Origin of the sequence: Winogradskyella sp. HaHa_3_26 (assembly GCF_019278425.1) — a bacterium.
GTDB lineage: Bacteria > Bacteroidota > Bacteroidia > Flavobacteriales > Flavobacteriaceae > Winogradskyella > Winogradskyella undariae.
The window spans coordinates 1,102,843-1,218,185 of the sequence record NZ_CP058981.1 but is presented as its reverse complement, the minus strand read 5'-3'; the positions used below and the strand labels follow the sequence as shown (position 1 = coordinate 1,218,185).

The 115,343-nt window shown below is 32.0% G+C and carries 100 protein-coding genes (2 of these 100 only partly in view); 67 read left to right on the top strand and 33 right to left on the bottom strand.

Translation table 11 applies throughout. The annotated features are described in order from the left end of the window. A protein-coding gene (locus H0I32_RS05340; protein ID WP_173587180.1) for an FMN-binding glutamate synthase family protein crosses the window boundary here: on the bottom strand, positions 1 to 1,200 show its 5' portion. Its footprint begins 390 nt before the window's first position; only the first 1,200 of its 1,590 coding nucleotides appear in the window; the start codon lies at positions 1,198 to 1,200; its stop codon lies off the left edge, out of view. Between the two features lie 248 nt (positions 1,201 to 1,448). Between H0I32_RS05340 and H0I32_RS05335 the strand changes: the two genes are divergently transcribed. The 10 genes from H0I32_RS05335 to H0I32_RS05290 all read left to right on the top strand — a co-directional run bounded on the left by H0I32_RS05335 (position 1,449) and on the right by H0I32_RS05290 (position 14,400). Then, positions 1,449 to 1,853 (top strand): DoxX family protein, encoded by a 405-nt coding sequence (locus tag H0I32_RS05335; RefSeq protein WP_173587181.1) that lies wholly within the window; start codon positions 1,449 to 1,451, stop codon positions 1,851 to 1,853. Positions 1,854 to 2,063: 210 nt separating this feature from the next. Next, positions 2,064 to 3,377 (top strand): Na+/H+ antiporter NhaA, encoded by a 1,314-nt coding sequence (gene nhaA / locus H0I32_RS05330; protein ID WP_173587182.1) that lies wholly within the window; start codon positions 2,064 to 2,066, stop codon positions 3,375 to 3,377. Positions 3,378 to 3,560: 183 nt separating this feature from the next. Continuing rightward, on the top strand, positions 3,561 to 4,064 hold the full coding sequence (locus tag H0I32_RS05325) for a GbsR/MarR family transcriptional regulator (protein WP_173587183.1): 504 nt from the start codon (positions 3,561 to 3,563) through the stop codon (positions 4,062 to 4,064). A gap of 12 nt (positions 4,065 to 4,076) precedes the next feature. After that, entirely contained in the window at positions 4,077 to 5,210 is a 1,134-nt protein-coding gene (locus tag H0I32_RS05320) for an efflux RND transporter periplasmic adaptor subunit (protein WP_179312774.1), read from the top strand. Between the two features lie 22 nt (positions 5,211 to 5,232). Next, positions 5,233 to 8,370 (top strand): efflux RND transporter permease subunit, encoded by a 3,138-nt coding sequence (locus H0I32_RS05315; protein WP_179312775.1) that lies wholly within the window; start codon positions 5,233 to 5,235, stop codon positions 8,368 to 8,370. A 4-nt stretch (positions 8,371 to 8,374) separates the two neighbouring features. Next, the gene (locus H0I32_RS05310; RefSeq protein WP_179312928.1) at positions 8,375 to 9,793 is read left to right on the top strand and encodes an efflux transporter outer membrane subunit; all 1,419 of its coding nucleotides are present in this window, start codon (positions 8,375 to 8,377) and stop codon (positions 9,791 to 9,793) included. Positions 9,794 to 9,839: 46 nt separating this feature from the next. Continuing rightward, on the top strand, positions 9,840 to 10,406 hold the full coding sequence (locus H0I32_RS05305) for a TetR/AcrR family transcriptional regulator (RefSeq protein WP_173587187.1): 567 nt from the start codon (positions 9,840 to 9,842) through the stop codon (positions 10,404 to 10,406). Positions 10,407 to 10,801: 395 nt separating this feature from the next. Continuing rightward, a complete protein-coding gene (locus tag H0I32_RS05300; protein ID WP_317166980.1) occupies positions 10,802 to 11,731 on the top strand; it encodes a mechanosensitive ion channel family protein in 930 nt (309 codons plus the stop codon). A gap of 364 nt (positions 11,732 to 12,095) precedes the next feature. Continuing rightward, positions 12,096 to 13,400 carry a Glu/Leu/Phe/Val family dehydrogenase gene (locus H0I32_RS05295; RefSeq protein WP_179312777.1) on the top strand — a complete coding sequence of 435 codons (1,305 nt, stop codon included), beginning with the start codon at positions 12,096 to 12,098 and terminating at the stop codon, positions 13,398 to 13,400. Between the two features lie 142 nt (positions 13,401 to 13,542). Further along, a complete protein-coding gene (locus H0I32_RS05290) occupies positions 13,543 to 14,400 on the top strand; it encodes a zinc-dependent peptidase (protein ID WP_179312778.1) in 858 nt (285 codons plus the stop codon). Positions 14,401 to 14,592: 192 nt separating this feature from the next. On the opposite strand, the gene H0I32_RS05285 is transcribed toward H0I32_RS05290, so the two are convergent. The 5 genes from H0I32_RS05285 to H0I32_RS05265 all read right to left on the bottom strand — a co-directional run bounded on the left by H0I32_RS05285 (position 14,593) and on the right by H0I32_RS05265 (position 21,376). Then, positions 14,593 to 15,186 (bottom strand): hypothetical protein, encoded by a 594-nt coding sequence (locus H0I32_RS05285; RefSeq protein ID WP_179312779.1) that lies wholly within the window; start codon positions 15,184 to 15,186, stop codon positions 14,593 to 14,595. 255 nt (positions 15,187 to 15,441) lie between these two features. Beyond that, positions 15,442 to 16,473 (bottom strand): nucleotidyltransferase family protein, encoded by a 1,032-nt coding sequence (locus H0I32_RS05280; protein ID WP_179312780.1) that lies wholly within the window; start codon positions 16,471 to 16,473, stop codon positions 15,442 to 15,444. Positions 16,474 to 16,515: 42 nt separating this feature from the next. Then, on the bottom strand, positions 16,516 to 17,643 hold the full coding sequence (locus tag H0I32_RS05275; RefSeq protein WP_179312781.1) for a hypothetical protein: 1,128 nt from the start codon (positions 17,641 to 17,643) through the stop codon (positions 16,516 to 16,518). Between the two features lie 18 nt (positions 17,644 to 17,661). Beyond that, positions 17,662 to 17,823, bottom strand: a complete 162-nt coding sequence (locus tag H0I32_RS05270) for a hypothetical protein (RefSeq protein ID WP_179312782.1) — start codon at positions 17,821 to 17,823, stop codon at positions 17,662 to 17,664. A gap of 133 nt (positions 17,824 to 17,956) precedes the next feature. Continuing rightward, positions 17,957 to 21,376, bottom strand: a complete 3,420-nt coding sequence (locus H0I32_RS05265) for a lamin tail domain-containing protein (protein WP_179312783.1) — start codon at positions 21,374 to 21,376, stop codon at positions 17,957 to 17,959. A gap of 923 nt (positions 21,377 to 22,299) precedes the next feature. Between H0I32_RS05265 and gmd the strand changes: the two genes are divergently transcribed. The 38 genes from gmd to H0I32_RS05075 all read left to right on the top strand — a co-directional run bounded on the left by gmd (position 22,300) and on the right by H0I32_RS05075 (position 61,484). Then, a complete protein-coding gene (gene gmd / locus H0I32_RS05260; RefSeq protein WP_179312784.1) occupies positions 22,300 to 23,415 on the top strand; it encodes a GDP-mannose 4,6-dehydratase in 1,116 nt (371 codons plus the stop codon). Positions 23,416 to 23,419: 4 nt separating this feature from the next. Then, on the top strand, positions 23,420 to 24,367 hold the full coding sequence (locus tag H0I32_RS05255) for a GDP-L-fucose synthase family protein (protein ID WP_179312929.1): 948 nt from the start codon (positions 23,420 to 23,422) through the stop codon (positions 24,365 to 24,367). Positions 24,368 to 24,371: 4 nt separating this feature from the next. Then, entirely contained in the window at positions 24,372 to 24,812 is a 441-nt protein-coding gene (locus H0I32_RS05250) for a DUF2061 domain-containing protein (RefSeq protein ID WP_179312785.1), read from the top strand. Continuing rightward, positions 24,809 to 25,408 (top strand): adenylyl-sulfate kinase, encoded by a 600-nt coding sequence (gene cysC, locus H0I32_RS05245; protein WP_179312786.1) that lies wholly within the window; start codon positions 24,809 to 24,811, stop codon positions 25,406 to 25,408. Before H0I32_RS05250 ends, cysC begins: the two co-directional genes overlap by 4 nt. Beyond that, positions 25,405 to 26,310, top strand: coding sequence for a sulfate adenylyltransferase subunit CysD (gene cysD / locus H0I32_RS05240; RefSeq protein ID WP_173587199.1), 906 nt, complete (start codon positions 25,405 to 25,407; stop codon positions 26,308 to 26,310). The genes cysC and cysD overlap by 4 nt, the downstream gene beginning before the upstream one ends. A 325-nt stretch (positions 26,311 to 26,635) precedes the next feature. After that, positions 26,636 to 27,892, top strand: a complete 1,257-nt coding sequence (locus H0I32_RS05235) for a sulfate adenylyltransferase subunit 1 (protein WP_173587200.1) — start codon at positions 26,636 to 26,638, stop codon at positions 27,890 to 27,892. Between the two features lie 151 nt (positions 27,893 to 28,043). Continuing rightward, positions 28,044 to 28,400, top strand: coding sequence for a four helix bundle protein (locus tag H0I32_RS05230; RefSeq protein WP_179312787.1), 357 nt, complete (start codon positions 28,044 to 28,046; stop codon positions 28,398 to 28,400). Position 28,401: 1 nt separating this feature from the next. Continuing rightward, the gene (cysQ, locus tag H0I32_RS05225; protein WP_179312788.1) at positions 28,402 to 29,211 is read left to right on the top strand and encodes a 3'(2'),5'-bisphosphate nucleotidase CysQ; all 810 of its coding nucleotides are present in this window, start codon (positions 28,402 to 28,404) and stop codon (positions 29,209 to 29,211) included. A gap of 73 nt (positions 29,212 to 29,284) precedes the next feature. Then, positions 29,285 to 30,145 carry an ABC transporter permease gene (locus H0I32_RS05220; protein WP_179312789.1) on the top strand — a complete coding sequence of 287 codons (861 nt, stop codon included), beginning with the start codon at positions 29,285 to 29,287 and terminating at the stop codon, positions 30,143 to 30,145. Between the two features lie 22 nt (positions 30,146 to 30,167). Further along, a complete protein-coding gene (locus H0I32_RS05215) occupies positions 30,168 to 31,433 on the top strand; it encodes an ABC transporter ATP-binding protein (RefSeq protein ID WP_179312790.1) in 1,266 nt (421 codons plus the stop codon). Between the two features lie 24 nt (positions 31,434 to 31,457). Further along, positions 31,458 to 32,837, top strand: a complete 1,380-nt coding sequence (locus H0I32_RS05210; protein WP_179312791.1) for a DapH/DapD/GlmU-related protein — start codon at positions 31,458 to 31,460, stop codon at positions 32,835 to 32,837. Beyond that, a complete protein-coding gene (locus tag H0I32_RS05205; protein ID WP_179312792.1) occupies positions 32,827 to 33,732 on the top strand; it encodes a glycosyltransferase in 906 nt (301 codons plus the stop codon). The genes H0I32_RS05210 and H0I32_RS05205 overlap by 11 nt, the downstream gene beginning before the upstream one ends. 9 nt (positions 33,733 to 33,741) lie before the next feature. Beyond that, a complete protein-coding gene (locus H0I32_RS05200) occupies positions 33,742 to 34,413 on the top strand; it encodes a DUF1919 domain-containing protein (RefSeq protein WP_179312793.1) in 672 nt (223 codons plus the stop codon). A 1-nt stretch (position 34,414) separates the two neighbouring features. Next, entirely contained in the window at positions 34,415 to 35,554 is a 1,140-nt protein-coding gene (locus tag H0I32_RS05195; RefSeq protein ID WP_179312794.1) for a glycosyltransferase, read from the top strand. 253 nt (positions 35,555 to 35,807) lie between these two features. Continuing rightward, complete coding sequence (locus H0I32_RS05190) at positions 35,808 to 36,410, top strand: hypothetical protein (protein WP_179312795.1); 603 nt, start codon at positions 35,808 to 35,810, stop codon at positions 36,408 to 36,410. A gap of 2 nt (positions 36,411 to 36,412) precedes the next feature. Then, positions 36,413 to 37,393, top strand: a complete 981-nt coding sequence (locus H0I32_RS05185; protein ID WP_179312796.1) for a glycosyltransferase — start codon at positions 36,413 to 36,415, stop codon at positions 37,391 to 37,393. Continuing rightward, complete coding sequence (locus H0I32_RS05180) at positions 37,374 to 38,327, top strand: glycosyl transferase (RefSeq protein WP_173587212.1); 954 nt, start codon at positions 37,374 to 37,376, stop codon at positions 38,325 to 38,327. The genes H0I32_RS05185 and H0I32_RS05180 overlap by 20 nt, the downstream gene beginning before the upstream one ends. 253 nt (positions 38,328 to 38,580) lie before the next feature. Beyond that, positions 38,581 to 40,029 (top strand): MBOAT family O-acyltransferase, encoded by a 1,449-nt coding sequence (locus H0I32_RS05175; RefSeq protein ID WP_179312797.1) that lies wholly within the window; start codon positions 38,581 to 38,583, stop codon positions 40,027 to 40,029. Positions 40,030 to 40,038: 9 nt separating this feature from the next. Further along, entirely contained in the window at positions 40,039 to 40,971 is a 933-nt protein-coding gene (locus tag H0I32_RS05170; protein ID WP_173587213.1) for a hypothetical protein, read from the top strand. A gap of 96 nt (positions 40,972 to 41,067) precedes the next feature. Next, positions 41,068 to 41,958, top strand: coding sequence for a glycosyltransferase family 2 protein (locus H0I32_RS05165; RefSeq protein WP_218747116.1), 891 nt, complete (start codon positions 41,068 to 41,070; stop codon positions 41,956 to 41,958). Continuing rightward, positions 41,955 to 43,106 carry a glycosyltransferase gene (locus H0I32_RS05160; protein ID WP_179312798.1) on the top strand — a complete coding sequence of 384 codons (1,152 nt, stop codon included), beginning with the start codon at positions 41,955 to 41,957 and terminating at the stop codon, positions 43,104 to 43,106. Before H0I32_RS05165 ends, H0I32_RS05160 begins: the two co-directional genes overlap by 4 nt. Before the next feature lie 8 nt (positions 43,107 to 43,114). Next, positions 43,115 to 44,062, top strand: a complete 948-nt coding sequence (locus H0I32_RS05155) for a glycosyltransferase family 2 protein (protein ID WP_179312799.1) — start codon at positions 43,115 to 43,117, stop codon at positions 44,060 to 44,062. A 2-nt stretch (positions 44,063 to 44,064) separates the two neighbouring features. Next, positions 44,065 to 45,363 carry a glycosyltransferase family 4 protein gene (locus H0I32_RS05150; protein ID WP_179312800.1) on the top strand — a complete coding sequence of 433 codons (1,299 nt, stop codon included), beginning with the start codon at positions 44,065 to 44,067 and terminating at the stop codon, positions 45,361 to 45,363. A gap of 5 nt (positions 45,364 to 45,368) precedes the next feature. Continuing rightward, positions 45,369 to 46,340, top strand: a complete 972-nt coding sequence (locus H0I32_RS05145; protein WP_173587218.1) for a sulfotransferase domain-containing protein — start codon at positions 45,369 to 45,371, stop codon at positions 46,338 to 46,340. A 13-nt stretch (positions 46,341 to 46,353) separates the two neighbouring features. Next, complete coding sequence (locus tag H0I32_RS05140) at positions 46,354 to 47,625, top strand: hypothetical protein (protein WP_179312801.1); 1,272 nt, start codon at positions 46,354 to 46,356, stop codon at positions 47,623 to 47,625. Positions 47,626 to 47,639: 14 nt separating this feature from the next. Beyond that, a complete protein-coding gene (locus tag H0I32_RS05135) occupies positions 47,640 to 48,887 on the top strand; it encodes a hypothetical protein (protein WP_179312802.1) in 1,248 nt (415 codons plus the stop codon). Positions 48,888 to 48,897: 10 nt separating this feature from the next. Next, positions 48,898 to 49,752 (top strand): alpha-1,2-fucosyltransferase, encoded by an 855-nt coding sequence (locus H0I32_RS05130; RefSeq protein WP_179312803.1) that lies wholly within the window; start codon positions 48,898 to 48,900, stop codon positions 49,750 to 49,752. 1 nt (position 49,753) lies between these two features. Further along, a complete protein-coding gene (locus H0I32_RS05125; protein ID WP_179312804.1) occupies positions 49,754 to 50,923 on the top strand; it encodes a glycosyltransferase family 4 protein in 1,170 nt (389 codons plus the stop codon). A gap of 5 nt (positions 50,924 to 50,928) precedes the next feature. Next, the gene (locus tag H0I32_RS05120; protein WP_179312805.1) at positions 50,929 to 52,212 is read left to right on the top strand and encodes a hypothetical protein; all 1,284 of its coding nucleotides are present in this window, start codon (positions 50,929 to 50,931) and stop codon (positions 52,210 to 52,212) included. Further along, on the top strand, positions 52,196 to 53,191 hold the full coding sequence (locus H0I32_RS05115) for a glycosyltransferase family 4 protein (protein ID WP_179312806.1): 996 nt from the start codon (positions 52,196 to 52,198) through the stop codon (positions 53,189 to 53,191). The genes H0I32_RS05120 and H0I32_RS05115 overlap by 17 nt, the downstream gene beginning before the upstream one ends. After that, complete coding sequence (locus H0I32_RS05110; RefSeq protein WP_179312807.1) at positions 53,184 to 54,323, top strand: glycosyltransferase; 1,140 nt, start codon at positions 53,184 to 53,186, stop codon at positions 54,321 to 54,323. Before H0I32_RS05115 ends, H0I32_RS05110 begins: the two co-directional genes overlap by 8 nt. 9 nt (positions 54,324 to 54,332) lie before the next feature. Further along, entirely contained in the window at positions 54,333 to 55,280 is a 948-nt protein-coding gene (locus tag H0I32_RS05105; protein ID WP_179312808.1) for a UDP-glucuronic acid decarboxylase family protein, read from the top strand. Position 55,281: 1 nt separating this feature from the next. Further along, the gene (locus H0I32_RS05100) at positions 55,282 to 55,827 is read left to right on the top strand and encodes a WcaF family extracellular polysaccharide biosynthesis acetyltransferase (RefSeq protein ID WP_173587407.1); all 546 of its coding nucleotides are present in this window, start codon (positions 55,282 to 55,284) and stop codon (positions 55,825 to 55,827) included. Positions 55,828 to 55,833: 6 nt separating this feature from the next. Continuing rightward, positions 55,834 to 56,583: a glycosyltransferase family 2 protein gene (locus H0I32_RS05095; RefSeq protein ID WP_179312809.1), complete on the top strand. Its 750-nt coding sequence runs from the start codon at positions 55,834 to 55,836 to the stop codon at positions 56,581 to 56,583. 229 nt (positions 56,584 to 56,812) lie between these two features. Continuing rightward, the gene (locus H0I32_RS05090; protein ID WP_218747115.1) at positions 56,813 to 57,781 is read left to right on the top strand and encodes an MraY family glycosyltransferase; all 969 of its coding nucleotides are present in this window, start codon (positions 56,813 to 56,815) and stop codon (positions 57,779 to 57,781) included. Between the two features lie 161 nt (positions 57,782 to 57,942). Further along, entirely contained in the window at positions 57,943 to 58,629 is a 687-nt protein-coding gene (locus H0I32_RS05085; RefSeq protein WP_246293563.1) for a polysaccharide biosynthesis/export family protein, read from the top strand. 1 nt (position 58,630) lies between these two features. Then, complete coding sequence (locus tag H0I32_RS05080; RefSeq protein WP_179312812.1) at positions 58,631 to 60,964, top strand: GumC family protein; 2,334 nt, start codon at positions 58,631 to 58,633, stop codon at positions 60,962 to 60,964. Between the two features lie 100 nt (positions 60,965 to 61,064). Continuing rightward, positions 61,065 to 61,484 (top strand): CBS domain-containing protein, encoded by a 420-nt coding sequence (locus tag H0I32_RS05075; protein ID WP_179312813.1) that lies wholly within the window; start codon positions 61,065 to 61,067, stop codon positions 61,482 to 61,484. A 51-nt stretch (positions 61,485 to 61,535) separates the two neighbouring features. Here the strand turns inward: H0I32_RS05075 and rpe are convergent, their stop codons facing one another. The 12 genes from rpe to H0I32_RS05015 form a co-directional block, all read right to left on the bottom strand. Further along, positions 61,536 to 62,198 carry a ribulose-phosphate 3-epimerase gene (gene rpe / locus H0I32_RS05070; protein WP_173587232.1) on the bottom strand — a complete coding sequence of 221 codons (663 nt, stop codon included), beginning with the start codon at positions 62,196 to 62,198 and terminating at the stop codon, positions 61,536 to 61,538. Between the two features lie 342 nt (positions 62,199 to 62,540). After that, complete coding sequence (locus H0I32_RS05065; RefSeq protein WP_173587233.1) at positions 62,541 to 63,404, bottom strand: RNA polymerase sigma factor RpoD/SigA; 864 nt, start codon at positions 63,402 to 63,404, stop codon at positions 62,541 to 62,543. 96 nt (positions 63,405 to 63,500) lie between these two features. Next, positions 63,501 to 63,860 carry a hypothetical protein gene (locus tag H0I32_RS05060; protein WP_179312814.1) on the bottom strand — a complete coding sequence of 120 codons (360 nt, stop codon included), beginning with the start codon at positions 63,858 to 63,860 and terminating at the stop codon, positions 63,501 to 63,503. Between the two features lie 221 nt (positions 63,861 to 64,081). Further along, entirely contained in the window at positions 64,082 to 65,281 is a 1,200-nt protein-coding gene (locus tag H0I32_RS05055) for a glutamate-5-semialdehyde dehydrogenase (RefSeq protein ID WP_173587235.1), read from the bottom strand. A 27-nt stretch (positions 65,282 to 65,308) separates the two neighbouring features. Next, positions 65,309 to 66,088, bottom strand: coding sequence for a glutamate 5-kinase (gene proB / locus H0I32_RS05050; RefSeq protein WP_179312815.1), 780 nt, complete (start codon positions 66,086 to 66,088; stop codon positions 65,309 to 65,311). A gap of 97 nt (positions 66,089 to 66,185) precedes the next feature. Next, positions 66,186 to 66,989: a pyrroline-5-carboxylate reductase gene (gene proC / locus H0I32_RS05045; protein WP_179312816.1), complete on the bottom strand. Its 804-nt coding sequence runs from the start codon at positions 66,987 to 66,989 to the stop codon at positions 66,186 to 66,188. Between the two features lie 296 nt (positions 66,990 to 67,285). Next, the gene (locus tag H0I32_RS05040) at positions 67,286 to 68,698 is read right to left on the bottom strand and encodes a glycosyltransferase (protein WP_179312817.1); all 1,413 of its coding nucleotides are present in this window, start codon (positions 68,696 to 68,698) and stop codon (positions 67,286 to 67,288) included. A 232-nt stretch (positions 68,699 to 68,930) separates the two neighbouring features. After that, the gene (locus tag H0I32_RS05035) at positions 68,931 to 71,180 is read right to left on the bottom strand and encodes a polyribonucleotide nucleotidyltransferase (protein ID WP_173587239.1); all 2,250 of its coding nucleotides are present in this window, start codon (positions 71,178 to 71,180) and stop codon (positions 68,931 to 68,933) included. A gap of 193 nt (positions 71,181 to 71,373) precedes the next feature. Then, positions 71,374 to 71,643 carry a 30S ribosomal protein S15 gene (gene rpsO, locus H0I32_RS05030; RefSeq protein WP_173587240.1) on the bottom strand — a complete coding sequence of 90 codons (270 nt, stop codon included), beginning with the start codon at positions 71,641 to 71,643 and terminating at the stop codon, positions 71,374 to 71,376. Between the two features lie 443 nt (positions 71,644 to 72,086). Further along, the gene (gene accD / locus H0I32_RS05025; RefSeq protein WP_173587241.1) at positions 72,087 to 72,944 is read right to left on the bottom strand and encodes an acetyl-CoA carboxylase, carboxyltransferase subunit beta; all 858 of its coding nucleotides are present in this window, start codon (positions 72,942 to 72,944) and stop codon (positions 72,087 to 72,089) included. A gap of 254 nt (positions 72,945 to 73,198) precedes the next feature. After that, on the bottom strand, positions 73,199 to 74,266 hold the full coding sequence (gene fbaA, locus H0I32_RS05020; RefSeq protein ID WP_173587242.1) for a class II fructose-bisphosphate aldolase: 1,068 nt from the start codon (positions 74,264 to 74,266) through the stop codon (positions 73,199 to 73,201). A gap of 206 nt (positions 74,267 to 74,472) precedes the next feature. Beyond that, positions 74,473 to 76,842: a BamA/TamA family outer membrane protein gene (locus tag H0I32_RS05015; protein WP_246293564.1), complete on the bottom strand. Its 2,370-nt coding sequence runs from the start codon at positions 76,840 to 76,842 to the stop codon at positions 74,473 to 74,475. Positions 76,843 to 77,222: 380 nt separating this feature from the next. On the opposite strand from H0I32_RS05015, the gene H0I32_RS05010 reads away from it, so the two are divergent. Then, entirely contained in the window at positions 77,223 to 77,957 is a 735-nt protein-coding gene (locus tag H0I32_RS05010) for a TrmH family RNA methyltransferase (RefSeq protein ID WP_179312818.1), read from the top strand. Here the strand turns inward: H0I32_RS05010 and H0I32_RS05005 are convergent. Then, on the bottom strand, positions 77,944 to 78,660 hold the full coding sequence (locus tag H0I32_RS05005; protein ID WP_173587244.1) for a porin family protein: 717 nt from the start codon (positions 78,658 to 78,660) through the stop codon (positions 77,944 to 77,946). The two genes, H0I32_RS05010 and H0I32_RS05005, sit on opposite strands and share 14 nt — an antisense overlap. Before the next feature lies 1 nt (position 78,661). Beyond that, a complete protein-coding gene (ubiE, locus tag H0I32_RS05000) occupies positions 78,662 to 79,393 on the bottom strand; it encodes a bifunctional demethylmenaquinone methyltransferase/2-methoxy-6-polyprenyl-1,4-benzoquinol methylase UbiE (protein ID WP_173587409.1) in 732 nt (243 codons plus the stop codon). Between the two features lie 337 nt (positions 79,394 to 79,730). On the opposite strand from ubiE, the gene trkA reads away from it, so the two are divergent. Beyond that, positions 79,731 to 81,080: a Trk system potassium transporter TrkA gene (gene trkA, locus H0I32_RS04995; protein WP_173587245.1), complete on the top strand. Its 1,350-nt coding sequence runs from the start codon at positions 79,731 to 79,733 to the stop codon at positions 81,078 to 81,080. An 8-nt stretch (positions 81,081 to 81,088) separates the two neighbouring features. Further along, positions 81,089 to 82,591 (top strand): TrkH family potassium uptake protein, encoded by a 1,503-nt coding sequence (locus tag H0I32_RS04990; RefSeq protein WP_179312819.1) that lies wholly within the window; start codon positions 81,089 to 81,091, stop codon positions 82,589 to 82,591. Here H0I32_RS04990 and H0I32_RS04985 read toward each other — a convergent pair. Continuing rightward, on the bottom strand, positions 82,562 to 82,717 hold the full coding sequence (locus tag H0I32_RS04985; RefSeq protein ID WP_179312820.1) for a hypothetical protein: 156 nt from the start codon (positions 82,715 to 82,717) through the stop codon (positions 82,562 to 82,564). The two genes, H0I32_RS04990 and H0I32_RS04985, sit on opposite strands and share 30 nt — an antisense overlap. A gap of 432 nt (positions 82,718 to 83,149) precedes the next feature. Between H0I32_RS04985 and H0I32_RS04980 the strand changes: the two genes are divergently transcribed. Beyond that, positions 83,150 to 83,434 carry a hypothetical protein gene (locus H0I32_RS04980; protein WP_179312821.1) on the top strand — a complete coding sequence of 95 codons (285 nt, stop codon included), beginning with the start codon at positions 83,150 to 83,152 and terminating at the stop codon, positions 83,432 to 83,434. 137 nt (positions 83,435 to 83,571) lie between these two features. Then, positions 83,572 to 83,826 (top strand): hypothetical protein, encoded by a 255-nt coding sequence (locus tag H0I32_RS04975; protein WP_179312822.1) that lies wholly within the window; start codon positions 83,572 to 83,574, stop codon positions 83,824 to 83,826. 95 nt (positions 83,827 to 83,921) lie between these two features. Here the strand turns inward: H0I32_RS04975 and H0I32_RS04970 are convergent, their stop codons facing one another. Both H0I32_RS04970 and H0I32_RS04965 read right to left on the bottom strand, forming a co-directional pair. Then, a complete protein-coding gene (locus H0I32_RS04970; RefSeq protein ID WP_179312823.1) occupies positions 83,922 to 85,109 on the bottom strand; it encodes a pyridoxal phosphate-dependent aminotransferase in 1,188 nt (395 codons plus the stop codon). An 18-nt stretch (positions 85,110 to 85,127) separates the two neighbouring features. Beyond that, positions 85,128 to 86,228 carry a fatty acid desaturase family protein gene (locus H0I32_RS04965; RefSeq protein WP_179312824.1) on the bottom strand — a complete coding sequence of 367 codons (1,101 nt, stop codon included), beginning with the start codon at positions 86,226 to 86,228 and terminating at the stop codon, positions 85,128 to 85,130. A gap of 314 nt (positions 86,229 to 86,542) precedes the next feature. Between H0I32_RS04965 and rsmG the strand changes: the two genes are divergently transcribed. Together rsmG and H0I32_RS04955 are read left to right on the top strand one after the other, a co-directional pair. Further along, positions 86,543 to 87,172 carry a 16S rRNA (guanine(527)-N(7))-methyltransferase RsmG gene (gene rsmG / locus H0I32_RS04960; RefSeq protein WP_179312825.1) on the top strand — a complete coding sequence of 210 codons (630 nt, stop codon included), beginning with the start codon at positions 86,543 to 86,545 and terminating at the stop codon, positions 87,170 to 87,172. A gap of 186 nt (positions 87,173 to 87,358) precedes the next feature. Next, the gene (locus H0I32_RS04955; protein ID WP_179312826.1) at positions 87,359 to 89,926 is read left to right on the top strand and encodes a toxin-antitoxin system YwqK family antitoxin; all 2,568 of its coding nucleotides are present in this window, start codon (positions 87,359 to 87,361) and stop codon (positions 89,924 to 89,926) included. 76 nt (positions 89,927 to 90,002) lie between these two features. Here H0I32_RS04955 and H0I32_RS04950 read toward each other — a convergent pair whose 3' ends face one another. From H0I32_RS04950 to H0I32_RS04935, 4 genes are all read right to left on the bottom strand, one after another. Beyond that, on the bottom strand, positions 90,003 to 90,734 hold the full coding sequence (locus H0I32_RS04950) for a T9SS type A sorting domain-containing protein (RefSeq protein WP_179312827.1): 732 nt from the start codon (positions 90,732 to 90,734) through the stop codon (positions 90,003 to 90,005). A 108-nt stretch (positions 90,735 to 90,842) separates the two neighbouring features. Then, positions 90,843 to 92,741, bottom strand: a complete 1,899-nt coding sequence (locus H0I32_RS04945) for an Omp28-related outer membrane protein (protein WP_179312828.1) — start codon at positions 92,739 to 92,741, stop codon at positions 90,843 to 90,845. 98 nt (positions 92,742 to 92,839) lie between these two features. Continuing rightward, the gene (locus H0I32_RS04940) at positions 92,840 to 94,492 is read right to left on the bottom strand and encodes a DUF6029 family protein (protein ID WP_179312829.1); all 1,653 of its coding nucleotides are present in this window, start codon (positions 94,490 to 94,492) and stop codon (positions 92,840 to 92,842) included. A gap of 34 nt (positions 94,493 to 94,526) precedes the next feature. Further along, complete coding sequence (locus H0I32_RS04935) at positions 94,527 to 95,012, bottom strand: TlpA family protein disulfide reductase (RefSeq protein ID WP_179312830.1); 486 nt, start codon at positions 95,010 to 95,012, stop codon at positions 94,527 to 94,529. Between the two features lie 104 nt (positions 95,013 to 95,116). On the opposite strand from H0I32_RS04935, the gene H0I32_RS04930 reads away from it, so the two are divergent. Continuing rightward, positions 95,117 to 96,172, top strand: coding sequence for an Omp28-related outer membrane protein (locus H0I32_RS04930; protein ID WP_179312831.1), 1,056 nt, complete (start codon positions 95,117 to 95,119; stop codon positions 96,170 to 96,172). An 85-nt stretch (positions 96,173 to 96,257) separates the two neighbouring features. Here H0I32_RS04930 and H0I32_RS04925 read toward each other — a convergent pair whose 3' ends face one another. From H0I32_RS04925 to H0I32_RS04910, 4 genes are all read right to left on the bottom strand, one after another. Then, complete coding sequence (locus tag H0I32_RS04925) at positions 96,258 to 97,964, bottom strand: T9SS type A sorting domain-containing protein (protein WP_179312832.1); 1,707 nt, start codon at positions 97,962 to 97,964, stop codon at positions 96,258 to 96,260. Positions 97,965 to 98,108: 144 nt separating this feature from the next. Then, the gene (pruA, locus tag H0I32_RS04920; protein ID WP_179312833.1) at positions 98,109 to 99,737 is read right to left on the bottom strand and encodes an L-glutamate gamma-semialdehyde dehydrogenase; all 1,629 of its coding nucleotides are present in this window, start codon (positions 99,735 to 99,737) and stop codon (positions 98,109 to 98,111) included. A gap of 245 nt (positions 99,738 to 99,982) precedes the next feature. After that, a complete protein-coding gene (gene apaG, locus H0I32_RS04915) occupies positions 99,983 to 100,369 on the bottom strand; it encodes a Co2+/Mg2+ efflux protein ApaG (protein WP_173587260.1) in 387 nt (128 codons plus the stop codon). Between the two features lie 156 nt (positions 100,370 to 100,525). Beyond that, entirely contained in the window at positions 100,526 to 101,782 is a 1,257-nt protein-coding gene (locus H0I32_RS04910) for a DUF5103 domain-containing protein (RefSeq protein WP_173587261.1), read from the bottom strand. 157 nt (positions 101,783 to 101,939) lie between these two features. Here H0I32_RS04910 and H0I32_RS04905 point away from each other — a divergent pair, with 157 nt between their 5' ends. From H0I32_RS04905 to H0I32_RS04870, 8 genes are all read left to right on the top strand, one after another. After that, the gene (locus H0I32_RS04905) at positions 101,940 to 103,292 is read left to right on the top strand and encodes a Na(+)-translocating NADH-quinone reductase subunit A (RefSeq protein ID WP_173587262.1); all 1,353 of its coding nucleotides are present in this window, start codon (positions 101,940 to 101,942) and stop codon (positions 103,290 to 103,292) included. Continuing rightward, entirely contained in the window at positions 103,292 to 104,515 is a 1,224-nt protein-coding gene (locus tag H0I32_RS04900) for an NADH:ubiquinone reductase (Na(+)-transporting) subunit B (RefSeq protein ID WP_173587263.1), read from the top strand. The genes H0I32_RS04905 and H0I32_RS04900 overlap by 1 nt, the downstream gene beginning before the upstream one ends. Positions 104,516 to 104,517: 2 nt before the next feature. Then, positions 104,518 to 105,267, top strand: coding sequence for a Na(+)-translocating NADH-quinone reductase subunit C (locus H0I32_RS04895; RefSeq protein WP_173587264.1), 750 nt, complete (start codon positions 104,518 to 104,520; stop codon positions 105,265 to 105,267). A gap of 3 nt (positions 105,268 to 105,270) precedes the next feature. Further along, positions 105,271 to 105,915: an NADH:ubiquinone reductase (Na(+)-transporting) subunit D gene (locus tag H0I32_RS04890; RefSeq protein WP_173587265.1), complete on the top strand. Its 645-nt coding sequence runs from the start codon at positions 105,271 to 105,273 to the stop codon at positions 105,913 to 105,915. A 71-nt stretch (positions 105,916 to 105,986) separates the two neighbouring features. Then, on the top strand, positions 105,987 to 106,709 hold the full coding sequence (gene nqrE, locus H0I32_RS04885; protein WP_173587266.1) for an NADH:ubiquinone reductase (Na(+)-transporting) subunit E: 723 nt from the start codon (positions 105,987 to 105,989) through the stop codon (positions 106,707 to 106,709). Positions 106,710 to 106,713: 4 nt separating this feature from the next. Continuing rightward, entirely contained in the window at positions 106,714 to 108,021 is a 1,308-nt protein-coding gene (nqrF, locus tag H0I32_RS04880; protein ID WP_179312932.1) for an NADH:ubiquinone reductase (Na(+)-transporting) subunit F, read from the top strand. Positions 108,022 to 108,269: 248 nt separating this feature from the next. Beyond that, positions 108,270 to 110,099 carry an OmpA family protein gene (locus H0I32_RS04875; RefSeq protein ID WP_179312834.1) on the top strand — a complete coding sequence of 610 codons (1,830 nt, stop codon included), beginning with the start codon at positions 108,270 to 108,272 and terminating at the stop codon, positions 110,097 to 110,099. Positions 110,100 to 110,181: 82 nt separating this feature from the next. Next, on the top strand, positions 110,182 to 111,462 hold the full coding sequence (locus H0I32_RS04870; protein WP_218747114.1) for a hypothetical protein: 1,281 nt from the start codon (positions 110,182 to 110,184) through the stop codon (positions 111,460 to 111,462). A 183-nt stretch (positions 111,463 to 111,645) separates the two neighbouring features. Here H0I32_RS04870 and H0I32_RS04865 read toward each other — a convergent pair whose 3' ends face one another. Together H0I32_RS04865 and H0I32_RS04860 are read right to left on the bottom strand one after the other, a co-directional pair. Further along, the gene (locus H0I32_RS04865) at positions 111,646 to 112,038 is read right to left on the bottom strand and encodes a response regulator (RefSeq protein WP_179312836.1); all 393 of its coding nucleotides are present in this window, start codon (positions 112,036 to 112,038) and stop codon (positions 111,646 to 111,648) included. Then, positions 112,031 to 113,518 carry a PAS domain-containing sensor histidine kinase gene (locus H0I32_RS04860; RefSeq protein ID WP_173587270.1) on the bottom strand — a complete coding sequence of 496 codons (1,488 nt, stop codon included), beginning with the start codon at positions 113,516 to 113,518 and terminating at the stop codon, positions 112,031 to 112,033. The genes H0I32_RS04865 and H0I32_RS04860 overlap by 8 nt, the downstream gene beginning before the upstream one ends. A 283-nt stretch (positions 113,519 to 113,801) precedes the next feature. Here H0I32_RS04860 and H0I32_RS04855 point away from each other — a divergent pair, with 283 nt between their 5' ends. From H0I32_RS04855 to H0I32_RS04845, 3 genes are all read left to right on the top strand, one after another. Continuing rightward, the gene (locus H0I32_RS04855; protein ID WP_173587271.1) at positions 113,802 to 114,179 is read left to right on the top strand and encodes a Na(+)-translocating NADH-quinone reductase subunit F; all 378 of its coding nucleotides are present in this window, start codon (positions 113,802 to 113,804) and stop codon (positions 114,177 to 114,179) included. 50 nt (positions 114,180 to 114,229) lie between these two features. Beyond that, complete coding sequence (locus tag H0I32_RS04850) at positions 114,230 to 115,210, top strand: FAD:protein FMN transferase (RefSeq protein ID WP_179312837.1); 981 nt, start codon at positions 114,230 to 114,232, stop codon at positions 115,208 to 115,210. A 91-nt stretch (positions 115,211 to 115,301) separates the two neighbouring features. After that, positions 115,302 to 115,343, top strand: the 5' portion of a protein-coding gene (locus H0I32_RS04845; protein WP_179312838.1) for a histidine kinase. It continues 2,886 nt past the right edge of the window; 42 of the gene's 2,928 nt are visible here — the first part of the coding sequence; it begins with the start codon at positions 115,302 to 115,304; its stop codon lies beyond the right edge, outside the window.

The window sequence follows — 115,343 nt, the reverse complement described above, 5'->3', positions numbered from 1 at the left end:
TGCAAGTGCTCTGGCCATATGGAAACCTGTAATTATTTTTCCTGCAACAATAACTTTAATATCTTTTCTTAGTCCAAAACCAACAAGTGTATCATGTACAAAGATCAATCCTTCTCTTAAAGGCATTCCCATAGAATTAGAAAACTCAACTGGTGCAGCTCCTGTTCCTCCTTCACCACCATCTACGGTGATAAAATCAGGACGAATTCCTGTGAAAATCATCGCTTCACAAAAGTCCATAAACTCTTGTTTTCTTCCTAAACATAATTTAAAACCAACCGGTTTTCCGTCAGAAAGCTCTCTAAGTTTTTTAATAAAATGCATAAACTGAATTGGATCAGAAAATGCAGAATGCGACGGAGGTGAGTGTACTGCAATACCGGGTTGTACGTGTCTTATTTTTGCGATTTCTTCAGTATTCTTAGATGCAGGTAAAATTCCACCATGGCCAGGTTTTGCACCTTGAGATAATTTAATCTCTATCATTTTAACCTGCGGTCTTAGTGCATTCTTTTTAAAGGTCACTTCATTAAAAGTTCCATCATCTTTTCGGCAACCAAAATAACCAGTACCAATCTGCCAGATTAAATCTCCACCGTGTTCCAAATGGTAATCACTTATGGCACCTTCACCAGTATTATGTGCAAAATTCCCCATTTTGGCACCTTTGTTTAATGCTAATACAGCATTTTTACTTAAAGATCCAAAACTCATAGCTGAGATATTTAATAAACTAGAAGAGTAAGGTTGTTTACAATCTTTTCCTCCAATTATTAAACGTGGAAATTCGCCAATATCTTTAGGGTTTGTTTTTGCGTACATGGAGTGTTCTAGCCATTCGTAACCAGAATGGTAGAGGTCCATTTGTGTTCCAAAAGGTTCTGTGTCATTTTCGCCTTTTGCTCTTCTATATATTAAAGATCTTAGAATACGGTTTAGAGGTCTTCCTTCTGTATCTGTTTCAACAAAATACTGCATGATCTCAGGACGTATAGATTCTAATATGTATCTAAACCTTCCTAATAAAGGGAAATTTCGTCTTATGGTATGTGAAGTTTGAAAAATATCAAAAACACCTAAAATAATTAAAGGACCTATGATTATGAAAAACCATAATGCAGGTGGCCAAATTTGAGCAATAGCTATCAGAGACAGTGTAAGCACTATCGAAATTAGTATAAAATACTCACGTACTTTCATAGTTTTAATTTTAAGAAAGGGCGAAGATAGGATTACACTTTCGAATAATAAATTAAAATTATAAAGTTTGTGGTTTCTTGCTTATTGTTTTTTAAGAATTATTAAATAATATGAGTTCTATTTTGAATTTATTTAGGGATAAAACTGAATTTTTATGATATTTCTTGAAAAGTATTTTTAACAATAGTTTAATCTTTTAGTGTTTCTACTGATTTTAACTAGCTGTATATTTGTAAATCAATTTAGAGATGAAAACATTAAATAGTAATTTAACAGATGCCGGACTTTTAATACTTAGAGTTTTTCTAGGTTTAGCGATGTGCTTTGGTCACGGTATAGGTAAATGGAGTTCACTTTTTAGTGGTGAAGAAATTAAATTTGCAGATCCTTTTGGCGTTGGTATGTTGCCTTCACTAGTTTTAGCTGTTTTTGCAGAAGTGATCTGTAGTCTTCTTTTAGCATTAGGATTATTGACACGTTGGGCTTTAATACCACTTATTGTTACTATGTTTGTTGCTATTTTTTTAGTTCACCTTTCAGATGGATTTGGAGTAATGGAAAAAGCACTTCTTTACGGCATAGGTTATTTAACCTTATTTCTAGCAGGACCAGGTAAGTATTCTGTCGATAGGTTTTTGAAACGAAAAAAATAAATTTAGAATCTTTTTATTTAGAACTTTCGAAATGATCGTGTTGTGACTTAATTAGTTGTCATGTTTCCTAATAATGAAAGTCTTTTTTCTTTCAAAAGTTTATTGTATTTTAAGGTGTTTGTTTTTAAAAATGAATAATTAATATTCATTTTTGATCTTACGATATCTTATCTTTAAAATTAACCATTTTATACATCAAATCAATTATATATGATTAAAAGAATATTTCTCACCCCATTTCAAAAATTCGTAAAACTAGAGAGTTTTAGTGGTATTTTATTACTGTTAGCTACTATTATTGCACTAGTTTGGGCTAACTCCCCTTTTGGAGATGTTTATAGAGATTTATGGCAATATGATGTCGGTATTGTTACTCAAAGTTTTGAGTTTAAAAAACCATTGATTTTATGGATTAATGATGGTTTAATGGCTATTTTCTTTTTCCTTATTGGGTTAGAAATAAAAAGAGAGTTGGTTATTGGAGAATTAAATTCACCTAAAAAAATCGCATTTCCTTTAGTTGGTGCTATAGGTGGAATGTTAGTTCCTGTTCTTTTCTTTTTAATGATTAATCAAAATCCAGAAACAGCAAAAGGTTGGGGTATCCCAATGGCTACTGATATTGCATTTTCGTTAGCAATTTTAAATGTATTAGGAAATCGTGTGCCTTTAAGCCTTAAAGTCTTTTTAACGGCATTTGCAATTGTAGATGATATTGGAGCCGTTTTAGTTATCGCATTATTTTATAGTGGTAGTATTAAAATTACCTTATTGTTAATTGCAGTAGCATTATTGGCCGTTTTATACTTTCTTTCTTATAAAGGTATTTATTCTCGTTTTCTATTGTTCTTTTTCGGGATAGCTGTTTGGTTCTTGTTTTTAAAAGCAGGTCTTCATCCAACTATTGCGGGTATTCTACTAGCGTTTTCTGTACCTATTAGACAAAAGATTAAAACAGCTACTTTTTTAGAGCAATTAGAAAGTGTTTTTAATAGATTAAAAAAGGCTAGTGTACTTAAAACTCCTATTCTTTCATCAGAACAGCTTCATATTATTGACGATTTAGGTGATTGGTCGTCTAAATTTCAGTCTCCTTTACAGCATTTAGAACACAGACTGCATGGTTGGGTTGCTTATTTTATAATCCCAACTTTTGCACTTGCAAACGCAGGTGTATTACTCAGTGGTTCAGAAGCATTAGATACTATGCTAGTTATTAATATTATTGTTAGTTTAATTTTAGGTAAGAGTATTGGGATTACACTAATTGTATTTATTGCTAAAAAGATTAAAATCATTGAAGTACCAAGTGATATTAAGTTTGTGCAAATTATTGGTGTTTCATTTTTGGCTGGTATTGGCTTTACGATGGCTATTTTTATTGCCAGTTTAGCCTTTGAATCTTCACCAGAGTATATAGATTCTGCTAAAATCGGTATTCTTATCGGTTCCTTTATTTCTGCAATTATAGGGTATGTTATACTGCATCTATCCTCTAAGAAAAAAGTAATTGAAGCCGTTTAATTAAAATTTAAAATCATAATATTTTAAGCCTATGTAATTTACATAGGCTTTTTTTGTTTAAATTTTTAACAAATCCTTAACTTCGTCTGGTTCGGTTACTTCCGAACTAAGTGGTATTTTTGCGACCGGTTTACTGTGGAGAGATATTAAATTTGTATTTCACAGTAGTAAATTTTAAAAACAATGAAACAAAATATCTGCAAAGAAAAAATGGCTTTAGTTGAAAAACTAGGGGTTCATTTAGAAACGAGAGAACAACTAGCTCCTGTTGCGGCACGCATTTTATCTTTTATAATATTAACAGGTAAAAAAGGAGTGACTTTTGAAGATATGGTTAAAATTTTGTGTGCAAGTAAGAGTACTATTTCTACACATTTAAACCATCTTCAAGATTTAAATAAGATTGTTTATTTCACTAAAACAGGTGATCGTAAAAAATACTTTATTATAAATAAAGACTCTATCCTTCAGCATATAGATAATATGGTTGATGAATGGAATGATATTAAAGGATTGCACTTAGAAATTAGAAGTTATAAAGAAACCATTAATGAAAAAGCAAAAGCTGATAATGAAGAAAAGTTTGACTTAAATTTTCATAACGATTACATCGAATTTTTAGATGGGGCAACGACATCAATTAAAGAATTAAAAAATAAAATAATAACGAACCATTTTACCCTTTAAATATATAAAAAAATGAAAAAAAATAATTTATACTCAATATTAGCACTAGGTGTATTTTTCCTTGTTTTAAGCTGTGGCGACAAAGAAGGACAAGGTGCTGCGGCAGTACAAGCACCACCACCATCTATTCCTGTTTCGCAATTAGAAACTAAAACAGTTACAGGTTATCAAGAATACCCAACTACTATTGAAGGTATCGTAAACAGTGATGTTAGAGCAAAAACTTCAGGGTATGTTAAGAGTGTATTAGTAGATGAAGGTGAAAAAGTACGTAAAGGACAAGTGTTATTTAGATTAGAAACACAGTCTTTAAGTCAAGATGCTGGTGCAGCAAAAGCCCGTATTAATGTAGCGCAAGTTGAGGTCGATAAATTAATTCCGCTTGTAGAAAAAAACATTATTAGTGCCGTACAATTAGAAACAGCAAAAGCTAACTTAGCACAAGCAAAAGCGAATTACAGCGGTGTTTCTGCAAATATTGGTTATGCAACGATTAAAAGTCCTGTTAACGGCTATGTTGGTCAAATTAATTTTAGAGAAGGTGCTTTAATTAGCCCAAGTGATCCAACACCATTAACAACGGTTAGCGATATTAGTAAGGTGTATGCTTTTTTTAGTTTAAATGAAACACAATATTTAGATTTTTTACAAAATGCAGAAGGCAAAAACGTAAAAGAAAAGATTGCAAATTTTGCACCTGTAAATTTAATATTGGCTAATGGCAGTACTTATGAAGAGAAAGGTAAGATCGAAACAAGTTCTGGTCAAATAAATCAAAGTACAGGTACGGTAAGTTTTAGAGCTGTTTTTGATAACCCTAATCAATTAGTTACGAATGGTAATAGTGGTAAAATTCAAATACCATTGGTTTACGAAAATGCTATAGTGGTGCCACAAGATGCTACTTATGAGCAACAAGGTAATGTAATGGTGTTTAAACTAGGAGAAGAGAATAAAGTAACAACTTCGATAGTAGAAGTAAAAGCAACTGTAGATAACTTGTACGTTATAGAATCTGGTGTAACTGCTAAAGACAAAATAATAGTTTCTGGTGTAGGTAAGCTAAGAGCCGGAATGGTTATTAGTCCTCAAGATAAGCCTTTTGATGAAGCTATTAAGCCTATTGCAACTTTATTTAGAAATTAATTAATCACCAAACATTTTTATTATGTTAAAAACATTTATTGAAAGGCCAGTACTTTCAACAGTAATCTCTATCATTATAGTGTTACTTGGTGCTATTAGTATCGGTACGTTACCAATAGAGGAATATCCAGATATTGCGCCCCCTACAATTAAAGTAACAGCAAGTTACACGGGTGCAAATGCCGAAACTGTTTTAGAGAGTGTTATCATTCCTATAGAAGAACAAATTAATGGGGTAGAAGGAATGACTTATATTACTTCTACAGCATCAAATACGGGGACCGCAGAAATTACCGTTTATTTTGATCAAGAAATGGATGCTGATATTGCTGCCGTAAACGTACAAAACCGTGTAGCAAGAGCTACGCCATTATTACCACAAGAGGTAACGCAAACCGGTGTTACGACGCAAAAAGTAGAAACTAGTGCTTTAATGTTTGTTTCCATGTATTCTGAAAGTGAGGATTATGATGCTACGTTTATTCAGAATTACTTAAAGATTAATGTTATTCCTGCTATGCAACGTATTAGTGGTGTAGGTGATGTTAGTGTATTCTCACAACAAGATTATGCCATGCGCATTTGGTTAAAGCCAGAAAAATTAGCCGCTTACAACTTAATTCCTTCAGATATTACGGCTGCTTTAGCAGAACAAAATTTAGAAGCAGCAGCAGGTTCATTAGGTCAGAATAATGGAGAATCGTTTTCATATACTTTAACCTATAGTGGGCGTTTTAAGGAAGAAGCGCAATACAGTGATATTGTAATTAAAGCCTTAGGAAACGGTGAGTTTTTAAGACTAAAAGATGTTGCAACTATAGAGCTAGATGCACAATCTTATGCTGCAAATGCGATGAGTTTAGGCCACCCAGCAGTATTTATGGGGATTTTTCAAACTAAAGGTTCTAATGCACAAGAGATTATTGAAAACATAAAAACAACCTTATCTGCTGTAGAAAAAGATTTACCAGAGGGATTAGGTGTTTTTGTGCCATACGATACAAGTTTATTCTTAAATGCATCGATAGAAAAAGTAATTCATACCTTATTAGAAGCCTTTGTATTAGTGTTCTTAGTGGTATTTATCTTTTTACAAGATTTCCGTTCTACATTAATTCCGGCAATTGCTGTACCCGTTTCTATTATCGGTACGTTCTTTTTCTTGAATGTTTTTGGATACTCTATCAACTTATTAACGTTATTCGCATTAGTACTCGCCATTGGTATTGTGGTCGATGATGCCATAGTTGTTGTAGAGGCGGTTCATGCTAAATTAGATGAAGGCGAAAAGAATCCTAAAAAAGCAACTTTAACCGCAATGAATGAAATTTCTGGAGCCATTATCTCAATTACTTTAGTCATGGCAGCGGTATTTATTCCGGTAACTTTTGTAACAGGTCCAACAGGTGTATTTTACGAGCAGTTTGGTGTGACTTTAATTATTGCTATTTTAATATCTGCAGTAAACGCCTTAACATTAAGTCCGGCGTTGTGTGCATTGTTATTAAAACCTCATAAAGACGATGAAGAGATTAAAGGGAAAAGTCCTTTAAAACGTTTTTACGCTTTATTTAATCGCGGTTTTAATGCTACTGTTGAGAGATATGGTAGGTCTTTACACGTTTTATACAAGAGAAAATTTATTTCAGCAATACTATTAATTATTGCTGTCGTAGGTATTTATTGGGCTGCAAATACAACGCCTACAGGATTTGTACCTAATGAAGATAGAGGTATCATTTTTGCGAATATAGAATTGCCAGCAGGTGCTTCTTTAGATAGAACAGATGCTGTAGCAAGAAAATTATATTCTAAAATTGAAGGTATGGAAGGTATTGTTGGTGTAAACTTCATTAAAGGACGAAGTTTAATTAATGGTACTGGGTCTAACTACGGCATGGGTATTATTAAATTAGAAGATTGGGGTGAGCGTGAAGATGCTTCTCTTTCTTCAACAGCAATTACTGGGAAATTGTTTGGTTTAGCAGCAAGTGTTCCTGAAGCTAATATTATTTTCTTTTCGCCACCAAGTATACGTGGGTTTGGTAATTCGGCTGGTTTTGAGGTGAATTTATTAGATAAATTTGGGGGTGAATTTTCAGATTTAGATAAAGCGAATAAAGATTTCTCTATGGCTTTAATGAGTCACCCAGAAATTAAGTACGCACAGTCTTCTTTCAAAACAAGCTATCCGCAATACGAAATGGAAGTTAATGTGCCTTTAGCTAAAGAAAAAGGAGTTTCAGTAACAAGTATCTTTTCAACTTTACAAGGTTATATCGGTGGAATTTATGCATCAGATTTTTCTAAATTCGGAAAACAGTTTAGAGTCTATATTCAAGCTTTACCAGAAGACAGAGCAGATGAAAGTGCATTAAATAGTATGTATGTAAGAACAGATACTGGAGAAATGACACCAATTACGCAGTTTGTAAATTTAAAAAGAGTTTACGGGCCGCAATCTGTAACACGTTTTAACTTATTAAATTCTACAAGTATTACAGGTGCAACCAATGATGGGTTTAGTACCGGTGATGCCATTAGAGTTATTGAAGAAGAAGTTGCTAAATTACCAAGTAATTATACGGTTGCTTATTCAGGTTTAACACGTGAAGAGGTAAGTGCAGGTAACCAAACTACATTTATATTTATCTTAAGTATAGTATTTGTATACTTTTTATTAAGTGCGCAATATGAAAGTTATTTATTACCATTTGCGGTTGTGTTATCATTACCGTTTGGGGTATTTGGGGCTTATATTAGTACAAAATTCTTAGGGTTAGAAAACAATATTTATTTCCAAATTGCCTTAATAATGCTGATTGGTTTACTGGCCAAGAATGCAATTCTGATTGTAGAGTTTGCACTACAAAGACGTAAAGCAGGTGAGAGTATTGTAGATGCAGCTATCATAGGCGCTAAATCTCGTTTACGTCCAATCTTAATGACCTCATTTGCCTTTATCTTAGGATTAATGCCGTTAGTTTTAGCACAAGGTGTAGGATCGGAAGGAAACAAATCTATAGGAACTGGTGCTGTTGGTGGATTATTGATAGGTACTATTATCGGAGTTTTTGTAATTCCAATCTTATTTATATTATTTCAGTGGTTACAAGAAAAAATTTCTAGTAAGCCAGCAATACAAACTATTGAAGAATAAAATGATGAAATCAATTATAAAACATAGAAATTTTAATAGAGGAGCTATAATGCTCGTTGTTGGACTAACTTTTCAAAGTTGCTTTGTCGCAAAAGATTATGCTAGGCCAGAATTGGATATCGAAACGGAAGCACTTTATAGAACAGAGAATCTTCCGACGGATAGTATTTCTATCGCAGATGTCTCTTGGAAAGACTTATTTACAGATCAATATCTTCAACAATACATAGAAGAAGGTCTGCAAAATAACATGGACATTCGTATCGCTATTCAGCAAATGATAGCTGCAGAAGCTTATGCAAAACAAGGTAAGGCAGGTTATATGCCTACTTTAAGTGTAGGTCCTAATTATACACGTCAAGAATATTCTGAAAATAGCCAATTTGGCTCCATATTTAGTGGTGGTTTAGATACTTACGATGTTACTGCAAACTTATCTTGGGAAGCTGATATTTGGGGTAAAATAAGAAGTAATAAAAGAGCTTCTCAAGCTGATTATTTACAAAATGTAGCAAGTCATCAAGCGGTAAAAACGCAATTGATTTCTAGTATAGCCAATACCTATTATAATTTATTGGCTTTAGATGCACAATTAGAAGTTACAAAACAGACCATTGCAACTAGAGAGAGTGGTGTAGAAACTATTAAAGCTTTAAAGGATGCTGGTCAGGTGACTCAGGTGGCCGTAGATCAGAATGTCGCACAATATAATAGTGCTAAAGCTTTAGAGGTAGATATTGAGACTGCCATTTATAAAACAGAAAACACATTAAGTATTCTGTTAGGTAGAGCGCCTCAAGAATTTGAAAGAAGTAGCTTAGAAACTCAGAAAATAGATCAAGATATTAAGTTAGGTGTTCCGGCAACATTATTAAGAAATAGACCCGATGTAATGGCTGCGGAATATGCTTTGATTAAAAACTTTGAGTTAACCAATGTTGCTAATAGTAGTTTTTATCCTTCATTAACTTTAACAGCTTCAGGTGGTTTACAGAGTTTAGAATTAGATAATTTATTTAATGTAAATTCTTTATTTGCAACTGTAGTTGGAGGGTTAACACAGCCTTTATTAAATCAAAGGAAGTTAAAAACTCAAAAAGAAGTCGCACTAGCCAACCAAGAACGTTCATTATTGAATTTTAAGAAGACTTTATTGGTCGCTGGTAGTGAAGTTTCTAATGCCTTATTTTCATATGAATCTGAAACGAAAAAATTTGAGTTTAGAAAGAATGAAGTTGAAGCCTTAAGAACTGCGGAAACAAATTCTGAAGAACTACTTAAAAATGGTTATGCAAATTATTTAGATCTATTAACAGCAAGACAGAGTGCTTTAAGTGCAGAACTTAATATTATAGATAGCCAATTACAACAATTGGTTTCTATTGTAGATTTGTATGAAGCACTTGGAGGTGGTTGGAAGTAATACATTAAAATATAATTATTTTTAAGGCATATTATTAAATCATGTTATGGAAGATATATTAAGAAATATAGTTCCTATTTTTAAAAGTTATGGTGTAAAAAGTATCACCATGGATGATGTTAGTCGTCATCTGGGTATTTCTAAAAAGACATTGTATGTACATTGTAAAAGCAAAGATGATTTAGTAGAAAAAAGTATCGATTCAATTTTTAAGATTCATCATGCTGTTTTTGATAAAATCTTGAAACGTGATATATCTCCATTAAAGAAAATTATTTTATTGTATCGTTATGGAATTCGGCAATTATCGTCGAATTCCACAACGTTTTACTTAGAGTTAAAAAAGTACTACCCTAAAGCTTTTAAAAAATATCAAGTAGAGCGCGATTATATTACTTACACGATTGTACTAGATTTACTAAAAGAAGCTCAAAAAACAGGTGTTATTATCCCTGAAGTTGATCTTAAATTATTCTGTTTATTAAATATCTATAAAATTGATGTTTTATTATTAAATCAAGAGTTATCTCATGAATTTACAGTAACTCAAATTGTAGATCATCTTGTGGTTTATAATCTGAGAGGGATTTTAAAAGATACAAGCTTTATTTAAAAATAAAGCGGTTCAAAAATGCTGTTATTTATGATAACAGCATTTTTTGTTAAAGAAATATTTAGTCATAAGATTTCTGTTATTCTCAAAACTTTAATTATATTCTTTAATCATTAGGAGTCCTTTTTAATATGTTTTATTTAAGGGTTTTTCTTGATTGAATTATTCAAAATAATTTATAGATTTAGGGAAATATAATTGATTCATTTTTTAATAAAAGATACAATATGGTAGAATTTATAGCAAATTATAAATCACTTTTAATATATGTGACTCTTGTAATTTTGTCAGTATTTATACTTCGGTTTTTAACAAAGTTTTTTATCAAGTGGTTAATAAAAAAAGAAACAAATCGCTTATCTGATGCTCCTGTAAGATCCATGAAAATGGTAAAGATGACGCTTAACCTTCTGTGGTTAGTTTTAGGAGTAATTGCATTAAGTGCTGTTTTTGTAGATAGAGATAAGGATAAACTATTGGTTGGGTATTTTAAGACAGCCAGTTATATTGGTATTGTTACTGTAGTTACAATCATCACGGCTACACTCTGTAATCTATGGTTTAAACATAGAATTGATCAGAAAATTACAGATGATTTTGATCCCACAACCTATAAGTTTTTAAGATATGTAAGTGTTTTTGTTATTTGCTTTATTGGCTTATTGTTTGGGCTCATGGCATTTCCTTCTTTAAAAAGTGTGGCTCAAACAGCTTTAGGTGGGGCAGGTGTATTGGCTTTGATTGCTGGTGTTGCTTCTCAAGAGGCTTTGTCTAATTTGGTTGGTGGTCTTTTTATTGTGTTATTTAAGCCCTTTAAAATTGGTGATGTTATTAAAATAACAGACACTATGGTTGGTACTGTAACAGATATCACCCTGCGGCATACTGTGATTAGAAATTTTGAAAACAAGATGATTGTTATTCCTAATGCTGTTATTAATAAAGAAAAATTGATTAATTACGATTTAGGTGAACTTAAATGTTGCGAGCATGTAGAATTAGGTATTACTTATGATAGTAATATTGAATTGGCTAAGAAAATTCTTCAAGAAGAATGTGAAAATCATCCTTTGATTTACGATAATAGAACTGAATTAGAAAAAAAGGATGGCTTACCTATTGTAAAAACAGCCTTAACAAAATTCAATGATTCCTCAATAACGATTAGAGCATGGGCATGGTCTTCGAGTTTTGGTCATTCTTTTACTTTAAAATGTGATGTTTATGAAAGTGCTAAAAAACGTTTTGATGAAGAGGGTGTAGGATTGGCTTTTCCCACCCGAACTATCTATATGGCAAATGCTAATAATTCAGAAAACAAATAAGAAGTTTATAGTCTTCTGCAAGAGTGTTTTTATTTCATCAAAAAGGTTGAAATATGCCCGTTGGTTAATTCGTTTATATAACTTCTTTTATGCCGTATAATGCTGATATGAAATCTGAATGCTTTAAAGTTTAAAAGATTTAGATGACTCTACTGTAATTATACGAAATAAATTCATTTGTGTTTAAGATACAAAGAGCCTTATATAATGTGATAAAGTAGGTAAATAACACTTTGAATTTAATTTCAAAATAAAAAGTAAGTTAAAACTTCATTACTTATTTTATAAAAAAATGCTTTACAATTAATAAATTGTTATTTTTGCGCCGAAATTATATGTAATTCTAAAAAAATGATACGCATAAATGGGAAATTCAAAAAAAGTATTAGAGATTAAAAAGAAGAAGGTGCCTTTAAAAGGAATGATGGATAATGTTATGGAGCAATTTAATCATGCTGCAGATCATATCGATTTACACCCCAATATTAGAAAAATATTAAGTATCACTAACAATGAAATTTTAGTCAATTTCCCTGTAAAAATGGACAATGGAGACGTTGAGGTTTTTACGGGTTACCGTGTTCAACATAATGGTGCTTTAGGACCTTATAAAGGCGGATTGCGTTATCATGCCACAGTAGATTTAGATGCTGCAAGAGCATTAGCGATGTGGATGACCTGGAAGACCTCTTTGGCAGGATTGCCTTACGGTGGTGCTAAAGGAGGAATTAAAATTGATCCTTCATTGTATTCGCAATCAGAATTAGAACGCATTACAAGACGGTTCACTTATGCTTTAGCAGATAATATAGGTCCCGAGCACGATATACCTGCGCCAGATGTTAATACTAATAGCCAAACTATGGCATGGATTGCAGACACCTACATGAGTACAAGGCCACCTGCACAGCGTAGTGCCAACCAACATGTTGTTACCGGTAAACCCGATGGTAGTGGAGGATTAGAAGGACGAGATAGAGCTACTGGATTTGGTGTGTATTTAACCATTAAATTTTGGGCAGATAAAAATAACATGGACTTAAATGGTAAAAGATTTATCGTTCAAGGTTTTGGTAATGTTGGCTATTGGGCTTCTGTTTTCTTAGAACAAGATGGAGCAAAATTAGTAGGCGTTCAAGATGCGTCTGGAAGTATTCATAATCAAGATGGAATAGATGTAGAACATCTTTTTAATTATACCCAAGAGAAAGGGGGAGCAGTTGCTAATTTCCCTAATTCTGAATTAATTGAGAAAGATGCTTTTTTCGCTATTGATTGTGATATCTGTGTTCCTGCTGCATTAGGAAATCAAATTACAAAAGATAATGCTTTAAAAATAAAAGCCAAATTAATTGCTGAAGGTGCTAATGGACCTACCAATGTTGAAGGTGAAAAAATATTGTTAGAAAGAGGAATTACTATTATTCCAGATATTTTATGTAATTCAGGTGGTGTTATTGGTAGTTATTACGAATGGTTACAAAACAGAAGTGGTGAGATTTGGCATCTTGATGAGGTGATGGAGAAACTGCGTAAAAAATTAAAAGGGTCGTTTGATCGCGTTTATAATTATTCTGAAAATGAAGATGTTGATTTAAGAACAGCAGCTTTTTGTATTGCAATTCAACGTATTGAAAAAGCCTACGTACAACGTGGAATTTTTCCTTAAAAATTAATAACGACAACTTATACCGTTGTTCGTGTTTTTATTTAACTTATTTTATACCGTTCAGCATTTTTGTTGAACGGTATTTTTTTTGAAAACGAATTAATTATCATAGATTTACTATACTGACAAATAAAGCCTTTAGATGGAATTTAAAACTGAACAAGAGATTTTTGAATCGGAAATGATTTCTAATTATTTAGTTCCTATAGGGGTTTTTATAATTGCGCTTTTTATTTTATATCGATTGCTATTGATCTTTCAATTTTATTATGTGTCAATTTATAAGAAACCTGTTTTCTCACATGTGTATTTAAGGCCACAGAAATTAAGTCCTTTACAAGATGCTATATTAAGAAAAGAAAGTACTTTTTTCAATAGGTTAGATGCTAAAGAGCAATTGTATTTTAAGCATCGAGTTGCAAGTTTTATAAAGGATAAAGAATTTATTGGGAATGAAAAATTGGTCGTTACAGAGCAAATGAAAGTTAGCATTGCTGCCACGGCTATTATGCTAACCTTTGGGTTTAAAAACTACCTTTTAGAGCTTATAGAGACTGTTATTATTTATCCAAAAACGTATTATTCAGAAATTAATGGCACTTTTCATAAAGGTGAAATTAATCCACAACATAAAGTTATTGTGTTTTCATGGGAAGATTTTAAACACGGTTATAAAATAGGTGATGATAATCTTAATCTTGGTATCCATGAATTTGGCCATGCAGTACATTTAAATGCTTCAAAAAATAATGATGTTAGTAGTTTGATTTTTAATAGCGGTTTTAAAAATTTAACAGACTATTTACAGAACAATGAAAATGTAAGGCAACGGTTAATAGCTTCTAAGTATTTTAGAACTTATGCTTATACAAACCAGTATGAGTTTTTTGCGGTATTGTTGGAGAATTTTATTGAAACACCTTTAGAATTTAAAACACAATTTCCAAATCTCTATAAATATATTAAGCAGATGCTCAATTTTAAGTTTGCAGGATATTAATGTAGTATTTTATTCTTGTAAGGGATTTAGATTGTGCTTAATCTATACGTTTTAATAGCAATCTATTTAACTGTTTTTTTAGATGTTTAGACTACGCTTAATATTGTGATCTGGTTACTCTAATAGGATAAATAACGAACAAAAAAAGACCCACAAATGTGAGTCTTTTTTTTGTTATTGTATTATAGAAATTTACAATCTAATTACAGCTTGTAAATGATATTGGTAATGGTTGTTATCGTAACTAAGATGTGTGTTATTAAGTCCAAATTTAGCAATTGTTTGTACTCTTACTCCAAACATTTGTGCTCTGTCTAGCCAAAATAAAAGGCCAGCACCAAGGTTTGCAGACATGTTGGTTTTTTCCACATGGAAATAACCTAAGCCAACATTTGCATATGCATTAAACCAACTCATATTTCTACCACGGCCAAAAAGAAGTTCTTTAAAATAATATTTAGCATGAGCGTCTAGAGATAAGTAATTGTAATCTTTTATAGGAGCTATATATTCATTATCTCCAGTAAAACCATTTACAGTAATAGCTCCTTCAATTGCAAAATTATCAGTCCAATCAGCATTATCAACAAAACGATATTCTACTGCTGCAGAAATAGGATTTCTAAAGCCCCAATCTCCTGGTTTATAAAAAGGAGAGCGGGATGCTAAATCATTCATAGCATTAACTCCAACGCTTAATAACCATTCATCATAATTGCCTCTCCTTTGTGCAAAAGACGATAAACAAAAAGCAAGGAATAATACTCCCAAAATTATTTTTTTCATACTAAAAAAATTTTATCCAAAGGTAAACTTTAAGGATTATAAAACAAATATAGCTGTAAACTTATTGTAATAATAGTCAAAAACCAATTAAAACAGGTTAAATTGAGATTTATTTTAATATAACTGTTTCTTTTTGTGTTATTTATGCTGTATATCTATTAGGTTTGCTAATTTCATAAATATTAGCTTCTTATTTTTGTTTTATTAATTGAAATATATAGATAAACTGAGTCTGTTTTTTGTTAATCCAATAGCTTAATTCTTATTTCGGATTTTTTTTAGAATATGTTTTGTGTAACTGTAATTTGTCAAAATTAAATATAGGCGTTCTGATATAAAAAAGGTACTATATTTAAAGAGGTAACTTATTGTGTTTATAAGCTTAAAAGATTCTTTAGTTTTAAAAGAAAACTTTCTAAATCGCATATAATTATTCGAAGGAATTCTAGCAAATTCTTCAAAATAATACTTTGCCAATTCTAAATACGATTGACCATATTTCAATTTTAATAAAGTTTTAATGTTGTCTTGGTCTTGGTGTGTTTCTATGACAATTAAGTCATAAATTGATTTTAAACTAGCTGTATTGTAATAGTAACCATGGTCATTTAACTGCCAACTGAGTAAAAGGTGCGTGCTTAAATCTTTCTTATCTGGAATCGCTATTTTATTAACCATTCTTTTATTATTAAGAATAGAAGGCATGTCCATTAAGATCCAATGCTTTTTGTTTAATAGCTCTGTATGTAATTCTATAGCGGCAAGTTCATTATCGGAAATTAATCGATCAAGGTGTCTAAAGTCTTTTTTGTCATAAGCAAACCCCGACGTTCTGTTGTATCCTGAGTTTTTTAGAAGGTTAAAAGCATCAAGCACTCTAGATTTTTCTATTAAAATATCAATATCCCCAACCATGCGTTCTCCATTATCTTCGTAGCAATCTGAGGCTAATAGCGCTGTGCCTTTTAAAAACACATGGTCTATATTATGAGTGTTTAAAACTTGAGTTATGGTATGAACTTGGTTTAATATTCTTGTATTTCTAGCTCTATTAATGTTGGTGATTTCTTCTAAGTAATCCACTAAATCTGTAGGTGAGGTGTGGAGCAGTTTTTTAGCTTTTAGCCGACAATAAATAGCAGGTAAAACTAGGTGTTTGCTGCCTTCAATTACGATGTTATCCCAATTAAAAGTTGGGGAGCTGATTGTTTTTTCTAATGCTTTTGTTGAAGAGTTAAAACTTAGAATATCTGTAATATAGTGAATTGTTATCGCTGAATTAGTCATAGATTAATATCTCGATACTAAGGTAAACTATTAAAAATTATTTTAGAGTTCTTTAAATAAATTTGAGACTTCTTTGGTTACACAAGTTGTATCACTATACGTTAATTGATATAGTTTCATGTTCTTTAGCCAACTTAGAAATTGTTCTGCATGTTTTGGGTTTGGTGATAACCATGAATCTTCAATAATTGTTTCTAAGATGGTTTTTATAGAAACCGGTTCTAGTAATGTTTTAGATTCTGGTTTATAATTCACTAAAATAATGGCACGGCAAGGGTAATGATTTTGTTTCGGTTTAATTGTTGGTAGATATTTTAGATTACCTTTTGTTTTGTTGAAATTTACAATTGGTAACTTATCAAAATTATTAACTAAAGGTTCTAATAGCTTAAAAGCACCCTGTTTAATGGATATTGCAGATGGATTATAATATATGTGTTGGTCTTTAGAAAGTAAAGGAGAAACATCATCTGCTAAAAGTTTTAAACCCGCATTAGCTAATAAAGCACATAAAGTACTTTTTCCTTTGCCAGATTTTCCAACAAATAGTATTGAATTCTTTTCGTCAGTAATTGTAGATCCATGTAACGAACCTATCCAATCGTCTTCGGTTTTATTATGAAGTTCACAAAGTAATTGCATGATAAATTTACCTTGGATATAATGATAGTCCTTTTTAGGAACATAAGAAATTAATTCCTCATTTTTAAAAAGGTGTAGATGATTCTCTTTTAAGTAAACATCAAAAAATACATCAACTTTAGATTTTGAGATATTACAGTAATGTGCAATTGAAGGGTGGATGGTTTTTAAAACCAATTCTGAGCAGTAGTTCACTTGAACGATTTTGTGTTCAAAATTGTATTGTTTTGAAATGTAACGTTGTCTTTTGTCTAAGTCTGTTGAGGTTGACGTTGTAGGTTTGCTGTATGGACTATTACAGTTTTGCAGATAGCTAAATAAGTTTTCTACAATTTTATTTTGAAGTTCTTTATCCTCTTCAAAATAAAGGGAATTTAAGAATTGAGTTTTAGATTCAGAAACTAAATATTCATCTAAGAGCAGTTTAAATTCAGTATTGACAATGCTGTAAGTATTCGATTTGGCATACCACAATACCCAAAAATCACCTATAAGTAGTTGTTCTACCGGTGCTAATGCTGTATTCAAAATAGAAAGTATAACTTATTAAGAAAAAGGATCTCCTCCAGGATTTGGTGCAGAAGATGTTTGTGCTTTCAGTGGGTTTAAAATCACAAAGGTTCCTACGGCTGTTAATGCTGCATATTTCCCCATTTTTGAAATGGCTTCCTTACGTGTGATTTTATCTGTATTGTTTTCTTTTTTCATGGTTCTAGACCTAGATTTTCGGTTCAAAAATAGCAAAATAATTTAATTATTTGACTAAATTATTAAAAGGTTTAAATAAAGAACTCATTTTAGTCAATGTTTAAGGTCCTAAAATGAGTTCAATAATGTTTTGTTAATTGATAATTATTTTTTGTGTTTTCTTTTGATATGTATTTTGTAACTGTATAATGTAAATCCCTTGACTTAAGGAATTAACATTAATAGCCTGAGATCCTTGTGCTATTTCTAATGTAGAGGTTAAAACTAATCTCCCTTGAACATCGTAAAGTGAAACATTAGTTTGCTCTGATAATTGCCCTGCTATAACAATAGTCTCATCCGCTTTATTAGTGTAGATACTCAATTCATTTAAAGAGTTGTCTATAGTAGATAATACACTCTCTGTAAAACGCAGGTAAAACCTTCCTGTACCTAATAAATTAGAGCTAGGTGTTATTATATAATCGCTAGTGTTTAATAGAGTAGAAACGTTAGCTACGTTATCTTCTAAGTACACATTAACAGTAGTTGGTAGCGTAGACTCTGCAATGCTAAATACTAATTGTTCTCCTTGGTTTGTATTCACGCCAAGAGGAATTGTAACATTGGTTAAATCTGTTGAGTTTAAGGATTGAAGTGCCATAGGTATACCTGTGTTATCTTGAGCCAAATGCGAATATAATGCAAAACTAGAACCTACATTTCCTAAAACTTTACCATCGTAGCCAGGATCTAAGCCTTGAGTAGAATTTGCGTTAAAATAAAACTCAGTTCTGTAAGAGTTGTTGCTGGTGCTAGCATTAAGCTTTAAAAAGGTTAATGGATTTGCATTACGACCTAGTATGAAGTCATCCGAGTTTCCCGTAGTTCTCATACTTGGCGTAAATGTAATATCATGACTAGCAACATAATTAAGATCTGCAGCAATTAGAAAACCTTGCCCAGGAGTCATTAATTGACCTGCTGAATTCGCTAAGGTGATAATATTGTACCCATCAGCTGCATCTCCATCATAACCATAGACTCCTGAAGCATCTTCTAAAAGATCTATGTTTTTTATTCCTCCACTAATTTCATAGTTTAAAAAGTTATCTATGTTCATATATGAAGGATATGGGTTTCCTATTAAATTCCAGTCAGGGTGAACTGCGCCAGTGTATTCAATATTCATTGTAACATCGGTATTTAAAACACTACCTGTAAAGGTTAATGTTGTACCACTATCTGTAGCAGCCCTGAAGCCTTTTCCACTTTCTATGGTTAAAGAAGTGTCTGAGTTGTAGTTGACATAATCATCAGCTACTTTATCAAAAGGAGCAAATGCATAAGTTGTTGGTGCTGTTGCGCCATTGTCGAATAAATCATCAGCATTGGTACCTGAGCTTAAAAAATCTGACCAAGTTTGACCAAATAGCGGTGTTGATATTAGGTCGTTTCCTAAATCATTAGAGTTTACGAAACGTTTATATGCTATATTGCTTAACAGGGCGCCATCAAGGTCTAATAGTACTCCATCTAATATTAAACTCGAATAAGAGTTTGAGGTCGATTCTAAGATCAATTTATTCAATTTTAGTGTAGCATTTTCGTCTATAGTTAAACTGGCACCTTCTTCAATATAGAGTTCATCTAGAAGATAGGCGCTAATTAAAGTGAAACTTGTGTTTTCATTACTTTTAATGAGCCCAGTTCTTGTTGATGTTAAAGCAGATGGTGTTGTATTCCATGCGTCATTTACAAATACTAAATAGGATACAATCTGGTCAGTACCATTACTACCCGGAGATCCGAAATCTACATCAATACCTTCAGACACTGTCGCAAAAGTCCAAAGTGAGCCCTCATTATTATCTTCTATATCGCTACCTGTATATATCATTGCAGTCCCACCTGTGGTAGGGTCTGGCCAAGTTGCATCACTACCATAATCTACGCGATCAATTCCTGTTCTATTAGCATTGAGTAAAATGATTTCATCAGCAAAATTTGCAATTGAAATATTACTATATTGGTAGTTTACGGTTACATTGCTGTTTTCAGTTGTAGTTGCATTTCGTCCAAATACAGCAAAGCCGTGGGCTGGTACAATGATATCCGTGTTTATAATGTGGTTATCTGTATGGGTATCTAATATTACCCATCCATTCATGTTTATAGGAGTATCAGTAGTGTTATAAACCTCAAAGTATTCACCATCATTATCATCAGCATTGTTAGGGTTTATCATTATTTCGGTAATCATAATGCTGTTAGACAAAGCTGCTGAATCTGGTGTCGCATTAGTACTAACACCAGCACTCCAAGTTGAACCTTTACGCGTAAAGACTTCAAAATGATAAACAGTGCCATTGGTTAACCCTGTTACAGTTGTTGAAGTTTCAGTACCCTTGTAAACAACATATTCTCCTAAGCCTATTGGTGATAAAGGTACTAAGTTCGTTCCACTACCAAAAGTAGCATTTGCGGTGTAGGTCGATCCATCTCCTGTAGGTGTTTCTGTAACTTCAGTGGTTGCTTTTGCAACTATAAGTATTTCATCAAAACAAGCATGATTCGTCCAATTTAAATCAATTGTGGTATCACCACCTATGGCATTTAGAGCTGAAACATTTGTAGGTGTTGTACAGTTTGTTGTAAAACTACCCGTTAATTCACGAAGGTTATAACAAGTGCCTGTAATGTTATACTCGTAAATAGCTACATGGTAAGTTGTAGCTTCACTTAATCCCGTTATGTTTACCGATGAAGCAGAAGCACCGCTATATACGACATAATTTTCTGTTCCTATTTGATCTCCTGAAGAGAAAATGGTATTGCCTGTATAGCTTGTTCCTGATGTAGGATCTGTGTCAACCGCAGCCCCTTCTTTTACCACCACTAAAACATTATCTCCATCTCCTATAGTCCAATTTAAAGTGGCTGTTGTTGTTCCAATAGGTGTGGTAGTGTTATAGTCTGATGCTTGGAGTAACGGATAGCAAGGAAGTTGAAATGTTTGTCCTGTGTTTATAGTACCTGCCGTAGCAGTTACATCAGCTTGCCATGAGAAATGTGAATATTGAAGTCCTGTATCTATTAATTGTAGCGATGTTCCAGCCGGTGTTTCATTCGTATTTGTTTCTTGTACCCCTATGTCAATGGAAGTTAATCCGATAGCAGCTCCATCTGTGGCTGTAATGATACCTTCATAAGAAAGGAATTGTACGACTGTAGTTCCATTGTAAACGAGAGCTAATCCGTCTGAGGCACCGTTTTGAATATCTGATTCAGCTTCCCATCCTATTGTAAAACCAGAAACACTACTTGTTACTGTGGATAGTTCGCTGTAGTTTATTGTGCTGTAGGATTCTCCATTACTTCCATTGTATAACACAACAGTCCAATTATCTAAAGGGTAGGTTGTGATATCAGCAATAACAATTTCTACACCTTCTGCTATGTCAGATCCAGAGTTATCGTAATGTATTTCATTTATCCATGCATCTGCAGTGGTTTGAGCAAAGCTAGTGTAACTCAAGCATAATGCAATTAATAAGGGGTAAAGGTTTTTCATAGTAGGTATTTATTTGGGGTGAAAATTATAAAAGGCAAGAAAGCATTGTGAATTTTTCTGGGGAAAAAAGAACACTGCTGTATTAAAGGGTGTTTAATTAATTTGTTTTTATATGACTAATGTCATGTTTTATAAAATACATTCATTATTAATGTACAAATATATATATAAAATAAGTTAATGTTATTTTTTTTAAGTGTTTTATTATCAATTAGTTGTGTTTGTATTAATTATCTTACATAAATATTTGGGTGAGGGGGTGAGGGGGTGAGGGGGTGAGGGGGTGAGGGGGTGAGGGGGTGAGGGGGTGAGGGGGTGAGGTGGTGAGAGGGTGAGAGGGTGAGAGGGTGAATTGGTGAGATGATTCCTGCTTTTACAGGAATGACAAAGTGGGTGGTTCTTTGTTGTATTAGAGACGATTTTATGCGTTTATGTGTTTGATGTATTACTACGGACTGGGTACGGAGTATGTACGGAGTATCTATGGAGTATCTATGGAGTGTCTTTAGGGGTGAATTGGTGAATTGGTGAGGGGGTGAGGGGGTGAGATGGTGAGGGGGTGAGGTGGTGAGGTGGTGAGATGATGATGGGGTTGATTTGGTCTAAAATAAATGTGGTCGTTTATTGGAGGGATTATTTTGTTTTAGTGGATTCCTGCTTTTGCAGGAATTACATTTTTTTTTATTTAAGAGATTCTTCGTTACCTCAGAATGACAAATTTGAAGGGTTTTGTGTTTTCTTGTTAAAAGAAAAAAAGGTGTTTTTTTATTTTACTGTATTGATAGAGCAGTAGCCTTGTGTTTTCTTAGGAATAGCTAAATATTGGATTTTATATTCTTTAAATTCACTAGTATAGTTATTCAATTATTTTAAATTTGTTTTTTTATTTTAATTAATAGGCCTTAGTGGTTTAATTTGATTTTATGAGTAAAGTAGCATTTATAACAGGAGTTACAGGCCAGGATGGAGCCTATTTAAGTGAGTTTTTATTAAAAAAAGGATATGAGGTCCATGGACTTAAGCGTCGTTCTTCATTATTTAATACTGATAGAATTGATCATTTGTATCAAGATCCGCATGTTGATCATAAAAATTTCTTTTTACACTATGGTGATATGACGGATAGTACGAATCTTATTCGTTTGATCAAAGAAATTCAGCCTGATGAGATTTATAATTTAGCCGCCATGAGTCATGTTGCAGTGTCTTTTGAAGTTCCTGAATACACCGGTAATGCTGATGGTTTAGGAACGCTTCGTATTTTAGATGCTGTGCGTTTATTAGGCTTAGAAAAGAAAACAAGAATTTATCAGGCATCTACTTCTGAGTTGTATGGTAAAGTACAAGAAGTGCCACAATCAGAAACCACTCCTTTTTACCCACGTTCACCGTATGCCGTCGCAAAAATGTATGCGTATTGGATTACCGTGAATTACCGTGAGGCTTATGGTATGTATGCTTGTAATGGTATTTTATTTAATCATGAATCACCAATTAGAGGCGAGACTTTTGTAACCCGAAAAATTACAAGAGCAGTATCTCGAATTGCCTTAGGCTTACAAGATAAATTTTACTTAGGTAATTTAGATGCGCAACGTGATTGGGGTCATGCCAAAGATTATGTTCGTATGATGTGGATGATTCTTCAGGCTGAAGAAGCAGAAGACTGGGTGATTGCCACTGGTAAAACGACAAGAATACGTGATTTTGTGCATATGAGTTTTGCAGAGATCGGTGTGGAGTTAGAATTTAAAGGTGAAGGCGAAAATGAAAAAGCTTATGTTACTAAATGTAACAATCCAGACTATCAATTAGAGATTGGGAAAGAAGTTTTAGCTGTAGATCCTCGTTATTTTAGACCTACAGAGGTTGAATTGTTAATCGGTGATGCTACCAAAGCGAAAGAAAAATTAGGTTGGGAATGTCAGTATGATTTAAATGACCTTATTAAAGATATGATGCAGAGTGATATAAAATTAATGAAGCAGCAACAATATCTTGATCAAGGCGGTTATAAAACCATGAATTATTTTGAGTAATCCTATGACTAAGACTTCAAAAATATACATTGCAGGTCATCGTGGTATGGTGGGTTCTGCCATATGGAGAGCGTTAACAGCTAAGGGATATAACAACCTTATCGGTAGAACTAGTGCAGAACTCGATTTAAGAAATCAGCAGGCCGTAACAGATTTTATAGCAGAAGAAAAACCAAACGTTATCATTGATGCTGCAGCAAAAGTAGGAGGTATTTTAGCTAATAATAGTTATCCATATCCATTTTTAATGGAGAATTTGCAGATCCAAAATAACCTTATTGATGCAGCACATAAGTTAGATATCGAGAAATTTATCTTTTTAGGTAGTTCTTGTATCTATCCAAAGTTTGCGCCTCAACCACTAAAGGAAGACTATTTACTTACCGATAGTTTAGAACCCACAAATGAGTGGTATGCTATCGCAAAAATCGCCGGTGTAAAAGCTTGTGAAGCTATAAGAAAACAATTTGGGAAAGACTTTGTAAGTCTAATGCCAACAAATTTATATGGTCCTCATGATAATTTTGATTTAGAAAGTTCTCATGTTATGCCGGCTATGATTCGTAAGTTTCATGAGGCAAAAGCTGAAAATGATTCCGTAGGACTTTGGGGTAGTGGTACACCCATGCGCGAGTTTTTACATGTTGATGATTTAGCACAAGCGGTTTTATTTGCTGTAGAACATGTATTACCTGAGCATTTATACAATGTAGGTACCGGTTCTGACGTTACTATAAAAACTTTAGCTGAAACCATTCAAAGTATTGTTGGGCATACCGGTGAAATTGTTTGGGACAGTACAAAGCCCGATGGAACACCACGAAAACTCATGGACAGTTCTAAGTTAAGAGCTTTAGGTTGGGCACCTCAATATTCTTTGCAAGCAGGAATTGAAAATGCCTATGAATGGTTTAATTTACATCAGGAAGATTATAAAAAAGTAAAACTGTAATTGTTTGAAATTAAGCAAAAGGCATATCGCAAAAACCATTACATGGCGTATTCTAGGAACTCTAGATACGCTTTTGCTGTCTTGGTTTATTTCTGATGATATTACCATTGGTTTAAAAATTGGAGGTTTAGAATTGATTACAAAAATGTTATTGTACTACGGTCATGAGCGTCTGTGGTTTAAGTCTAAAATTAAATCTTCAAACCAAAGACATATCCTCAAAACATTTTCTTGGCGTGGTGTAGGAACCATTGATACGATGTTGTTGGGCTGGTTAATTTCAGGCAACCCCTTAACCGGTTTAAAAATAGGAGGAGCTGAAGTCATCACTAAAATGCTGTTGTATTTTGGACATGAAAAAATTTGGTACCGTATTAATTTTGGATTAGATCAGCGTGTCAGAAAAAAAAGATTACAAGAATTGAGAGAACGTAGAAAATTATGAGCGACAACACCGTTATACATCATTATAAAGTTACAAAAGCAGACCGTGAGCACCTTCATAAGCACAAATCTTATCTGTTATGGTTTACAGGATTGTCAGGTTCAGGGAAATCCACTATAGCCAATTTAGTTGAGGTTGAATTGAACAAGTTAGGCGTTAGTACTTACGTATTAGATGGCGATAATATTAGAAATGGTATTAATAAAGATCTCAGTTTTGCGCCAGAAGATCGTACTGAAAACATTAGAAGAATAGCAGAAGTTGGTAACTTAATGGTAAACGCTGGTGTCGTTACTTTAGCTGCTTTTGTTTCTCCCTATATTAAGGATAGAGCAAACATTAAGACCATTGTTGGTGCTGAGAATTTTATAGAAATTTACGTGAACACCTCATTAGAAGAATGTGAGCGTAGAGATGTAAAAGGACTTTATAAAAAGGCACGCGCCGGCGAGATACAAAACATGACTGGGATTTCAGCACCTTACGAAGCCCCAATTCATCCCGATATTGAAATTATTACAGATCATCAACCCATTGAGGCCTCCGTAAAGAGTATATTAGACGTTATTATTGAAAAATTAAAAATTGAAGCATGAGCAATTATATTATAAATCACTTAAGAGAATTAGAATCTGAAGCTATCTTTGTTATTAGAGAGATCGCTGCTCAGTTTGAAAATCCTGTATTATTATTTTCAGGAGGTAAAGATTCTATCTTATTAACCCATTTAGCGAAGAAAGCCTTTTTTCCGGCAAAGATTCCTTTCCCTTTAATTCATATTGATACGGGGCATAATTTCCCTGAAACGATTGCTTTTAGAGATGCATTGGTTGAAAAATTAGGGGTCACTCTTATTGTTGGTTCTGTACAAGAAGCTATTGATAAAGGCCGTGCCAAAGAAGAAACAGGAGCCGATGCTTCTCGTAACTCCCTTCAAATTGTTTCGCTTTTAGATACGCTTGAAGCTCATAAGGTCGATGCGGCTATGGGAGGTGCAAGACGTGATGAAGAAAAAGCACGTGCTAAAGAACGTTTCTTTTCTCATAGAGATGAGTTTGGACAATGGGATCCAAAAAACCAACGCCCAGAACTTTGGAATTTATTCAATGGTCGTAAAAATTATGGCGAACACTTTAGAGTGTTTCCAATTTCTAACTGGACAGAAATGGACGTCTGGGAATATATTAAATTAGAAAATATTGATTTACCATCCTTATACTTTTCTCATCAACGTGATTGTGTTGTTAGAGATGGTGTGATTTTGGCTAATTCTGAATTTATAAAATTAAAAGAAGGTGAAGAAGTGGTTAATATGACCATTCGTTACCGTACTTGTGGCGATATGCCAATTACTGGTGCTGTAGCATCTACGGCCGATGATTTAGATAAAATTATCGAAGAAATAGCCACAACACGTACCACAGAACGTGGTGGTCGTGCCGATGATAAACGTGCCGAAACTGCTATGGAAGATCGTAAAAAACAGGGGTATTTTTAGAGGTTAGAGTCTAGAGTCTAGAGTCTAGAGAATAGAGAAAAGATAAAAGATAAAAGATAAAGGATAAAAGAGAATAGATAAAAGGGCATAGAACGACGAAAATAGACCATAGATAAGAGACAATAGAGAAAAGAATCTTGATAAAAAAAGAAGGTTGAGGACTGCTAATTACCGCTCAGTCAACTCGTCATTATTTTCACAAGGTTAATTGTTTTGTCTCTGTTTAACTTCGTGTTTGCTCTGTGTCAGTATATTAAATAAAGAGAATAGATTAGAGGGCTTAAAGTCAACAATAATAGACCTAACGCCCATAAAGACATAAAAAATGGATTATCAAGATATAGAATTATTACGTTTTACAACAGCAGGAAGTGTAGATGATGGAAAGAGTACCTTAATTGGGCGCTTACTTTACGATAGTAAATCAATTTTTCAAGATCAATTAGATGCTGTTGAGGCCTCTAGTAAAAGTAAAGGTTTTGATTATGTGGATTTATCCTTATTAACTGATGGTTTAAAGTCCGAACGTGAGCAAGGAATTACCATTGATGTGGCATACCGTTATTTTGCGACACCAAAGCGTAAATTTATCATTGCAGATACTCCAGGTCATATTCAGTATACGCGTAATATGGTCACTGGCGCATCAACGGCTAACTTAGCTATTATCTTAGTTGACGCCCGTAAGGGGATGTTAGAGCAAACGCATCGTCATGCTTTTATCGCTTCCTTATTACGTATACCGCATGCTATTGTTTGTGTAAATAAAATGGATTTAGTCGATTATAGCGAAGAGGTTTACACTAAGATTGTGGCAGACTTTAAGGCTTTTTCTTCAAAATTAGATATAAAAGATATTCAGTTTATTCCTATTTCAGCTTTAAATGGAGATAACGTCGTTAACCGATCTGAACATATGGATTGGTACGATGGTAGTACTCTAATGTACCATTTAGAAACCGTACATATTTCTAGTGACCATAACCTTGTTGATTGTCGTTTTCCTATTCAATCTGTAATTCGTCCTCATACCATAGAACACCAAGATTATCGCGGTTTTGCAGGTCGTATTGATGGTGGGGTTTTTAAACCTGGTGATAAAGTAAAATCATTGCCTTCAGGGTTTGTAACGACTATTAAAACCATTGAGCTTAATGGTGAGCAGATTGCCGAAGCTTTTGCGCCCATGTCTGTAACCATGACTCTAGAGGATGAGATTGATAACAGTCGTGGCGATATGATTGTACGCGAAAATAATGTTCCTGAAGTTAGCCAAGATATTGAAGTTTTAGTGTCATGGATGAGTAGTACTCCTATTCATGCTCGTACTAAAGTGGTGATTAAGCATACCACAAACGAAACTGTTGGTATGGTTAAGGAATTAAAATATAAAATAGATATTAATACGTTACATCGTATTGAAGGTATTGATAAAGTGGAAATGAATGATATTGCACGCTTATCTATAAGAACCGCGAAGCCTTTGTTTTTTGATGCTTATAAAAAGAACCGTCAAACTGGAAGTATTATTATCATTGATGAGCAGACTAATGAGACTATTGGTGCTGGGATGATTGTTTGATGGTGAGGTGGTGAAGGGGTGAATTGGTGATTTGATGGTGAATTGGTGAATTTGATGGTGATATGGTGATATGGTGATATGGTGAGGTTGTGATATGGTGAAGGGGGTGAAGTGGTGAATCTTTAGAATAGGAATTTTAAAATATTAGCATATGACTCATAAAGATTTAGAGGTTTATAAACTAAGTTTAGATTTAGTAGAAGAAATCTATAGCTTAACGAAAGACTTTCCTTCTTCTGAGAATTATGGGTTAACTTCGCAGCTTAGAAGAGCGGCGGTTTCATTACCTTCAAATATTGCAGAGGGTTCAAGTCGAGGGTCAACAAAAGATTTTATTCGGTTTTTGAATATTGCATCAGGATCTTTATCTGAGGTTGAGACTCAATTGATTATTGCTGAGCGTATTGGCTATGTTACATTTCCTGATACACTAAAAAATAATATTAATAGCATTCAAAAAATGTTATACCGTTTAAAGCAGGCTTTAACTAAAAAAATAAATGACTAAAATGAATCAAGGACATACTGTATTACCAAAGCTTTTACATATAGCCATAGAAGCTGCCTTAGAAGCAGGGAAGTCTATTCTAGAGATATACAATACCGATGATTTTGGTGTGGAATTTAAAGGGGATGATTCACCTTTAACCAAAGCGGATATCGCTTCACATCATGTTATTGTCCGTTATTTAGACCAAACGAATATCCCAGTGTTATCTGAAGAAGGTAAAGCAATACCTTATTCCGAACGTAAAGATTGGCATCAGTTATGGATTGTAGATCCTATTGATGGGACTAAAGAATTTATAAAGCGTAATGGTGAATTTACCGTTAATATTGCTTTAATTGAAAATCAAAAAACAAGTTTAGGAGTTGTTTTTGTACCGGTATCGGGAGAACTTTATTTTTCGAGTACCGATTTAGGTGCTTTTAAAACCACTATAGATTTAGGTGATTATAACATCGATCGCTTTATAGATCAAAGTCAAAAATTACCTATAGCACGCGAGGATAAAACTTTTACCGTCGTGGCAAGTCGTTCGCATATGTCTGCAGAAACAGAAGACTACGTTAATGAGCTGCGCGAAACGCATGGTGCTGTGAACTTAATATCAAAAGGCAGTTCCTTAAAGTTGTGTATGGTGGCCGAAGGCAGCGCCGACTGCTACCCTAGATTTGCACCGACGATGGAATGGGATACCGCAGCCGGACAAGCCATTTGCGAACATGCCGGTTTTGAAGTGATGGATTGGGAAACCAAACAACCGATGCTCTATAATAGAGAAGCCTTATTGAACCATTGGTTTTTGGTGAAGTAAAAGGCTATGTTTGCAGCTGTTAACTTAATGTGAGCTATTATTTTTAAAATAAATACAAATTGCAATTATAAAAATGAGTACAATACCAGAAGATTACGACTTAATTATAGAACCTAAAACAAAGTTGTTAGATCTCAATTTAAAAGAGGTTTGGCGGTATCGTGATTTGTTAACCTTATTTGTTCGTCGCGATTTTGTAGCGGTATATAAGCAAACTGTATTGGGGCCATTGTGGTTTATACTTCAGCCTATTATAACGTCTATAATGCAACTTCTTATTTTTAATAATGTAGCTAAAATTCCCGTTGATGGTATGCCACCAATGTTGTTCTATCTTTCAGGGAATTTAATGTGGCAATATTTTTCAGGGAGTTTAACTTTAACATCTAATACGTTTAGAAGTAATGCAGGTATTTTTGGTAAAGTCTATTTTCCAAGGTTAATTACTCCATTGTCTTTAATTATATCACAGTTATTGAAATTTGGAGTTCAGTTTTGTTTATTTCTAGTGATTTGGTTCTATTACTATTTTAACGGAAGTATTGATTTTGTTTTACAACCCAATTTACACATTCTAACAGTACCTCTTTTAATCATTATTATGGCAGGTTTGGCTTTAGGTGCTGGTATGATTATTTCTTCTTTAACAACAAAATATCGTGATTTTACATTTTTATTGACTTTTGCAGTTCAATTAATGATGTATGGTACTGTTGTTATTTATCCGCTATCATTTGTTGATTCGCAATATCAGAAGTTTATTTTAGCAAACCCAATGACACCAATTATAGAAGCGTTTAGATATGCTTTTACAGGTATGGGGACATTTAGTTGGGGGTACTTAGGTTACAGTACATTGATAATGTTATTTTTAATGACTGTTGGTATCATTGTATTTAACCGTGTGGAAAAAAGCTTCATGGATACTGTTTAATAATTTGAGATAAATATTTAAGATGAAACCAGCTATAAAAATAGAAAACTTAAGTAAACAGTATCGTTTAGGTACTGTAGGGACAGGCTCCTTTGCTCACGATTTAAATCGTTGGTGGTATACCGTTAGAGGTAAGGAAGATCCTTACTTAGAAATTGGAGAAACTAATGATAGAGCTAATAAAGGAGAGTCTGATTATGTGTGGGCTTTAAAAGATATCAATTTTGAAGTAAAACCAGGAGAAGTTCTTGGTATTATAGGAAAGAATGGCGCAGGGAAATCAACATTATTAAAATTATTAAGTCGTGTAACCAGACCAACAACAGGAAGTATTAAAGCTCGCGGACGTATAGCATCTTTATTAGAGGTGGGTACAGGATTTCATCCCGAATTAACAGGACGTGAGAATGTGTTTCTTAATGGTGCTATCATGGGAATGAATAAACAAGAAATTCGTTCTAAGTTTGATGAAATTGTTGAGTTTGCAGGCTGTGAACGTTATATAGATACGCCTGTTAAGCGTTATTCTTCAGGTATGTATGTGCGGTTAGCGTTTGCTGTAGCTGCTCATTTAGAGCCTGAAATACTTATAGTAGATGAGGTTTTAGCCGTAGGTGATGCCGAATTTCAAAAGAAAGCTATTGGTAAAATGAAAGATGTATCAGAAGGAGGGAAACGTACTGTTATTTTTGTTAGTCATAACATGGCAAGTATTCAAAAATTATGTACAAGACTTGTTGTAATGGAAAAAGGAACTATTTCCTATGTTGGAGATGTAGATAAGGGTATTGAGAGGTATATTTCGGCAGGAACAAGTAATGTGAATATTGACTTAAAAAATCGTAAAGATGGTGTTTTTAAAGGAAGGGCTAAATTTACAAATCTAAAAATCACCAATCAGAATGATTTAGAAATAGATATAGTTCCAGTAGGTAGTTATGTCAAATTTAAACTGGAAATACAGAGTTTTGAACCTCTTAATAAAGTAGGATTAAGATTGTTGTTTTTAAATAGTAGTGGCCAGATTCTGTTTCTTTGTAATAATTTGTTTTCGGATTCTGCTTTTTCTATAAGTCAGAATCAAGTGTATACCTGTCACATACCTAAATTTCCACTACCTGAAGGACAATATTATATTCAACTTTCTATTTTTTCGGAAAATGGAATGGAATACGATTTAGAATTTGCCAAAGAGATTATAGTAGATTATGGTAAATTTTTTAAAAGTGAAAAAACTCCAATGCTAAAAGAAGGTGTTTTTGTAGAACATTTCTTTAGTAAAATATAATAATAGAATAAATTTATTATATAAATGAAAAAAATAATTAATACAATTGTAGGTAAGTTAATATCTAAATATAGAAATGATATAGTTTATTATAGTGAGAAAGTTGAAAAGGAAAATGAAAAAAATCGAATTGAATTTATTATAAGAAATATTCCTTTGGTGGGTGATAGATTAAAAGTTGATAACGGTCTAATTATTACTCATCCAAACAATGTGGTAATAGGCTCAAATGTCAAGCTAGGAAATAATGCTTATTTCGATACTATTGGTGGACTGATAATAGGAGACAATGTATCAATTGGTGCCAATGTAACGGTTTCAACATCGATGCCAAATTTTAACGGAGCATTACCTCATGACAAAAAATTTATTACTAATTCTGTAATTATTCAAAAAAACGTAATTATTGGTATGAATGTAAATATTGCCCCAGGAATAACAATTGGAGAAGGTGCTATTATAAGTTCAGGAATTAGTGTTATTAAAGATGTTCCTAGTTTAGCTATTGTAGAAAGTCAATCATATCATAACTTAAAATTAAGAGATAGTTTTCAATATAATTTATTAAAAGAGAAACAAATATATGCAGATTCGGATGGGAAATTATTTGAATTAAATAATTTAAGTAAATTAAGTGGTAGTGATTTAGGAGGGAAATTGTTTTTTATTGTTAGTACTGGTAGGTCTGGGACAACTTCTCTAGCAAGTATTTTAAGCCAAAATCCTAATATAAATTGCCGTCATGAAATATCTAATCAATTGATTAAAATTTCTACTGAATATGCTCATAATAGAATAAGCAGGAAAAGGGTACTTGAAACAATTAGAGGTATCTATGATAATAGGGTTTTTGATGCCTACGAATTATTGGGAGAGTCTAATCAAAAGTTGTCGAATTTAATTCCTTTAATTCATGAAGCTCTACCTCAAGCAAAATTTATATGGCTTATAAGGGATGGAAAAAAAGTAGTAGATTCCACATATGCTAGAGGTTGGTATAAAAATGAAATTGAAGATCAGGATATGTATCGTGATTTAGAATTGTTAGATTGGGATAATTATAGATTATTAGGTTATAAAACAAATGATTTTGAACTTGAGGAATGGTCTAAAATGAGTGATTTTGAAAAAAATTGTTGGTATTGGGTTAAATGGAATTCTATTATAGAAAGAGATTTTCAAAATTTACCTAAAAACCAGAAATTGTTTATTAAACTTGAAGAAATTAATGAAGGAATTAATAAAATGTCAAATTTTCTTGAAATTGATGATTTTGTTTTTAAAATAACTAAAAATAACAAGGCTAAACATACATTAAAGGGTAGTGAAAATTGGTCAGACGTTGAAATTGAACAATTTGAAACAATTTGTGGGGAGTTTTATCGCAGGTACTATGACAATTAAATTTTCTATACTAATAGCAAATTATAACAATGGGGATTACCTAAAAGATGCTGTCCAAAGTGTTAAGGAACAAACACATGATAATTGGGAGATTATTATTGTAGACGATTGTTCTACTGATGGTGGATTTGACTCTTTCAGTGCTGAGAATACAGATAAAAGGATAACATGCTATACCAATACTAAAAATATGGGTTGCGGTTTTACTAAAGCGCGATGTGTTGAATTAGCGACAGGTAGTGTCTGTGGATTTTTAGATGGTGATGATAAGCTTATAAAAACGGCACTTGAAGATCTGTTGTTATTACACCGTAAGAACCCTAATGCTAGTTTAATTTACTCTCAGAGTTACCTTTGTAATGAAGATTTAGAGATTGTTAAAATTAATGATCTGATTGGAGCTATACCTCAAGGTGCGTCGTATTTAGACTCGTTATTTGGTTCACCATTAGTAAATCACTTTGCTACTTTTAAACGTGAAGCATATTTAAAGACCAAGGGAATCCGAAAAAATTTAAAACGTGCAGTAGACCAAGATTTGTATTTCAAATTGGAAGAGCAAGGTGATCTTATATTTTTAGAGAAACCGTTGTATTTATACCGGTATTTAAGAACAGATGGTAAAGACGGAATTTCTACAGGACCTAATAAGCGGTTAGCTAAAGAAGATTATTTTATTGTTTATTATGAAGCTTTACAACGTAGATTAAAGCAAGGTATTAAAATACCTAAGAAAACTACTGATGGTTATAGGCGGTTAGTTATAGATTTTTATGTCTTTAAAATAAAAAACAGTAAAAACTTCTTTGATAAATTAAAAGCTTTATTGGACTCGTTAAAGTACGGAGGTACTAAAGATCGTTTAAATTATAGGATTGGTTTATTACTAAAATAAAAATATAATATGAGGCTTTTAAAATCTATTAGATTCAGATATCATCATTATAAAAAACAACAAGAAGCTAAAAAAATCGCGAAATTAAAAGAGGAACATAAAAATTATATAGATGATTTTAAGGTAGATAACTTTACTATAATTTCTGCTAACTGTTGGGGAGGATCTGTTTATGAAGATTTAAATATACCTTATCAATCGCCTACCATAGGGCTTTTTTTTTATGCAGAAGATTATATAGAATTTTTGAATAAACTAAAATATTATATGGAATGCCCTTTATCATTTAAGAATACATCTAAATACAAGGAAGCCAATCTTTTTAGAACTGAAAAATATGCTTATCCCATAGGCATATTAGATAATAAAATTGAAATTCATTTTTTACATTACAAAACAGAAGATGAGGCACGCTCTAAATGGGAAAGAAGAGCTAAACGAATTCATTGGGATAATATTTTCATAGCCTGTACAGATCGAGATCGAATGACTTTAGAATTAATGGAAGAATTCGATAACTTACCATACGATAAAAAAGTATTATTTACAGCTAAGAAACTAAAACATATATCTTCAGCAGTACAAATTACAGCTTATAGAAAGGAAGAAGTTGTTGGAGATATATATAACGAGAGATATCATGTTAGTAAAGATTTTAATATTCAAAATTGGTTAGAGTAATATGAAAATTGGAATTATTTCAATAATGGAAGGCTATCCTTGGGGAGGAAGTGAGGAATTGTGGTATAATATGGCTCTTCAAGCAGTAGAATCTAATCATGAAGTATTAGTCTCTTATAAATTGTGGGATGAATTACCTGAAAATTTAAAAATACTACAAGAAAAATATGGTGTAGAAATCTTAACTCGTAATAACAGAACGATATACCCAAGTGTTTGGCAACGTGGTTTAGGGAAATTGATGAATAAAGCTTCAGAAAATAAAAGGATTAATAATTTTGAAGATATAATTGATCGTAATCCAGACATTCTCTTCATTAATGAAGGCGCTTTTACCAGTATTTTACATTTTCCTGACTTATATAATTTATTACTGCAAAACTCAATTCCATATATAATTTTATCTCATCAGAATAGGGAATATGGAGCAATTCCAGAGGATAAGTTTTTGCTAGCTAACAAAATTTATCAAAATGCAAAAAAAGTCTTATTTGTTAGTGAACGTAATAGAGAGATGGCAGATATTCTTTTAGCTAAAAGTTTAAAAAATAGCAAAGTAGTTTTAAACCCTGTTAATTTAACTAAAGTTGAAAAATTACCATTTCCCGTAACTACAATAATGAAATTAGCAACTGTAGGCAGGTTACAATGTGCACAAAAAGGACATGACATTTTATTAAGAGCCTTATCTAAATTAAAAAGTAAATTTAATTTTCAGTTAACATTTTATGGTACTGGTGAAGATGAATTCTATCTAAAACAGTTAACTAAATATCTTGATTTAGAAGCACAAGTTATCTTTGCAGGATATGAAAAGGATGTAAGAAGTATTTGGAAAGATAATCAGTTATTAGTTTTATCATCACATTATGAAGGAATGCCGTTAGTAGTTGTTGAGGCTATGTTGTGTGGTAGAGCTTGTGTGGTTACTGATGTCGCAGGTCATTCTGAATGGATCAACGATAAGGTTAATGGTTTTATCTCTAAAACCCCAAATGTAAATGAGCTAAAGGTCACTTTAGAAACCGCTTTTAATAATTTTAAAAGTTGGGAAACTATGGGTAAGGTTGCTTTTGAGGTGGCCACAAATAAATATTCGAATCATCCAGGGCAGGAATTATTGAAAACTATTTTAGATTAAATCATGGTTTGGCTTTGTTTTAAATAAATTTATACAATGATAAAGAAACTAAAATATAAAATAATACAATCTTTTTATCGAAATTGTAAATCTAAACCAAAAGGGGTGGCAATGTTTCATTTTGGGAGATGTGGTAGTACTGTTGTTAGTGAACTTTTAAATCAGAATAAAAACATAAAATGGGATAATGAGTTATTTCAGATTATTAAGTTAGGTAAGAAAAAAACCTTTTGATGTAAAGTATGAAAGTGATATGTTCCAAATTTTGATTAATCGATATTCTAGAACTAAAGAGGTGTTTTATGGTTTTGAAACTAAAGCTATTAACGAAGCTCATTTGGGGAAAGATTTTTTAAATATGGACTTTGAATTATATTTAGATAAATTGGTGAAATTGGGATTTAAAAAGTTTGTGATTCTAAAAAGAAGAAACTATTTTAAACAAGTGTTTTCTATTGCAAGAGGAATTGAAAACAAACAATTTCATTTTAAAAATGAAGACAAATTAAAAATAAATAAAATTAATTTTAACCCAGAAAAAGTTACGTATGGTGACTTCAAAGGTGATTTATTAGAGGTTTTTAAACGTTTTGAAAATCAATACCAACACATTGAAAATTTAATAAAGTCTAAAGGATTAGATTACTTAGAATTATTTTATGAAGATCATATTGAAAAAGATCCAACTGTTTCATATGGTTTAATTTGTGAATATCTTGGAGTACAATTATTTGATGAAGTAAGTATTCAACAAAAAAAAATTGCGCATAAAAATATCTTCGATGAAATCAAGGATCCAGAGCTAGTAAAGAATTATTTACTGGATACGGAATATAGTTGGATGTTAAATAGTTAATTATGAATTTATCAATAATCACATGTACATATAATCCCAATAGAGCGGTTTTTGATCGGCTGATTAGCTCTGTTTCAAAATTAAAAAAACCTAATAACATCAGTGTTGAATGGATCGTAGTTGATAATAATTCAAAAAATAAAATTGAAGCTAATTTTGATTTTTCAAATGTTAAGATTCCTTTCTCACACGTCATTGAAAGAAAACCTGGGCTTACAGCTGCCAGGATTTCCGGAATTAATTCGGCAAAAGGAGATTGGTTAGTTTTTTTTGATGATGATAATGAACCAAATAATAATTATTTAATTGAATCGGTTGAATTAATATTGAATTACCCAAAAGTTAAGTGTTGGGGTGCGGGTAATATTAATGTTTGTTTCGAAGATAAAAATGTTAATAGTTGGGTAATTAAACAAAAAAAGATTTTTCAAGAACGTCATGTAATTGGAGAAATCATTCAGAATTCAGAAGTGTGGAATGAGAATTATCCGCAAGGAACTGGACAATTAATAGAAAAGAAAATAATCTTAGATTATTTAGATAAGGTTGATTCAGGTTTGTACTCATTAAGTGATAGAAAAGGTAAAAGTTTAAGTAGTGGGGGTGATGTTCAAATTGCTTTAAATGTTATTAAAAAGGGTTATAAAGTTGGAGTTAGTGAAAAGTTAATATTAAATCATAATATAGAGTCTAACAAGTCTACATTTGAATACATAAATAGATTGATTTATGGAATGGCTTCTGGAGCAATTGTTTCCCATCAGCAAGTTTTTCCTAAAAAACAAAGTCCTAGGAATATATCAAACTTAGATGTTTTTTATGTTTTTTTAAATTATTTAAGACAGTATAAATTTAAATCCTTAAATAAAGATAATCAATTAATATTAGCCCAAAGATTTGGTGATTTAAATGCTCAAAATTTGGCGTCTCATAAAAAAACTAACCCTAAATTATTAGAGATTTTTGAAAAAAGATATATTTAATACTCCTATCTTAATTATTTGCTTTAATAGGCCACAATATATTAGTAAACAAGTCGAAGCGATTAAATTAGCTCTTCCTAGCACGATATATATATATAGTGATGGACCAAGGCAAAATAATTTAGATGATATTAGGAAAACTAAAAAGGTTATAACACTTTATAATGAATTGATAGACTGGGAATGTGATGTTAAATTTTTTTCTAATGAAAAAAATTTAGGATGTTCTAGAGGCCCCATATCAGCAATGTCTTGGTTTTTTAATCATGTTGAAATGGGAATTATTCTAGAAGACGATATTATTCCAAGTATCGACTTTTTTAAATTCAGTCAAGAAATGTTAGAAAATTATAGAGATGATAGAAGAGTAATTTCTATTAGTGGATGTAATTTAGGATTTGAGGGAGTTCCTAATAGTTATTTTTACTCAAATATTATGAACATGTGGGGATGGGCCACTTGGAGAGACCGGTTTGAAGAAGTTGATTTTGATATGACCTCTTGGGAAGGGAAAAGAAATAAATTATATTTTTTATATGATAAATTAAAAAATGGAACTTTTGATTTGGATATTAATTGGTGGATATATTGGAAAACAATATTTGACAAAACTGTTAGTTTTTCTAAAGATCGGGTTACTTGGTGGGATTATCAATTTATTTATCATCAATTAAATAATAATCAATACAGTATTTTTCCAAATAGAAATTTAATAAAGAATATTGGATTTGATTCTGATGCGACGCATACAGGACAAATAAACAATCCAGTAAGATTTCTTAAATCAAAACAATTAGATTTTCCAATTCAAGTCAATAATGAATTGAAAAATAATAAAGAATTTTATGAGTTTTTTTTAAAACCTTTATGGGCATTTTATAATCGACCTAATTGGAAATTTTATTTTGGTAAATTATTTAAAAAAAACAAATAGAATCTATAATTATAAATTAAATTATTTATTGTAATTAGAAAATTTAGTTCCTTGATTATCGCTATTACTATAAATTATTAAAATAACACTTAACTTAAGTTGAAAATATTATATAAAAGAATTTGAAAACATACCCCAATATAATATATTGGGAAATTATTCAATGAGTTTAAATTAAAACTCATTGATATTAGAAAATATAAACGAAAAGGGGTGATATTATAAAATCACCATTACAGAATAAACATAACAAATGCTTTTTAATTCCATAGACTTTACTATTTTTCTACCAATTGTTTTTATTATTTATTGGTTAATTCCTGAAAAAAATCTAAAAACACAAAATTTATTGATTGTTATCTCTAGTTTTGTTTTTTACGGTTGGTGGGATTGGAGATTTTTATTCTTGATTGTATTTAGTATTTTGGTAGATTACAGTATAGGTAGACGACTTCAAAAAGAAGAAAAGACATCAAAACGTAAACTATTACTGTGGACCAGTATAGCAGTGAATATAGGCTTTTTAGGTTTTTTTAAATATTATAATTTTTTTGTAGAGAATTTTGTACATGCCTTTAGCTTTTTTGGGCACCCCATACAGTCTAATACATTAAATATTATATTACCAGTAGGGATTAGTTTTTATACTTTTCAAACTTTAAGTTATACCATTGATGTTTATAAAAAGAAGTTAAACCCCACTAAAGACTTTATTGCTTTTTCTGCCTTTGTAAGTTTCTTTCCACAATTGGTTGCTGGTCCAATAGAACGTGCTACTAGTTTATTGCCTCAATTCAAAAAAAAGCGATCATTTGATAGTATAAAAGCAATTGATGGTTTACGTCAAATTCTTTGGGGATTATTTAAAAAGGTCGTAATTGCTGATAATTGTGCAGAATATGCCAATTTAATTTTTAATAATTCAGATAACTATACTGGTAGTACATTAGTTTTAGGAGCTATATTTTTTGCGTTTCAAATTTACGGTGATTTTTCTGGATATTCGGATATTGCAATAGGAACATCTCGTCTTTTCGGGTTTAATCTCAAGCAAAACTTTGCATTCCCTTATTTTTCTAGAGATATAGCTGAATTTTGGAGAAGGTGGCATATTTCACTAACCACTTGGTTCAGAGATTATGTTTATATTCCTTTAGGCGGTAGTCGTGGAGGAATTTTGATGAAAGTAAGAAATACATTTATTATTTTCATTGTTAGTGGTTTTTGGCACGGAGCAAATTGGACATTTATTATTTGGGGGTTATTAAATGCCATTTATTTTCTACCTCTCTTACTTACTAATAACAATAGGAATAATTTGGCTGTTGTTGCTAAAGATAAATATTTACCCACTCCAAAAGAGTTTTTTTTAATTCTTATAACATTTTCAATGACCGTGCTTTCTTGGGTCTTTTTTAGAGCAGAAAATGTAGAACATGCTTTGCAATATATATTAGATATATTTAAAGACCCACAATCATTCTATACAATGGCTATTTACTACAATTATCGCACTATAATTTTATTAATTTTGTTTTTTATCATTTTAGAATGGTTTGGTAGAGAGAACCAATATGCGATTGAAAAAATTGGATTGAAATGGAAATGGTACTTTAGATGGTTTTTTTACTCTTTTATTGTTTTCTTAATAGGTATGTTTATGCAAACAGCCGAAACACCATTTATATACTTTCAATTTTAATGTAAAACTATGACTGTTTTTATCAAAAAATTCTTTAGCTTCTTATTGTTTTCTGCTGTTACTTACATAATTATTCTTTTTATTTGGGGTACTTTTATGCCGAGTTACTTGACGCCAAACTTAAATTATGTTAAAGGTTCTTATGGTCATACTTATACTAGATTACAAGATGTTAAGGACTATGAAAATATTGATATACTTTTCCTAGGTTCATCTCACACGTATCGTGGTTTTGATAATAGAATTTTTAATGCCTCAGGATTAAAGACATTTAATTTGGGGTCAAGTGCACAAACGCCTTTACAAACTATAACTTTGTTGAAAAGACATTTGACTAGATTAAGTCCAAAACTGGTGATTTATGACGTCTATCCTAACACCTTTATGGGAGATGGTGTGGAGTCATCTTTAGATATTATAAGCAATGAAAAAAATGACTTAAATAGTGTAAAAATGGCACTTTCTGTTAATCATCTTAAAGTGTATAACACATTGATTTATGCATTTTTACGTGATATATTTGATTGGCGTAAAAATTTTAAAGAATCCCTAGTTAAAGGAGACGATAATTACGTTAAAGGTGGTTTTGTAGAGAAAGAATTAGCATACTATAAAACCAAAACGTTATTGAGAAAGGAAATTAAATTTGATTCGACACAACTGGATGCGTTTAATGAGTGTCTCAGATTATTAGAAAAAAATAAAATTTCGGTTATTTTAGTTTATGTTCCTATAGCACCATCAAATTACAGTAGATATACTAATATTCGTGAATTTGATTCCGTGATGAGTGCTCATATGAAATATTTTAATTTTAATGAGAAACTTATATTAAATGATTCATTACATTTTTATGATCCCGATCACTTAAATCAAAATGGTGTGAAATTATTTAATAATAAATTAATTGAAATTCTAAATGAGGAAAAATTTAATAGATAAGTTTAAACTTGTCTTAATCCTAATTTATAGATAATTTTACCATAAAGTGACAAGCTATTATCTAATAATTAATTATTTATCTAAATTGAACATTTATTGAAGGATTTTAAAAAAATATCCATAGTTACCCCTACCTATAATCAAGGGCAATACATAGAAGAGACCATTAAGTCTGTATTAGACCAGAATTACCCTAACCTAGAATTCATTATCATGGATGGAGGGAGTACGGATAATACAGTTGAGGTTATTAAGAAATATGAAGAACACCTTACCTATTGGGTCAGCGAACCAGATAAAGGACAGGCCAATGCCATTAATAAAGGTTTAAAACGTTGTACTGGCGAAATTTTTAATTGGTTAAATTCTGATGATTATTTAGCTCCTAATGCGTTACTAAATATAGCCAAAGCATTTTCTGAACCAAACACCTCTGCTGTGGCAGGCAGAACCACCTATTTTGAAGATGGTGTTTATCAAGAACCCGAACAGTTATCTAATTTATCTCCAAGGGGATTAATGTTTTGGGAAGAAGGTACCGTTTTTGTTCAGCCAGGTCTATGGTTGTTAAGAGAAAATATTGAGGCTGTTGGTGGTCTTGATGAGTCACTACATTACTCATTTGATACAGATATGATTATACGATATTTGTCAGTGTATCCAAATGTTCGCTATATTAAAAATGATTTAGTTTTTTTTAGATTACATGATGAATCTAAAACAGTATCTCAGCCAGAGGGCTTTTTTGAAAATAAAATAAAGTATATCAATCGCATATTGCTAGACTCAAAGTTTCAACATATACACAGAATTTGTGATGAATGGTTAATTAAAGACAAATGGTCTAACCTATTAAAAGCACAAATAGTTTCAAATGATTCAAAGAGTAAAAGAGTAAAAGTAATTATTTCAAGCTTAATAACAGAACCAAAATATAAATGGAATAGAAAATCATTTGGTGCTCTTAAAAGAATTATTCTGTCATGAAATTACTTTTTATTTCTCATGATTCCGAATTAACAGGTGCTTCTAAATCCATGTTAGGCTTAATTATAGGTTTATTAAAAGAAGGGATTGAAGTTTTAGTAATACTTCCCGAATTAGGCCAACTTTCCAAACAATTAGAATCCTCTCATATTAATTTTTTAGTTTCAGGACATAGAGTAAATACCAGTTCTCTAGAATCGTCGTCATGGCTTAAATTAAAACAGCTTAGATTATTGAAATTTAAGATCCAACGCTTTGTGAAAAATATATTTTTAGCCTATAAATTTTCTAAGAAGCTCAAAAAAGAGTTCTACCCAGATTATATAATAACAAATACATCCACTACTAACTTTGGTGCTCTATTATCACTATTTTTAAAAACAAAACATATTTGGTATTTAAGAGAATTTGGGAGTTTGGACCATGGGTTTAAACAAGATTTTAATTCAATTTTTAAAATTTTATTACAAAAATCTAAATATGTTGTATGTATTTCTAAGGATTTAGAGCGGCATTATAAAAAACATTATAATATTAAAAACACCTATATAAATTATAATGGAATTTATAATAAAAACACATTGCTAAATCTTCACAAATCCTTAATTAAACCTACAAATTGTATTAACTTTATTTTTGTTGGTCAACTCACAAAAAGGAAAGGTATTTGGAAAGTTATCAACGCTTTTTTAAAGATGAATGAAACTGATACTGTGAAACTATTAATAGTTGGTAATGGTAATGAATTTGAAAGTATTGAGTTGTATATTAAAGAACAAAGATTAGAGGATAAAATTGAGTTATTAGGATATCAAGCTTATCCAGAGAAATATTATAAGCAAGCCCATTGCTTTATTATGGCTTCTGATAGAGAGGCTTTTGGTAGAACAACTGTAGAGGCTGTAGCCTATAATTGTTTTGTTATCGCAAATAATCAAGGGGCTACTAAAGAAATTTTGGAAGATAAAAAAGAGGCTCTTTATTTTGATGGCACGGTAGCGGATTTAACCTTACAAATGAATCATTTTCTATCCTTAAGAAAGGAACAAGTACAGTCTGTTAAGGATAGTGCTTTTCGTAAAGTTTTAAATGAATTTTCTCAAGAAGTAAACGTATTAAAGTTTAAATCAATTCTACGCTCACATTAATTAATATTATGAATCCTAAAGTAACGATAGCGACCATTACCTATAATTCATCTAAGTATGTCCGAAAATCAATAGAAAGCGTGTTGGCACAGAGTTTTACTGATTTCGAATATTTAATTTCTGACGATTGCTCAACGGATAACACATGGGATATTGTTAAGGAATATAAAGATCCTAGAATTCGAGCTTGGCGTAATGAAACCAATTTAAGAGAATATCCTAACCGGAATAAAACGCTTTTTGAAGCTAAAGGAGAGTATATAATTTGGATTGACGGCGATGATATTTTTTACCCTCACGGATTAGAGTTTATGGTAAAAATGCTAGAGGCTTTTCCAAATTCGGCAATGGCATGTGCTAGGCCTTATTGGAAAAATATAGTTTATCCTTATGAGTTACAACCAGAGCAATCCATTAGATTTGATTATTTAGGTAGTCCAGTTACTATTAATGGTTTTCCTGACACTTTGTTTAGAACAGATATACTGAAGAAAGAAGGTGGTTTACCAAATGATTATATTTCAGGTGATACATATGTGAAAAGAAAACTAGCTATGAAATATCCATTATTATTGATTTCTAATGGAGTTTCTTGGTGGAGAATGCCAGAGAACCAAGCATCTTCAAAATTAAGAGGAACTTTAATAGGATTGCTTGAAGAACTTAGGATTAGTAAGGTGTTTCTTGAAGATATTAATTGCCCACTATCATTAGAAGAAAAGGAAATAGCCACGAATAATATGTATGGTGGTTACTTTAGGTATATTATTAGAAATTATCTATTTAAAGGAAGGTTAGAAGTGTTTTTTTCATCTTGGTTAAAATTTAAAATTTCTTTTTTAACAAAAGTTAAATATGCTTTTACACCTATTAGTTTGCCATATACGGGAGGGGCAACAGCGGATAACCCACTATTATTACCTTTTTCTGACAACCCATACAGTGCTAAAGAATAATTATGAAAATCCTTTTTACATTAGAGTCATTTTTTCCAACACATCGTGCTGGGACAGAAGTGTATGTTTTAAATTTATGCAACTATTTTAAAGCTAAAGGCCATGATGTAAGTGTTTTAATAACCTCTTCAGAGGGGCTTAAGGATTATTCTTATGAAGGGATTCCTATACATGTATTTCAGATTCCTAAAGATGCTATTGCTGAAGAATTAAATGGGGTAATTCCTCCTCGAGGCCTAGGGGCTTTTAAAATTAAATTATTAGAATTAAAACCCGATCTTATACATTTTCATTCTTTTGGTCGTGCTATAAATAGTTATCATTTAAAAGAAGCTAAAACACTAGGAATTAGAACGGTATTTACGCCACATTTAGGAAGTTTATTTTGTGTTAATAATGACATGCGATTATATGGTAGAGAGAATTGTAACGGAGAAGTTATTGAATCTAGATGTTTAAGCTGTAACTTAACCCAAAAAGGCTATTCCGTTGGTTTGTCTAAGGTTTTGGGACACGTTATTAAAGAAGCCACTCATTTTAATCCCATAAAAAATAAATTACCAGCAGCTTTTAGCCAAGCTAAGCATCGTTTTTCAGAATTAAAACGAACGGATACATATGCAGATGTAATTTTTTCTATAGCTCCATGGATACAAAAAGCGTTCGAAGCTAATGGAATTGCAAAAGCAAAATTAATACCCCAAGGTATTAGTCCTGTGTTTTTTAAGGCATTTCATAAAACTCAATTTGATCCTAAGCTTATAAAATTTGTGTTTATAGGTCGTACACATTCATCAAAAGGGCTTCATATTTTAAGAGACGCTTGGAACGCGCTTTCAAACCCTAATGCAGAATTACATATTATTACAAATCCTTCTGGCGGTGAACAAACTTATTATGAAGAACATAAACAATGGGCTAAGTCTAAAACTAATATTATTTGGAATGAAGCCTTAAAACAAGAAGAAGTAGCCTCATATTTGAATGGAATGGATGTATTAATTTTACCTTCAATTTCAAATGAAGTCGCTCCATTAGTCATTTTAGAAGCTGCCACAAGAAAAATACCTGTAATTGCTTCTGATTACGTGGCCATGAAAGATCTTATTCAACATGATATGGATGGCTTATTATTTAAAAATGAAGATGATGAAGATCTAAAAAATCAAATTTATCAAATTATTGAATCTCCTAACCTTATCGGTAAATATTCTAAGGCGATTAAAAAAACACATTCTATGAATCAAGTCGCAGAAATTATAGAAGTAAAGTTTAAAGAACTGTTTAATTATACAAAATAATACGAATGAGTAAAACTAAAAAATTATTAAAAATTGTAAATTATCTTGGGTTTTACATTTATAAATATCCATTTCTTATTAAGAGAAAATTCTCTAAGGCTTCTCAAAATATTATTATTTTTGCTTCACCCCGAGGCGGGTCTACCTTTTTGATGGAGTTCATTGCTCGAAATCAAGATTCCACGATAATTTATGAACCGTTATACCCCAATTTTTTTAAAGAATTGAAAGTATTAAAATTTGAATGGAATAATTATATAGAAGAAAAGACAAAGGATAACAAAGCGTTTTTATTCTTTGAGAATTTGTTTAATCAAAGAATCATTAGCTTTAAACCATATTCTGTAAATAATTATTGGCAATCTCTGCGCTCAAAAATAAATGTTTTTAAAATTATTAGAGGCAATTTAATGTTGCCCTATTTAGTAAATAACTTTGAATTAAAGCCTATTTTCTTTGTAAGAAGCCCTTATGCCACTGTTGCTAGTCAACTTAATCATCCTGGTTGGGCTTGGGTGCTAAAGGATTGTAAATACCATTTGCCTAGGGATAAAAGTACTAAGGCATATGTTTTAAAGTTTGGGGAAGCATTGAAAAAAGTAAATGCTCCGCATACAAGACTAGCTTTTGAATGGGCTCTTAATCATCAGTTGTGTCTTAATCATAAAAATAATAATGTTAAATGGCTAACGGTGTCTTATGAAAATTTAATTATAAATACAAACTTTGAAATAAATAGATTAAGTGATTGGTTAGATATTACGTTTAAAAATAAAAATATAAAGCAAGCAAGTCGGACAACTATTGGTGATTCCAAAAAAACTATATTATCTGGGAATCAATTAAATAATTGGAGAAAGCATTTGAATTCAAAGGAAATTGATGAAATAAGAGAAATATTGAATTTATGTGACATATATGCCTTTGATGATGAAAATGAAACTAACATAGATTTATTATATAAGAATGGCGTATAAACGTATATTGTTTTTGACAACTAGTAACTTAGCCACCAATCCGCGTCTTGTAAAAGAGGTGCAGTTGGCTTTACAATTCCAATATGGTGTTACCATAATGATGTTTAAACTTCATAATTGGAGTGACGCTAAAAGTATTCAGTTAAAAGATCAATTATTAAAAATTAATAATAACGACAAAAGTTATTTAAACATCGTAGAGATTGAAGCTATTCCTTCAAATAAGCTAAAATGGATTTTTTTAGGCGTTACAGAAAAATTGGCTAAAAAAGCCTCCGGTTTTCTTCCAAAATATTTAAAATTAAACGCTTTAGCAAATAATAGACGGTCGCTTCAGCTCTACCATCTCTCTCAAAAAATAAAAGATCAACCCGATCTTATTTGTGCTCATAATATGGGAGCTTTATATCCAGCGCATCAATTAAGTGAATTGTGGAATGTGCCTTTTGTTTTTGATGTAGAAGATTATCACCCTGGCGAAATCGTTTCTAAATCTGGTGAAACGGCTAAGAACCGAACCGAGTTTTTAATGCAATCCCTTTTGCCTAAAGCTAAGAGTCTTACTTTTGCTAGTCCACTTATTGCTAAATACACATTAGATTTAATAGGCGGTCATGCCAGTAATGCCGTAGTCTTAAATGGTTTTAATGATAAAGAGTTCTGTTTATCACCTTCTTCAGAGGACAACTTGGTAAAAAAAGATGTTCCATTCAAATTGGTTTGGTTTAGTCAAAAGATTAGTTTTGGACGCGGATTAGAAGAATTATTTAATGCTTTAGATATCATATCCGAATCACATCCTAATATAAAAATTAGTTTAACACTTATAGGAGAATTGGATTCTAATTTTGATACCATAGAAATATCAAAAATTCGTAAAAAATTAGAAAACACTAATTTAAGCTTAATTATTAAGGATCCTTTGGGGCAAAAAGAATTGCATGCAACATTAAGTCAATTTGATATTGGATTGGCGTTAGAATTTAATTCTAGAGATTTAAACCGGCAAATCTGTTTAACCAATAAAATTATCACTTATGCTCAAGTCGGATTGTATATTCTTGCAACAAATACAAAAGCTCAAGAGCAATTTATTACAGATTATCCTGAATTTGGTGTTTTAAGTGGGCAATCTGAAGTTGAAATTTCAGAAACATTACTTCAGCTTTATAAAGAAAAAGATGATATTAGCGCAAATAAAGCCCTAAGATTTCAAAAAGGTAAGCATTTGAGTTGGGATTCAGAACAAATAAAAATTCAAGAACTTTGGAGTCAAATTCTATAAAAAAAAATAATGTTGTGAAAACAGTACTCATTATATATCCACATTGGGTTCCTGCTAATTTAGCTGGTGTTCAGCGACCACGATTAATTGGTAATTACTTAAAGGAATTTGGATGGAAACCATTACTGCTAACAGTTGATTCTAAATATTATGAGGAAACTCCAGATCCTCATATTGCTAAAACAGCTTCAGAAGATATAGAGGTCATTTACACCAAAGCCTACAAAGTTTCAAAACCGCGAATCATAGGAGATATTGGATTAAGAGCATTTCCTTTTCTAAAAGCAAAAGCCTTGCAGATATGTAAAGAGCGCAAAATAGATTGTATTTGGATTCCTATTCCATCGTTTTACACCGCTATTTTGGGGCGTATGATACATGATAAAACGGGAATTCCTTATGGGATTGATTATATCGATCCTTGGGTGCGTGATATTACCAATCAGAATGATAACCGCGCAAAATTAAGTCAGACTGTTGCCCGAACATTAGAACCTTACGCTGTAAAAAAAGCAGCTTTTATTACAGGCGTTTCAACACCTTATTATTGGCCAGTCATTGAGCGTAACTTTAAGACACCACCTGTACACGCCGGCATGCCTTATGGTTTTGATCCTAACGATCATAAATTAAAACTGGATGGATTAAAAATGCCATGGGATGGTATTGAGCATTGTAAACCTTGGATTTATGCAGGTGCTTTTCTTCCTAATTCACATTTGTTTATGGATTGTTTTTTTAAGGCGATTAAAACATTAAAAGATCAAGGGAATTGGGATGCCGACATTAAGTTGTTTTTTATAGGAACAGGACCTTATCCTGCTAAACGTATTACAGCCTATGCTGCAGATTATGGTTTAGAAGGTATTGTAATAGAACAAAGAGAGCGTCAACCCTTTTTACATATTTTAAACTATTTATCGCATGCCGATCGTGTGCTGTTATTTGGAAGTACAGAACGCCATTATACGGCTTCAAAAACCTTTCAGTGTTTATTAAGTGAACGTCCTTTATTTACGGTTTTACATGCCGAAAGTTCTGCTGTAAACGTTATTCAAGATGTTAAAGCCGATGCGTATTTGGTGCCTTATAATGAAGGTAATACCAAATCTAAAATTGTAGCTAAAATGGTAACCGTTTTAAATCCGTTTCAAAATGTTGCATCATGGGCGCCAGAATTACAGTCTTTAGATCAATATTCTTCAAAGCAATCTGCAAAAGTATTGGCAGAAGCTATGGACGAGGTTATAAATAAAAAATAAAGTAAAGATAATGAGTAATAAGGCGGAATTATATTTAAAGTTTCCAAGATATGGACTTTGTAATAAAATTATAACTTGGGCTAAAGCTTTTGTTTGGTGTAAAGAAAATGATGCAGATTTATTTGTTAAAAGTTGGGTACACGTTCCAATAGGAAGTGTCTTAAGAAGAGAAAAGGCTAAACGATGGTATAGAAATTTTTTTATCACTCCAAGTATGCCGTTCTTAAAAAAAATAAAATTTTTTAAAGCACCAATAATACATTCTATAGACGATGATAAAATTAAAGGGAATCAGTATTATAAATTTGAATCCACACCTTTAATTACAGATATCCCTTTACTTGCAAATTATAGAAATGAAATTATTACATCTTTTTTTGAGATGATTGAGGAAAAACATTTAAAAACTCTAGAACAAATAAAAAGCCCAATAATAGGAGTTCATATTAGAAGAGGTGATTTTATCACAAATGGTTCTGTTTTAGATTTAACTTATTACATCGATGTAATAAATGATTTACGAAAAATAAATGGTAATAATTTAGAAGTTGTGATATTTTCTGATGGTCATGAAAATGAGTTATTGAGTATTTTAGAATTACCAAACGTTTCATTGTTTAAAACCGTTAATGATTTAATAGATTTAATTGTATTATCAAGAAGTGAAATTTTAGTTACTACTAAAGGAAGTAGTTATAGCTATTGGGCTGGTTTTATTTCTGATGCTGCCGTTATACATCATCCGGAAACTTGGGTGAAGGAATGTAGACCTGAAAAAATTAATACTTTGAAATATGAAGGTGTATATCCTGAAGCCAATTGTTGGCCGGATTTACTTATTAAAAACATAAAGGTTATATCTTAGTTTGAAAAAAATAGCAATAGTTACTACGCATCCGATACAATATTATGCGCCTTGGTTTAAATTACTCGCTCAGAGACAAAATGTAGACGTAAAAGTCTTTTACACTTGGTCTCAAGCCGCAGGAGAAGTTAAAGATAAAACGTTTGGTAAAACTATTAAATGGGATATTCCTTTATTGGAAGGGTATGCTTATGAGTTTATAGAAAATATATCTAAAGATCCAGGAACGCATCATAAAAATGGGATAGATTGTCCGGAATTAAATACTAAAATTAATGACTGGCAACCCGATGCTGTTTTAATATTTGGTTGGTATTTAAAGAGCCACTTCAAAGCGATGCAGTTTTTTAAGGGTAAAATCCCTGTTTGGTTTCGAGGCGATTCTACTTTGCTCGATGATACCCCAGGACTTAAACAACTATTACGAAAATATTACTTAACCTATATCTATCGGTTTATAGATAAAGCCTTTTATGTGGGTTCTCAAAACAAAGCTTATTTTAAATCTGTAGGCTTAAAAGAACATCAATTGATATTGGCGCCACATGCGATCGATAATGAGCGCTTTAATGATTCTGAATCTAAACACTATGAAGACCAAGCCTTAGTATGGCGAAAAGCCTTAGGTTATCAACCTGATGATTTAGTGATTTTATTTGCCGGTAAATTTGAATCTAAAAAGCAACCTGATTTTTTATTGAAAGCCGTTCAAAAAGCCAATAAAACTTTAAGGCACCCTTTAAAGTTGTTACTGGTTGGTCATGGCCCTTTAGAAGCGAATTTAAAATCACTATCTAAAAATGATTCTCATATAAAAATGATACCTTTCCAAAATCAGAGTAAAATGCCTATTTTGTACCGTTTAGGAAATGTATTTTGTTTGCCTTCAAAAGGTCCTGGGGAAACTTGGGGCTTAGCGATCAATGAAGCTATGGCCTCTTCTCGACCAGTTATATCTAGCACTAAAGTAGGTTGTGCTTCAGATGTTGTAAAGGAAGGTTCTAATGGTTATGTTTTTGATTCTAATGATGAGGCCACGTTATTAGAGGTGTTTCGTACGATCTCAATAGCCGATTTAAAGCTTATGGGACACCAGGCCAAAAAAGATATTACGCAATGGAATTTTAAAGCTATTGTTGAAGCTTTAGAACATAATTTAAAAGAAGGTTGAATTAAATGGGAGGATGGACTCTTATAGGCTGTATTGCTGTTGTTTATTTGGGAATTCTATTCGTTAAGCGCTTAGGACAAAGTGTGCCTATCTTAGAGTTAATGACTTTAATTGCAGGGTTGCAATGGATTATTGGGCCTTTTATTGAGTATTCTAGTCCTTCTGGTCACTATAAGTACTATATGTATGTAGATCAGGAAACCTATATGGGTTTTGTTGTCCCTGCTTATTTGTTATTTATGATTGTTATTCTTAAAGGGGTAAAGAAAAGTGCGAATTTTAAAGTCCCAATATCTCATTTAGAACATTATTCTCAATATGGTTTAATGATTTTTGGTATTGGTGTCGTTTTCGATTTAGTAGGTGGTTTTTTACCAGGTGCTTTAGGGTTCTTTGCGTTTATACTCTCTAATTTTAAATTTGCGGGAGCCATTATCTTATTTTTTTCTAAGGATGCTTTATTAAAAAAAGTCTTTTATGGTGCTATAGTTTATCTTTTTGCTATAGCATTGGCTAAGGGGATGTTCCATGATCTCATATTATGGTCTGTTTTTTTCTATATGTTTTGGGCTATTAAAAATAAGCCTTCATTAGCTTTTATATTCATTACATTTCTAATAGCTGCACTATCATTAACAACATTGCAAACTATAAAAAGAGCTTACAGAAGTCAAATTTGGCAAGGTTATTCTGGTAATAAAGTTGAATTGTTTGTGACTTTAATGGCTGAGTCACTTGTGTCTGGAGATGTAACAGAAGAAGCCGAACAAGGTGAAACTGGGACTAATGTTAGGCTCAACCAAGGGTGGATTATTAGTGCTGTGATTTATAACATTCCAAAATACCAACCCTATTTAAATGGAGAAACAGTGAGTACTGCTCTTTTTTCCTCTGTTTTACCCCGATTTTTAAACCCAAACAAAGCTGTGGCTGGAGGACGAGAAAATTTTAGAAAGTTCACAGGATTAAGTTTATCCGATGGTACCTCCATGGGGATTAGTATTATAGGGGAAGCTTATGGTAATTTTGGCAAAACTGGAGGCATCGTATTTATGGGGCTGTGGGGATTTTTATTGACTAGAATATGGTCTAAGTTGTTTAAGATTGTTTTAAATAATATTGTTTTTATCAGTTTTTTACCCATTGCTTTTTTACAAGTTATTAAAGCCGAAACAGAACTTGTTGTGGTTTTAAACCACTTAATAAAATCGTTAATCGTGATCCTCTTTTTCTTTTGGTATGCTAAAAATTATTTGAATTGGAATTTTTCTCATGAGACTAAACGTTAATTATATTTTCAGGAAACGCTTACCTCAATATAACAGTATTGAAGAGTTGTTTGGTGTGCTACAAGAACGACTTAAAGACGAGGTCTCTGTATATAGTGAAGTGCTTCCGTTTTCTGGTGGGAGTCCTCTAGTTGTTCTTAAAAATATATTTAGTTTTAAAAACAGGTCCGCTACTCAAGTTAATCATATTACAGGAGATGTCAATTACATGGCTATAGTTACTGGTAAGACCTCTGTATTAACCGTACATGATGTTCGTTCTGTTTTAAAAGGCTCTGTTCTTAAACGTTTTTACCTAAAACTCGTTTGGTTTACTTTACCTGCTCTATTTGTAAAACGTATTACTGTAATTTCAGAATTTACAAGGTTAGAATTATCTCAGGTTATTCCGTTTGCGGCACATAAAATTAGGGTTGTTTATAACCCTGTAAACTCGCAATTGGTTTATTTTCCAAAAGAAAAAAACACCAGTTGTCCTCATATTTTATTGATAGGAACGAAGGTTAATAAAAATTTAGAGCGTATTTTTGAGGCTTTAAACGGTATTCCTTGTCAATTAACGATCATAGGTCAATTAACCGCAGATCAATTGGGGCTTTTAAAACGTTATCAGTTAAATTATAAATGCATGTTTCAAATTCCTTATTCAGCTATTATTGAAGCATACAAATCCTGTGATTTGGTTTTGTTTGCGTCAACCTATGAGGGTTTTGGGATGCCCATAATAGAAGCGCAGGCCATTGGTCGGCCTGTTATCACCTCTCGTATTGGTGCGATGAAAGAAATTGCAGGCGATAGTGCTTATCTTGTAGACCCTTATAATGTTAAGGAAATCCATACTGCTGTGAAAACGATTGTTTTAGATGAGGCCTTACAAGATGAATTGATACAAAAAGGGCAACTCAATATTAAACGATTTCATATTAATAAAATAGCCAAAGATTATTTAAATATTTATAAGGAGGTTGCAGATGCTTAAGAACGAAAAAATATTAATTTTTATTGATTGGTTTTTGCCGGGCTATAAAGCAGGAGGTCCTATTCAATCGGTTAATAATATTGTTTTTCACCTTCACGATACCTTTGATATTTCTATAGTGACTTCCAATAAAGATTTGGGAGAGGCATTACCGTATGCTGATTTAGAATTTAATAGATGGCAGGTTAGGGCGAATTATAAGGTTATTTATTTAGATGAAAATCATCAGAATAGAAACTTTTACAGAAATTTATTAAAAGAGGAAGCTTACCAGTATGTGTATTTTAATTCTTTATTTTCAATACAATTCACCTTACTTCCTTTGTGGGTGATGCGAAACTCTTCATTAAAGTGTGTTTTAGCGCCTAGAGGCATGGTTGGTAAAGGTGCTTTAGCTATTAAGCCTTTTAAAAAGAAATTGTTTATTAGCCTATTTAAGCTAAAAGGTTTACAGAAAAGATTGATTTGGCATGCCACTTCTCATCTAGAACAACAAGAAATAGAACAACAATTTGGTCCTGATTTGGATATAAGAATCGCTTCAAATTTATCTTCTAAAATGACGCCTTTTAGTTTTAAAGAAAAACAAGCCAACCGTTTGAATGTCTTTTTTCTATCTAGGATTGCTTTAAAGAAAAATTTATTGAAAGCTTTAGAATATCTATCTTATACCGATGTCTCACATCATATTAAATTTTCAATCATTGGTCCTATAGACGAGCAGGATTATTGGGATACTTGTGAAGCCTTTATTGAGAAAATGCCCAAACATGTTGAAGTGAATTATTTAGGTGCTATTCCTAATGATCAACTCCATGCTGTTTTAAAAGATCAACATATTTTATTATTACCCACTATGCATGAAAATTTTGGACATGTTATAATGGAGTCTTGGCAAAATGGCTGTCCCGTATTAATTTCAGATCAAACCCCTTGGTTAGATCTTGAAGAAAAACAATTAGGATTTGCCTTATCTTTGTCTGGATCTGATATGTTTGTCCAACAATTAGATTATTTTTCAGAGCTGAATGCAGATCATTTTCATAAATGGTCTAAATCTGCCTATGATTTTGCAGCGGCATTCACTCAAAAACCACAACTTGTAATCGATACTAAAAAATTATTTAAATAGAAAAGTACAATGAAGAGAATATTAATCACCGGAGGCGCCGGTTTTGTAGGGTCACATTTGTGCGAGCGTTTATTAAACGAAGGTAATGAAGTGATCTGTTTAGATAACTATTTTACGGGGAGTAAAAAGAATATTGAGCATTTAATGGATCATCATTATTTTGAATTGGTACGTCATGATGTTACAGAACCGTTTATGATTGAAGTTGATGAGATCTATAATATGGCTTGTCCGGCATCACCTGTTCATTATCAGTATAATCCTATAAAAACGATTAAAACATCGGTAATGGGCGCTATTAATATGTTAGGTTTAGCTAAGCGTGTTAAAGCTAAAATTCTTCAAGCTTCTACAAGTGAGGTTTACGGAGATCCAGCAGTACACCCACAACCCGAAACGTATTGGGGAAATGTTAACCCTATAGGTTTACGTTCTTGTTATGATGAAGGAAAACGTTGTGCGGAAACCTTGTTTATGGATTATCATTTGCAGAATGATGTGGCTGTTAAAATTATTAGAATTTTTAATACTTACGGTCCCAATATGAATCCTAATGATGGCCGTGTGGTTTCTAATTTTATTGTTCAAGCCTTAAAAGGGGAGAATATTACCATGTTTGGAGATGGATCGCAAACACGATCTTTTCAATATGTTGATGATTTAGTAGAAGGAACTACAAGAATGATGAATAGTCGTGATGGTTTTACAGGCCCTGTAAATATTGGTAACCCCGTAGAGTTTACAATGATGGAATTGGCAAGTAAAGTTATTGAGTTAACCAATTCAAGCTCTAAAATTATTCATATGCCATTACCACAAGATGATCCTTTGCAACGCCAACCTATTATTGATTTGGCTAAAAAAGAATTAAATGGTTGGGAACCTAAGATTCATTTAGAAGAAGGTTTAATAAAAACCATTGGTTATTTCGATACCTTACTTAAAGCAGATCAGTAAATTGAAAACGGATTTATCATCTTATAATAATGATTGGTATCAGCCTGGGCGTCGACTTAAAATCTTATGTTGGTATTTTATTAACGTATTATTTTTTATAAATCCTTTAAATCCTATTTCGAGTTTAAAAGTCTTTTTTTTAAAACTTTTTGGAGCTCAAATAGGTACTGGAGTTGTTATAAAGCCAGGGGTAAGTATCAAATATCCTTGGTTACTCACTATTGGTAATCATTGCTGGATAGGAGAGTCGGTGTGGATTGATAATTTAGCTCAGGTCACGATAGAAGACCATGTTTGTGTTTCTCAGGGCGCCTTATTGCTTTGTGGAAACCATAATTATAAATCGACTCGTTTTGATCTGTTTGTAACTCCGATTACGTTAAGAGAAGGGAGTTGGGTTGGGGCTAAATCTATTGTTACTCCTGGGGTAACGTTAGAAAGCCATGCTGTATTAAGTGTGTGTTCTGTAGCGACAACTGATTTGGAGTCTTATAGTATTTACCAAGGGAATCCTGCTGTAAAAGTGAAATCGCGTCAATTCAATTAAACTCAAATGAAAGTATCTATAATTACCGCCACTTATAATAGTGAAAAGACTATTGAAGCTTGCATGGCGTCTGTATTGCATCAATCTTACCCTGATATTGAATATATTATTGTAGATGGTGGTTCTAATGCGGAAACATTAGAATTATTGCATGCAACAGCAAAGGAATATCCGAATATTATATTGAGTTCTGAACCTGATAAGGGTATTTATGATGCTTTAAATAAAGGAATAGCAAAGGCTACAGGAGCTATTGTAGGATTTGTGCATTCGGACGATTTTCTCGCTGATAATGATGTTATAAGCACTATTGTAGCCGCTTTTAATACCCATCAAGTTGATGGGGTTTATGGTGATTTGCATTATGTGGCTTTAGAGAACACCGATAAGGTTATTAGAAATTGGATAAGTCAACCTTTTGTCTTTAATTTATTAAAGCAAGGTTGGATGCCTGCACATCCGACTTTATATTTGAAGAAAAGTATCTATGATAAATATGGGTTATTTGATCTAAAATATAAGATAGCAGCAGATTATGATTTTATTTTGCGTATCTTTCGGCAAGAAAATTTGAGCTTTTTTTACTTGCCAAAAACCATAGTTAAAATGCGCATTGGTGGTGCAAGTAATAAAAATTTAAAAAATATTTTACAAAAATCTAAAGAAGATTATCGTGCTATTAAAACGAATCATATCGGAAATTGGCTTACGGTTCTTCTTAAAAATGTGAGTAAGCTTAAGCAGTTTAAAGCCTAATAATAAACTTGAGTATATCATTATAATTAAATAATATTAGTTTGAATTTTTTAACTGATATTTGCCCCCAAATCAATCAGAAATCACACAAATGGTAAAAGAATTACTAGAAAATTTCAATCCCGAAAACTACATCGGTTGGCTTTTTTTATTGGCTGTATGCATATCCTTTTTTGTTTCCAGTACAAGCTACCCCGCCATCATTAATGTGGCAAAATCTAAAAATTTAATGGACTCATCAGGAGGGCGAAGTAGCCATTCTGGAAGTGTACCAAATTTAGGAGGTATAGGGATGTTTTTGAGTATCGTTGTTACAATTACAATTTTAGGAGCTGTTTTAGATACTAAAATTCTTTTGTTAATATTGGGGGGGATTACTATCTTATTTTTTTTAGGATTAAAAGATGATATTCTTATTTTATCTCCCCGTAAGAAATTTATAGGGCAATTATTGGCGGCCTTATTATTAATTATATTTACAGATACACGAATTATAGGTATGTCAGGAATTCTTGGTGTTACTATTATGCCGTATTGGGTTTCTGTTGTATTTACGCTTTTTGTATATATATTAGTGATTAATGCCTTTAATTTAATTGATGGGATTGATGGTTTAGCAGGAACTTTAGCCCTATTAGCCATTATTAGTTTTGCTTCTGTTTTTTATACCTATGATGATATTAGTATGGTTGTGCTAGCCGCAGCTGTTATAGGAGCATTGATTCCGTTTTTGTTTTTGAATTTTTCTAGGCGTAATAAAATGTTTATGGGAGATACAGGATCTATGATTTTAGGTTTTATTATCGCTGTATTCGCAGTGCGATTTATTAATAATTCTGAGTTAACAGCAGTAGCAATTTATCATAATGCTTCACCCATACTTGTTTTAGCCTTTTTGTTTTTTCCTTTATTAGATACGTTACGTATTTTCTTTATTCGCTTAGTTATTCATAAGAAAAGTCCTTTTACAGCTGATAGAAATCATTTACACCATCGTTTTTTAAGTTTAGGTTTTTCACACAGGCAAACAACAGCCATTATTGTTTTAATTAATAGTATTCTTATTTTAATAAGCTTTTATATTACTGCTGTGGATATTAATTTACAATTAGTTATATTACTACTTTCGGGTACTATTCTGTATTCCTTATATTTTATTTATGATTGGATGAAAGGTAAAAGATTAAATAAAAATTAAAGACCTGTTTAATTCTTAAGGTCTAAAAGACTATTCCTTTGTGAATATCGTTATTGCGCTTATATTTGCTTTCTTATTTTAATTTATGTATGATGTTTAAAAATCTAATATTTATTTGTTGTTTACTATTGGTTTTTTCGTGTTCCACTAAAAAAGAAATTTTGTATTTACAAGATGTCGATCAACATCATAATACCGAAATTAAATATACGAGTACTACCATTCAACCGAATGATATTCTGCGTATTAATGTGAGTGCCTTAGTCCCTGAATCTACAATTCCCTATAATGAAGTGACTAGCGGAGGAGGGCAGAGTGTAGAACTCATGCTTTTAGATGGCTATTTGGTATCTGAAAACTCAACCATTAATTTTCCGGTTTTAGGTTTGATTTCTGTAAAAGGGATGACACCTCTAGAGTTTTCTGATTTTTTAAAAGAGAAATTAGAAGCTGAAGGGCATTTAAAAAACCCTTCTGTAAATGTGCGTGTGATTAATGCTAAAGTAATGGTTTTAGGAGAAGTTAATAACCCTGGTACTTATAATTTTACAGAGCAAAATATTACGTTATTACAAGCTTTGGCTAATGCAGGAGATTTGGCTATTACAGGAAAGCGTGAAGACATTACCGTGATTAGAGAAGAAGACGGACTACGTAAAATTGGACATGTTGATTTAACCTCTTCAGATTGGTTAGATGGTGAATTTGGCTATGTTAAACCTAATGATGTTATCATTGTTAACCCGAGTGGTCCAAAAGTGAAAAGTGCTGGCTTTATAACTAATATACCCAGTTTATTATCTCTTTTTTCTATTTTATTATCAACAGTTATTATAATCACTAGATAGTATGAGTCAAATACAACAAGATCAATTTGTTTATTCTGTTGATCAGGGTGAAAATATAAAAGTTCAGATCCGTAAGTATTTGACTTACTGGTATTGGTTTGTATTGGGTATCATTTTAGCACTATTAGGTGCTTATTTGTATTTAAGATATACGCCAAAAGTATATAATTCTAGCGCTAAAATTAAAATACTGAATAAAACTAAAGGTTTAGAATTGCCTTCAGCTGCCTTTGTTTTTAATCGTTCTAATATTAATTTAGAAAATGAGATAGAAATTCTTAAATCTTTGCGTATCAGTGAGGCTGTTGTAGATAAGCTAGATTTAACGATGCGTTTTTATGTTGAAGGAAGTGTTATTACAACCGAGGTAAGTCAATTGCCATTTTACCTTCTTAAAACCATAAGTAACGATAGTATTTTTAAAGGATCCTCTTACCGTATTGAAGTGAAGCCTTCAGCCTTTGAAGTGACAGTGGATGATAGTGATCAAGTTTTAGTATTTCCTGATTTTGATACCACTAAAACCAATCACAACTTACCATTTGAGTTGAGTCTCCCTAATCATTTTGATATTAATACTGCTGAGGATAAAGTTTATATTGTGAATTTTTCACCTGTATCAGCGGTTGCTGGTGGGATTAAAGGCGGGATTGGTGTTAATGTATTAGGTAAGAGTGATTTGCTTGAGTTAAGTTTTACAAGTCAGAGTAAAGAAAAGAATGAACGCGTTATTAATACTTTAATTGAAGTTTTTAATGAGGATGGTATTAATGACCGCCAAGAGATATCGAGACGAACCATAGACTTTATAGACGAACGGTTTGGTTTATTAGCCGAAGAATTAGATTCTATAGAGTCAGGAATAAAGGATTATAAGCAAAAAAATGATATCATTTCATTAGAGTCTAATGCTCAGTTAGGTTTAAGTCAGCGTACTGCTTCTGAGCAGGAGCTTTTTGCTATTGAAAATCAGCTCATGATTTCTAATTTGCTTAAAGAGACCCTAGAACGTCCTAATGGAACTTCAGAATTACTCCCAGAGAATATCGGTGTTTCTAATGCAAGTATTAATAGTTTAATAGGTAATTATAATGCGATTGTTTTGGAGCGTAATAATTTCTTAACAAGTGGAGGTATAAATAACCCTAGTGTCATTGCACTAACTACTAAATTAAAAGATTTAAAATCTAATATTTTTGTATCCATTTCATCCTATAGAAAGCAATTGGAAGCTTCTAAGATGCAGTTATTACGAGAAAACAGAAAGTTCGCATCTCAAGTGTATCGTTTGCCAGAAAAGGAGAAGGTCATAACTGATATTACGAGACAGCGCGAAATTAAGCAAACCCTATATTTGTTTTTACTTCAAAAACGAGAAGAAGCTGCTATTAATTTAGCGATTACAGAACCTTCTATTAAGGTTGTAGAATATGCCATCTCTAATTGGAATCCTATTTCTCCAAACTCTAAAAGTATCTATATGCAAGCTATGGCTGCTGGTTTGATTATACCCTTTGGTATCATTTATTTATTGATGTTTTTAGATACCAAAATAAAAGGACGAGAAGACTTACTGAATATCAGCCCCAAGGTGCCTATTGTTGGTGAGATCCCTAAGGTTAAAAATGACAATCTTATTTTTAATGATCCTAATGACCGTTCTGTACAGGCCGAAGCTTTTAGGATTTTGAGTTCTAATGTTAATTATATATTACCTGTTAAAGCCGGAGAGGCTGCTAAAGTTATTTACTGTACATCTACGATTAAAGGCGAAGGTAAAACTTATGTTAGTATTAATTTGTCTTTAGCATTATCGAGTATTAATAAAAAAGTATTATTAATAGGAGCCGATTTAAGAAATCCTCAAATTCATACTCATATTCATGCCGATAAAAACAAGCCTGGTTTATCGAATTATTTACATGATGGGGATTTTCATTGGGAAGCTGCAATAATTAAAGGTTTTGAGAAACATCCTAATCACGATATTATTTTATCTGGTAATATTCCACCAAATCCTGCTCATTTATTAACTAATGGTCGCTTTAAAAAGCTTATTGATGAAGCTAAACTTAAATATGATTATATTATTGTAGATACAGCACCTACCATTTTAGTTACGGATACCATGTTGATCTCTCAGTTAGCTGATGCTACTATTTATTTGGCACGTGCTAATTATACTGAAAAGAAATTATTAAATTATTCTAAAGATCTATTTGAATCTGGTAAGCTAAAGAATGTAGCTTATGTTCTTAATAGTGTAGATACCAATAAATCTTATGGTTACGGTTATAATTATGGCTATAATTATGGCTATAGTGATAAGAAATAATAGTCGTTACGTTTTCTGTTTTTAAAATTACGTGATATTTATCATAATTTTTAATAGTATTATAAACTACTTTTATTAGTGAATTATAATACTAATGGTTATGAGAAATATAGATCCAATTTCAAAAATAATGTCAACAAATATCATTGCTCTTAATAGAGAGGATGATCTTGAGATGGCAGAGCGTTTATTTAAAAGACATAAAATAAGACATATACCTGTGGTTAGAGAAGGTGTTGTGGTTGGTATGTTAAGTTATACCGATTTATTAAGAATCAGTTTTGCTGATGCTGTAGAGGATACAGATACAGATGTGGATTCTTTAGTTTATAATATGTTTACTATTGACCAAGTGATGATTAAAAATGTAGTGACTGTAACTTCAGATGCTTCAATTAAAGATGTTGCTAAATTATTAGCAAGTAAAGAGTTTCATGCCGTACCTGTCGTTGATAACGGTTTGTTAGTAGGGATTGTTACCACAACCGATTTGATTAACTATTTATTAGAACAATTATAAAATAAAAATGCGCGTTATGCGCATTTTTATTGTTTTAAGAATCAGCTAATTTTAAGAATTAGCTAAATCCTTTAGGTTTTTAATTGTTTTGATAGGATCACTACTTTTAAATACGTGACTTCCGGCTACAAATGTATCTGCACCAGCTTCTACTAATTTCTCAATATTTAGATCTGTGACTCCACCGTCAATTTCAATACGTGTATCTAAACCTTGTTCATTAATCATTTTACGAAGATTTTTAACACGCTTATAAGTAATGTCTTCAAATTTTTGTCCTCCAAAACCAGGATTTATAGACATTAATAATATCATGTAACATTCAGGTAAAATATCTTCTAAAACGGTAAGTGGGGTTGTTATATTGAGTACAATTCCTGCTTTACACCCCGCATCCTTAATCTGTCTTAGTGTTCTATGCAAGTGAACAGTTGATTCATAATGCACCGTAATAATATCTGCTCCAACTTTTGCGAATTCTTCAATATAACGTTCCGGTTTTTCAATCATTAAATGCACATCTAAAGGTTTTGTAGCGTGCTTTTTAATTGCTGCAATTACAGGCATTCCGTATGATATGTTGGGTACAAAGTGACCATCCATTACATCGATATGAAACCAGTCTGCATCACTGTTATTTACCATTTCAGTATCGCGTTGTAGATTGCCAAAATCGGCAGCTAACATTGAGGGTGCAATTAATTTTGAAGCCATTGTATTCAGTTGTTTTTATGTTTAGGCAAATGTAATTAAAAATGGTGAGATGGTGGGGGGTGAGGGGGTGATATGGTGATTTGGTGATATGGTGATTTGGTGATATGGGGATTTGGTGAGGTGGTGATATGGTGAGGTGGTGATATGGTGGGGTGGTGATTTGGTGAGGTAGGTGAGGGGGTGGAAGGTATTAAAAAAAGTGAACCCACGGTAATCAGCCGTGGGTTCTTTCATCAATCAAAAAACGAACAGTTATGTTGTAACTGTTGTTACCTTAGTTGGGTTAGTCGTGTTGTTTACGTTATGCTTACATATTTTTATGTCATTACGTAAAAATTGTGACTAGCCTAAATATGTTTTTAATATTTTACTTCTAGACGTATGTTTTAAACGTCTGATTGCTTTTTCTTTAATTTGTCTTACACGTTCACGAGTTAAATCGAAAGTTTCTCCAATTTCTTCTAAAGTCATTGGGTGTTGGTTTCCTAAACCAAAATATAAACGAATGACATCTGCTTCACGAGGTGTTAACGTTTCTAAAGCGCGTTCAATTTCAGTACGTAAAGAATCATGTAATAAATCTCTATCAGGATTTGGTGATTCTCCACTTCGCAATACATCATATAAGTTAGAATCTTCACCTTCAACTAAAGGTGCATCCATACTGACGTGACGACCAGAATTTTTCATAGACTCTTTAACATCGTTAATCGTCATGTCTAATTCCTTAGCGATTTCCTCAGGAGAAGGAGGACGCTCGTGACTTTGCTCTAAAAAAGCAAACGTCTTATTAATTTTATTAATAGAACCAATTTTGTTTAATGGTAAACGTACAATACGAGATTGTTCTGCTAATGCTTGTAGAATCGATTGACGAATCCACCAAACCGCATAAGAGATAAATTTAAAACCACGTGTTTCATCAAAACGTTGCGCTGCTTTGATTAACCCTAAATTACCTTCATTAATTAAATCTGGTAATGTTAAACCTTGATTTTGGTATTGCTTAGCAACAGATACCACAAAACGTAAGTTTGCTTTAGTTAATTTTTCTAAAGCAATTTGATCTCCGGCTTTAATACGCTGAGCTAATTCTACTTCTTCATCAGCTGTAATAAGATCTACTTTACCAATTTCTTGTAAATATTTATCTAAGGATGCCGTTTCCCTATTAGTTACCTGCTTGGTAATTTTAAGCTGTCTCATGTGATTTTATGATTTGTGCAATTTAACTACAACAACATGTTGCTCTTATTATACGTACAAAAGCAATTAAATGTTACACAATTATATGAAAAACTTTTAAATCTTTAAAAGTTTTATATTGTCAAGGTTTATAGCATCAATAGTTTCATTAGAGAATTTATAATGTCCTCTTGTGGTTATTAAGCGAAATCTGTAAGATTTTATTTTACTTAAGGTACTTAGAAATAACCATCTTGGTTTTTCTGATTTTAAACTTAAATCAAAAATATGTTTTCGACCCTCTTTTTCGGCAACTATATCTGGAGTAACGCTTATTTCACTTCCTTTTTTGTGATAAGATTTTGGAGATTCATAGCCTTCTAAATCGGCCTTAATATTTGAATACCCTAAATTTTCAAGATAAGTTATTGAGTTGCTTAATTCGTCGGTGTATTTAATTTTGTCTTGTATAATCATAGCTTATAGTATAAGGAAAATTTATGTATAATCCAAATTAATCGATATGAGTTATGATTCTATTTTTGATATTAAGTATTTGATAATCTATTAGTTGTTGTGTTTTATTGTAGGTTTTTGGCTATGGTTTTAGCCTAAAAAAAGCAAACCAAAACTGAGTGAAAAATCAGCTTTGGTTTGCTACAGTATAGATGCTTTTTGTAAGCTATTTGATTCGTCTTTTAAACTCTAACTTGTCCATCTCCATAGACATAATATTTATTGGTTACCAATTGATTTAAACCTAAAGGACCCCGGTGGTGAAGTTTATCTGTACTAATAGCTAATTCTGCTCCAACGCCCATTTGTCCTCCATCTGTAAAGCGGGTAGAGGCGTTATGGTAAACAGCAGCGCTATCTACATTATGCATAAAGTTTAAGGCTTCAGTTTTATCTTCTGTAATAATTGCAGCAGAATGTTTTCCTGAATATTTATTAATAGCACTAATTGCTTCATCTAAAGATTCTACCTCACCAATAAGTATTTTTAAGGCTAAAAACTCTTCATGCCAAACATCTTCATTTGTAACTATCTCCTTGTCTGTTAAAATTCGAGCTATTTTCTTATCTACAAGCACTTCAACTTTATATTGTTCTAATTTTTGTTGAAGCATTTTTACTTTTGTTTCGTAATCGGGTAAATTTTTATTGATCAACACTTTGTCTAAAGCATTACATCCCGAAATCTTATCTGTTTTAGCATTAATGATTACATTAACTGCTTTGCTCCAATCTGCTTGTTCGGAAACATACAAAAAGTTGTTGCCACGACCACTTATTAAAACGGCACATGTTGCATGCGTTTTTACGAAATTGATTAAACGTTCTCCGCCTCGTGGTACAATTAAATCTAAAGGTTCCGTTGGGTTTTTTAGGAATTCTTGCGTTTCTTCACGTTTTAAATGCAACAGCTTTATCCAGTCTTTAGATAATTCGTTTTGTTCTAAAGCTTCGTGCCAACATTTTTCTAGAGCAAGATTGCTATTTAAAGCTTCTTTTCCACCTTTTAATAAAATTTTATTGTTGGCTTTAAATGCTAAAACAGCGGCTTCAATAGTAACATCTGGTCGTGATTCATATATAATAAGAATTGTACCAAATGGTGCTGTAGTATTTACAATGTTTAATTTGTTATCTAAGGTTCTGTTAGTGATTTCTTTTCCAACAGGATCTTCTTGAAGCATTACGGCTTTAACAGCAGCCATCATTTCGTCTACCTTTTTATCGTTAACAATTAAACGATCGTAAAGCGCTTGGTCTTCTCTTTCAAATGCATCTAGATCTTTCTTATTGGCTTCTATGATTGTTTTTCGTTCCCGTTCTAAAATCTGAAGCATAGATTTTAAGACGTTATTTTTTATATCTGTATTTAAAAGTTTCATGTTATTGTGTTTTAATTCGAAGTGTATTTAGGCACAAATAAATTTAGTTCCTACTTCCTTATCATTAATAATATCTACAATTACATTCGCTTTTTTTCCATTAGCAATGTAAGTAGGGATGTTTTTGTTCGCAGTTCCTTTGGCTATCTTTAATTTAGACGCCATACCACCGCGACCTTCACCTTCTTTTTTATCAGAATCTTGAACATATTTCTCTACGTTTTGATTTGTGACTACAGTGTTTAAAAGTTTTGAATCATCATCATCTGGATGCCCGTTATAAAGGCCGTCGGTATCTGATAATATAATTAAACGGTCTGCATCTACAAGCTCTGCTATTAAGCTTGCTAATTCATCATTATCTGAAAACATTGACATGGTCAGTGAAACCGCATCATCTTCGTTTGCGATAGGAGTGACGCCTTCTTCAAGTAAACCCTCGTAACAATTAATCATGTTTTCACGATGCTTTCCGATGTCAAAATCTCGTTTGGTGGCTAATACTTGTGCACATCTCATGCCGTAATCATGAAACAAACTGTAATAGTGTCTCATCATTCTTGGTTGCCCCACCGCCGAATATACTTGCCTTCTTATCGACTTGTCTTTAATGTTTGTTTTGCCTAGTATTTCCATACCAGCCATTGCCGATCCAGAAGATACAAGAATCACCTTGATATCTTCTTCATTTAGTACCGCGATTTGCCTCACCAATTCACGAAGTACTGGTCCTAAAATTCTATTGTCTTTATTTGTTAATACGTTGGTTCCTACTTTTACAACCACCCGTTTTAAATCGTCATTCATTGTTTTGTATTATGTATCAGAATAAAATTCTGAAGTGTAATAATTATATTTTTTAATAGGTTATTATCTTCACCTAATTAATTTTCAATTTGTTTTATTATTCTTTTCCTAATTCTACAGCGCGATCAAATGCTGCATAAGCAGCATCTTCTATCAGTTGCTTTACATTGTTGTCGTCCATAGAATCTATGGCAGCTTGTGTGGTTCCTCCTTTAGAGGCTACTTTATCTATCCATGATTTTGGTGAAATGTTATTTTGATTGAAGAGTTCAATAGCCCCTTCAAACGTGCTGCTCACCAATTTTTTAGAATCATCATCAGAAAAGCCCATTTTTAAAGCCGCTTCTAACATGGATTGCATAAAATAAAATACATAAGCAGGTCCACTCCCCGAAATTCCTGTAGAGGCATCAATAAATTTTTCAGTATTTACATGTATTGAAGTTCCTGTGGTATCTAATAGATTTCTTACCATAATAAGTTCTACCTTAGATACCTCTTTTGATTCTGTATAAGAGGTGATTCCTTTACCAACTTGGGCAGGTAAATTAGGCATTGTTCTTATTACTTTTTTAATACTTAATCCTTTCTGAATCGTATTTATGGTAACACCAGCCATTAACGATACAAATATTTGACTATCGTTAATCATCGGTTTCATTACTTTAAATAAATCTTCGCTGTGATATGGTTTTACAGCTATAAATACAAGGTCTGCTTTTGGTAAGCAATCTTCTAAATTGTCAAATACGTTGAATCTTGAATCTTTGTTCAAGCTTTCTATTTTTTGTGGATCGGTATCATATATTCTAAGTTTGTGTCTGCTAAGTAATGGCGATGCTGCCATACCTTCTGAATATGTTAAGCCCATATTCCCGGCTCCGATTACTAATACTCTCATAATTTGTTTTATATATTAACTGACAGTAATGTCAGTTGTGTTAATAGCCGCAATTACTGTGCGATAGTGCCAAAATGAAATTATCATTTAAAGATTTTTGATATCCTAAGGATTTTATAACTATTGTTGTGGTTTTTTAACTTATAATGATGAATTGTTCAAAATCTCATAATTAGTAAAAAAGAGATTGTCTTAAAAGTGACAGTGTGTCGGTGACAAAAAGGAAGTTATAAAAAACAAGCCTATAAAAATTCTAGATTTTTATAGGCTTATAAATATAAGTTTTATGAAGTAATTTATTTTTCTACTGCTATTTCACGCGTTAACCAACCTCTTCTACTTGCTGTTGCAATTGAGTATGGTGTGATCCAAAATAGGGCAAAGGTGAAAACAATACTGTAAGTATAAGCCCAAATCGATTCTTTTATCTCATAACGATAACCAAAGAAAAGTGCAGAAAATGTAGAAAACACCAAAATACTTAATAATGTAGATCCTAAAAATAATAAGGGATGTGTTAATACAAAGAACATCATAAATATCACAAAAGGATAACTCATTATAATTCTTGAAGCTTGACTAATAAAAAGTATACGGCTGCCAAATTTACTACCCTCTCTAAAGTTGGTAAAAACATATTTAGCCATTGAAATATTTTCTCTCACATTACTTCTTCCCCATCTAATAAACATTTTATATAGGCCTAAATATTCTTCAGGTACATTAGTGTAGGCTACAGCGTCTTTTTGAAACAAGACATGCTTTCCTTGTTTTAAAATCATATTTGTCATTGCTCTATCTTCACCAATATCTGAAGGTTGCCCCATAAAGGTTTGATTAATCCACTCAGGTAAGCAATTAAATACCGCTGATCTTCTGTAAGCTGCTAATGCTCCTGGAGTACATAAAACAGAGTTTAAGTTGCTTTCTGCAGAACGAACAAATTCAAAACTCATTACAAAACTCACATCCAACATCTTTGGAAGCATTTCTTTCTTATTATTTAAGACTCTAATGTTACCGGCAACGGCTCCACATTTTTCATCTTTGGTAAACGGACTTACTAAATTTCTAAGTGTATCTTCAGTTACAATAGAATCACTGTCTACAGTTATAAATACCTCTCCATTTCCAATATTAAATCCTCTATATAGTGCATGACGTTTTCCTTTATTTTCTGGTTGTTGAAAGATATCTAAACGATCACCTAATTTATTCTTAGCATCTAGCATCCAATCCCAAGTATCATCTTTACTACCATCATCAATTGATAATATTTGCATTTTATTTTTAGGGTAGTTACTTTCTGCTAAACTCATTAAGGTATCCCAAACTTGTTTCCCTTCATTATATGCAGGTACAATAATGGTAACTGTTGGTAATTCTTTATCCGAAACTGATGCTACAGGTTTGTATTTTATGTAGTTGTATATTGTATAGGTAAAAAAAAGTCCTTTGTAGATAAATAACCCAAGTGCAATGGTCATAAAAATATACCCTAAAGTTGAACTTCTTTGATTAGCATTGAATTTTTCAAAATCATTAAAAAAGACATAAAAGAAATAAATACCCATACTTATTAATAAGAAGGTACTAAATAATACAATTTTATTATGAAAATTCTGAGTTTTTGGTTCACTGTTGAGAAATTTATTAGTAAACTTTTTTGTTCTAGATAAGTTTGTTGAAGGTATTTCTTTCGATCTCATATAAATTATTAATTCGTTGGATTAATTGATATAAGATGTACGTTAAGGATTACATTTCAGACTTAATTTTAATTTTATTTAACATATTGAGCTGTTTTTTTAAAAACTCATTTAGGTATTATAATAAGAGTTTTATATTTGTAATTCAGTTGTTTGTATTGGTTTTAGAGCAAAAATAAACCCTAAATGGAATTTCCATTTAGGGTTATAATATTAACAATCGAAATTAGAATTAATCTTCTTTCTTGTCTTCTCTAGGTTTACGATCATCACGTCTGTTATCACGTCCGCGATTATCTCTTCCTCTGTTGTTATCACGTCCACCAGAACGTTTATCATCTCTTGGTGGTCTTGCTACATAACCTTCAGGTTTTGGTAAAATTGCTTTACGAGATACTTTTTCTTTACGAGTTCTTGGATCTTGTCCAAAATACTTCACATCAAAAACGTCACCCATATTAACAACGTCACTTACATTTTCAGTACGTTCCCAAGCCAATTCAGATACATGTAATAAAACTTCGTTTCCTGGTGCATCCATATATTCTACAACGGCACCGAAATCTAACATTTTAATAACTTTTACTTCGTAAACGCTACCAACAGTTGGCTTGAATAATAAAGAATCTATTTTTGCCATAACAGCATCAATACCTTTACTTCCAACACCTAATATTTCAACAATACCTTCTTCAGTCACTGGATCTTCGTTAATAACGATAGTTGTCTCAGTTTCTTTTTGCATTTCTTGAATTACTTTTCCTCCAGGTCCAATTAAAGCACCAATAAATTCGTTAGGTACACGACGCGTAACCATAGTAGGCGCGTGATCTTTAACGCTTTCTGCAGGAGCAGCAATTGTATCTGTAATTTTACCTAAGATATGTAAACGACCAGCACGAGCTTGTTTTAGTGCATTCACTAAAATTTCGTAGCTTAATCCTTTAATTTTAATATCCATTTGGCAAGCGGTAATACCTTCAGTAGTACCCGTTACTTTAAAATCCATATCTCCTAAGTGATCTTCATCACCTAAAATATCAGATAATACAGCATAACGATCACCATCAGAAATTAATCCCATTGCGATACCAGAAACAGGTCTTTTCATTTTAACACCAGCATCCATCATTGCCATTGTACCAGCACAAACTGTTGCCATAGAAGAAGAACCGTTAGATTCTAAGACTTCAGATACGACACGTACTGTGTAAGGACAATCTGCAGGAATCATTCCTTTTAATGCACGTTGTGCTAAGTTACCATGACCAACTTCTCTACGAGATGTTCCTCTTAATGGTCTAGCTTCACCTGTACAAAAAGGAGGGAAGTTATAATGTAAATAGAAATTCTCCTCACCTTCGTAAGATGGCATATCTATTTTGTTAGCATCTCTAGAAGTTCCTAAAGTTACTGTTGCTAAAGCTTGAGTTTCTCCACGAGAAAAGATTGAAGAACCATGCGTAGAAGGTAAGTAATCTACCTCACACCAAATTGGTCTAATTTCATCAGTCTTTCTTCCGTCTAAACGTAAACCTTCGCTTAATGTTAATTCACGAACCGCTTCTTTTTCAGCTTTGCTATAATAACCACCAACTAAATGACCAAATTCTGCCATTTCTTCTTCAGTAAATGAAGCTTTAACTTCTTCTTTTACTTCAGCAAATGCATTAGTACGCTCTACTTTAGAAGTTCCCTTCTTAGCAATAGCGTAACATTTATCGTAAGCTAATTCGTGTATTCTTTTTTGTAAATCTTCGTTTACTTCAGCAGTCGTGTATTCACGAGTTTCTTTTTTACCAAAAGCTTCTGCTAAACGTATTTGAGCAGCAATTTGAACTTTAATTGCTTCATGAGCAAATTTGATAGCATCTGCCATCTCTTCCTCAGAAATCTCATCCATTTCACCTTCAACCATCATTACTGAATCCGCTGAAGCTCCAATCATCATTTCAAGATCAGATTCTGCTAATTGTGCACGAGTTGGATTGATAACGAATTCTCCATTTACACGCGCAACTCTAGCTTCAGAGATTGGACATTCAAAAGGGAAATCTGATAATTGTATAGCAGCACTCGCCGCTAAACCAGCCATAGCTTCAGGCATAACGTTCTCGTCATGAGACATTAATTGAATCATCACTTGCGTTTCTGCGTGATAATCTTTTGGGAATAATGGACGTAAAACACGGTCTACTAAACGCATTGTTAAAACTTCACCGTCACTTGGTCTTGCTTCTCTTTTAAAGAATCCTCCAGGGTAACGACCAGCTGCAGCAAATTTTTCTCTGTAATCTACCGTTAAAGGTAAAAAGTCAACATCTGCTTGTTTGTAATTGGAAACAACTGTACATAATAACATACATTTTCCTGATTGCACAACAACGCTACCGTGAGCTTGTTTTGCTAATTTTCCAGTTTCGATAGAAATTTCTCTACCATCTCCAAGGTCTATAACCTCTTTAAAAACTTGTGGTTTCATATTTTTTTTAATTCTAATTAAACAAAGGTCGTTGTGTTGTTGTGTAGTTGTTGCTGTTGTTGACCAATGAAAAACCGCAACTCTAAAATCGTTTTAGAGTTTTTATGCTATTTTTTTACGATTGTTAAACTCTTACGTTTGAGTTATATAAAAAATAAAAAGCCACGCTAAATGCGTGGCTTTCTTATTGAGATTATTTTCTTAATCCTAATTCTTTAACTATCGCACGATATCTTAAGACATCTTTCTTAGTTAAGTAATCTAATAAAGAACGGCGTTTACCAACTAATTTTACTAACGAACGCTCAGTATTATAATCTTTACGATTCTTTTTTAAGTGTTCAGTTAAGTGATTAATTCTTGCTGTAAACAATGCAATCTGTCCTTCTGCAGAACCAGTATCTTTTGCGTTTTTACCGTGCTTTGTGAAAAGTTCTTCTTTTCCTTTTTGATTTAAATACATGCTAATATTTTTGTAAATGATTTTTATGTACACGAAAGCATTTCTTTCGAACTGCAAATATACTACTTTTTTGTGATTTGAGATTTTTTCAGTAACTTTTTGATAGTCTTAATTCTATAATTAATCACATCATTAAGATTTCTCTAATAGCTTATAATTTTCTGCTAATTAATATTTATTAAAGTTATAGATGTGAAAGTGTTTTATCTCCTTAGACGTTTATCTCCTATTTACGATATTTTGTATGTTGTTCGTCTGGCTATCATAAAGATGCTAATTAATTAGATTGAACCTTTAATTAGAAAAATAGTGGTTACGTGTGGTGCTGATAGAAGGAGGTGTTTTTTTATTTAAAAAAGAGCATTAATAATTTAGGTGCGTTACAAATTAAAAAGAGCCTTTCAAAATTTATTTTGAAAGGCTCTTTTCTTTGTTATATTATATTAAGCTCGTACGGGTTGATTTTTAATTAAATCGATATACAAGTTAACCTGCTTCTTAAGATCTCTACGATGTGTAATAAAGTCTAAGAAGCCATGTTCTAATAAAAATTCTGAAGTTTGAAAACCTTCAGGTAATTCTTTACCTGTTGTATCTCTTACAATTCTTGGGCCCGCAAAGCCTATTAAAGCACCAGGTTCAGCAATATTAATATCTCCAAGCATTGCAAATGATGCCGTGGTACCGCCTGTTGTTGGATCTGTACATAGAGAGATATAAGGGATCCCTGCATCTGCAAGTTGTGCTAATTTAACTGAGGTTTTAGCTAATTGCATTAACGAAAGTGCTGCTTCCATCATACGTGCACCACCAGATTTACTAATAATCATTAAAGGTGTTTCGTTTTTTAAAGCATAAGCAGCTGCTCTAGCAATTTTTTCACCTACAACACTTCCCATAGAACCGCCAATAAAAGCAAAATCCATGCATGCTATAACCAAGTCTTGTCCGTTAGATTTTCCAACTCCTGTGCGTACAGCATCTTTAAGATTTGTTTTTTCTTGAGCTGCTTTTAAACGGTCTGGATATTTTTTTGTGTCTTCAAACTTTAGTGGGTCCTTAGACGTTAAATTTGCATCTAACTCTGTGTACTTATTGTCATCAAATAGAATTTGAAAATATTCATTACTTCCAATTCTAACATGATAACCGTCTTCTGGACTCACATAGAAATTTTGTTCTAATTCTTTAGTATCTATAATTTTTCCTGTAGGAGATTTATACCAAAGGCCTTTAGGTGTATCTTTCTTTTCTTCAGTTGAGGTATGAATACCTTTTTCTTTTCTCTTAAACCAAGCCATATTAATTTACGATTTTTTTAATCCTAAGCGACGCTTAAGACAGGTTTATGATTTTAGATTTTATCAATCTTAAATCTGTAATTTGATTTAGTAGTTAGTTACTAAACTAAGTGTGCAAAATTACTATTTTATTAAATATAACTCAAAAATAGAAGTAGGTATCTCTAAAAAGCAGAGATTTGTGGCAATAAAAACCCGTTAAAACTCTGATTTTAAGTTTTAACGGGTTTAAAAAAGTATTATAATTATGCTAACTAAAGTGTGTTAACATTGTTTAAATCTTCAAAAGCTTTTTTCAATCTAGCAACAAAAGCGTCTTCTCCTTTACGTAACCAAACACGTGGATCGTAGTATTTTTTGTTAGGAACTTCAGTACCTTCTGGGTTACCAATCTGACTTTGTAAGAAGTCTTTATTGTCTTGAATGTAATCTCTAACACCAGTTAAAAATGCATATTGCATATCAGTATCAATATTCATTTTAATTACACCGTAAGTAATTGCTTCTTTGATTTCTTCTGTCGTAGAACCTGATCCACCGTGGAATACAAAATCAATATGATTGTGTGGTAAATTATGTTTTTTAGATAAAAAGTCTTGAGAGTTTCTTAATATTTTTGGCGTTAACTTAACGTTTCCTGGTTTGTAAACACCGTGAACATTACCAAAAGCAGCTGCAATAGTAAATTGATCACTAACTTTACTTAATTCTTCGTAAGCGTAAGCTACTTCTTCTGGTTGCGTGTATAATTTAGAATCATCTACATCAGAATTATCTACACCATCTTCTTCACCACCTGTAATCCCTAACTCAATTTCTAGTGTCATACCCATTTTGCTCATACGCTCAAGATATTTTTTACAAGTTGCAATGTTTTCTTCGATTGGTTCTTCAGATAAATCAATCATATGAGAACTGTATAAAGGCTTACCAGTTTCTTTAAAAAACTGTTCACTAGCATCTAATAAACCGTCAATCCAAGGTAATAATTTTTTAGCACAATGATCTGTGTGTAAAATTACTGGCACTCCGTAAGCTTCAGCCATAAGGTGAATGTGCTTAGCACCTGCTACAGAACCTGCAATAGCTGCTTTTTGACCTTCATTACTTAAGCTTTTTCCTGCATTAAATTGTGCTCCTCCGTTTGAGAATTGAATAATAACAGGTGCATTTAATGATTTAGCTGTTTCTAATACCGCGTTAATTGTGTTAGACCCCGTTACATTTACAGCGGGTAAAGCATAACCTTTTTCTTTAGCGTGGTTGAAAATATTTTGAACTTCTTTTCCTGTGGCAACGCCAGGTTTGATATTATGACTCATAATTATTGAATTGATAATTTGTGTTACCAAAAGTACATAAATTTTGAATATTTATATAGTCAAATCGGTTATAAAATACCGAAAACGTTGTAGTCGGTTTGTTAGTATCGGTTTGAAAACTAAAGTGATAGAATTGATTTAGTTACTCTTAATTTTTAGAAAAATAAATTAAAAAAGAATTAAGGAGATTTTTGCTTCAGGAGAATTTAAAATGGATAGTTAACCCCTATATTATAAGTTGCATTTCCGAAGTTATAATCTCTAAACCAACGATTTCCGACATCTTGTGAAGGATCGTGAGTTTTAAAACCAACATCAAAACGTAGTACAAAGAAATCAAAATCGTAACGTAAGCCAATACCAGAACCTATGGCAATATCTTTTAAAGAACTAAGATTAGTTAATGTAGAAGCCTCTTCTGTAACGTTGTCTAGAACATTCCAGATGTTACCGGCATCTACAAAAACAGCTCCCTGAAAATTACCGAATAAACTAAAGCGTTGCTCAGCACTTAAATGAAGTTTAAAGTTTGCTTCGTTAAATTCATTAGTGTTATTAGAACTTCCTGGGCCAAGGTCGTAAGCAGTCCATGCTCTGTTGTCATTTGGTCCTCCGGCAAAGAAACTTTCTGCAAAAGGAATATTATTAGAGTTTCCGTATGGAATTGCAATACCGGCATAACTACGGAATGCAAATACATTTTGTCTACCTAAATCTATATATTTAATATAATCGATTTCAGTTTTAATATATTGTGAAAAAGCGACTCCAAATATTTCGTAGTTATCATCGTCGTTTTTAGATAATCCGGCAATATTAGAAATGTTAGACATTAAGTTTCCTGCAAGTTCAATACGCCATTTAAAAACTGAAAAGTCGTTATCAAATATGTTTTTTCTTCGGTCTTTTTTATAGTCAAAACTTGTAGAAAAAATAAGGTTATTTTCTGTAAGTCGTTCTTTTCGTTCTTCAATATTGTTTATCGTAACATAATCATCATCACTTGATGTTAGTGACGTATTTCCTGTTAAAACATCAGAAATAAAAATATCAGCAGGTTCATATTCGTTAGGTAAAGAATTATCTGATAATGTGCCGTCATCATCTATGTAGTCAATTGCTCTAGCTATAGCGTTTAATCTTCCAAATGAATTCTGATAAACTCCAAAATAGTTATCAGTATTCAGGTTTTTTACAAAATTGATATTGAACAATTCTAATGTATTTGTAACCGTGTTAGAAGGATACCAATTGTAGCTAAAAACTCCTGATATAGACTGTTTATCTAATCCTATATTTTGCTGACTGGTTGCTGAAAGGTTTATCGCTGTGCTTGGCGACATATACTTAGGAGTAATTTTTTCAGTATTAAAAGGACTGAACAATCTAGGGATTGTTAAACGGATATTACCACCAAATTCGTTGATATCAAAAAAAGAGGTTTCAGTAGAGCTTCTACTTTTAGAGGCTCCAATTGCAGCAATTCCTGTTATTTCTAAAGTTTCTGCACCTCTAAAAATGTTTCTTATTTTTAATCCAGAACTAAATGAAAACCCAATAGATTGAATGTTACTTTGATTAATATCAGAATCAAAACTTAGAGCGTATTTGTTTTTAGGTTCTAAAAATATGTTGGCGGTTAGAGTAGAGTCTGTTGCATTTTCTACAAAATCAATATTAGGATATCTGAACATTTGTAAATCGTTAAGATAGCGTGCTGTTCTGCTTCTTGCTAAGTCACTATAAGTATCTCCTTTATTAATAAAAACAGCATCTGTGAGTGCTTTTGGTCTAAATCGTAATTTTTCTTTACTGTATAAGTTGAAATTTTTATAAGTTGTTGTGTCTTTAATAGTGTTAAATCGATTTTCGAAATTATCGTCTGTATATATGTTAACTTCTTTAATGGTATATTTTTTAAAAGGCTTAGTCGTTGTAGAATCATCCCCTCTAATTATTCTATTTCCAATAATTAAGTCCGTGTAGACTTTATTATTGGTGTTAATTGTATCCATTTCATAACGGATATAGTCTTGGGCAAAATAATAAAAACCAGCGTTTCTTAAATACGTATTAATACGCTCACGTTCGCTTTCATAATTTTGTTCATCAAATTGTTCTCCCTTTTTTAATAATGAAGCTGCAATAAATTTGGTGTAGAGTGAATCTATGGCAGGACTGCTAATAATAGGGTTTAAAGAATCGAGTATATAAGGTTTGCTTTTGTGAACATTGTAAGTCACTTTAGCTAATTTATTACTGTCTTTTTCTACTTCATAATTTACCGTATTGTTAAACCAACCTTTGGTATAGTAATATTTTCTAAGATTTGTTGCTGTTTTTATGGTTTTGTCTTCGTTGTAAATTACAGGAGCTTCACCAGTTCGCTTTAACCAAGCATTAAAATCGCGTTGTGTTTTTAGCTGCTTGTAGAATTGCTTTTTAGAAAGTAAGGCGATTCTTCGTTTTACTTTTGAAGAGTCACTTAAAATATTAGCATTTAAAACAGAATCTATATTTGGTCTTGCAAGATTGTAAATATGAAGTTTTAAAGGAAAGCCTAAAAACTTTCGCATTCCCGAATTTGTTTTTTGAATGATAATATTATTAATCCGTTCGTTAGAAACCTGAATGCTATCTTCTAGAATAGTGTTGTTGATAATAAGATGCTGACCATTTTTAACTCGTTTTACAACATTACAAGAGCTTAGCATTAATACGCATAGCAGAAGCAATGTATTGCGAAACAAAGATTTGTTGTTAGAAAATGATATTAAAGTGAGTTTTTGCAAATTTTGAAAGTATTATCTTTTTTAAATAACGTTAGTGAAACAAAAATAATACCATTTATTCGTTAGAAATAGCATAGTCTCTTTAATTTCGAAACGCTATTAAAACAAAAAAGGTTTACTTTGTATTCGTAAGAGTTTCGTCTAACAAATGTAAAGACATTTTAATGTTATCAAAGAATCAAATAAAGTTAATTAAGAGTTTAGGTCAAAAAAAAGGTAGACAACAAAATGGTTTATTTATAGTTGAAGGTATAAAAGGGATTTCAGAATTTCTTAAATCTGATTATAAGTTGAAAAACCTTTACACAACTCAATCTATTTTTGAAGCTCCTAATCATTTAATTTCTGAAATTTCAGAAGCCGATTTAAAAAAAATTACAGCACTTAAAAACCCTAATACTGCTTTGGCAATTTTCGAAATTCCAGAGTCAATATCATCTCAAGAAAAAGGATTGGTTGTCGCTTTAGATGATGTAAGAGATCCAGGTAATTTAGGGACTATTATTAGACTTTGCGATTGGTATGGTATTAAAAATTTAGTTTGTAGTCATAATACTGTAGATTGTTATAATAGCAAAGTTGTACAAGCTACAATGGGGTCTTTAACACGTGTAAATTTACTATATGTAGATTTAGTAAATTATTTGCAATCTAGTAAACTAGATACTTTTGGTACGTTTTTAGAAGGTGAAAATATCTATACCGCAAATTTACCAACGGAGGGTATTATCATTTTAGGAAATGAAGCTAACGGTATTTCAGAAGCTATTGAAGCAAAAGTAAATAGAAAAGTGACGATTCCTCAATTTGGTGCTGTAAAAGCTACTGAAAGCTTAAATGTAGCAAATGCTACGGCAATACTTTTAAGTGAATTTAGTAGACGAACTATTGAAATGTAAAGTTAATAAATACACCTCTGGTTTGCATTTTTGCAACATTACCAGTCCATGGACTATTAGGGTCTACATCCTGAACAATTTCATTGTCCATTGAGAAAATACCGCGAATAGAAGGTGTGAATTTAAAATATTCTAAATAGAAATCAATACCAAAACCAATTTCGTAGAAGTACGTGTTTTTTATCATTCTAAATTCTCCTGAACTATTATCGTTAGGATTATCTTGATTACTCGATAAATTTAAAGCTGTTGAAACACCTCCAACAATAAAAGGTTTAAAATTATTAATACGTTTTGTAGATACTTTTAAAAGTAAAGGGATATGAACATAAGTTGATTTTACTTCTCTAAGCAAATCAGAATCATTATAATCGGTACCCTGAAAGTAGCTTTCGTCATAAACTAAGTTTCTTGTCGTAAAGAATACTCCTGGCTCTAACCTTAAATTTAAGTGGTCATTGATACGTAAATCACCAATAAGACCTAAATGAAACCCTGAAGATTCATCAACAAGGATATCTTTTAAATCTTCATTATAGTCAAAGTTAAAATCGTATTGGTTAAACCCAATAAAATAACCCCAAGTTAAAAGCTTTTGATCAATATTTTCAACCGGATTTGCTACTCTTTCTTTAGTGAAAAGTTGAGCAGAAGAACTTTGAAATGCGAATAAAAAAACTAAAAGGACAAGAATATGCTTCATATTATGCTTTAGATGCTGAGTAAATTGTAGCCACTCCCATGGTTTGTGGACGGTCTATAACATTAGTAAACCCAATTTTTCTTAAAATATTGTTTAAAGCTTCTCCATATGGAAAAAGTGATGCAGATTCACTTAAATAACTATAGGCCACTTTATCTTTAGAAAAGATTTTTCCTATGGTTGGCATAATTAGTTTTGTGTGAAAATTATAGCCCGCTTTGTATAATGGGTTTGTAGGTACAGAGGTTTCAAGAATCACAAAAATACCATTAGGTTTTAGAACTCTTAATATTTCTGCTAAACCTTTTTCTAGATGTTCAAAATTTCGAACTCCAAAAGCTACGGTAATAGCATCAAAGGTATTATCTTCGAATGGTAAGTCTTCAGAATCACCAATTACCATCGAAATAATATTATCTAATTTTTTTGAAGTAATTTTTTTACGTCCAACCTCTAGCATACCATCACTGATATCTAAACCAATAATTTCTTCTGCATCTGTAGAAGTTAAACTAATGGCTAAATCTCCTGTGCCTGTAGCGATATCTAAGATGTTTTTAGGCTTGGTTTCTGCAACTAAGTCTACCACTTTATTTCTCCACTTAATATCTATTCCAAACGAAATAACACGATTTAAACCATCGTATTCTTTAGAAATAGTATCGAACATTTTAGTGACTTGTACCTTTTTAGATTGGTCACTATCCTTGTATGGGTTTACTTTCTCAGCCATAAAAATTTTTGGCAAAAATACATGATTTTTTTCATTTGAAAGTTTTAGAAGAAATGAAAAAATGGAATTGATTAATAAAAATGGTTAATTAAGTAAAGTTGAATTTTCTGTTTTTAGATAAGAGAATTTTAGCTTTGACATAAAATATATAATATAAGGTTTGTTAGTGCCAATGAGTTTAAATACTTCAATAACTTTAAGTACTTGTAAGTTATAAGTATATTTGTGCTTATTCCAAATAAATATAAGAAAACGAGCCTATTCAAAATTTTATTAATCATATATATGATTAATAAAGAACAGCGTGTGACCTTGGAAAAACAATAAATGTAAACAGATGAAAATTATTATCGCAGGTGCGGGTGAAGTAGGGTTTCATTTAGCTAAACTTCTATCTTACGAGTCTCAAGAAATTACTTTAATTGACACTAAAAAAGATAGCTTAAGTTATGCCGGTGAGCATTTAGATATTAGAACTATAAAAGGTGATGCTACTTCTATTTCAATTTTAAAAGAAGCACGTATAGATACCGCTGCACTTTTTATTGCAGTAACTTCTTCTGAAACAACTAATATTACAGCTTGTGTATTAGCTAAGCAATTGGGAGCAAAACGTACTATTGCTCGTATTTCTAATACAGAGTTTATAGAGAATAAAGAGACTGTTGGGTTTTCTAAATTTGGAATTGATGAGTTAATTTCACCAGAATCTTTAGCCGCATCGGAAATTGAATTATTATTAAATCAGTATGGTTTTAATGATACTTATGAATTTGAAGATGGAGAGCTAACAATGTTAGGTTTACGTTTGTCTAGAACTGCAACCTTTGTAGATAAATCCGTTAAGGAAGCTGCTGCTATTTATCCTGAATTAAATTTTATTCCTATTGCAATTCAACGTTTAGGAACACAATATACTATCATTCCTAGAGGTGATACTATTTTTAAAGAAGGCGATAAAGTTGTTTTTGTAACGTCTAAAGGTGGTGATGATGAGTTGTTTAAATTATCAGGAAAAGTTAAGGTTATAATTAAGAATGTTATGATTCTTGGTGGAAGCCAAATTGGTTTTAAGACAGCTAAAGATTTGTGTTCAAGTAAATTCAATGTTAAACTTGTTGAGAGTAAGCGAGGGAAAGCGGAAGAATTAGCTGAAGATATCCCTAACGCTTTAGTGATTTGCGGCGATGGTAGAAATGTAGATATATTAGACGAAGAAAATATCTCTGATATGGATGCTTTTATTGCTGTAACAGGTAATTCGGAAACCAATATTATGTCTTGTCTTTTAGCAAAGTCTAAAGGCGTGAAGAAAACCATTGCTTTGGTAGAAAATATGGATTATTATCAATTATCTCAATCGATAGGAATTGATACTTTAATTAATAAAAAATTATTAGCAGCAAATAATATTTTTAGATATATAAGAAAAGGTGAGGTGGTTGCTATGACCAAATTAACCAATATGAATGCTGAGCTTTTAGAATTTGTGGTCAAACCAAAATCTAAGATCACCAATAAGCTTATTAAGGATTTAAAATTTCCTATATCTGCTATTATTGGTGGAGTTATTAGAGATGGAAAAGGCTCTATTCCATTAGGTAGTTTTAATATTCAAGCAGGAGACCGTGTTGTGGTTTGTTGTTTGCCGCGTTCCATTTCTGAAGTAGAACGTTTTTTCTCTTAAAAGATATTATGTCTCGTATAAAACTCAATTATAAAATCATTTTTCATTTTCTTGGACTCCTATTATTGTTTAATGGAGGCTTCATGCTTACGGCAACTTTAATCAGTCTTATTTATAAAGATGGTGTTACTTTAGAATTGTTTCTAGCAGGTATTGTTACGCTTCTTATCGGAGTGGTGTCAATGTACAGAACGAAGGATCACCGTAAGGAAATGAATAAGCGCGAAGGGTATATCGTTGTTGCTTTTGGTTGGATTGTAATGTCTCTTACAGGAACATTACCTTATGTTCTTACAGGGGCTATTCCTTCATTTACGAGTGCTTTTTTTGAAACCATGTCTGGTTACACTACAACTGGGGCAAGTATTTTAAATGATATAGAGATTATACCCAAAGGAGTTCTGTTTTGGAGAAGTATGACACATTGGATTGGTGGAATGGGGATTATCGTTTTGGCGATTGCTATTTTACCATTATTAGGCGTAGGAGGGATGCAGCTGTTTACCGCAGAAGCACCAGGGCCAAGTGCAGATAAATTACATCCAAGAATTACAGATACAGCAAAGCGTTTATGGCTTATTTATGTAGGGTATACAGTTGCTGAAACCATATTATTACAGATTGCTGGGATGTCTTTTTTCGATGCCATTAACCATGCTTTGAGTACTTTGTCTACAGGTGGTTTTTCTACTAAAAATGCGAGTGTTGCTTATTGGAATGATAATCCGGCGATACAATACATTATCATTTTCTTTATGTTTTTGGCAGGTACTAATTTTGTATTGAGCTATTATTTATTCAAAGGGAAAGTTTCTAAAATTTTAGAGGATGAAGAGTTTAAATTATATTCTAAATTCATTGTTATATTTACAATTATAGCAGCGCTTCTTATTTATTTTAAAGCAGATATATCATTATCTTCTATAGATCACCCAATGGTTCTTGGTCGTGCAGAAAGTGCTTTGAGACATGCTTTATTTCAGGTGTTAAGTGTCATTACAACTACAGGTTTTGTGAGTGCTGATTATACATTATGGACACCATTTTTAACTATTTTCTTTTTCGGAATGATGTTTTTAGGTGGTTCTGCAGGGAGTACATCTGGTGGTGTAAAAGTAATGCGTCAATTAATATTAATTAAAAACAGTTTTTTAGAATTTAAACGTGCATTGCATCCCAATGCTATAATTCCTGTACGTTATAATGGGAAATCAGTTTCTAAAGATATTGTATTTAATGTTCTAGGATTCTTTATCCTTTACATGTTGTCATTCATTGTTGGAGCATTGGTGTTTTCTATGTTTGATATGGATTTTGCTTCTGCAATAGGACTTTCAGCATCTAGTTTAGGAAACGTTGGTCCTGCTTTAGGAGATTTTGGTCCCGTTGATAACTATTCCGCTTTACCGGCTTTAGGAAAATGGTGGGCTTCATTTTTAATGCTTATTGGTCGATTAGAATTGTTTACTGTTCTTATATTATTAACGCCTTTCTTTTGGAGGAATCGCTAATGGATTTTGAGTTATGGTAGTCAATAAAACTAAATTAGTCGCAGCCACATTTATAATTGCAGGTTCTGTTATGCTTTTTTTTAATGACTTAGAATTTACTCCGCTAATTTTAATTATTAAGTCCATAGGTTTGGTGCTTTTTATTCGAATTTTAATAAAGGAGCAAAAATAATTTTCAACTTTTTTAAAAGTATAGCTAGCCTATATTTCTACCCGTATTTTTCTGTTTTTAGTTGTTTTAGTTTTGATAGAGATCTACATACATCTTGTAACATTTAAAATCATTTTGCGTCATATCTATGTATTTAATTATTACTGAACTTGTTTTGGTGATAAGGATATTTATTATAGAATGAACGATAATTTCTTCATAGGATTAATTCTGTATCCTATAAGCTACAACTTCTTATCGTGATGCTAATAGCATCATTCTTACATCAATATTTTGAACTTTAACTGACCTCTTTTTAAGAAGTCTTTTATGCTAAACGTCCTTTTTGCTTCACGTATAAAAAAGGCTTATTTCTAGATTTTTTTTAAATTTTAAACCTATATGTTATGTCTGCAAGTACAATGAATACGGTAATGAAAAATAATAGAAAACTACTTCCGAAACGCGATAGGTTTAAGAATAGGTTAGGTGGTTATGATAGGAATGTAAAAACGGAATATAATTTTCCTAAAGCAACAACTAAGCAATTAAAAGAAATAGGAAAGCGTTTAAGAGAAGAGCGAAAAACCGAACTCATAAAAGTTGTCATTGTTTCAATGCTATTATTTTTGGTAATGGTTTGTTTTTTATACTATTATTCAGATGCAATAAGGTCATCATTGTGGTTTTAAACCTAGTTGAATTTAGCTTAGTTGTATTGTTAATTATTTTGTGTTTTTATTAATGAATTATCAGTATTTGTGTATTTTATTTTTTAATTCGATAAATTTATTGTATATTAATTTATTAATATTAAAATCCCTCAATTATGGAATTAGAATTAGCACAAGATTTAGGAACTATAAAGCAGCGTACTAAGAGGTCTCATTTTACAAAACGAGGCTTGTTAAATTCAAATTATAAGCGAGTTGTTAAATACAATTTTAAGAAAGCAAAAAGGAGATCGATTTTTGCAGTAAGGCAACGTGCAAAAGCTTTGAAAATAAGTAGAGAAAGCCTTAGAGTTTCTATGGTTTTAAAAGTATCCGTTTTTGTATGTGTTGCTATTTTAATTCTATTTTAAATAAAACTTGTTCTGTATTTGGAGCAAAGTTTAATCCATAAAAAAAGCTGTAACAAATAATTGTTACAGCTTTTTTTATTACAAATAAAATGTATTTAGCTTAATGCTGTTTTAATACGTTTTATAGCTTCTTTAATTTCATCTTGAGATGCGGCATAAGAAATTCTTATACAGTCTTTATTTCCAAATGCTTCACCAGTAACGGTTGCTACTAAAGCTTCTTCTAGTAAAAATAGAGAGAAATCAGAGGCGTTATTTATTGTTTTTCCTTTTATTGTTTTTCCGAAATAAGCAGAAATGTTTGGGAATACGTAAAAAGCACCTTCAGGTTCGTTCGTTTTAAAACCATCGATTTCGCTTAATAAACTTAAGATTAGTTGACGTCTTTCTTTAAACTCATCTACCATGTATTTAATGCTAGAAGGCTCTGCTTCTAAAGCCTTAATTACAGCGCGCTGTGCAATACAATTAGCACCACTAGTAATTTGACCTTGCATTTTATTACAAGCTCTAGCAATCCAATCTGGAGCACCGATATAACCAATTCTCCAACCTGTCATAGCGAATGCTTTAGATACACCGTTAACAGTAATAGTTCTATCGTACATATCTTCAAATTCAGCCATGCTAAAATGACCACCCTTAAAGTTAATGTGCTCATATATTTCATCTGAAACAATGTAAATATTAGGATACTTTTTCAGTACGTCTGCTAAAGCTCTTAATTCTTCTTTGCTATAAACAGATCCACTTGGGTTGCAAGGAGAACTGTACCAGATCATTTTAGTTTTTGGAGTAATGGCAGCTTCTAATTGTTCTGCTGTCATTTTAAAATCGTTATCAATAGAAGTTGTAACTTCTACAGGGACTCCATCACTTAGCTTAACAATGTCACTATAACTTACCCAGTAAGGACAAGGTAAAATAACTTCATCACCGGCATTAATCATTACAGAAGCGATATTCGCTAAAGATTGTTTAGCACCTGTTGAAACCACAATTTGCGGTAAGGTGTAACTAAGATTATTATCGCGTTTAAACTTCGTAATTATAGCTTCTTTCAATTCTACATAACCATCTACAGGAGTGTAGCTATTGTAGTTTTGATTGATGGCTTCAATTGCAGCATCTTTAATAAAATCTGGAGTATTAAAGTCTGGTTCTCCCAAACTCAATCCAATAATATCTTTTCCTTCTGCGCGAAGTTCTCTGGCTTTTGCCGCCATGGCTAATGTAGCTGATGTCGCTAAATTGTTAATTCTATCCGAAAGTTGGTCGTTCATATGCTATAAAATAAAGGATTAAGCTTGTATTGCAGGGCGCGTTCCCATTTCTTTTAAGAATTTAAAATGCGCTGCTATTGCTTTTCTTGTGGTTTCGTATTCTTTATAAGGTAAATTGAATTCTTTAGCTGTAGATTTTACAATTTCTGCAATTTTACCATAATGGATATGGCTAATATTTGGAAATATATGATGTTCTACTTGGTGATTTAATCCTCCTGTATACCAATTAATAATCTTGCTTTTAGCACCAAAGTTTACGGTTGTATTTAATTGGTGAATAGCCCAAGTGTTTTTCATTGTACCATCTTTTTCTGGTAAAGGCATTTCAGCTTCTTCCATAACGTGTGCTAATTGAAAAACCACACTTAAGATTAAACCTGCTACATAGTGCATAATTAAAAATCCGATTAAGACTTTATACCAAGCGATGTCAGTAAGTACAAGTGGTATCACAATCCACATTGAGATATAAATCAATTTAGAAATCACTAGTTTACTCCAGTTAGCTACAGGACTTGGAAATTTTCCGTAAGATAATTTACGCTTCATATAACGTTTCATCTGTTGAAAATCTGTTGTAATTGCCCAGTTTATAGTTAATAGTCCATAAAGTAAAATAGAATAATAATGTTGAAATCTATGGTGTTTTCTCCATTCTGTATGTTCAGAAAAACGTAAAATTCGTCCCGCTTCTAAATCTTCATCATGACCATGAATATTGGTGTATGTATGATGTAAAACATTGTGTTGTACTTTCCAGTTGTAAACATTTCCTGCTAAAATGTAAATACTGCTTCCCATGATTCTATTGATCCATTCTTTGTTAGAAAATGCGCCATGATTACCATCATGCATTACATTCATTCCAACACCAGCCATTCCAATACCCATAACAATAGTCAGTAATAACTGTGCCCAAGTAGGAATATTTAAAGTTAGTAAAAGAAAGTAAGGCGTTAAAAACAATGTAAACATTACTATGGTTTTTACCCATAATTGCCAGTTACCTGTTCGTTTTATATCGTTTTCTTTGAAATAATTATTGACGCGTTTGTTGAGGGTTCTAAAGAACTTAGCAGAGTCTGTTCTAGAGAATGATAAGGTTTGTTGTTTCATGTATTCTATATTTTATATGATAACGTAAGGGATTATAATACATTATATAAAGGCAAAGATAGTTAATAAATAAAAAGCAATTGTTATGGATTAACTTAAAATTACAAATATAATTGATGTGTATTGAAGGGGTTATTGAACTATATTGATTGATATTTAAGGTGTTGTGAATCGGTGATGAGGTTTAATTGTTTCTCTTTTATTATTGCTATAGTAAGCTTATAGTATATGTTTTAAAGGAATAAAAAAGAGATAAATTAGAATAGTGCAATAATCAAAACTTTAAAAGAAGTACTTTTGCAGAAAGAACAGCTATGGAACTTATCCTTAAATATTTCCCCAATTTAACAGAAACTCAAATCCAACAATTTGAAGCTCTTGAGGCTTTGTATAAAGATTGGAACAGTAAAATTAATGTGATTTCTAGAAAAGACATTGACGAACTTTATTTAAGACACGTTTTACATTCTTTAGGAATTGCAAAAGTTATTGATTTTGTTCCTGGTACATCAATCTTAGATGTAGGAACCGGTGGTGGATTTCCAGGTGTGCCTTTAGCTATTTTATTTCCTGAGTGCCAATTTCATTTGGTAGATAGTATTAATAAAAAACTAAAAGTAATTAATGCTGTTGCAGAAGCTTTAGAACTTACCAATATAAGAACTACGCATAGTAGGGTAGAGGCTATTGATGAAACTTTCGATTTTATCGTTAGTAGAGCCGTTACTACAATGCCAGAGTTTACAACTTGGGTAAAAGGTAAGGTTGATAAAATTCAGAAAAATGAATTAAAAAATGGAATTCTTTACTTAAAGGGTGGTGATTTAACAGAAGAACTTAAGCAATATAAAACGGTTAAGGCATTTCTACTTTCTGATTATTTTGAAGAGCCATTTTTCGAAACAAAAAAAGTGATTCATTTACCATTGAAATTTAAAGCTTAATAAGCTATTAGGTTTTACAAGTATTATTTTGTTTTTTATATGGATTTCCTGAATACAGGGTGGTAGCATGTGCTTATTATTTAGATATTTATGTCATAAAATTTAAAAGGTAAAGGCATGCTAAAAAAAAACAAAACATTATTCTTTTCTAAAATATTTTCATCTCATTTTAAAAATTCTATTATAATGAATTTATTAAACTATCAAAAAACAGGTATTGTATTTTTTTTTATAAGTCTCTTTTTTATGCCTCTAACTTTAGAAGCACAACAAGATACTGTTTACTATAATATATCTTGGAAAGAAGCTGTAAAGGATAGTGCCGCTTTTTTTAGACCTCCAGTAAAAAAAGAAGGTGATTTATTTCGTGTTGAAGATTATTACATCTCAGGTCAAAAACAAATGAGTGGATTGTCTAAGTATGAAGATAAAGATTTTTGGGTAGAAAAAGTGAGTTGGTACACAGAGGAAGGAAACTTATACCAAGAAGGAAATTATAAGAGTAATCGATTAGATGGAGAATTTATTACCTTTTTAGATGGTGAAAAATTAGTAGCTATTTACGAAAATGGTTTTGGTAAATCTGGTGTTCAGAATAATACCCGATTTTCTAGTGATATATACACGGAAATTAAGAATGATACCATTAAAGAAGTTGTGTATGATGATGACATATCAGGTATTCGTTATGAGAATTATAGTACACTAAAATCCGGTCGATTTCTGTCTAAATATTACGATAAAAAAGGGAAAAAAATAGGCGAAATTAAAACTTTAAAGAATGGATATCTTAAAGGGGTTGAGGTTTATTATTATTTTGAGCCCATGCGTGTTAAGCAGATTAGCTATCATCCATATGAAAAATTACTAGGGGATACCGATTATTACGCCAATGGTCAGCTTAGAACATGGTTTCAGACAGATCCAGAATATAAAAAAACTTTTTTTAAAGAAGATGGAACGGAACTTGGAAGTATAATTTATGAGCTTCAGAACGATTATTTAAAACCAATAACGGGTACTGAAGTTACTTTTGCTTATGGTTATAAAAAAGAAGATTTTAACAAAGTTCTGTCTACTAGAATATACAATAATGGTCAACTCGAAAAGGAAGAACAACATTATAATGATGGCAAGATAAAATCGATTACAAGCTATAAAGACAATATTAAAGTGCTTCAAGTAAGTTTTGATGAAACGGGAAAGGAACTTGCAAGAATGGCATACAAAAACTATTATCCATTTTCAGGAGTAGAAATTAGAGATGGTAGAAAATCGACTTATAAAGACGGTGAGCTTATAGAAGAACTTAAATATTACCCAGATACAAATCTTATATTCAGTAAAAAGAACACAGAAGAAGAGATTTATTATAACAAGGAAGGTGTTGTTATGGGGACTTTAAAAGTTGAGTATAAAAATAAATACGCAAAACCTTTAGATGGCAAACGATACGAAATAGGTTATAATTCTGAGATTAATAATATTGAAACGTATAAAAATAGAGAACTCATAGAGCGTACCAACTTTATAACTAAACAAGTTGGCAAGGATAGTTTAGTAGATTTTAAGAATACCTCTTATTATAAAGATGGTAGTTATAGTAAATATAGAGAGATTCGTTATTATAGTAATGGAGCTAAGCAAAGTGATATAACATTCGAAGATTACGATAAAAAACTAGGTAAGTTTTATAGCGATAAAGGTGATCTAATCGGTACTTACGATTATATTAAAAAAGACGGAAAACTATATGAGTTTTTTGATACCTCAAACGAGGTTCGATTAGTGAAAGAAGAAAATAACGGAGTTTTACAAACTTCAAAACGTTATGATTATGGTTTAGATACAAGTTATGGTGTTATTAACCCTGTTTTAATTGAAGAAATGGATATCTCATGTTGTGCTATGTCTTATGATAAATACGGTGAAGATATCGCTAAGGTTAATTTCAAAAATAAATTGCCTTGGAAAGGTGTGATGTATGATGCTGTATCAAGAATTAAGTATGAGATAAATGAAGGAAAACGAAATGGATCTTATAAAAAGTTTAATTATAATCACGAAATTATATTAGAAGAAGGACAATATGTAAATGATAAAAAAGAAGGTGTTTTTAATGGGTATAATCGTTTAGGGAAATTACAACTTACACAAACCTACAAGAATGATATCTTAGAAGGGGAGTCTGTTAATTATGATGAAAATGGAAAAGAGACTTCTAGTATCATTTATAAAAATGGAGAGCCTTTTGAAGGAACAAAAATACTTTCGGTAAGTTACAGCAGAGAATCTGCACAAGAGATTTATAAAAAGGGAATTTTAATAAAACGTATTTCTTACGATGAGCAAGGTCGAAATGTTTCAACATTTAAAGACGGAGAGATAGCAGAAACAATAGCTTATTATAAAGATTCTGATCTTAAGCGGTTACAATATGCTTTAAATAAAAATTATGTTGAGGGAGAAGTTATTCGTTATGATAAAAAAGGAAAAGAACAACATCGCGGTATTATTAAGGATTATAAACTAGAATCTGGTACTATTTATTTGTCAGCATATAGTTTATATGATAATCGTGTCGCTTATATTATATTAAAGCGAAAAAATGATACTGTACAATTAACTTTAGTAGGGCATAAAGGTGAAACGCTTTTTTATGTAGAAGAAAATGTAGATGAAGGTTATGGTTTAAAATATATTGACAGGTTAAATATTTATATTGATAATCTAACTCCTGCATCTTTATACTAATAGGTGTGATTAGTAGAAAATAAAAAACCGTTTGAAAAACATTTCAAACGGTTTTTTATTTTAAAATATTAAAGGACTATTGCTTTACTATTTTCTTTGTAATAGAATTACCATTACCGTTAGTAAATTTAACAATGTAAGGTTGTGCAGATAATTCAGAAAAGTCAATAGTATCACCATTAGAAATCACTTTTATTTCTTTAACACTTCTCCCTAAAAGGTCATAAACAGTTGCAGATAGGTCTTCTGAAGAAGAAATATTGAGTTCATTTATAACATTAGTTGGGTAAATTTTAATTTTTGATAATTGAGATTCTTCAACACTAAGGCTTGAGTCATAACTATAAGTTACATTTAATGGTGTTCCTACTGTTGCACCACTAGCATTAAAGGCTTGAAATCTAAAAGTCCAACTCATCGGTGTTGTTGTAGAACTGTCGTTAAGGTTCCAAAAATTGTTTCCTGCACTATTTGTAGTTCCTGGAGCTATTAAAAAAGGAGTTGAAGGATATCCGCTATTTAAAGTTACATCATTTAAACAAACCCCCGCAAAACACAATTGAAAATTAGAACCATCAGTACCAACAAGCTCATCTACAAATATTCTAACATAAATATCTTCACTAGACGTATTGGTTACTTTAAATTTCCAATTACAAGGATCTGCATATGCGCAACCTGCATCAGAGAAAGCTAAAACTTGTCCCTCTGTAATGAGGCTGTCGTCACTATAATCTCTAACTTCAAACTGTGCAAAAGACACAAATGAGGTTAATAATAAGCTCATAAAAAGTAGTTTTTTCTTCATGGTATTTTATTTTTTAATTGATTGTTAATAATTAAAGTTCCTATTTTTTTTTAGTTATATAGAAAAGGAAGCTTTTTAAAGCTTCCCTTTAGTTTTGTGAAATTATTTTTATTTGCTAATTATAAATTTAGCACTGTATGATGCACTTCCATTATTAATATTCATAATGTAGTGACCAGCTTTTAATTCTGATACAGGTAATTCTATGTTTTGAGATCCAAATAAACCTTCGTAGTTATTATTAATAACTGTTCTTCCTAACATATCAGTTACTGTTACATTGTAATCACCATTTCCTGATTGGAAAGCTATATTAAGTTTGTCTGTTGCAGGATTTGGGTATATTTTAATTGAATCAATACCTGAAACTTCTTGCACACTTAAGGCTTGAGCAAAAGTACTCTGTTGCGCGTTAACAATACTGTCGTCTGTAGAATCAATTAAAACCACAACAATATGCATGTTTTCAACTGTACTTGTTGCGGGTACTGTATATGTGAAATCATAAGAAACAAGTTCTCCTGCGGTAATTGTTGTTGGTACTGAATTAGCCTGTCCGTCAAAACCGCCAAGTAAAGCACGACCAACATGGTTATATACCATTAGTGCCGCAGGTACAGAGCCAGCTAAACTTTCGTAACCGCCCATTGCTCCATTACTTCCTCCTGAATAATAATTTGTTTGGTTGTAGCCACTAGTTATACCAGTAACATCATCTTCTGTAATTATAACCGCTAATCTGTAATCAGCAGCGCTTAAATTGGTGTAAAAATTTGCGTTAGCAGTAATCGTATATTCACTACCTGTTAGAATTGCTTCTGATGATAAATCAACAGGAACAACTTCTGTGATTTGTGTATTGTAAGCTTCTACTAATGATGCTTGAGCTGGATCAACATCAATTAATTTACGGTCTACTAAACTGCTAGGATATCCTGCAATATATAGGCCTATTGCATTATCATATTCAGTAACAGTCATTGGATCTCCATTATGAACGGCTACTCCAACAACTGTATTAGGATATGTTTGAGTAATATAATCCATACCTACAGCACCTCTAGGGCACCATCCACACCAAGTTCCTGTAGCTTCCTCAATAAAAACAGCTTTATTACCAGATTGTGTCATGGTATTAAAATCTTTAGAGCTAGAGTTGTTAAGTGGATAAGAATCTGCTCCGCCATTTACACCTGTAATTGTTACCGTTATTTCTTTTTCAACAACAGAGCTGTAATTAATAACATCTGGATGCGTAATTGTAGTTGATGCTCCGCCTGTAATAAAAGTATTTATTGTTGCAGAGTTTGTATACGTTCCGTCTGTCCATTCAATATCTAGTGTAGTAATTGTATTACCACCTACGTTATTTACTTCAATCTCTAAAGGATAATCTGTACTAACAAGTCCATATCGATCTAGGTTGATGCTCGCAAGTTCAGCGTCATTATCGCTAACTGTTTTTACATATATATCATCAATGTTTAATCTAAATTGATCTGTAACAGCATGATGTCTAAACGCAACATAAATTGTTTGTCCAACAAAAGAGGTTATGTCTAAATTTCTATTGGCATAAACACCATTTGTAGCTCCTATAACTTCATTAAATGAAGTGGTAGATGCTCCCAATGTTGTAATATCAGATGCTGTTGCAACATATACGGTATAATTTTCATTAGCCCACGATTGATCTTGTCCGTATGCTTTCCATTGAAGAAAAACATTTCCTGTAGCACTTGTAAGATCTATAGCTGTAGATACCATCCAGTTATCTGGTGTTAATGCTAGTCCTGTGGTTGATGACCAAGAAGCAGAAGTTGCATGGTTACCTTGTACAGCTTCTAGGTTTGCTATAGACCAATTGTCGCTATCACCATCAGAATCTGTTAGAGTCCAATTGTCCATGGTTCCTGAAGAAAAATCTTCAGAAAAGTAAATTTGTGCTGTAGTTAGCTGAGTAAAAGATAAACTAAGCATTAATAAATAAAGTAATTTTTTGATCATGATTTTGATGTATTAGATTAATATTAAGGTTTTTCGTATTACATGTGTTTAAATTTCTGTAGATTAAAAGTTGATGTTTTTATTTTTTAGAATAGGGATTAAAAAGCGACGGTTAAATTGGCGCTTAAGCCTGTGTTTTCAGGTACAAACCTGCAAACACCACCAATACAGATTAATCCTCCGCGTTGTCTTCCGTAGTTTAATCCTAATCTTGTGTTGCCTTTGCTGTAACTTCCGCCTACGCTGTAATAGTGAATCTCATTTGTACCACCATAATTCCAGTTATCAGCTACATATGCGGCTAAACGTGTAGAGAAGTTATATTCAAAAACTCCTGCAACCCAATTTTTGCGATCGTCTTTACTCCATAAGTGTTGTGCCACAAAGCGAGCAGCTTTTCCGTTATCAAATCTTTTAGTGGTTTCTATAACACCGATGTTAGCTAAAATTGATGAATGTCCCAATGGTCCACCTTCAACAATACCTTTATCTACTAATACATTTTGGTACGTGAAAACAGAACTCCACTCTTTAGACCATTTCTTTTTAACCTCGAAATTAATATCTCTAAATAGTTGATGGCCATTTCCTATAAATTTAGCTTTGTACCATCTGTTTTCAATATTATATTCTGAATCTAACCCTCCCCAATAAGAGAAATTCATGGCTAATTTTGTTCCATATTTTCCACCTAAAGACGTGCCCTTTTTAAAGCTGTAAAATAAATCGAATTGTGTGCCAACCTCACCTGAGCGTTGATCAAAAGATTCAATGATTAATCTTGGCTGTGGGTTGTAAACGTAAATATTGGTTAATAAGTAGTCTTGTTGTTTTGTAAGTCCAGGGACATAATTGATAACTTGTTGGTTGTAAATGTTTCCTTCTGCATAACGGTCCGCGTAAAAGCTAAAATTTTCTAACCTTCTAAATGTGGCGTTTATCCCTAATCCTTTTTTTGCATACCCAGCATTGACTTGTAGTGCTGTTCCGTCGTATAATTTATTAGAAGAGATTTGTCCTTCGTTAAGTATTACATCTGGATCTTTAACAATAGCTTCAACACCTGCGTAAAAATTATTAAAGATTAAATCTAGTCGACCACCATAAGCAGCTACTGTTGTTGGTAGGGCTTCGTTACCATTAGTGTCTTGGTTTCTTGCGACATAACTTCCACCTAGTTGTATATCTACCGATTCAATATTTAATGCTCCGCTAAGACTTAAGTCGGCATCGATACCTTGTATTGTACCTTCAGAAACTTCAAAACCATTACGTTGTTGTCCAAAAACAGCTTTAATGGCCAAGTCTTTTGTAGCATTAAATTTTACGTTTATTCCTTTTAAGGCATTGTTAAGGCCTAATTGGCGGTCTTCCCAAGATCTTAATATTAGTCCACTTCCAAATTGCTCATAAAAATAACCTCCAGTAATATCTAAGGTTTCATCTTTATAGTTGAAATAATAGGTTGCCACATCGTTTTGGTTACCGTAAGTTGAATCGTCATAACCTAAAAGAGCAGAAGGGAGGTAAGATTCGTACTGAACACCAGCAGTAAATTTGCCTAAATTGTAGTTCATTAGAATATAGTTGTTGGCTCTAAATTGATCTTCTGGAGCTAAGAAGTTAATACCTTCGTCGGTTTGAAGCCATTGCGAATTAGATTCTAAGCCACCGTAAAAATAGCCTGTTTCTTGTGCGTTAATAAAATAGATTTGAAATAATATAGTGATTAGAAAAAGTGATTTTTTCATGGTAATTAATTGAAAGATAAAATGATGCAAAGGTTTATTTAGAAAGTTCTTTAATTTTTTCGTACAATTCTAATTCTGCACCAGGACTGTATCCAGAGTGTTTGTAGACAATTTTATTATCTTTCACTAAAATCGTGAGAGGGATGCTAGATGCATTAAGTGCACGTTTAAGTTCTGTATTGGTGTCTAATAAAACGGTGTATTCCCAACCTTTGCCATTTACTAAAGATTTTACACGTTTTACCGTTCTACTATCGTCTACTGAAACCGCAATGAGTTTTACATTTGTTTCTTCTTGCCACTCATCATATATGTCATTAATAGCGTCTAATTCTTTTAAACAAGGAACGCACCAAGTGGCCCAAAGTGAAATAATGGTGACTCCATCATCATTGAGGGTTTCTTTTAAAGTTACGGTTTTGCCGTCAATAGATTTTAAATCTAAATTAGGAAGTTCGTTTTGCGCTGATGCAGTAAGACTGAAGATTCCTAAGAAGAAAATGTAAATTATTCTGTTCATGTTAAAGTTTTATAATAGATACACAATATTAGTTAAAATTTTAGCAAATGCATAAGAGTTGTTAAAATTAATTAATTTAGCAAAAAACAATATAAATACGGATTATGATTTTTGAAAAAGCAACGAAATTATTTTTAATAATGATTATGTTAGTAAGTGTTTCTTGTAGTAAAACAGAGGATAATGTGCCGCTAACAACTCCAACGGCTCAAATTGAGGTTGATAATATAGCTCGAAAAGCCTCATTAATTAATCAAGAGATTCCTTTTAAGATTATAAATGAAGAAGGAGAGGATGTTACTGAATTTGCCACCTTTTATGTTAATGGTGTTGCTGTAGAGGGAACTTCTTTTTCGTCTGATATCATTGGAGATTTTGAGGTTTATGGGGTTTATATGGAAGAAGGGGTAGAGGTAACTACAAGTGCAGAAGCATTTAGTGTTATAATCCCTAAAAGAAAGATTGTTGTTGAAGATTATACGGGGACATGGTGTGGTTTTTGTCCTAGAGTTGCAAATGCGGTTAGTTTATTGAAGGAAGAAACGGATAATATTGCAATTGTGGCTATTCATGAAACAGCAAATAGTTTTGAAGATCCGATGCATTTTGATCAAGTACAATTATTAAAAGATGCTTTTGATATCGAAGGGTTTCCTGCAGCTAAAATAAATAGATCAGTAAATTGGGCTACACCTCATGTTTTTGAAGACGTTACAAGTATTGCTGGTCTAGATACTAACTTAGCATTGGCTCTAAATTCTGAATTAGTAGATGGTGCATTAACAGTACAGATTAATGTGGTTTATGAAGAAGGTTCTTCACAAGGTGATAAGCTTGTCGTTTATTTGCTTGAAGACGGTATAATCTATGATCAAGTAAATTATTATGATCAAGATAGTTCTAGTCCTTTTTATAATGCAGGTAGTCCAATTCCTGGTTTTGAACACAATGAAGTATTGAGAAATTCATTATCTAGTGTTTTAGGTGATGAAATTCCTCTTACTAGTGCTTTAACGGAATATATTACATCATATTCAATAACGGTTCCCTCAAGTTATATTACAGAAAACTTGAGTGTTGTTGCTATGGTTGTTGATGCTGATAATAATGCTAAAAATGCTCAATTTGCACATTTAAATGAAGATAAATCTTATGAGTAATAGTCTTTGAAGACTAGATTTAAATAAAAAAACCTAAACAGTATATCTATACTGTTTAGGTTTTTTATGGTTTTAATTTAAGTTTTTACTTGCTTACTACAAATTTAGTGGTGTACGAGCCGTTGTTTTGTCCTAATACATTTAAAATATAAAAGCCTGAAGTTAAATTAATCTGAATTGCAGTTCTACTTGTTAATTCTCGAGTTGAATTAAAAACTATTTTACCTGTTAAATCACTAATTAAAACAGTTGCTGTACTATTTAAATTTGAGCGTAATACCAATTCATTTTGAACAGGATTCTTTTCTAATTGCATTGTTAATAATTCTGAATCCGGAATATTTAAGGATGCATCTAATATTTCAGCTAAAACAAAAGCAACATTAGCTTCGGTAAGTTGAAGGTGAGGTTCGTTAGCGTCTGGTGCAAAAATATTAGCAAAAGGTGTGTTATCGGTTGTTTCACTATCGTCTAAATCAATAGGGTAGTGCCAATTGATATCGTAATTTGTTGCAGCATCTGTAATATCTAATGCTAGTGCGCTAACCGAGGGTATAAAACTAAATTTATCAATCTGTAAAGCGGTGAAAAAATCTTCACCAATACCTCCAGTACCTCCAAAGGATGCTGTTAAATTAGATAAATCAAATAGTCCTCCTGGAGCTGAATCGATACCATCAAAGTTTGTGGTTCCTGAATTGGCAATACTTTCTACGTTAGGAACAAAGGGAGGTAAAAGCGGTGCGAAAAAACGACTTACTTGTTGTGGTGATCCTGCAGCAGGTGTCATGTTTAATTCTATTTCTACGTCTACAGTACCTAAAACAGGAACTTCTACAGGTAATGTTACATCTGCTATGGCAAATCCGTTTGTTATAGGTGTTACTCCGTCTGCTGCTAAATATGGACTTCCATTGCCACTACCATTGATAATGGCAACGTTACGTACGTCCTCAGGAAAGCCACTAGCTGTTAAATTATTTATATGAGTTTCAAAAATAGTTCTAAAGGGATGTGGTTCTGGTAATGTTGCTGAAGCGTCAAAAGTGACTAAATCATTTCCAGATAAATGTGCTTCAAAATGATCTACTAGTAATTGTTTGCTAGCAGTTGATTTAAGTAAATCTTCAATAACGGGTTCTAATTCTGTAACAGGGTATAATGCGTTATAGGCTAAATAGTTTAGCTGATGTTGTAATCCGATAGGGACATTTGCTCCGTTGTGTGGTGCATCAAAAGAGATGTAAAGCCTTGTGTCAGCATCTATAGAGTTTGCTTCCATGTAATTTAAGGCATAACGAGAAATCAATCCTCCCATGCTTGGTCCTATAATCACATTTTGTTCGGGGTTGTTTGGTGCTTTGTCTATATTAATGATCTCAATTAATTCAGTTAAAAGCATAGCATTTCGTTCTATAAAATCAGAACCTCCATCTATAATCTCAGCATCTTCAACTCTTGTGTAAACAGGGAAATTTAAAATAACAATATCAAAACCTTCAGCGCGTAATTGATCTGCTAAATTTTGAGTTCCAATAGTATTTGTAAAGTCTAATAAACTATAAATGCCATTAATATCTCTTAAATCACCAGCATCTAAACCATCAACAATAATTATAGGTTTGTCTAAAATATTGTCTGCGCTTAAGAATATTTCGTATTCCCCTTGGCCTGGATAACTTGTGGCCTCACCATAAGCAGATAGGTCTGGTGTAATAGTTGAGGTGAATGCTATTTGTGAAAAAGTAAGTAACGGAAAAAGTAATAAAATAGAAATGTATAGTTTCTTCATAGCTGTAGATTTTAGTTATTATCTTGAAAAGATACAAAGTTTACTTTAAGAATTATTATTTATGGTGATCATTTCTATTTCAAACAAAAAAAAATCCTTAAAAGCAGATTGCTGATAAGGATTTGTATTTTAGATTTTTAGGTGTTATTCTCCTAAAAATGGATATCTATAATCTACAGGAGTTACAAATGTTTCTTTAATTAATCGAGGAGACACCCAACGTAATAAGTTTTGAGGGCTTCCGGCTTTATCATTTGTTCCAGACGCTCTAGCACCACCAAAAGGTTGTTGTCCTACAACAGCTCCTGTTGGTTTGTCGTTTATGTAAAAGTTTCCAGCAGCATTCTGAAGTGCTTTTGTAGCTTCTTCAACAGCATATCTGTCTCTAGAAATAATAGCGCCAGTTAAAGCATAGTCACTTGTTTCGTCAACCAGCTTTAATGTTTCTGAGTACGCATCATCTTCATATATATATATTGTAATTACAGGGCCAAATAACTCTGTAGACATTGTTGTGTATTTTGGATTTGTAGTTAAGATAACTGTAGGTTCAATAAAGTACCCTTTAGATTTATCGTAATTACCACCAGCAATAATTTCAGCATTGCTATCAGCTTTAGCTTCATCGATATATTTCGCTAATTTATCAAAAGAACCTTCGTGGATTACAGCGGTGATAAAGTTGCTCATATCTTCAGGAGATCCCATTTTGAAAGATTCCATATCTTCAATTAGATATTTTTTTACATCTGCCCAAATTCCTTTAGGAACATAAGCTCTAGATGCAGCACTACATTTTTGACCTTGAAATTCAAAAGCACCACGAGCAATAGCTGTTGCAACTTGTTTAGCATCGGCTGTTTTATGTGCAACTATAAAATCTTTACCTCCAGTTTCACCAACAATTCTTGGGTATGTTTTGTAGTTGTGTATGTTATTTCCTATTTGTTTCCATAATTCTTTAAATACATGTGTAGAACCTGTAAAGTGTAAACCAGAAAAATCAGGACTTGCTAATACTGTATTTGTAATCATTACCGGATCACCAAAAACAACATTAATAACACCATCTGGTACACCTGCTTCTTTAAAGATGTCCATAATAACTTTTGCAGAATAAACTTGGCTATCACTTGGTTTCCAAACCACAACATTTCCCATTAAAGCCATACAAGCTGGTAAGTTACCGGCAATAGCAGTAAAGTTAAACGGTGTTACAGCGTATGTAAATCCTTCTAGTGGTCTGTATTCTACTCTGTTCCATGCAGCACTTGTACTTTCTGGTTGCTCCATGTAAATGTCTGACATAAACTGAACATTAAAGCGTAAGAAGTCAATAAGCTCACAAGCAGCATCAATTTCAGCTTGATAAATATTTTTAGACTGCGCTATCATCGTAGCGGCATTAATCTTTGCTCTGTATGGACCAGCAATTAATTCTGCAGCTTTTAAGAAAATACCTGCACGTTGTTCCCATGGCATTTGAGACCAAGATTTTCTTGCTTCTAATGCTGTAGCAATAGCATCTTCAACATGGCTTTGTTCAGCTAAGTGATATTCACCAACAATATGTTTATGATCGTGTGGAGGTGACATAGTTCTGGTATTTCCAGTTTTTACGTCCTTACCATTTATATATAGAGGAACTTCAACTTTAGAATTGAACATTGATTTATAAGCCTCTGATACTGCTTTGCGTTCTGCAGAACCAGGTGCGTAAGACATAACAGGTTCGTTAACTGCTACGGGTACATTAAAGAATCCTTTTCCCATCGTTAAATTGTTTTATGTTTCCACTAAAAGTAGAAATCTATTTGTTTTTAGTTTGAAAGTGTAAGTAACAAATGTACAATTTTTATGAGAAAATATTTTTTTGAAACGTTATAGCTATGTGAAAGTTGTAAATGTGAATTTTACATATTTATTTCATCAAATTAAAGCTTAAGTTTAATGCTTATCGTTTTGTGTAATAAGTTGAGTTAAGAATATTTTAAGCTATTAAATTAAAGGGATGAGATTTAATTTATAGCAAAAGGTGCACTTAGTTTAAATGAAGGGATATAAACTTTAAAGTTATCAGATGTTGTGTTATTTGTCATGTTATAATAACCTTGCATAGCTCCAAAAGGAGAGGTTAATAGACAACCTGAATTATAAGTGTGAGATTCACCTGGTTTTAAAATAGGTTTTTTACCAATAACGCCTTCGCCTTCTATAACTTCTTCATTATTTAAGGCATCAAGTATTTTCCAATGTCTAGAATGCAATTGAACAGAATCTTTACTCTGGTTTTCGATGGTTACTTTGTAACCAAAAGCGAAATGTACTTTGTAATTTTTGTAAAATGTGCCTTCAAAATTGGTTTCTACAGAAATTTTGATACCGCTTGTAACTTGTTGTACCATAGTTTATAGTGTTTGATCTATGCTAAAATAACATAATTTTTGAATGATTCCTTGTAATTAAAGTGAGGTCTCTTATTTTTTAAAGAAAGAGCAGTTATGAGGGTTTAATATGCTAAAACACTAATTAAAAGTGTAAATATTTTTCATTTTCATAATTTAGTTCGTGATATCTACTGAGCTTGCTTCTCCAAATCCAATAAGGCGATCGTAACGAGAGCCTAAATCTTTATAGTAAACTAAAACTTTATAATTATTTTCTGTTTGCCAAAAGTTTCCGCTGATAATACCTTCATCTAATTCTCCTGTTTTTTTATCTACCGTAACAAATTTGTAGTTGTAGAACCCTTGCTTCATAAGCATTATGTTTTCGTAACGTTTACTTTCAATGTTATAAAGCATTTGGGTTAAGGGTTCTAAAGTGTATCCATTAAAATTGCCATAGATAAATATGTTTTTATCTATTAATTCATCATGTAATAATGAAAAGTGCACCATCACATAATCTGCCTCAATATCTACGTTAGTTTTATCTAAAACAGTAACGAGAAAATTACCATTAATATCAGGGTTATAAGTGTATGGTCTGTCTTTTCTAGCGATGTTAGTGTATAGGTAATTGTGATAAAGATCTTTTAATTCTATACGTTGAACACCAATATTTGCAGCTCTAACATCTTTGTTTTCAAAAAAGTTGTATTCATTTCCGGACCAAAATGAAGAAGCTGTGTCGTAACGGTAAATGAGTTCATTACCTAGAGTGTATTGTGGTTTTAAATCTGTAATCGCTGTGTTTAGATTGTTGTTTTGAATGACTAGTGTTTTAATCGTTTCAAGAGGGTTGTTTAAATTCATGCCACTCGTTGTAATTTTGATATCTACAGATTGTTTCTCTGCTATAGTTTTTACATCTCTAGAGCGTTTTACTTGAACTCCAACATTTGTTAGGCTTTCATAAATCATAAATTTTCTGCTGAACATAAGTTCATCATAATCATCATAAATTGAAATCATGTAGTTGCCACTTTTTAATAAGCCACGTGTTTGTGTGTTTGGGATTTCTAAATTATAATGTGAATAAATTTGATAGGTGTTAAACGAATTTTCGTAATCTAAAATACGTTGATTATCCATACCACTTAAGTATTCAGATTTAACTAAACTTGAAGGTGTCCAGTCAAAATTGAAATGTTCAATAACGTAATAGAAATCTTCTTCATCTCCTGTTAAAGCATCAAATTCTAAGGTTAATGATTCACCAAGACTAAATATAGGCAGTTGCCCTTGTGTGGTATTATTGCTTTTAAAAGTAATGGTTTTTATAAAGTCTGGAGGATTTAGCTCAGTAGCGACTTGTGATATTACAATTGTTGGAAATACAAAAAGTATAAGAAGGCTTAAATAGTTTTTTTTCATTTTAATTGAATCTAAGTGCATAAAGATAATCAAAATCTGTGCCTTATGGTAATTGGATTATTTATAATGGTTATAAATAAATAACATGATTTTAGAGGGATTTTAAGCATTAATTTGTAAATTCGCACGGATTTTTAGACAACTAATCTTTAAGTATATGTCAAAAGACATCAGAATTAAAAAGGGTTTAGATATAAGGTTAATCGGTCAAGCCGAGGAAGCTACAGAGAGTGCTATTATTAGTAATTCTTACACTATTAGACCCGAAGATTTCCATAGTATTATTCCTAAACTTGTTGCCAAAGAGGGGACGCATGTTAAAGCAGGTGAAACTTTGTTTTTTAATAAAGACAATGAGGCAATGAAATTTGTTTCTCCAGTTTCTGGTGAGATTACGGAAATACAACGTGGACCAAGACGTCGAATAGACGCTATTAAAATAACTGCAGACAAAGCGCAGGCTTTTCTAGATCATGGGAAGTTTGACTTAAATTCGGATGCTGAAAAAACTAAAGCACATTTGTTAGCTTCAGGATGTTGGGCTTTTATAAAGCAACGTCCTTACGATGTTATCGCTAAGGCAGATAGCACACCAAAAGCTATTTTTGTGTCAGGTTATGCAAGTGCACCTTTAGCTGCAAATTTAGATTATACTCTAGCTGGGAAAGAAGCTGAGTTACAAGCCGCTGTTACAGCGTTGTCTAAGTTTACAGAAGGTGGAGTTCATATTTCAGTTGGAGCTAAGTCAAGTTCACCTTTAGCTAATCTACAAAATGCAATAACACACAAGGTTTCAGGACCGCATCCTTCAGGGAATGTAGGGACTTTAATTAACAAGGTTAATCCTGTTAATAAAGGTGAAACGGTATGGACTGTTAATGCACAAGATTTAGTGATTATCGGTGAGTTACTTCTTACTGGGAAGTTTAATGCTGAGCGTATTATTGCTTTAGCGGGTTCTTCTGTTAAAAAACCACGTTATTTTAAAACTAAATTAGGTGCAGAAATTGCAACTATGGTTTATGATAATGGTGTTGAAAAAGACAGCAATGCTCGTTTTATTTCAGGAAACGTATTGTCAGGAAAACAAGTGCAACCAGATGGTAACTTAGATTATTACAGCAATGTGATTTCTGTGATTCCAGAAGGTGATGATTACGAGTTTTTTGGATGGAACAAACCTGTTTTCAATAAGGTGTCTACATCTAGAGCTTTAACCTTTTCTTGGTTAACTCCAAAAAAGAAATTCGAATTAAATACAAATACAAACGGAGAACATCGTGCATTTGTGACTACAGGAACTTATGAAGAAGTATTTCCTTTAGATATCTATCCAATGCAGATTCTAAAAGCTTGTATGTATAAAGATTTAGATGAAATGGAAGCTTTAGGGATGTACGAAGTTGCACCTGAGGATTTTGCTTTAACGGAATTTGTATGTGTATCTAAGCAACCGCATCAAAAAATAATTAGAGAAGGGTTAGACTTAATGCTTAAAGAAATAGGATAATGGGTTTAAAAAATAATTTACATAATTTTAAGGAAAAGAATAAAGACAAGAAGTGGATTCCTGGATTTAACGCCCTTTTTACGTTTTTATATATGCCTAATGAAACCACTCATAATGGTACTCATATAAAGGCAGCTGATGATTTAAAACGTACAATGAATACTGTAATCATGGCTTTAGTTCCATGTTTAATATTCGGTATGTTTAATGCTGGTTATCAGCATTATTTAGCACAAGGTTTAATTGAATCTGCAAATGGGTTTTTAGGAGCTTCATTTTGGACTTTAGACAATCTTGTAGTTGGACTTTGGAAAGTATTACCACTAGTCATTGTTTCTTACGGTGTTGGTTTAGCAGTAGAATTTGTTTTTGCCATCATTAAAGGACATGAAGTAGAAGAAGGTTATTTAGTAACTGGTATGTTAGTGCCGCTTATTGTACCAGTAGATATTCCATTATGGATGTTATCTGTTGCTGTAATCTTTGGTGTTGTTATCGGTAAAGAAGTATTTGGTGGAACAGGAATGAATATTCTTAATCCAGCATTAACCATTAGAGCCTTTTTATTCTTTGCTTATCCTACATGGATGTCAGGAGATAAAGTATGGATTCATGGAGCTGTAGAACGTGATCAAATGATTGCTGCAGGTCAGAATGTAGATGCTATTTCTGGTGAAACTATATTAGGTACTTTAGCACAAGGTAAAGAAGTTGCCTATTCGGTTTGGGATATGTTCTGCGGAATTATTCCGGGTTCGGTAGGAGAAACATCGACACTTTTAATTTTAGTAGGAGCTGTATTTTTAATCTTCGCTAAAATAGGAAGCTGGAGAATTATGTTATCTTCTGTTGTAGGAGCTTTAGTAATGGGATTAATTTTTAATGGTCTTGTTAGTGCTGAAGTAATTACTGAAGGAAGCAAGTTTTATGGATTAATGAGTACAGAATTCTGGCATCACTTACTTATCGGAGGTTTTGCTTTTGGTACTGTATTTATGGCTACAGATCCTGTAACAGCATCACAAACAAATAAAGGGAAATGGATTTATGGTTTCTTAATAGGATTTCTTTCTATTATGATCCGTGTATTTAACCCTGCATATCCAGAAGGTGTAATGTTAGCTATTCTATTAATGAATGTGTTTGCACCAACAATTGACCATTATGTGGTTCAAGGGAATGTTAAGAAAAGAATGAAACGTCTAAAAGCAAAAACTGCATAACGATGGAAAATAGAACAGATAAAAATTCATACACTATAATTTTTGCCATAGCTATGGTATTAATCGTAGGTTCATTACTAGCGTTTACTGCATCTTCATTAAAACCGACTATTACAGAGAACCAACGTATAGAAAAGCAACAGAATATTCTGTATGCAATGGGTGTTAATGAGAATGATGAAAGTAGTGCGAATTTTGTTTCTACAAACGATGCACCAGAGTTATTTGAAACATATATTCAAAAGCAATTGGTTATTCAAGACGGAAAAGTAAGCGAAGATGATCAAGCTTATTTAATAGATGTTAAAAAAGAACAAGCAAATGCAAATGCAGGTAAAGCAAGAAGATTGCCTTTATTTGTTGGTGAAAAAGATGGTAAAACATTTTACATAGCACCAATTAGAGGTAAAGGTCTTTGGGATGCTATTTGGGCTTATGTTTCAATGGATGAAAACATGGTTGTTCAAGGTGCATTTTTTGATCATGCTGGTGAAACACCTGGATTAGGTGCTAACATTAAGCAACGTTTTTTTATGGATGATTTTATTGGTGAACACCTTTTAAGTGATTCAGGTACTTTTAAAGGTATAGATGTTGCTAAAGGAAATGCAGATCCAAAAAATTTAGATAAAACAGATAATGAGGTTGATGCAATTGCAGGAGCTACAATTACAGGAAATGGTGTTTCAGCTATGATAAAAAGTGATTTAAAGCTTTACGAACCTTACTTTAAAAATTTAAAAAACAATTAATTTATGGGACTTTTATCAAAAAAAGATGCCAAGTTAATCACAGATCCATTAGCGGATAATAACCCTATTACTATTCAGGTATTAGGTATTTGTTCTGCTTTAGCAATTACAGCAGAGTTAAAAGCTTCGATTGTAATGGCTGTGTCTGTAATGGCTGTTTTAGCTATAGGAAATGTAGTGATCTCTTTAATGAGAAACATTATTCCTTCAAAAATTAGAATTATTGTTCAATTGGTTGTCGTTGCTGCTTTAGTAATTATAGTTGATCAAGTTTTAAAAGCTTTTGCTTACGAGTTAAGTAAAACACTTTCTGTTTTTGTTGGATTGATTATTACAAACTGTATTATTATGGGACGTTTTGAAGCTTTTGCTTTAGCAAATAAACCATGGCAATCCTTTTTAGATGGTATTGGTAATGCAGCTGGTTATGGTTTAATACTTATTATCGTTGGTTTCTTTAGAGAGCTTTTAGGTTCTGGTACTTTATTAGGATTTAAAGTTTTAGGAGATCCTATTGAAAAAACAGGATTGTATGCTATCGGTTATGAAAATAACGGTTTTATGTTATTATCTCCAATGGCATTGATTGTTGTAGGTATAATCATTTGGATACAACGTAGTAGAAACAAAGCTTTAATTGAAGACTAAATTAGTTTAAGGTTATTTGTTGTTGATGGTTTAAATTGACAATTAAATGCTAACAACTAAAAACAAAATATATGGAACATATAGAATTATTTTTCAAATCGATTTTTATAGATAACATGGTATTTGCTACATTCTTAGGGATGTGTTCTTACTTAGCTGTATCTAAAAAAGTAAGTACAGCTGTTGGTCTTGGAGCGGCAGTAATTTTTGTACTTGCAATCACTGTACCTTTAAACTGGCTATTAGATCAGTATTTATTACAACCAGGAGCTTTATCTTGGTTAGGTGAAGAATACGCTAGTTATGATTTAAGTTTCTTATCTTTTATTATGTTTATTGCTACTATTGCTACAATGGTACAATTGGTAGAAATAGTTGTAGAGAAATTTTCACCATCTTTATATAATTCATTAGGTATATTTTTACCACTTATTGCTGTAAACTGTGCCATTTTAGGTGGTTCATTATTTATGCAATCAAGAGAGATTCCTACTTTAGGATTAGCAACAACTTATGGTGTTGGTTCTGGTATTGGATGGTTCTTAGCTATTTTAGCAATTGCTGCAATTCGTGAAAAAATTAGATATTCTAACGTGCCACCAGCTTTACGTGGTTTAGGAATTACATTTATTATTACAGGTTTAATGGCTATCGGCTTTATGAGTTTTGGTGGTATGTTAACTGGTGGTGATGATGAAGCTAAAGAAGAAGTGACTACTACTACAGTAGAAGCTGAAAAGAAAATAGAAGAAACAAAAGCATTAGCTGATAACACAATTAAAGTAATTGAGTAGTATGATATTATTAGCAGCAAGTACAACAGGGACAATTTTAGTAACCGTAGTAGCATTTTTAATAATTTTAATGTTATTAGTTGGGTTATTATTATTTGTAAAACAAAAATTATCACCATCAGGACCTGTAAAGATTTTGATTAATGGTGAACGTGAAATAGAAGTAAGTTCTGGAGGTTCTTTATTAAGTACTTTAGGAAACCAAAAAATATTTTTACCATCAGCTTGTGGTGGTGGTGGAACATGTATTCAATGTGAATGTCATGTATTATCTGGTGGTGGAGAAGCTTTACCAACAGAAACACCTCACTTCTCAAGAAAAGAACTGGCACATGGTGCACGTTTGTCTTGCCAAGTAAAGGTAAAACAGGATATGGAAATTACCATTCCTGAAGAAGTATTTGGTATTAAAAAATGGGAAGCTGTTGTGGTACGTAACTACAACGTTGCATCTTTCATTAAAGAGTTTGTTGTTGAAATTCCAGAAGATATGGGTTACAAAGCAGGTGGATATATTCAAATTGAAATTCCTCCATGTGAAGTAAAGTATACCGATATGGATATTACAGCTCATCCTGAAGAACATGAAACTCCAGATAAATTTCAAGCAGAATGGGATAAGTTTAAACTTTGGCCATTAGTAATGAAAAATACTGAAACAGTAGAAAGAGCTTATTCTATGGCTTCTTACCCAGCTGAAGGACGTGAAATTATGCTAAACGTACGTGTGGCTTGTCCTCCGTTCGATAGAGCAAAAGGCGGATGGATGGATGTAAATCCTGGTGTTGCCTCTTCTTATATCTTTAACCAAAAACCAGGTGATAAAGTTGTTATTTCAGGACCTTATGGTGAATTCTTCATCAATGAGTCTGATAGCGAAATGCTTTACGTTGGTGGTGGTGCTGGTATGGCTCCAATGCGTTCTCATTTATATCACCTTTTCAAAACCTTAAAAACAGGTAGAAAAGTGACTTATTGGTATGGTGGACGTTCTAAACGTGAATTATTTTACTTAGAGCACTTCCGTGAGTTAGAAAGAGATTTCCCTAACTTTAAGTTTTACTTAGCTTTATCTGAACCAATGGAAGAAGATAATTGGAAAGTAAAAGAAAATATTGATGCTCCTGGAGATGGTTTTGTAGGGTTTATTCACAATTGTGTAATAGATAACTATTTAAGCCTGCATGATGCACCAGAAGATATTGAGTTATATTTCTGTGGACCACCATTGATGAACAAAGCAGTTCAGAAAATGGGTGAAGATTTCGGAATACCGGATGAACACATTAGATTTGATGACTTTGGAGGATAATTCTAAAGTTTATATATAATATTAAAAAAGCCGATTCATTTTGAATCGGCTTTTTTTGTTTTAAACTTTTTCTTAAAAGATATTCTTTGTTCTCTTTTTGCTAGAAGTTAGCAGTGCATCATTATTTGTTGCTTTGTTTTAAGTGCTTTTATACTATGTTATTTTAAAAATTTTATTCCTTAAAAGGGTAACAATTTTATAGTCTTCTTTATATAAGTCTGAATAACTTAATTTAAAACACATTCGCAATGAAGAATTTATCAAAACTATTAATCATGCTATTTGTATTTGCAAATGTATTTTCTACAATTGCCCAAGAAAATATATTAGATGACATGCAAAGTAATGTAGTAGAAGCTGCATTAGAAAAGAATTATTTTCAATTAAGTCCTAGAATAGGATATGATTTTCCAACCTATAAAAATAACACCCCTTATATAGATTATAATGGTGGTTTAGATTTAGGTATTTCTTTAGATTACTATTGGAGTTGGTTTGGAGTTGGTGCTGATTTCGATTACATAACAAATCAACCAGAAAGCAATTACCCAACGTCTAATCTTTTTGAGCCAGATCTTTTTACTGCTATTAATACATTTAATTTAAGTGAAGAAAAAGTAACTCGTATGTTTTATGGTATTGGTCCAAATTTTCAATACAGGTTACCATCTGGTAAATTTAAAGCAGAACTTAATACTCGTGTTGGTTTAGCTTCTATTACAGGTGGGAGAACGCTTCTAATGGGTACTTCAACAGCTTCTAATACCTTTCCTTTAAATTTTCATGCGGGTTATAAAGATTCAGGTGTTTTAACTTTTAAAGGTCAGATACGATTTACTTACGCTATTACTAAAAATATTGGAGTTAACCTTGGTGCTTATTATATGCATCACTTAGGTGTAGAAGAATTAAGTGAATCTGGTGTTTCTGCCTTATATCAACCGCTTACTTCTGTAGCAGGTGCTAATGGTGATCCTTTTAATACTTTTGATGGAGAGGTGTTATCAAGATCAAAACCTTGTGATTGTGATATTTCTTCAATTGGAGCATTTGCAGGTTTAACTTATAAATTCACAAAAAAGAAAGAGGATAAAAAAGAAGAAGAGGAAAATATTTGTCCAGTTTGTAAAGAAGATCATTTTCCTCATTGTTGTGCAACTTGTGGTTGTGGAATTACAATTACTGCTAAAGATAAATTTTCAGGAGAAATTCTTCCAAATACTGATATTGTATTAAAAGATTTAGAAGGTAATATTATAGAAAGTGGTACAACCAATTCTTTTGGAGTTATTGTTTTTAGTGATGTGTTAGAAGCTGATTATGTTATTAGCGGAAATCTATATGATGTTGCTTTAGATAATGAAAAGATAAGTCAAGATGAATTTATTCAATGTAAAAAGGAAGGAAATAGCATCCAGAAAGTAATTTACTATGGCGATGAAAATTTTATACTTAAAGGTAATGTTGTAGAATGTAATGCAGATTCAGGTTTACAAGCTGTAGATATTGGTCTTTCAGATAAATTAGCAGCTTTAGAAAAGCATACATTATCTAATGATGTTGGTGATTTTATGTTTCATCTTAAACAGGCTTCTATTTATGCTTTAAATGGTAAAAAAGATGGTTATTATTCTAATGAGGTAGAAGTTTCAACAAGCTCTTACGATAGAAATAAAAGTTTATTTATCGATTTTGAATTGTGCATCGATCCTTGTGGTAAAGCCATAAAACTAGATAATATTAATTTCGATTTAGATAAGTCAGAAATATTACCAGTCTCAATTCCAGATTTAGAACTTATTGTAAAACTGATGCAAGACAATCCTAACATTCAAGTAGAAATGTCATCGCATACCGATAGTCAAGGTTCTGATGAGTACAATAGAAAACTATCACAACGTCGTGCAGATGCTACTGTAGAATATATTGCTAGTCAAGGCATCTCTAAGGATCGCTTAATAGCAAGAGGTGCTGGTGAAACCGAATTAAAGAATGTAAAATGTGCTAATAATGTACCCTGTACAGATGATGAGCACCGTGTAAACCGTAGAACAGAATTCAAAGTAATTTGTTTCTAATCATATTGATTTAATCTGCTATTAATCATTAACCAAATCAAGGCAGTTGTTAATTGCTGCCTTGATTTAAAACTTAAACAAAATGAGAAATTTATATATAAACCCCAAATGCCAAATGTTATCAACCTATCTAAATTATACATTCAAAATGATTTGTATTTTCATGCTATTATGTTTGTCTTCTTGTAGTGATGATGAAGTTTGTGCTTATGATGAAGATAATCGAGATGTAGATTGTGCCGATTTAGAGCTTAACATAGGTGATGTTTGTGATGCTAATGGTGATGGAATTGATAACGGAATCGTTAATGAGTTTTGTGAATGTATTGCCGAGAGTCTTGATTTTGATTGCGAAGAGTTGCAACTTAACTTTGGTGATATGTGTGATTCTGATGGTGATGGTATTTCAGATGGAACTATTACAGATGATTGTGAGTGTCTTACAGATAATACTGTTGGTTTCGATTGTGAAGAGTTACAGGTTAACTTTGGTGATCCATGTGATTTTAATGGTGATGGTAATTTAGATGGAATTATTACTGATGATTGTAATTGTGTTTCTGAAAATACTGTTGATTTTGATTGTGAAGCGTTGCAACTCAACTTTGAAGTTGCATGTGATTCGGATAACGACGGTGTTAATGACGGAACTGTTAGCGAAAATTGTGAATGTACTCCTGGATTTCCAGAAATAACAGCTTGTCCTGGTTTTATTCAAAATGGTGATTTTGAAATTACAACAGGAGATCCAAATGCTGTAATAGATGAAGATGTTGATCTAGCAACCAATTGGAAAGCCTTATGGCAATCATCAACTAGTCTTGCCGATTTATTTGATAATACTACTACCAATTTCGGTCAATCTTGCTTCACAGCTCCAACTCCATCTACAGGTGTTTTTGCATCTATTTGGGTAGAAAACTCTACAAATTCTAATGCGCTTTACAGAGAGGGTATGTTTAATGAACTTACAGTGACTATAAATCAAGGTTCAGGTCTCTATTCTTTATCTTTTGACTATGCTAATATGAGTGAATCGTGTTCCGCTTCAAATGATGTAAAGGTTGGTGTTTATGGTGTGTATCATCCAAACACAAATCCATTACCAGCCAGTCCAACAGGGATTGCTACACCTACAAATATAGATTTGTTTGGCAGTACAAACACTGTGTTTTTAGGTGAAGTAGTTATTACTTCAACGACAACTAATGCTTGGCAAACGGCTTCTTTTACAATCGATACAAGTGCATTATCATTTCCAGCAAATGGTATTAATCATATTATGATTACTAATTCACACCTTCCGTTTGATGCTTATGGAAAAATGTATGTAGGATTTGATAATTTTTGCTTAGTGAATTAAAATAGGTGATTTTAGAACTTACCTAAAAATTATAGAGTATGTAAAAGAAAAAAAAGAGACTGTTTAAAAAGGCAGTCTCTTTTTTTATATCATAAAAGTCACCGAATAGTTATATTAAGCTATAAAGATCTTTTAAATAACAAATCACCGTTTATGTATTTAATATTTTTTTTAAAAAGAAATTTATACGTCTTGTAATATGCTCTCTAGCTTTTTAAATGAAATGGGTTTAATAATATAGTTTTTTATATTATCATAGCGTTTAGCACGATTTAAGTCTACTGGATCAATAGAAGAACTAACGATGTAAATGGTGATGCTTTTATGTGATTCAATTTTAACAAATTCATCTAAAAATTGCCACCCATCCATTATTGGCATGTTTATATCCAATAATATGACATTTGGTATTGCTTCATCAGAATTCATTATGGGTTTTAGATTATTAATCGCTTCTTGTCCATTTTTAAAAACCATAAAAGAATTACAGAAATTAGATAATTGCATCATTCTTTTTGCTCCAAAAATAAAAATTGGATCATCATCTATAATACAGGCTACGTCAATTTTATTCATATGTCTTTAAATATATATAAAAAGTTGTGCTTTCATTTACGATACTCTCTACTTCAATTTTACCACCAATGGCTTCAACTTGGTTTTTTGTTATAAAGAGTCCTAAACCACGTGAATCTTTATGTTTATGGAATGTTTTGTACATTCCAAATAACTTGTCTCTATGTTTTTTTAAGTCTATGCCTAGACCGTAATCTTTAATTTTTAAAATAACAAAGTCATTCTCAATTTCAGTGTTTATCTCAATCTTAGCGGGTTCATTTATTTTTTTATACTTTATAGCATTCGTTAAAAAATTTAATAAAATACTATCTAAATAAGCCGGGATTCCTTTAACAAAAATTTCAGGTTCTATATTTATAGAAATCTTAGTTTCAGAATTGATTATAAGTGCAGAAATACTAGAGAATGCTTTATTGAAATTCTCTAATAAGTTTAAAGATTCTGTCTTTAAATCTTTTTGAGTATTTATGGCAGCGACTTCGTTTAAATTTTTTACAGTTTCACCTAAGTTATTTACCGCTTGCTCAATTAATGGAAATATTTCATTTTTAGTAGTTTCAGGTGAATCCATTTTTATAATATCTAATAACATATCTAAATTACCGTAATGTGATCTTAGATTATGAGATACAATATGTGCAAAATTTAATAAACGTTTGTTTTGATTTTCTGTAGTGTCTAATAATTGAGAAACTTTTTGACTACTTTTCTTTATTAATGTAAGATCATTGATTTGAGCTATAAAATGCTCTGGTTGCCCATTACTATCTCTAACAATTGTTGTAAACAATTGCGCCCAAATAATTTCACCTTTTTTATTTATATAGCGTTTTTCAGCTTCATAATGATCAAGTTTTCCACTAATCATTCTCATCATAGCTGCATAATCACGGCGTAAGTCATCAGGATGTGTTAGATCCATAAATGTTAAGGTTTTAATTTCATCCTTATTATAACCAAGAGTTTTACAGAGGCTTTTGTTAACATCGATCAAAGTACCTTCTAGATCTACTATTGCCATTCCAACTAAAGCCGTTTCAAATGTTCTACTAAGCTGTTGTTCTTTTATAGCTAATGCTTTAGAGTTTTTTGTTTTTTTATCAATATCTTGAATTAAGCCTTGTATTTTAATACATTTATTATTTTCAATTATAGGCGTACCTATTGTTCTTACCCATTTTTCTTTTCCTGTTTGGGTAATTATTTGAATTTCAATGTCAAAATCTTTGTGGTTTTCAATACAATTTGTAAATAATGTTTCTATTTTATTTAGGCTGTAACCTTTTTTATAGAAAGAAAGTCCAAGTTCAACATTAGGTTTATAATCTAATGAGACTTCATGTATTTTTTTTGTTTGAGTACTCCAATTTAGTTGCGATAAAGTTGTATCAAATTCCCATGTGCCTATGGCAGCATGTTCTTGAATAAAATCTAATAAATTGATGCTACTTTTTTTTTGTATATTAGGGATAGACAAAATAAATGTATTAATAGGGGTTAGTGAGCAAATATAGCTTATAATTTATGTAAATATTTCTATTAAAAATTATTTAGCGATAAGCATAATTTTATTGTAAGTTTTTTCTTTAGATTGTATTATTAAAATTAATTTAGAGCAAATTACTTTGTTTCGTATGGTAGATTTCGTTCTTACTTATTCTCCATTATTTTTTTGATTAAAAAAATGAATTTTATTTTAATTATTTATTTGTAAAAGCAAGGTTTGGTTATTTTAAATTACAACTTTGTATCTTTGTTTTATGAGTAAACCATTAACCCCTCAAGAAATTCATAATCTCGCCATGAACCATGTTGGCAAGGACCTCGAAGCACGTGGTTTTGAATTTATAGCAATTAATAGTAAGTTAAAACGTCATCCTCAATTTGTGTGTATTGATAAAAAGGGTCAGTATTATTTTGTAATAGTACGAGCTGTTATTCTACCTGATAACCCTAATAATTACGATGTAGTTTGGATGGAAACTTTTAAGAAACACGCGTTTGATAAAGATGCTAAAGTGTTATATGCAGGCGTTGGTTTAGGGAATCCTGACGGCGAAGATTTACCTATTCATTTAAATGAAGAATACCTTATTGAATATAATGGTATTCAGGTTATTGAGATGAATTTAAATTAATCTAATAAGTAAAAAAACGAATTTCAATAATTAAGATTTTAAAATTTATAATGAAAAAAATATTATTCATATTTAGTTTAGCATTACTGTTTGTTTCTTGTGAATCAGAACCTGAAAACATCAAATTATCTGGACCTGTTTTTGGAACTTCTTATAGTGTTCAATACCATTCAGAAGATGATGTTAACTACCAAAAGCAATTTGATAGTCTTTTTAATGTTATAAATAAATCGATGTCCACTTACATTCCTGAATCTAAAATTTCAAGAATAAATAAAGGTGAACCTGTTGAAGTAGATGCACATTTTACACGTGTATTTGAAAAAGCAAAATTCATTTACAGAATGACGGAAGGTGCTTTTGACCCAACGATTGGAGCTGTTGTAAATGCATGGGATTTTGGTCCTGAAGGAAAAATAGCAAATATAGATAGCACAGCAATAGATAGTCTTATGAAATCTGTTGGTTTTAATAGAATGGGATTAAAGAACAATGTAATTATAAAGAATAAAAATTCATTTTTAGATTTTAATGCTATTGCTAAAGGTTATGGTGTGGATGTTATTGGTGAGTTTTTAGAAAGTAAAAATATTACGGACTATTTAGTAGAAATAGGGGGGGAGCTAAGAACAAGAGGTCTCAATCTTGAAAAAAAATCACCTTGGAAAGTGGGTATCGACGATCCAAATTTTGAAGGAGATCAGTCGTATTCAAAAGTCATTGTTTTACAAGAGGAAGCCATGGCAACTTCTGGCACATATCGTAAATTTAAAATTGATGACAACGGTAATCGTTATGCCCATATTATAGATACAAAAACGGGGTATCCTTCTAAAACTAATATTTTAAGTGTTTCTGTTTTAGCTGAAGATTGTATGACTGCTGATGCTTATGCCACGGCGTTTCAGGCTATGGGAATAGATAAAGTAAAGACATTTGCAGAGCGACACGCAGAATTAAAAGTGTTTATTATTTTTGAGAATGAAGCGAAAGAACTTGAAACCCTTTCCTTAAATAACTTTCCACAATAGAAATAACGACCTTCAGCAGTTAAAAACACACTTTTAAAAGCTTAGAGGCTTAGAATTTGTATTTTATTGTAGTTTTAACTACAATTTTTAAATGTTGAAGAAAACATTACTTTTTATTGTATTGCTATTAGGC

Bases quoted from the DNA above. Each gene is read 5' to 3' on its own strand.
- H0I32_RS05335 (WP_173587181.1), top strand. From the start codon at position 1,449: ATGAAAACATTAAATAGTAATTTAACAGATGCCGGACTTTTAATACTT.
- nhaA (WP_173587182.1), top strand. From the start codon at position 2,064: ATGATTAAAAGAATATTTCTCACCCCATTTCAAAAATTCGTAAAACTA.
- H0I32_RS05325 (WP_173587183.1), top strand. From the start codon at position 3,561: ATGAAACAAAATATCTGCAAAGAAAAAATGGCTTTAGTTGAAAAACTA.
- H0I32_RS05320 (WP_179312774.1), top strand. From the start codon at position 4,077: ATGAAAAAAAATAATTTATACTCAATATTAGCACTAGGTGTATTTTTC.
- H0I32_RS05315 (WP_179312775.1), top strand. From the start codon at position 5,233: ATGTTAAAAACATTTATTGAAAGGCCAGTACTTTCAACAGTAATCTCT.
- H0I32_RS05310 (WP_179312928.1), top strand. From the start codon at position 8,375: ATGAAATCAATTATAAAACATAGAAATTTTAATAGAGGAGCTATAATG.
- H0I32_RS05305 (WP_173587187.1), top strand. From the start codon at position 9,840: ATGGAAGATATATTAAGAAATATAGTTCCTATTTTTAAAAGTTATGGT.
- H0I32_RS05300 (WP_317166980.1), top strand. From the start codon at position 10,802: ATGACGCTTAACCTTCTGTGGTTAGTTTTAGGAGTAATTGCATTAAGT.
- H0I32_RS05295 (WP_179312777.1), top strand. From the start codon at position 12,096: ATGGGAAATTCAAAAAAAGTATTAGAGATTAAAAAGAAGAAGGTGCCT.
- H0I32_RS05290 (WP_179312778.1), top strand. From the start codon at position 13,543: ATGGAATTTAAAACTGAACAAGAGATTTTTGAATCGGAAATGATTTCT.
- H0I32_RS05285 (WP_179312779.1), bottom strand. From the start codon at position 15,186: ATGAAAAAAATAATTTTGGGAGTATTATTCCTTGCTTTTTGTTTATCG.
- H0I32_RS05280 (WP_179312780.1), bottom strand. From the start codon at position 16,473: ATGACTAATTCAGCGATAACAATTCACTATATTACAGATATTCTAAGT.
- H0I32_RS05270 (WP_179312782.1), bottom strand. From the start codon at position 17,823: ATGAAAAAAGAAAACAATACAGATAAAATCACACGTAAGGAAGCCATT.
- H0I32_RS05265 (WP_179312783.1), bottom strand. From the start codon at position 21,376: ATGAAAAACCTTTACCCCTTATTAATTGCATTATGCTTGAGTTACACT.
- gmd (WP_179312784.1), top strand. From the start codon at position 22,300: ATGAGTAAAGTAGCATTTATAACAGGAGTTACAGGCCAGGATGGAGCC.
- H0I32_RS05255 (WP_179312929.1), top strand. From the start codon at position 23,420: ATGACTAAGACTTCAAAAATATACATTGCAGGTCATCGTGGTATGGTG.
- cysC (WP_179312786.1), top strand. From the start codon at position 24,809: ATGAGCGACAACACCGTTATACATCATTATAAAGTTACAAAAGCAGAC.
- cysD (WP_173587199.1), top strand. From the start codon at position 25,405: ATGAGCAATTATATTATAAATCACTTAAGAGAATTAGAATCTGAAGCT.
- H0I32_RS05235 (WP_173587200.1), top strand. From the start codon at position 26,636: ATGGATTATCAAGATATAGAATTATTACGTTTTACAACAGCAGGAAGT.
- H0I32_RS05230 (WP_179312787.1), top strand. From the start codon at position 28,044: ATGACTCATAAAGATTTAGAGGTTTATAAACTAAGTTTAGATTTAGTA.
- cysQ (WP_179312788.1), top strand. From the start codon at position 28,402: ATGAATCAAGGACATACTGTATTACCAAAGCTTTTACATATAGCCATA.
- H0I32_RS05220 (WP_179312789.1), top strand. From the start codon at position 29,285: ATGAGTACAATACCAGAAGATTACGACTTAATTATAGAACCTAAAACA.
- H0I32_RS05215 (WP_179312790.1), top strand. From the start codon at position 30,168: ATGAAACCAGCTATAAAAATAGAAAACTTAAGTAAACAGTATCGTTTA.
- H0I32_RS05210 (WP_179312791.1), top strand. From the start codon at position 31,458: ATGAAAAAAATAATTAATACAATTGTAGGTAAGTTAATATCTAAATAT.
- H0I32_RS05205 (WP_179312792.1), top strand. From the start codon at position 32,827: ATGACAATTAAATTTTCTATACTAATAGCAAATTATAACAATGGGGAT.
- H0I32_RS05200 (WP_179312793.1), top strand. From the start codon at position 33,742: ATGAGGCTTTTAAAATCTATTAGATTCAGATATCATCATTATAAAAAA.
- H0I32_RS05195 (WP_179312794.1), top strand. From the start codon at position 34,415: ATGAAAATTGGAATTATTTCAATAATGGAAGGCTATCCTTGGGGAGGA.
- H0I32_RS05190 (WP_179312795.1), top strand. From the start codon at position 35,808: ATGTTCCAAATTTTGATTAATCGATATTCTAGAACTAAAGAGGTGTTT.
- H0I32_RS05185 (WP_179312796.1), top strand. From the start codon at position 36,413: ATGAATTTATCAATAATCACATGTACATATAATCCCAATAGAGCGGTT.
- H0I32_RS05175 (WP_179312797.1), top strand. From the start codon at position 38,581: ATGCTTTTTAATTCCATAGACTTTACTATTTTTCTACCAATTGTTTTT.
- H0I32_RS05170 (WP_173587213.1), top strand. From the start codon at position 40,039: ATGACTGTTTTTATCAAAAAATTCTTTAGCTTCTTATTGTTTTCTGCT.
- H0I32_RS05160 (WP_179312798.1), top strand. From the start codon at position 41,955: ATGAAATTACTTTTTATTTCTCATGATTCCGAATTAACAGGTGCTTCT.
- H0I32_RS05155 (WP_179312799.1), top strand. From the start codon at position 43,115: ATGAATCCTAAAGTAACGATAGCGACCATTACCTATAATTCATCTAAG.
- H0I32_RS05150 (WP_179312800.1), top strand. From the start codon at position 44,065: ATGAAAATCCTTTTTACATTAGAGTCATTTTTTCCAACACATCGTGCT.
- H0I32_RS05145 (WP_173587218.1), top strand. From the start codon at position 45,369: ATGAGTAAAACTAAAAAATTATTAAAAATTGTAAATTATCTTGGGTTT.
- H0I32_RS05130 (WP_179312803.1), top strand. From the start codon at position 48,898: ATGAGTAATAAGGCGGAATTATATTTAAAGTTTCCAAGATATGGACTT.
- H0I32_RS05120 (WP_179312805.1), top strand. From the start codon at position 50,929: ATGGGAGGATGGACTCTTATAGGCTGTATTGCTGTTGTTTATTTGGGA.
- H0I32_RS05115 (WP_179312806.1), top strand. From the start codon at position 52,196: ATGAGACTAAACGTTAATTATATTTTCAGGAAACGCTTACCTCAATAT.
- H0I32_RS05110 (WP_179312807.1), top strand. From the start codon at position 53,184: ATGCTTAAGAACGAAAAAATATTAATTTTTATTGATTGGTTTTTGCCG.
- H0I32_RS05105 (WP_179312808.1), top strand. From the start codon at position 54,333: ATGAAGAGAATATTAATCACCGGAGGCGCCGGTTTTGTAGGGTCACAT.
- H0I32_RS05095 (WP_179312809.1), top strand. From the start codon at position 55,834: ATGAAAGTATCTATAATTACCGCCACTTATAATAGTGAAAAGACTATT.
- H0I32_RS05090 (WP_218747115.1), top strand. From the start codon at position 56,813: ATGGACTCATCAGGAGGGCGAAGTAGCCATTCTGGAAGTGTACCAAAT.
- H0I32_RS05080 (WP_179312812.1), top strand. From the start codon at position 58,631: ATGAGTCAAATACAACAAGATCAATTTGTTTATTCTGTTGATCAGGGT.
- H0I32_RS05075 (WP_179312813.1), top strand. From the start codon at position 61,065: ATGAGAAATATAGATCCAATTTCAAAAATAATGTCAACAAATATCATT.
- rpe (WP_173587232.1), bottom strand. From the start codon at position 62,198: ATGGCTTCAAAATTAATTGCACCCTCAATGTTAGCTGCCGATTTTGGC.
- H0I32_RS05065 (WP_173587233.1), bottom strand. From the start codon at position 63,404: ATGAGACAGCTTAAAATTACCAAGCAGGTAACTAATAGGGAAACGGCA.
- H0I32_RS05060 (WP_179312814.1), bottom strand. From the start codon at position 63,860: ATGATTATACAAGACAAAATTAAATACACCGACGAATTAAGCAACTCA.
- H0I32_RS05055 (WP_173587235.1), bottom strand. From the start codon at position 65,281: ATGAAACTTTTAAATACAGATATAAAAAATAACGTCTTAAAATCTATG.
- proB (WP_179312815.1), bottom strand. From the start codon at position 66,088: ATGAATGACGATTTAAAACGGGTGGTTGTAAAAGTAGGAACCAACGTA.
- proC (WP_179312816.1), bottom strand. From the start codon at position 66,989: ATGAGAGTATTAGTAATCGGAGCCGGGAATATGGGCTTAACATATTCA.
- H0I32_RS05040 (WP_179312817.1), bottom strand. From the start codon at position 68,698: ATGAGATCGAAAGAAATACCTTCAACAAACTTATCTAGAACAAAAAAG.
- H0I32_RS05035 (WP_173587239.1), bottom strand. From the start codon at position 71,180: ATGAAACCACAAGTTTTTAAAGAGGTTATAGACCTTGGAGATGGTAGA.
- rpsO (WP_173587240.1), bottom strand. From the start codon at position 71,643: ATGTATTTAAATCAAAAAGGAAAAGAAGAACTTTTCACAAAGCACGGT.
- accD (WP_173587241.1), bottom strand. From the start codon at position 72,944: ATGGCTTGGTTTAAGAGAAAAGAAAAAGGTATTCATACCTCAACTGAA.
- fbaA (WP_173587242.1), bottom strand. From the start codon at position 74,266: ATGAGTCATAATATCAAACCTGGCGTTGCCACAGGAAAAGAAGTTCAA.
- H0I32_RS05015 (WP_246293564.1), bottom strand. From the start codon at position 76,842: ATGCGAAAGTTTTTAGGCTTTCCTTTAAAACTTCATATTTACAATCTT.
- H0I32_RS05010 (WP_179312818.1), top strand. From the start codon at position 77,223: ATGTTATCAAAGAATCAAATAAAGTTAATTAAGAGTTTAGGTCAAAAA.
- H0I32_RS05005 (WP_173587244.1), bottom strand. From the start codon at position 78,660: ATGAAGCATATTCTTGTCCTTTTAGTTTTTTTATTCGCATTTCAAAGT.
- ubiE (WP_173587409.1), bottom strand. From the start codon at position 79,393: ATGGCTGAGAAAGTAAACCCATACAAGGATAGTGACCAATCTAAAAAG.
- trkA (WP_173587245.1), top strand. From the start codon at position 79,731: ATGAAAATTATTATCGCAGGTGCGGGTGAAGTAGGGTTTCATTTAGCT.
- H0I32_RS04990 (WP_179312819.1), top strand. From the start codon at position 81,089: ATGTCTCGTATAAAACTCAATTATAAAATCATTTTTCATTTTCTTGGA.
- H0I32_RS04985 (WP_179312820.1), bottom strand. From the start codon at position 82,717: ATGGACTTAATAATTAAAATTAGCGGAGTAAATTCTAAGTCATTAAAA.
- H0I32_RS04980 (WP_179312821.1), top strand. From the start codon at position 83,150: ATGTCTGCAAGTACAATGAATACGGTAATGAAAAATAATAGAAAACTA.
- H0I32_RS04975 (WP_179312822.1), top strand. From the start codon at position 83,572: ATGGAATTAGAATTAGCACAAGATTTAGGAACTATAAAGCAGCGTACT.
- H0I32_RS04970 (WP_179312823.1), bottom strand. From the start codon at position 85,109: ATGAACGACCAACTTTCGGATAGAATTAACAATTTAGCGACATCAGCT.
- H0I32_RS04965 (WP_179312824.1), bottom strand. From the start codon at position 86,228: ATGAAACAACAAACCTTATCATTCTCTAGAACAGACTCTGCTAAGTTC.
- rsmG (WP_179312825.1), top strand. From the start codon at position 86,543: ATGGAACTTATCCTTAAATATTTCCCCAATTTAACAGAAACTCAAATC.
- H0I32_RS04955 (WP_179312826.1), top strand. From the start codon at position 87,359: ATGAATTTATTAAACTATCAAAAAACAGGTATTGTATTTTTTTTTATA.
- H0I32_RS04950 (WP_179312827.1), bottom strand. From the start codon at position 90,734: ATGAAGAAAAAACTACTTTTTATGAGCTTATTATTAACCTCATTTGTG.
- H0I32_RS04945 (WP_179312828.1), bottom strand. From the start codon at position 92,741: ATGATCAAAAAATTACTTTATTTATTAATGCTTAGTTTATCTTTTACT.
- H0I32_RS04940 (WP_179312829.1), bottom strand. From the start codon at position 94,492: ATGAAAAAATCACTTTTTCTAATCACTATATTATTTCAAATCTATTTT.
- H0I32_RS04935 (WP_179312830.1), bottom strand. From the start codon at position 95,012: ATGAACAGAATAATTTACATTTTCTTCTTAGGAATCTTCAGTCTTACT.
- H0I32_RS04930 (WP_179312831.1), top strand. From the start codon at position 95,117: ATGATTTTTGAAAAAGCAACGAAATTATTTTTAATAATGATTATGTTA.
- H0I32_RS04925 (WP_179312832.1), bottom strand. From the start codon at position 97,964: ATGAAGAAACTATACATTTCTATTTTATTACTTTTTCCGTTACTTACT.
- pruA (WP_179312833.1), bottom strand. From the start codon at position 99,737: ATGGGAAAAGGATTCTTTAATGTACCCGTAGCAGTTAACGAACCTGTT.
- apaG (WP_173587260.1), bottom strand. From the start codon at position 100,369: ATGGTACAACAAGTTACAAGCGGTATCAAAATTTCTGTAGAAACCAAT.
- H0I32_RS04910 (WP_173587261.1), bottom strand. From the start codon at position 101,782: ATGAAAAAAAACTATTTAAGCCTTCTTATACTTTTTGTATTTCCAACA.
- H0I32_RS04905 (WP_173587262.1), top strand. From the start codon at position 101,940: ATGTCAAAAGACATCAGAATTAAAAAGGGTTTAGATATAAGGTTAATC.
- H0I32_RS04900 (WP_173587263.1), top strand. From the start codon at position 103,292: ATGGGTTTAAAAAATAATTTACATAATTTTAAGGAAAAGAATAAAGAC.
- H0I32_RS04895 (WP_173587264.1), top strand. From the start codon at position 104,518: ATGGAAAATAGAACAGATAAAAATTCATACACTATAATTTTTGCCATA.
- H0I32_RS04890 (WP_173587265.1), top strand. From the start codon at position 105,271: ATGGGACTTTTATCAAAAAAAGATGCCAAGTTAATCACAGATCCATTA.
- nqrE (WP_173587266.1), top strand. From the start codon at position 105,987: ATGGAACATATAGAATTATTTTTCAAATCGATTTTTATAGATAACATG.
- H0I32_RS04875 (WP_179312834.1), top strand. From the start codon at position 108,270: ATGAAGAATTTATCAAAACTATTAATCATGCTATTTGTATTTGCAAAT.
- H0I32_RS04870 (WP_218747114.1), top strand. From the start codon at position 110,182: ATGAGAAATTTATATATAAACCCCAAATGCCAAATGTTATCAACCTAT.
- H0I32_RS04865 (WP_179312836.1), bottom strand. From the start codon at position 112,038: ATGAATAAAATTGACGTAGCCTGTATTATAGATGATGATCCAATTTTT.
- H0I32_RS04855 (WP_173587271.1), top strand. From the start codon at position 113,802: ATGAGTAAACCATTAACCCCTCAAGAAATTCATAATCTCGCCATGAAC.
- H0I32_RS04850 (WP_179312837.1), top strand. From the start codon at position 114,230: ATGAAAAAAATATTATTCATATTTAGTTTAGCATTACTGTTTGTTTCT.